Here is a 114,623-nt window from a genome sequence, read left to right on the forward strand (position 1 = left end):
CAGCCCCGACAAACCCCAGCACGCTGGCCATCCGGATATTGTTCTCCCACCGATACAAACAGTACGCCAGCAACTGCGGCGCCAGGTTCGGCAGCGTGCCGTAGCAGAACGCCAAAACCGGATTCCCCCCCTGCAACCGAATCGCATCCGCCGGCTCCGGCGGCGTGTTTTCCAGTGCCTCAGCAAACAACCGCCCCAACACGCCCGTGGTGTGCAGGGCCAGCGCAAGCGTCCCGGCATTCGGCCCAAGCCCAGCCGCCAGCACCATCAACGCAGCCCACACCAATTCGGGTATGGCGCGCAGGGCATTGAGCAGCAAGCGCGCGGCACTCTGAAAAAACCAGCCAAATCGGCCAGCGGCGGGGAGCGCCAACAACAGGCCCAGCACAGCGGCGAGCAGGGTGCCGAGGGCCGACATGGCGAGGGTTTCCATCGATCCGCGCAGGATGGCCCTCAGGTAGTCAGCGCTGAGGTCCGGGCTGAGAAAACGCGCCACATACAGGCCCATCTGTTTCAGGCTGGTAGCGCTGCCGAGTTCTTCAAGATCGAGGCCCAAGTAGGCGAACGAGGCAATGACGGCCGCGACAATGGCGAGAATCAGCACCGAATTGATCAGGCGTTTCATGCCAGCCTCCAGCGCAGCAGGCGGCTGAGTTGGTCGGCGCCGAGGACGAGGAGGAGGAAGGTTAGGAGCATGCTGGCGACTTCGCCGCCGGCGAACATGCGGATCGAGAGGTCGATCTGTTGGCCGAGGCCGCCGGCGCCGACGAAGCCCATGACCACCGAGGCGCGGATGGCGCATTCCCAGCGGTAGACGGTGTAGGAGAGCAGTTCCGCTGCGACGTTGGGCAGTACGCCGTAGGCGAAACTGGCGAGGCGGCCGCTGCCGGCCTGGAGCAGGGCGTGGGCCGGGCGTTGGTCGGTGGATTCGTAGATTTCGGCGTAGACCTTGCCGAGCATGCCGCTGTAGGTGATGGCGATGGCCAGCACGCCCGCCGCCGGGCCGAGGCCGACGGCGCGCACGAACAGCAGGGCCCAGACGATTTCCGGCACGCTGCGCAGGAAGATCAGCAGCCCGCGCACCGGCCAGCGCAGCAGTCGGCCCAACAGGCTCGGGCGGCCGCTGCGGGAGGCGGCGGTCAGCGACAGGGCGCGGCTGGCGAGCAGGCTGGCCGGCACCGCCAACAGCAGCGCCAGGGCCATGCCGGCGGTGGCGATGGCCAGGGTTTGCAGGGTGGCTTTGAGCAGTAATTGCAGAAACTCGCGATCATGGGCCGGCGGCCAGAACATCGAGACGAAGCGGCCCATTTCACTCTGGCTGTCGGCATGAAACAGCACGCCCAGATCCAGCTCACTGAGCTGAATGCCAGGCCAGAGCAAGGCAATCGCCAGCCCGGTCAGCAGCAACCGTGGCAGCGCGGCGGGGTCGCGGGTATCGGCGCTCAGCATCGCGGAATCTGCACAATCAGCGGGGTGACGGCGGGCGCTGGGGATTGCAGTTGTTCGTTGGCGTAGAGGGTGTCGAGCATGTCGCGGCTGACTTGCGCGGACGGACAGTCGAACAGGATCCGGCCCTCGCGCAAACCGACGATGCGCGGGAAGTGCGCCAGCGCCAGTTCCACCGCGTGCAGGCTCGCCACCAGCGTGACGTTGTGCTCGCGGGCATGGCGCGACAGGATCGACAGCGTGTGCCCGGCCAGCACCGGGTCCATCGCCGAGACCGGTTCGTCGGCCAGCAAAACCTCCGGCGCCTGATACAGCACGCGAGCAATGCCGACCCGCTGCAACTGCCCGCCGGACAGTTGCTGGCATTGGCTGAAGAGTTTGTCGGCCAGATCCAGTTTTGCCAGGGCCGCGCGAGCGCCGGGCACGTCGAGCGGATGCAGCAGGTTGATCAGGCTTTTGCCCAGGCTCCATTGGCCGAGTTTGCCGGCCAGCACCGCCGTCACCACCCGTTGCCGGGGCGGCAGCGGCGGCGCCTGATGCACCAGGCCGATGCGCGCACGCAGGCGTTGCCGTTGGCGCGCGGACAAATGCCAGGCGCGCTCGCCCAGCACTTCGATGTCGCCGCTGCTGGGCCGAATGGCGGTCGCCAGCAGGTTCAGCAGGCTGGATTTGCCGGCGCCGGACGGGCCGATGATCGCCACCTGCTCGCCGGTCTCGATCTGTAAATCCACGCCGCGCAAGGCCTCCACGCCATTGGTGTGGTGCAGAAAAGCCTGTTTGAGGCGCAGCGTCATTTCAGCAAGTCGGCGGCGCGGGCGGCTTCCTCGATGCCTTTGTAATTGTCCGGGTTGGTTTCGATGAAGCGGCTGGCGGCTTGCAGGTCGAGGATTTTCTTGTGCTCGGGGTTGGCCGGGTCGAGATCGAGGAAGGCTTTTTTGATCTTCGCCGCCAGCGCCGGATCGAGGGTGCCGCGCACGGTCCAGTTGTAATCGAAGTAGGCCGGGGTGGTGGCGAAGACCTTGACCTTGGTGGTGTCGACCTTGCCGGCGTCCACCAGTTTTTGCCAGACGCTGGCGTTCAGCACACCGGCGTCGACCTTGCCGGCCTGCACCCAGGCGACGGTGGCGTCGTGGGCGCCGGAGTAGCCGACGCGGCTGAAATAGCTTTCCGGTTTAATGCCGTCCTTGAGCATGAAATAGCGCGGCATCAGGCTCCCGGAGGTGGACGACACGGAGCCGAAGGCGAAGGTCTTGCCCTTGAGGTCGGCGAGGCTTTTGACGTTCGGGTCGGCGGTGATGAATTTGCTGGTGAACTGGGCGTCTTGCTCACGCTGCACCAGCGGAATGGCGTTGCCGGTTTTCAGCCGCGCCTGAACGAAGGTGAAACCGCCGAGCCACGCCAGGTCGAGACGGTCCGTCGCCAACGCTTCGACCACCGCCGGGTAATCCGCCACGGGGACGAACTGCACGTCCATGCCCAATTGCTGTTGCAGGTACTTGCCCAGCGGCTCGAACTTGCGTAGCAGCTCGGTCGGGGCTTCATCGGGAATCGCGCTGACCTTCAACACCTCCGCGGCTTGCGCCAGCACGGCGGACAGGGACAGGGCCAGACCAGCGGTCAGTGCCAGGGTTCGCTTGAGCATGGAATTCTCCGTTTCGTGGGCATCAAGGTCGATGCACCCGTCGATGGGCAATCATCGTCGGGTGCAACGTCAGGTTAGACGAAACGGTGAAAGTGCGAGGGCGCCGAGATCACTTCAAGCGGTCAACGAGGGTCTTGCCCACGGCCAGGGCCGACGCCGGGTTCTGTCCGGTGACCAGTTCGCGATCAACCACTACGTGGCTGGCCCACGGCGCCGTGTTACTGCTGAAAACACCGCCAGCCTTTTCCAGTGCCGTCTGCGGATAGAACTTCATCGCACCCCCGTTCAACAGGCCTTTGGCGATTTCTTCTTCCTGATTGCTGATGACCGTGAGTTTGTAGCCGGCATACGTCCAGTTGTTTGTCGTGGTGGCTTTGCCGGTTTCCAGTCGGCGGGTGAATGCAGTCGGATCCGTCAGGGTCGACAGCAGTGCAATCGGGCCGTGGCACACCAGCGCTGTGGTTTTGCCTGTTCGATGGAAGTTGTTCAGCAGTTTGCCCAGCGCCTGGCTGTGCAGCAGATCCTGCATCGGTGCGTGGCCACCCGGAATGTAGACGGCATCGAAATGCTCGTAGCCGACTTGCTCCACCCGCGACAGGCTGATGACCGGCTATTCACCGGGCGAGGTGATCTTCAGTTGTTCCAGCAGCGCCTTGTGGGTCTGCAGGGCCGCGACGTCATTGTTGAAATACATCTTGTCGTCGGAGGAGCGATCCAGCGTCGGCGCCTTGCCGGTCGGGGTGGCGAAGGTCACGGTGTGGCCGGCATCGAGCAGCAGCTTGACCGGTTGCATCAGTTCGTTGAGATAGAAACCGGTGCTGAAGACCTTGCCGTCCTTCAGATCGAGATGATCGGAGTCCGACAGCACCACCAGCACATTGGCCGCCTGGGCGTTCAACGCGGCAACGGAGAGAGACAAGGCGAAAGCAAGACGTGTCATTGAGCGCATGGCGATTCCTGAACATGGAAGAAAGTGCGGCTCACTGTATTGATGCTCATGGCGACGATAAACTCGCGCCACAGCAAAGCATTTGTTCTCTGGAGATCAAGATGAGTCGCCGATTCGATTATCTGGCCGACGTCGAAGTGTTCGTCACGGTGGTGGAGAAGGGTTCGCTGAGCGCCGGTGCAGTGTTTCTCGCAACCACGCCGTCGGTGGTCAGCCGGGCGATTTCGCGGCTGGAGGCGCGCCTGGGTGTGCAGTTGCTGCGGCGCACCACGCGGCGCCTGAGTCTGACCGATGCCGGGGTGTTGTATCTGGAGCAGTCGCGGGCGGCATTCGGCCTGATCGACGATGCCGAGCGCACGATTCAGGGACAGGACGGCGAACTCAGCGGCCGCGTGCGCCTCAGCGTGCCGACCACTTACGGCCACTATCGTTTGCCGGCGATGCTCGCCCGTTTCACCCGGCAGCATCCGCAAGTGCGCGTTGAGTTGAGCATCAGCAATCGTAGTGTCGATCTGGTGGCCGAAGGCTTCGACTTGGCTATTCGGCTGGGCGCGTTGCCGGACAGCGGGATGATCGGTCGCAAGCTGGAGGACGCCGGTTTATGTGTGGTGGCCGCGCCGGATTATCTGCGACGGGCCGGAACACCGCAGCGCGTCGACGATTTGCAGCGGCATGCGTGCCTGCCGTTCGTGATGCCCAGCACCGGGCGCGTCGGGCCGTGGCTGTTCCGTGAGCAGGGCGAAGACCGCGAATGGCTGCCCAGCGCCAATATTCAGGTGTCCGACGATGTGCTGGGGATTGTGTCGCTGGCGGAGCAGGGGCTGGGCATCTGCCAGACCTATGACTTCATCGTCCGCGAGCGGATCGAAAGCGGGCGACTGGTGCGCCTGCTTGAACAGTCGGGCGGGCGCTCCCGACCGTTCTCGGTGATCTATCCGCCGCACCGGCAGCTGTCGGCTTCGGCGCGGGCGCTGATTGATTGTTTGACCCGGGAGGTCAGTCAAGGCACTGGGGAAGGCCTCGACTGACGCGATTCAAACGACGGGCAGACGCGTCACCCATTTCCCGCCACCCGCGCCGTCCTTCAGGGCGCGCAAGGCCTGGGGCAATTCATCGAAGTTGAACATCTGCAGCGCCGGGCCGATCAGGCTGCCGTCGAGCAGCGCTTGCAGCAACTGCTCGCCGTTGCGGCGCAAGGTCTGGCGATCGTGCAGGCTGGCGTGGACGTGGAAGCTGTTCAATGCCACTTCATGCAGCGAAATCGCGCTGGTGAACGCCGGCAGCGGCGCGCTTTCCTGACGATCCTGAATGCACACCAGATGGCCGTTGTAGCCCAGCAGGTCGGCCATTTTCGCCGCATGAGCGCCGCTGACCGTGTCGAATACGGCGTGCAAACGACGTTCGCCGAGGCTGGCTGCGAGTGCGGTTTGCCAGTCCGGTTCGCGGTAATCGAATACGCCGACTGCGCCCAGGGCCTTGAGCTTTTCATGATGCGCGCCGGACGCGGTCGCCCAGACCCGCCATCCGCGTTGTACCGCCAGTTGCACCAGCAGCAGGCCGACCGCGCCGCCGGCGCCGATCACCAGCACATCGGCCGCGCCATTCGCGGGGACTTTTTCCACGGCTTGCCACGCGGTCAGTCCGGGGCAGGGCAGTGACGCCGCCGCGGCATCATCGAGCGCGGCGGGCACCGACAGCACGGTGGCGGCGTCCAGCAGGCAGTATTCGGCGAAGCTGCCATCGTTCGCCAGTGATTGGTGATACGCCACGCGACTGCCGGGTTGCAGTGTCACGCCGGCGCCGGCCGCGACCACCACGCCCATGCCGTCGACACCCGGCACACGGCCGGTGCTCCAGGCGGGATGACCCCATTCGATGATCTTCCAGTCCACCGGGTTCAAGGCGATGGCGCGGTTGGCCACCAGCACTTGGCCTGGGCCGGGTTGCACGAGGGGTTTGCGGGTCAGTGTCAGGCCATCCAGCCCTTGGCCAGACGTCCAGGCCCAGGCAGCGTAGTCGGTTTGCATTGTGCGTTTTCCCATGACAGTCAATGGCCGCCAGTATCGGTGGCAACGGGCATGAGAAGAACCGGCCCTGGGTCAAAGGTGTTTTGCGTAAAAGTCAGCAATGCTTCCGCAGTACGTCAATCGACCTGCGCAAACCGCTCCACCAGCCAATCAATGAACACCCGCACCCGGTTGCTCAAATGCCGGTTCGGCGGATACAGCACATGAAACGGATACGCCGGCGGACGCCAATCCTCAAGGATCGGCAGCAGTTCGCCGCGCTCGATGGCGGTCCTGACCGTGTAGCTGAAGGTGTGGATGATGCCCAGTCCGGCGAGCCCGGCCGCCAGGTGCGCGTTGCTCTCGTTGACGCTGATCAGGCCTTTGCCTTCGATCTGATGGCGTTCGCCGTTGCGCTGGAAGTTCGATGGCAGGATGCGCCCGGTGGAGGCCGAGCGGTAGGCAATCAGCTGATGGCTGGCCAGGTCGAGCGGGTGGCTCGGGGTGCCGTGGCGTTGCAGATAATCGGGCGTGGCGCAGGTGGTCCAGGACACTTCGCCGAGGCGGCGTACCGCGAGGGTTTGTTCGGTCAGCTGGCCGCCGCGAATCACGCAGTCGACCCGTTCACTGATCAGGTCCACCGGGCGGTCGCTGACGCCCAGATCAACCTGGATATCCGGATAGCGTTCGAAGAACTTCGGCAGTTCGGGGATCACCAGCATCGTCGCGGTCGAGCCGCCGATGTCCACGCGAATCCTGCCGCGCGGCAGCCCCTGGGCCTGGCTGAAGCCTTGGTCGATGTCGTCCAGTTGATGCAGCAGTTGTTGGGTCAGTTGGTAATAAGAGGCGCCGTCGGCGGTGACGGTGAGGCGGCGGGTGGTGCGTTGCAGCAGACGCACGCCGAGGTGGTTTTCCAGCTGGCCGATCAGTTTGCTGACCGTGGTTTTCGGCAGGTTCAGCGAATCGGCGGCTTTGGTGAAAGAACCGCTTTCCACGACGCGGGCGAAGGTGCGGATCGCCATTAACTGGTTCATTGATTCGGGCTCAGTGGATTGGACACGGCTGAGTATTGTGCATGTCTGTGCACAAACAAAACCGATTTTGCGTATTTTTCAATTCAATCGATCGGCCTAAAGTCGCTTTCAACGGCTCACCTACGACCCGTCACCTACCTCGAAACGGTTACTGGAGATTCATCATGAGCAACAGACTTGAAGGCAAAATCGCACTGATCACTGGCGGCACCACCGGCATCGGCCTGGCCTCGGCGCAGGAATTCGTCGCCCAGGGCGCCACCGTATTCATCACCGGCCGTCGTCAGGCCGAACTGGACAAAGCGGTCGCCGCCATCGGCCCACGGGCCATCGGCATCCAGGGCGATGTGGCGAAGCTGGAGGATCTGGATCGCATCTACAGCGAGATTTCCGCCAAGGCCGGGCACCTCGACATCCTGTTCGCCAACGCTGGCGGCGGGGACATGCTGCCGCTGGGCGCGATCACCGAAGAGCACTTCGACCGGATTTTCGACGCCAACGTGAAGGGCACGCTGTTCACCGTGCAGAAGGCCTTGCCGCTGCTGCGCGATGGCGCCTCGATTCTGCTGACCTCGTCGACCACGTCGGTGCAGGGCACGGAGAACTTCAGCGTCTACAGCGCGAGTAAAGCGGCGGTGCGCAACTTCGCCCGCTCATGGTTGCTGGACCTGAAACCACGGCGCATCCGTGTCAACGCCATCAGCCCTGGCCCGGTGCGCACGCCAGGTCTGGCAGGGCTGGTGCCGGCGGAACACACCCAGGGGCTGTTCGATCAACTGGCGTCTATCGTGCCGATCGGGCGTCTGGGCGAGCCGAGCGAGATTGCCAAGGCTGCACTGTTCCTGGCCTCGGATGACAGCAGCTTCGTCAACGGCATCGAGTTGTTCGTTGACGGCGGTACTGCGCAGATCTGATTTAAGTCGCTTGATGCCCCGGCACTTGTTCAGTCGAGTGCCGGGGTTTTTCCGTTTCTTCGTCCGGCGCGTTGTCCCAGATCAGGCGCGGGTCGAAACTCATGGCCGAGAGCATGGTGAACACGACCACCAGGCCGAAGAACAGAATCCCTACGCGCGGCTCGATATCCCCCAGCGCCTGGAATTTCACCAGCGCCGCCACCAGCGCGACCACCAGCACATCGAGCATCGACCAATAGCCGATCAGCTCGACGAAGCGGTACAGCTTCGAACGCTCCTTGCGCGCCCAGTGGCTGTCCCGTTGCACGGTGACCAGCAGCAAGGTCAGCGCCACGAATTTCACCCCCGGCACGGCGATGCTGGCGACGAAGATGATCACGGCGATGTCCCACGCACCGTGTTCCCAGAACTCCAGCACGCCGCTCATGATGGTGCTGTCGGCGCCGCTGCCGAGCAGGGTGGTGTTCATCACCGGCAGCAGATTGGCCGGCACGTAAAACGCCAGCGCGGCGAACATGTAGGCCCAGGTGCGGGTCAGCGAGTTGGTCTTGCGCCGGTGCAGCGGCGCGTCGCAGCGCGGGCATTGGTGCGGTTCGCCGGTCATGTCGCAGGCCAGTCCGCAGCTGTGGCACAGGCACAGGTTAAGTTCGCTGGCAGTCGGTGGCCGTTTCATAGGATGTCCCAGAGTTCACGCACGTCGCGCCCGGCGATGCGGATCAGCAACAGGCTGAGCACGGCCAGGGCAAACAGGCCGATGCCGGGAATGACGTCGAGCATGCCCGCCAGTTTGAATACCGCGACCATCGCGCCGAGCAGGCAGACTTCGAGCATGCTCCACGGGCGCAGCGTTTCCAGCCAGCGCATGCACAGCTTGAACCCCGGTGAACGGCGCGAGGCGAGGGCGAAGCTCAAGACCCAGATCAACAGCACCAGCTGAAAGGCCGGGGCGATGATGATCGAGATCGCCGCGACCATCGCCATGAAGGTAATCGGCCCCTGACTCAGGGCCAACACTGAATCCCACAGGGTCGCGCTGTTTTTCAGGCCCTTCATGCTGATGCTCATCACCGGGTAGAAATTGGCGAACAGCCACAGCATCGCCGCGGTGAAGCTCAGGGCCAGCCGTTGCTCCACGCTCAGGTTGTTGTAGCGCTGGAGCACGGCGCCGCAACGCACGCAGAGGGTCTTCTGGTGTTTGGCCAGCACGACTTTTTCGTACACGCAGTCGCAATGCTCGCAGATGATCAGTTGATCGGTGCTGGCCATGGGGCGCTCGACGGGAGAAGGGCATGAACCCCCTTCACTATAGAAGCGCTGGGGCATTCGGCAACCGGGGCGCCATTCGTCCAATGCCGGGCACTAACCACCACTCACTCGTTTCACACCTTCAGGTACGAACATTGCGCACCAGAACGGAGAACCCCATGGACATTGATGAAAATGCACCCGGCAACCTGTCACAACAGGCCGTGACGCGCACCACCGACAACGAAACCGGCCATGATCCCCGCAAGGATGAGTCGCCAGTCCCCTTGCCGCCGGACGATGAAGCGCCACTGGAAGAAGACATGAGCGATGTGGCGGCCAACAATTCGGTGGGTTCTGAGCATCCGCAGGACAGCAACGGCTCGGGAAGCGCCGACGCCGACCCGCAGAGCACCGCCAAGGATGATGAGGACCGAGAAGCGCGGGGCCTGCCGGCAAGCGATCCGGAGTCGGGCGCCTGACTGCGCGCCGGCCCCTTTGAGGGCATTCAGCGCAATCGGTCGCGTCAGAGCACCGGTTGCGTGGCTTCTTCTGCCGCGATGGCCGCCCGCACACTGGGCCGCTCGGCGATGCGCGATATGTAACTCGCCAGCGCTGGCCAGTCTTCGATGGCAATACTGAATGTCGGCAACCACTTCAGCACGGTGAGCAGATAGGCATCTGCTACGCCGAAGGCCTGCATCAGAAACGGCTGGGTGGCGAGGAGGCGGTTCAGGTAATCCAGACGCTTGAACAGCTTGTGTTTGAAGATCGTTTTGGTGGTTTCCGGGATTTCGCTGCTGAACAACGGCGCGCTGCCCCCATGAATTTCCGAGCTGATGAAGTTCAGGTATTCCTGCAGGCGCGAGCGTTCCCAGCTGCCATTGGCCGGGGCCAGCGCATGGCCGGGCACGAGGTCGGCGAGGTATTGCAGAATGGCCGGCCCTTCGGTCAGCACTTCACCGTTGTCGAGCATCAGCGCGGCCACGTAACCCTTCGGATTGATCTGGCAAAAGTCCCGGCCGTCGGCGGTTTGCTTGGTCTGGTTGTTGACCCGGATCAGTTCGAACGGCAGGTTCAGTTCGCGCAATACGATGTGCGGCGCCAGTGAACAGGTCATGGGGGCGAAGTACAGTTTCATGGGAGCTCCTTACAGATGGAAGCTCAGAATCCGCCATCGCCGCGGCGCTTCGCAAAGGACAAATCCAGTGCTAGCGTATGACAAATTCTCATGGGCTGAAGAGGTCATATGCTCCCCCGACTGCCATCGCTCAATGGATTGCGAGCCTTCGAATGTGCCGCCCGGCACATGAGCTTCACCCGCGCCGCCGAAGAACTGAACGTCACGCAAACCGCGATCAGCCATCAGATCCGTCGCCTCGAGGATGAACTCGGCGTGCGTCTGTTCATGCGTTTGAAAGACGGTTTGGCATTGACCGATGAGGGCAATGCTTACTTGCCCGGCATCCGCTCGGCGTTTCTTGAATTGCGCTACTCGACTGAAAAGCTACTGGAATCCAGCAACAACAGCGTCCTGACGATCAGCACCCTGGTGTCGGTGGCGTCCAAATGGCTGTTGCCGCGCCTGCCATCGTTCCGCGAGGCGCATCCGCAGATTGATGTGCGGATCAGTGCTTCCACCGAGTGGGTGGACTTTCGCAAGGGTGGCATCGATGCGGCTATCCGCTACGGCGACGGGAACTGGCCGGGGCTGCGGGCCGACTGGTTGATGGCCGACGAGATCTTCCCGGTATGCAGCCCGCGCTTGCTGACCGGCGACAAGCCGTTGAATACACCGGCGGACCTGGCCCATCACCCTTTGCTGCAAGTCAGCGGCGTGACCGCCAATGACTGGAACGACTGGTTGCATGCGGCAGGCCAGCCACCGCTGACGGCCAAAGGCCCGCGATTGACCTTCGACCTGGCGATGATGGCGGTGCAGGCGGCGATTGACGGGCAGGGCGTGTGCATCGGTCGCTCGACCTATGTCGATGACGATCTGCGCGCGGGCAGGCTGGTGGCGCCGTTTGATCTGCGCTTGAAATCCGCTTCCGGCTTCTACCTCGTCACGCCCCACGATCAGGCCGAATCGAAAAAGATCGTGGCGTTCAGAGGCTGGCTATCGCAGGTGCTGGCCAAACCCTTTGTATAAGCGTGTATCCATCGCGCCGCCGTACACAAACGGGTAACAAACCCCGTCATCAGGACACATCCTGCATACAGGCCTCGCCCAAAGTAGTGGCCAACACATCACTACTTCCAAGAGGACAACACCATGCGCCGCACACTTCTGATGACCGCTGCCGCCGTACTGGTTTCGCTGACCGGCCTCGCCCACGCGGCTGACACCCCATCTGCCGCCCCGGCGAAGAACTGGCAACAAGGCCTGAGCCGTACCGATCTGGTCCGACAGGACCTGGGTGCGGCGGATCGCGAGGTGATCCAGGCTCGCGTCGATTTCGAACCGGGCGTCACGTCGCCCAACCACGCGCATCCGGGTGTGGAAGTGGCTTACGTGATCAGCGGCACGTTCGAATACCGACTGGAAGGCCAGGCACCGGTGACGCTCAAGGCGGGTGATTCGCTGTTCATCCCGGCGGGCGTGGCGCATATCGCCAGGAACGTTGGCAACGAGAAGGGCTCGGAACTGGCGACCTACATCGTCAAGAAGGGCGAGCCGCTGCTGATTCTCAAGCAATAACGAACAGCGCCGACAAAAAAAAGGCCTGCCGATGTGGCAGGCCTTCTTGCGTCTGGCGTGCAGCCAAAGTCGTGGGTCGCGGCGAACGTCAGTTTCAACTGTCGTTTTCGAGTGCCGACTCCACGGCCCTGAGCAGCACATCACCGGAGAACGGCTTGCCCAGGCAGGCGAAGGCGTTGTAGCGACGGGTCTCGGCCAGGGCGGCGTCGTCCCAATGGGCGGACATGCAAATGACCGGGAATTTCCTGTCTCGGGACGCCAGCGCCTGCATCATCTCGATCCCTGACAAACCGTGCATTTTCAGGTCCAGCAACAGGCACGCAATGTCCTCGAAATGTTCCAGCGCCAGGAAATCCTCGCCACCGCTGTATAACCGCGCGTGGTAACCGGCGGAGCGCAGCAGGTTGGCGAGGCTTTTACGTACGGACGCATCGTCGTCGACGATGCAGACGATAACCGCGCTGACAGCGAGCGCGGGCGTGTCGGTGTCCTGACTCATGAAGGGTTCTGCACGCCGGACGGTGGCGGCGCGCTGATCAGGCCATACAGCTCGACGAGCCCGACGAGCGAGCGCGTCTGCATTTTCACCATGATGTGTTTGCGATGAACCTTGGCCGTCACTTCACTGGTGCCCAGCCTGTTGGCGATGTGCTTGTTGGACAGACCCGCGACGATCAACGGCAACACTTCACGTTCCCGTGGCGTCAGCAGGGCGGCTCGCTGGCGCACGCTCTGGACCCGCTGCCATTGCTGGAAATCAACCGCTGCACGTTGGCGGGTCGCTTGCAGGATGGCCAGCAACCGGTCGTCGTCGAACGGCTTGGTCAGAAACTCGACGGCGCCCGCTTTCATCGCTTGTACCGACATCGGGATGGTGCCGTAACCGGTCATGAAAATGACCGGCCATGGATGTCCTCGCTCGCCGAGCGTCGACTGCAGCTGCAGACCGGTCGCCTCCGGCAGGCTGACGTCGAGCAACAGACAGGCGGGCCCGGCCTCGAGGTCAGCGCCAAGCAGCTCTTCAGCTGAATTGAAGATCCGGTGGGGCACGCCTTCGGCCCGCAGCAGACGGCTGAGTGACGTGCGCACGGAAGCCTCGTCGTCCACGATGAACACCGGCACGCTGTCCGGATCGATCGCAGGCTGAACCTCTGTTGCAGGGACGCTCGCAGCGACCGGGTGGAACGGGGGCAGGGAAGGGGCACTGTCTTTCAATAATCGGTAACCTCGGCGCGGGACCGTCTGGATGATCTCATTCTCTCCAAATAACTTGCGCAGCGATGAGATCTGCACTTGAAGATTGTTTTCCTCGACGACGGTATCGGGCCAGACCTGGGTGAGCAATTCATCTTTGCTGACGATCCGGCCATCGGCCTGCATCAGCACCGACAGCAGTTCGAACGCCCGTCCTCCCACGCGCAGCGGCCGCCCGTCAAGAAAGGCTTCACGCCGCTCCAGGGAAATAGTCGCTTGGCCGAGTCGGATCATACGGTTCTCTGCGTGGTGTCGAGTGAGTGGCACAGGGCGCCGGTTCATCAGGACGACACGCTAGGCGACGACCTCGCACAATGCAATTATCCCGAGGGATAAGGCCGGTGGTTTTTCAATCTCTGCAACCGGTCGGGACAGGCGCTCGACGGCCATGATGGTGCCGGATGCGGACATGGGCATCACCACGAAACCTCTGCGCCAGAGCCTTGCGTATACTCCTGCGCCAGGCCTGAAACGAATAATGAGCGGTGACAGCGAATGCCCGGCAGACTTTCCTCCTCTCCAGCCCTCTGCAACCCGGATGTCGTGCCGGATGACGCCTGGCTGGAGGGCTGTGCATTCGAGCTGCTGCGCCGGGAAAACGACCTGACCTGGTTCACCATCCACGATCCTCGGTCGGACTCCCGCTGGCTGGCCGCTCGCGCACCGATCCAGCGTCCTGACGTGGGCAAGCGTCTGGAACGGGACTTTCATCTGCGCCCGGATTCAGCCTGGGCCATCCGGCCGGTCGCCTTCATCCGCTCGGCAGAAGGGCCGTTGCTGGTCTACCCCGAGACGGGCGTGGCCCTGTCTGATCTGCTCGGTCAGCCCCGTCTGCCGCCGGGCCGCTTACTTGCCATCGCGGTCGCCGCGGCCCATACGCTGGTCAATGCCGGGAGGGCCGGCACACGACAGTCCAATCTGTTGCCCTGGCACTTGCGGGTGGGCGCCGATGATTCGGTGAGCCTTCTGGGTTATCACACCGACGAGCAGGCGGGCGCCGTCGCCGAGCTTCCTGCGCTGGAGCACTGGCCCTACCTGGCCCCCGAGCAGGTTCGTCGCGATGGCGCCGGTTTCGATGAGCGCAGCAATGTCTACGCGCTGTCGAGCATTCTTTATCACGCCTTGACCGGCCAGCCGCCCCTGACGGCGCGCGACCCTGCGCACTGGCGGCATGTGCATGCCGCGGTCCAGCCGGCATCGCCGGCCGTGCATGTCGCCGACCTGCCGGAAGGCCTCTGTCGCGTGTTGCTCAAAGGCCTGGCCAAGGAGCCGGGCGCTCGCTATCAGAGCATGGAGTCGATGGCCACCGACCTTGTCTGGTGCCGTCAGCAATGGCTGGAGCATGGCCATGTGAAGGCTTTCAGGCTGGGCACCTTCGATGCACTGCCATCCGTTGCTGACGACCCGGTGCTGTTTGGTCGGGAGGCGGAGCGCGCACAATTGATCGAGCAGATCAGCCAGGTGCGCAGCGACGGTATCGCCCGAGTGCTGTGGGTGGGCGGTACACCGGGAGCGGGCAAGTCAACCCTGATCCATCAGGGCGTGCGGCCGTTGGTTCCCGGCTATTGGGCCAGCGGCAAGATCAACCTGTTGCAGCAGGAAATCCCCAATGCGCCGCTGGCGGAAATCTTTCGTTCGCTGATGACTCAGTTGCTGGGCAAACCCGCACTGGAACTGCAAACCCTCGGCGCGCAACTGATTGAACGGCTCAAGGGACGCGGCAGGATCCTGGTGGATCTGGCCCCCGAGGCCGAACTGGTGATCGGTGCCACGCCGGAACTACCCAACATGCCCGCCCGGCACGCGCTTGAGCGGGTCAATCGCACGCTGCTCGATGCGCTGGACGTGTTTGCCCAGCCCGGGCGGCCGCTGGTGCTTTTCGTGGATGACGTGCAGTGGGCGGACGATTCGACGCTTGCGTTTCTGCGCGCTTTCTTCGCCCGGCCACCGCGGCATCTGGTATTGATCCTGGCGTACCGGGACAGCGGGTCGAAGGCCTTTGCGCGGGAGGACGCCATACTCGACGTGCTGCGCGGCGAACAGGCATTGCCCGGCATTCACATCACGCTGGGCGCCTTGTCGGTGTCCGCCGTCGCGCAACTGCTGGCCGCAGAACTGGACACCGATCCCGCCAGCATTGAAGTGCTCGCCCAGGTCGTGCATTTGAAAACGGCCGGCAATCCGCTGTTCGTCAGTCAGGTGCTGCGGGCGCTGATCGAGGAGCGTCTGGTGCGTTTCGACGCGGCGGCGGATCGCTGGGTCTGGAACCAGAGCGACGTGGACAGCTATCGCTATGCCGACAACGTCGCGGAGTTGATGGTACAGCGACTGGACCGTCTGACATTGACCGAACGAGACGTCGTGCGCACGGCGGGTTACATCGGCGGTCGCTGTGACGAGTCGCTGCTGGGCCGGTTGTTGCCGTTTGATTCGGTGCAACTGGCGCGCGATGTACAAAGTCTGGTCGATGGGGGATTGCTGCTGCGCGCCGGCGCGCAACTGGTGTTCGGCCACGACCGGGTGCTCGAGGCGGCCTGTCAGTTGCCTTCGCCAGTGGGGCGTGGCAGTGAGCATGCGCGCATCGCCGCTGCCATGCTGGACCTGTGGGGCGAACAGGCCCATGAGCGCGTGTTCGAGATTGCCGGTCAGATTCAGCGTGTCGACGATGCTGCACTGATGGAGCCGCAGCGCGCCGCGTTTATTGATGTCCTGGTCGAGGCTGCCGAGCGCGCGAGGGATTCGGCCGCCGTGCAACTGGCGGCGGATTATCTGCAGACGGCCGGACGCCTGCTCGATCAGAGCGGCTGGACCCACCTCTATCCGCAAGCGTTCGCCAGCACCTGGCTGGCTGCCGAGTGCGCGATGCTGCTGGCGGATCTGGCGGGGGCCCGGGGACGTCTCGATGATTGCCTGAACCACGCGCTCACGGACGCGGACCGCGCGAAAACCTATCGCTTGCGTGCCACGTTGCGCACGCTGCACTCCGACTATGAAGGGGCGATCACCGAGGCTTTGACCGGCCTGGCGCTGCTGGGCATCACCTTGCAACGCAAACCTCCCGAGGATCATCTGACCCGGGCCTTTGCGCAGGTGCGCGACCTGATCGGCACGCGAGCGATCGCCGATCTGGTTCATTTGCCCAAGGCTGAGGATGCGCAGATCGAGGCGGCCATGGAGCTGCTCGGCACATTGATTCCTTCGTTCTTCGTCGATGACGATCTCCGCTTGCTGCACCTGGCGAAAATGGTCGAACTCACGCTCGAGCACGGCACTACGCCAAGCAGTGGCTACGGATTTGCGTGGTTTGGCGTGATGATCGCCGAGCGTTTCGGCGAATACGTGGACGGACTGGCATTTGCGCAAGTCGCCCTGAAACTGACTGACCTGCATGGCTATGAGGCCGGTCGCACAGGCACCCTGGTGGCGCTCGATCAGGTCAGCCCATGGACCCGGCCGATGGCGTATGCCCGGCAGACAGCGCTCGCGGCGTTCGAGTGCGGTCAGGCCGGGGGTGACCTGGGCATGTCCTGCTATGCCTGCAATCACATTGTTTCCGACCTGCTGTTCATGGGCGAACCCTTGCAAAAGGTGCTGGATGAACTGGATCACGGTCTGGCCTGGGTGAGGCAGTTCAATTACGTCGATATCGAACGCATTCTGCTGGCGCAGCAGACGTTCGCCATCGACCTGCGTGACGGTCGCCCCGTGCGGCCGCTGTCTGAACTGGAGGGCGTGGAACACGACCGTTTCGGCCCCATCGATCGAGCCTGCGTTTCGCAGTCGACGTTGTTCCTGTCGTGGCTGTATTCCGGCATGTCGGCCTTTTATGCGGGTGATGCGCTGTATGCCTGGCGGCGTTTCGAAGCCGCCGCGACGGTGGCCTGGTCCATTCCGGCGCATATCAATCTTGCCGATTACCATCTCTTTCGCAGCCTCGCACTGGCCAGTGCGCAAGTGCCGGGTGACGTTGAGCGAAAACTGCAAGTGCTTGAGCAGCAACGCCAGCGATTTCTTTCATGGGCCGCGCTCAATCCGGCGACATTCCGCAACAAACTGCTGTTGATCGAGGGCGTGATCGCGCGCTTGCGCGGTCAGGACCTGATTGCCATCCGTTGCTTCGATCAATCGCAGATCGCAGCGGCCGCCGCCGGTTTCGTTCACGAACAGGCACTGGCGCACGAGCAACTGGCCGACGTCTGCATGTCCAATGAGCTGGTTTCGGGGACTCATCACCACCTGCGTTTTGCCCGGGATTGCTACGACCTCTGGGGGGCGAGCGCCAAGGCGCGGCAACTGGAAAAACGCCATCCGTTTCTGCGCACGGAACCCGCTTCGCAACCTTCACAACCGATCAACCGGGGCCGGCTGGACCTGGAGGCGGGTATCGAGGCCGCGCGGGCACTGTCCCAGGAAGTCTTGCTGGATCGGCTGGTCGAGACCTTGATGAACCACCTGATGGTTCAGGCCGGGGCTGACCAAGGTGTGCTGATGATGGTCGCTGAAGGCGACCTGCGCCTGGCGGCCGCCGCGTCGATGGAAGCCGGCAATCTGCTGATTGCGCTGGACAGCGATCAGGCGCTTGAAGCGCTGGCGCCTGCGTCGGTGCTCAATGCAACGATGCGCACCCGTGCACCCCTGGTGCTCGACGATGTGCGGGTCGATTGCCCGGAAGCCTATGGCGCCGATCTGCGTCGGCGGCAGACCCGCTCGATGTTGTGCCTGCCGCTGCTCAGACAAGGCACGTTGATCGGTCTGGTCTATCTGGAAAACAGCCTGGTGCCCGGCCTGTTCAGTGCCGAACGGCTGACCATGCTGGAAATTCTTGCCTCCCAGGCAGCGGTGTCGCTGGAGACCGCCCGGCTGTATGCGCAATTGGTGGAAGACAACCGCTTGCGGGCGCAGATGGAAGCGGATCTGCGCAGCTCTCGCGCCGAACTGGCGCGCAACTCGCACCTCAAGGTCATGGGCGAACTTTCAGCCTCCATCGCTCACGAGATCAGTCAGCCGCTGCTTGGCATTCAGTCCAATGCCTCGGCCAGCCTGCGCTGGCTCAAGCGTGAAAAGCCCGATCTGGACGAGGCGATTCAGGGCCTGGAAGACATCCGTTCGGACAGCACGCGGGCCGCCGACATTGTCCAGGCGTTGCGCGCACTGGCCAGGCAGGCGCCGCTCAAGCGTTTGCCGGTGCAAATTGACGAGTTGGTGAGTGGCGTCGTTCAACTGACGGCGACCGAACTGGCCAACCGCAACGTCGCACTGCACACCCGACTCGATGCGCAATGTCAGGTGTGGGGCGACTCGGTGCAGATCCAGCAGGTGGTGTACAACCTGATCACCAATGCGATGGAGGCGATCGCCGGCGCCGGGGTGCCGGACGGGCGCATCGTCATCAGCTCCACCGTCAGGGGAGGTCATGTGCGGGTGACGTTCCAGGACAACGGACCGGGGATTGGCGTGCCTCAGCGCGAGCAGGTATTCGATGCCTTTTACACCACCAAGGGCAGCGGGATGGGAATGGGCCTGGCCATCTGCAGATCGGTGATCGGCGCACATGGCGGAACGTTGCTGATCGAGGACAGCGAGCAGGGTGCCCGACTCAGTTTCGACCTGCCGCTGGAACCGGCTGACGCCGAATAAAAAAAGGCCGCATCAGCGGCCAAAGGGGAGGAGCGGGTAACGTCAGGTTCGGTCAGGTCAAGCGTGCGAGGGGTGGGCGCGCCCAGCGTTGTGCACGCTCCAGAGTGCAGCGTCGAGTTCGATGACAGGCAACTGAAGCGCGATGGGCGCGCGGGTGGCGACGAAGGCACGGCGCCATTCTCGGGGCGGCATGCCTTCGAGGCGGTTGAAGGTGCGGGTGAAGTGCGAATGGTCCGAAAACCCGCATTCGTAGACGACCTCGGTGATCGGCATCGAAGTGATCAGCAGGCTTTTGGCTTTCTCGATCTTCATCCTCAGCCACCACTCCTGCGGTGAGTACCCGGTGTTCTTTTTGAACGCACGGGAAAAATGACTGCGCGAAAGATTGCAGAGGCCGGCGATCTCGCTGATGCGCGCGCTGCGGCTCAGGTCCCTGAGCATCAGTTCCTTGGCGCGACGTTCCTGCCAACTGGTCAACGATCCCAGCGGGCGCATCAGGGGGCGTGGATGGTCGGAAATCAGCGATTGCGGGCTCATGTTTGCTCTCCTTATCGTTGTGCAAAGTCTCTGCGTCGACGCCCTTTAAAGTCCTTAAACAATCCTGAAGAGTTATTAAATTCCCTCGGTCAGCACCCTGCGGTCAGCGGGTCAGGCATGGGACGGGTAGTCAATGTAGCCACGCTGATCGCCGCCAAAGAACGTGCTCGGGTCCGGTGCGTTGAGCGTCAGGCCCTCGCGGATTCGCCGAGGCAGATCGGGGTTGGCGAGGAACGGTCGGCCGAACGCGATGATGTCGGCACGACCGTCGGCCAGGGCCTGTTCCGCCGACTCGGGGTCGTAGCCGCCGGCGATCATCAGCACGCCATCCCAGGCATCACGCAACTGGCCGATGATCGCGTCCCAGCGCGGGTCGAAATTCTCGTCCTTGACGGTGCCGACCACGGCCGGCTCGACCAGATGCAGGTAGGCCAGTTTCCAGCGGTTCAGCGAGCGCCCGATGTAGCCGAACGTGGCTTGCGGGGTTTCATCGCCCATGCCCATGAAGCGGCCCATGGGCGTCAGGCGCACGCCGACACGGTCGGCACCGACTTCGTCGACCACGGCCGCCACCACTTCCAGTAACAGGCGCGCACGGTTTTCCAGGGTGCCGCCATAACCGTCCGTGCGCTGGTTGCTGTTGCTGTTGATGAACTGGTCCAGCAGATAGCCGTTGCCCGCGTGAATTTCCACGCCATCCATCCCGGCGTTCAGTGCATTGCGGGCGGCGCGGCGGTAGTCGTTGATGATGTCGGCGATTTCCGAAACCTGCAGTGCGCGCGGCACTGGCACGTCGCCCCACACACCATTGCCCTCGGCATCGACGATGAAAGTCTTGCCCGGTACAGGCAATGCGCTCGGCGCCACCGGCAGCGCGTTGTCCGGTTGAAAGCTTGGGTGCGATACGCGGCCCACATGCCACAGCTGCATGAAGATCAACCCGCCGGCCTCGTGTACCTGGCGGCTGACTTCACGCCAGGCTTGCACTTGTTCATCGTTGTAGATGCCAGGCGTCCACGCATAACCCTGGCCCTGACGGGAAATCTGCGTTGCCTCGGTGATGATCAGCGCGGCGCTCGCCCGCTGGCGGTAGTACTCGGCGTTCATGGATGTCGGGATGTCGCCCGGTTGCCCGGCACGGGAGCGAGTCAACGGCGCCATCGCTACCCGATGGGGAAGTGTGTAGGGGCCGAGGGCGATGGGACGGAACAGTTGTTGTGTCATGGGGTTCTCCAGTCTTCGAAAAAGGTCGGTGGACGGTGTCGGACATTTGGCCCGACACCGGATGGCCCTACGTTAAGCGGCTGTCCGGTGCTTGATAATCCACACGCGACGCCACGCTGCATTGCGTGAAATGCAACGTGGCGCGGTTCAGGAAGGCTGTTGCGAGCGGGTCAGGGGCAGGTTCAGCCAGCGCTGTCCGGTGGCATTCGCCACGGCGTTGCCGATGGCGGCCGCCATGGGACCCTGGACGATTTCGGCGGCCCCCAGAAACGGTTGCCCCGGCTGGTCGAGCAGGTGAACGTCGACCTTTTTGGGCACTTGCGAGAAGCGCAGAATCGGGTAGCCGCTCCAGTCGTAGCTGCGGATGCCGCCGGCGTCATAGGCGACCTTTTCATACAGCGTCCAACTGGTGGACTGCACGATCCCGCCCTCGACCTGGTTGCGCAGGCCATCGGGACTGACGATCTGCCCCACGTCCACTGCGGTGACGACGTGATCGATCTGCACTTCGCCGGTCTGCGGATGCACCCGCAGACGCACGGCGATGGCGCAGTAGCCCATGATGTTTTTGTAGCGCGCGAAGGCGAAGCCAAGACCTGCGCCGGGGTCGCTGCTTTTGTGCGGCCAGTCGATTGCATCGCGCACCCGTTCCACCACCGCCCGTGCCCGAGGATCGGTCAGGTGTGCCAGGCGCAGGGCAACCGGATCGACTGCGGCCTTGGCGGCCAGCTCGTCGATACAGGCTTCGATGGCGAAGACGTTGATGTGCGCCCCCAGCGAGCGCATGGCTGAGGTGCGGAACGGCATTTCGGTGACGAAGTTCATGTCGATCCGCGAGGAGGCCACGGTGTACAGCGGCACTGCGTTGCGATCGCCATCGCCTTCAGGCTGGGCGATCGGCACCGAGGGGGCGGAAGCGAACGGCCGGGCCAGCAGGCGTGCAGGCAGCAAGCGCCCGGCGTTGACGATGCGTTCGTTGTGCGGCGTGGTCCACAGCTCATAGTTCCAGTCCTGCAGCCGACCCTGTGCGTCAAGGTTGGCTTGCACCTCGCTGACCATCGCCGAGCTGTAGGGCTCCCAGAGGTTTTCCTGCTCGCGCATCCATTGCACCCGCACCGGCGTGCCCGGTACGCGCATGGCAATCAGCGCCGCGTCGGCTGCGGCATCGTCTGCGCCGTTGTGGCCGTAACAGCCGGAACCTTCGGTGTGGATACAGCGCACGCGCTCGGGCGGCAGCCGCAGCATCTCGGCGATCCCGGCACGCAGCGGATACACGCCCTGGGTGTGGGTCCAGACGGTGAGGGTGCCGTCCTTGAACCAGGCCACGGCGCAGGACGGACCGATCGAGCCATGCATCAGGTATTGCTTGGTCACCCGGGCGCGATATTCGTTGTCGGTCTTGCCTTGGGGCGTGCCTTCATGGCTGATCGGATAACGACGCGACGGCAGGCGTTTGAGCAAGGTGTGGATGTCCCGCGATTCGGGAATCGCCTGTCCGCCGTTCCAGCGCGCCGAGGCGTATCCATGACGCATGGCTTTGATCGCTTGCCATTCGTCCCGCGCGACCACGGCCAGGTAATTGCCGTCACGAATCACCTGCACCACCCCGGACAGCGTCTTGATCGATTCAATATCGATGGTTTCCAGTGTGCAGCCGGGGCGCGGCGGGCGGATGACCCGGGCGTGGAGCATGCCCGGCAGGCGAATGTCCTGGACGAACGCGGCGCCGCCACTGACTTTGCCAGGGATATCCAGGCGTGGCAGCGAATGGCCGATGAGCTTGAATGACGCCGGCGGCATCGAGGGTGACTCGGACGTTGCATAGCGGTGCAGATCGACCTGCTGCACGGCGTCGGCGTAAGACATGTGTTGCCCGGTCGGGCCGAGAATGATGCCGTCCCGTGTCGTCAACATTGCCGGCGCAACGTTCCAGCTGCGCCCGGCCGATTCCAGCAGCATCTCGCGCACTTGTGCCGCCGCGTTGAACAGCGCGGTGCCGCTGTCGAAAATCGTGTGGCTGCCGGCGGTGTAGCCTTCGTTCGGCGTGAGTGCGGTGTCGGCGGTGAGCAGGTTGATCGCGGTCGGGGCGACCTCCAGGCGTTCAGCGGCAATTTGCAGTAACGCGGTTTTGACCCCGGTGCCCAGTTCGACCTTGCCGGTGTAGACGGTGATGCCGTCGTGGCCGACGCGGATCCAGGCATCGAGCCAGGGGTTGGTGCGCAGGCTGCCGGGCAGGTCCGGCGCCAGGACGACCGTGCCGAGGGTATCGACTTCGGTGTCAGCCAGGGCGCGGCGCGAGACCGGCACCAAAGCAAACGCCACCAGCAGCGCGCCCCCGCGCAGGAACGCACGGCGACTTTGATCGACCTCATTGATCGTGGTCATTGCGCACTCCCGTTTTGCCGGGCGACAAGGCTGATCGCCTCGATGATGCGCAAGTGCGTGCCACAGCGGCACAGGTTGCCTGCCATGTGTTCGCGAATGGTCTGCTCGTCGGGATGCGGATTGCTTTCGAGCAGTGACTGCGCACGCATCAACATGCCGGCGATGCAGTAACCGCATTGAGCGGCCTGTTTGTCGATGAATGCTTGCTGCAGAGTGCCGGGGCGTTCGGCCGTGCCCAGGCTCTCGACCGTCCGCACCTTTTTGCCCTCGAGGCCGGCGCAGGGTGTCAGGCAGGAAAACACCGGTTGGTCATCGACGATGACGGTGCAGGCGCCGCATTGGCCCAGGCCACACCCGTACTTGGCGCCGTTCAGGCCCAGGTGATTGCGCAGCGCATAGAGCAGCGGCATGTCGGGTTCCAGCTCGAGAGCCCGGGAAGATCCGTTGACGTTGAGGGTGATCTGAGTCATTTCGTCTCCTGACGTAGCGCTTGGAGGGTGGCAGGAAGGTCGGTCCACGGTTGGTCGGGGCTGGCCTGATGGCGCAGGTAGACGGCCAGGGCGTTGAGTTGGGTGTTATCGAGACTGGCGGCGAACGAGGGCATCACCGGTCCCGGTTGGCCGGGTTCTGCCGGGATGCCCTCAAGTACGGTTTTCACAAAGTTGCGCGGGCTGGCGGCCTGTAGTGCCGAGGTGCGATCCAGAGCCGGACGGCCGTCGATGTCACGCATCGGCGCACCTTGGGCATGGCAGCCAGCGCAGGCACTGGCGAACAGCAGGGCGCCAGAGGATCGATCCGCAGGTTCAGCGCTGGCGCTCGGAATTTCGTTGATCGCAGTTTTCGCCGACAGACTCAGCAGGTATTCGGCAATCGCCTGAGCATCTTCCACGGGCAAGCGCGCCAGACCGAGACTGACCGGGCGCATCGGGCCCGCCGCCGTGCCGTGTCCGTCGACCACTTCGGCCCGCAGGTAACTCACGAGTTGCTCGCTGCTCCACGGGTTTGCCCGGTGCGCCATGCCCAGCAGTGACGGCGCGTCCCAGCCATCCACGCTGCCGCCGGCCAGGTTTTCGCCGGATTTCTCGGCGCCGATCAGGTTTAACGGCGAATGACAGCCCGCGCAGTGACCGGGCCCCTCGACCAGGTAACGTCCGCGATTCCACGCCTGCGATTGCTCCGCCAGTGGCGTCAGCGGCTGCCCATGCAGGAACAGCAGGTTCCAGAACGACACCAGAGGCCGGATGTTCATCGGGAAATTCATGCGATTTTGTTGTGGCGGCGAGTCCACGGCCGGACCGCTCATCAGGTACGCATAGGCGTCGGCGATGTCGTCTTGGGTCATGCGCCGGTAATGAACGTAAGGGAAGGCCGGGTACAGGAAGTGGCCGTCGCGGGAGATCCCTTCACGCATCGCCCGTTCGAAGGCCGGCAACGACCATTGGCCGATGCCGGTCTGTGGGTCCGGAGTGATGTTGGTGCTGTAGAGGGTGCCGAACGGCGTTACCAGCGGCAGTCCGCCGGCCAGGTATTGGCCGCCGGGACGCGTATGACACACCGCGCAGTCGCCAGCCTCGACCACTCGTGCGCCGCGTTGCAGTTGTGCGGAGTCGAAGGTTTGCGGGCGTTCGACCGGTGCAATTGCCGGCCGCCACATCAGCGCCAGGGCAGCGATTGCACCGATCGACGCGAGGGCTGCCGCGCTGACCCACAGCGCTCTGGATCTCATGAAATGGCCGTTCATGAGCGGTTGCCCAAGAGGCACGCGGTGGGCGTGAGGGACGGATTCGGCATCTTCGACAACTCCTTGAACGACCGGGGAAGGGCGCCGATGCAAAGCCCTGCGCCAGGTGCCCAAGGGTAGAGAAGGTGCAAACGTCCGAGTATTGCCAGACCGCGCAATAGCACGTTGCGCCAAGTGCAACGCCGAGGGTCGTTGCATTTGGCGCATCACTCAATTGCCTTTGGGATGGATACTCGAAGGCCTGCGCGACCCTTAGCCTTGGCGTCACTTTTCCAAACTCATCGAGGTGTCATCATGCTTACGGGCAATCCGGCAGCGGCGGCCAAGGCCGAACCATCCGCTTCTCTTTCCGGCCTGATGGTCGCGTTCCTGGCATTCTGCTGCGGCGCGGTCGTGGCCAACCTTTATTACGCTCAGCCGATCGTCGAACTGATCGCGCCGCAGATCGGCCTGTCCAGTGCCAATGCCAGTCTGATCGTTTCACTCACGCAGTTCGGTTATGCATTGGGCCTGCTGTTGCTGGTGCCGCTGGCCGACCTGATGGAAAACCGTCGGCTGGTGGTGGGCTTCACCCTGGCGGCGAGCGTGACGCTGTTGTGCGCCGGTCTGACGCATTCGCCGTCGATGTTCCTTGTCCTGTCGTTGCTGATCGGCCTGACTTCGGTGGCGGTGCAGATCCTGGTGCCGTTGGCCGCGCACCTGGCGCCCGAGGCGAGCCGTGGCCGGGTGGTGGGCAACATCATGAGTGGCCTGTTGCTGGGCATTCTGCTGTCGCGGCCACTGTCGAGTCTGCTGGTGGAGGTGTTCGGCTGGCGCGGGGTGTTTTTCAGCGCAGCGGCACTGATGGCCGTCATCGCCCTGATCACGGCGATTGCCTTGCCGCGCCGCGTTCCGACGCATCAGGCGACGTACGTGGCGCTGATCGGCTCGGTGTTTGCGCTGGCCCGTCGGCACGCGGTTCTGCGTCAGCGTTCGCTGTATCAGGGTTTGCTGTTTGCCAGCTTCAGCCTGTTCTGGACCCTCGCACCGATTGAGCTGATGCGGCACCACGGTTTCAGTCAGGCACAGGTGGCGATATTTGCCCTGGTCGGCGCTGTCGGCGCGGTCGCTGCTCCGATTGCCGGGCGCTTGGCGGATGCCGGGCACGGTCGGCGCGGGACGCTCGTGGCACTGTTGCTGGCGCCAGCCTCGTTGCTGATCGCCGCGCTGCCGGGCAGCAGCTATGTCTGGCTGGTGGTTTGCGCGGTGCTGCTGGACTTCGCCGTACAACTGAACATGGTGCTGGGTCAGCGCGAGGTGTACGCCCTCGATCCGCACAGCCGGGCGCGCCTGAATGCCGTGTACATGACCAGCATCTTCGTCGGCGGTGCTCTGGGATCGCTGGTCGCCAGTCCGCTCTACGAGCATTTTGGCTGGAACCTGTCCGCCGTGTCCGTGGCGCTGCTGCCGACACTGGCCCTGGCGCTGTTCCTGAGCCGCAAGGCCGATGCCTGAACCGCAGGCACCGCTGAGTCCGATGAAGCACGGTCCTACAAGACGATTGGCGAACGGTGATGCACAATCATCACCGTTTCCTTTCGATCGGGCTCCACTTATGGACAAGTTGCTGGCACTGAAGATGTTCGTTGAAACCGTCCGTTGCGGTGGTTATTCCTCGGCGGCGCGCAAACTCGGCATCTCCACCTCTTCAGTGACGCGCCAGGTGGCGGGGCTGGAAAACGAATTGGGCGCCAGCCTGCTCAACCGCACGACACGCAACACCAGCGTGACGGTCGCCGGCCAAACCTATTTCGAGAAAGCGCTGGCCATTCTCGATGCCATCGACGAGGCCGACGCGGTTGTCGCCGACCGGGGCAGCGAGGCGCAGGGACGCCTGCGCATCAGCGTGCCGGTGGAGTTCGGCCGGCAGATCATTGCGCCGCAACTGGGGGTATTGCTCGACCGCCATCCGGGGCTTGAAATCAGTGTGTCGTTGAGCGATCAGGTCAGCGATCTGCTGAGCGAGCAGATCGATGTCTCGGTGCGCCTGGGATCATCGGTGGTCAGTGACGATATCGTCAGCAAGCGCGTGGGCGGCTTCCAGCGCTGGGTGGTGGCGAGTCCGGATTACCTGAGCCGTCACGCTGTGCCGGCGCATCCACGAGACTTGCTCGAGCATCAATGCCTGCGCTTCGACTACGCGGGTTCGCACCAGCACTGGACGTTCCAGGGCGACGAGGAAACCATCCAGCTCAATGTCCATGGTCGCCTGCAAAGCAACAACGCCGACATCCTGCGCGAAGCGGCGGTGGCGGGGCGCGGGGTGGCCCTGCTGGCCGACTGGCTGGTGCGCGCCGACGTCGAGGCCGGTCGGTTGACGCGGCTGCTGGAGGGTTATGAAGTCAACCCCGGTAATGCGAGCTGCTGCATCAATGCGTTGTACCTGCCCAATCACCGGGGCTCCAGTCGTATCAATGTGTTCATCGACTTTCTGGAAGACATTCTGGCAGCGGAGCCATCGCGTCAACGCTAGAGTGCCGTTTATTGCCGCCCGACGCTTTGTGCGTTCTGCATAAAAAAGCGCCCGCCAAAAAAACCGTGGCGGGCGCCTGGGAATGCGCAGCGATAGGGAAGTGTGAACCGTCGGGTGATCAGGCCACCGGAATCAACGGGTCGGCCGCGGCCAGTGCGGTTGCACGATCGGCGGCCGGCGGGTAAATCCACACGGTGTTGATCTGAGTCTTGAGGTCTTTGGCCTCTTGCCCGACCAGTTTCAATTGACGGTCCCAGCCCTCGGTGAACACCGCGCCCCAGGCACCGAGGTCAAGGCAGGTCACGTACTTGGGCTGGCGGTAGGTGACCGGTGCGACACCGATCAGGTCAGCGGCCACATTGTTGCCGGCATAACGGCCCAGGCTGATCGCATGCTGGCAGGACATCGCGGCGTAGTTTCCGAGATCATCCGTGGCGGCATAAGCGACGTCGCCGGCGGCGAAGACATCCACGTGCCCCAGCACTTTCAAGTGGCCGTCGACGTGCAGGCGACCTTGCGGATCACGGCTGCCCGGAATCTGTTCAGTGAGCGGGCTGGCGCGAAAGCCAACAGTCCAGATGACGGTGTTGGACTCGATACGTTTGCCGTCAGCCAAAGTCACGCCGCCGGCATCCACCGAGGCGACCGAGGCGTCGACTATCCATTCAATGCCCAACTCTCGGGACGCTTCCACAATGGAGGGCCGAATCCCGTCACCCAGCGTCGCGGCGATTTGCGGCGAACGGTCCACCACGATGACCCTGATCGGCGCATCGTCACCCAGTGCGGCACGCAGGCGGGCCGGCAGTTCGGTGGCGGTTTCGATCCCGGTAAAACCACCACCGGCGACCACCACGGTATTACGCGCAGCGCTCGACGGCTGGTCCTTCAACGACTTGATATGGGCTTCGAGGCGCGCGGCTTCTTCGATCTGATCGACATCGAAGGCGTGTTCGATCATGCCCTTGAGCGGTGGCCGGATCACGCGGCTGCCGGCGGCCAACACCAGCCGGTCATAGCTCAGTGTGCCTTGCGTGCCGAAGGCATCGCTGTAGGTCACTTGCTTGCTGGCGGTGTCGATGCTGTCGGCGATGCCTTTGACAAATTTCACGCCCACGGCATCGAACAGTTCACCCAGCGGCGCTTTCATGTTGTGGACATCCGGCTCGTAGAAGCGCGGACGGATGCGCAGTTCTGCCTGGGGCGCGAGGACGGTGATCTGCACGTCGTTACGATCATGCTGGTCCAGCAGACGTGCGGCGCTCAAGGCGCTCCAGACTCCACCAAACCCTGCGCCTATCACTAAAATGTGCTGTTTCATCGGATGACTCCTGTGGAAATTCTGGTCGTTGAACGGCTTGTCCGTTCATGCGTGACCGTCTGCCGCACTGCACGAAGCAGGTGGTTGTGAACAACCGCAGAGCCGGTTCGATTCGCTGGGGAAGATGCTATCGGGGAAGGTGCGGCGAGACACTTCTACATAGGGTCAGTGCCGACATGCTTAGGTATGGGGTGGGGTATACACAGGTATAGAAAGAGGGCCGTCAAACGGCGCGATTGAATGCGCTTTCGATGCAGGTGATGAGTTCGCCGCACGGGAAGGGTTTAGGGAAATAGGCGAGGGGCTCGGGGAATGCGGCGTTGACCCGTGGTGGACGCCCCTGGTAACCCGTGATGAAAATGATCGGGATGCGCACGCCTCGGGCGCACAGCTCATCGTACATCTCGATGCCGGACAGACCGGGCATCTGGATGTCCGAGATGATGCAGCCGGGGCGGGGCGGCGCCTTCATCGCCAGAAAAGCCTCCGCGTTCGGGTACAACTGCACGGTGTAGCCGTGAGAGCGCAACAGGCTGTCCAGCGCCATGCGCACGGACTCATCATCATCGACAACCGATACAACAGCGGTGTGGGACATTGCTTTACCAGGGCTGATCTCGGGTAGCCCGTCGAGGACGCCCGCCATTGCCGCACGATACGCCGCTCGGTCCGGCGGCGTACTTATACGTGTGTATAGCGACCGTATTTGAAAGTCTGCGAGCCCGGCGCCATTGCGCTGTGTGGCGTCAGCGCGAGAACCGGCTGCGGTATTCCCGGGGCGAGACCGAGAGGTGACGGTAGAAGGTGTCGCGCATGCGTTCTTCGTCGCCAAACCCGCACAACTGTGCGATCTGGTCGATGTTGCGCTGAGAGTCTTCGAGCATTCGTCGCGCCGCTTCCAGGCGAAACAGCTCGAGTGCCTTGGCCGGCGTGCGGCCGATCTTGCGTTTGTAGACCCGCGCGAAATTGCGCGGGCTCATCTGCGTCTGTCGGGCCAGCGATTCGACGCTCAATTGCGGGTCGCCGAGGTTTTCGCTGATCCACAGGTGCAATTCTTCGAAGCAGCCTCTGTCGTCGATCTGCGCTTGCAGCAACTGGCTGAACTGCGCCTGACCGCCAGGGCGTTTGAGAAAAACCACCAGCTCACGCGCCACCTTCAACGCCACGGCGCGGCCGCAATCGGCCTCGACCAGCGCCAGCGCCATGTCGATCCCGGTCGTGACCCCGGCGGAAGTCCAGACGTTGCCTTGCTGGATGTAGATCGCATCAAGGTCGACATCGACACTCGGAAAACCACCCTTGAGCATGTCGCACATCCCCCAGTGGGTGGTTGCGCGCAAGCCTTCCAGCAGCCCGGCCTGGGCCAGCAGAAAGGTGCCGCTGCACACCGAGGCGGTGCGTCTGGCCTTGGCCGACGCCGCGCGCAGCCAGTCGACCAACGCAACATTGTCGAGCATGGCCTGACGGATGTTCGGCGCACCGGGCACGATCAGCGTATCGATGGTTGTCTCGTCAAAGGTGCGCAGGGCCAAGGTGTTGACCGACAGCCCTTCGGCGGTGGCGATCAATCCGCCGTCCAGGCTTGCGGTGTGCAGCGCGTAGCCAGGCAAGCCGCGTTCGGCCATGGCCTTGGACGCGGCCCAGAACACGGTTTGTGCGCCGGTCAGGTCCAGCAAGCCCATCTGCGGATACGCCAGGAACACCAGCGTGCGCGGTTGCGCGAGCAAGCAGGTGAGAGGGTCGGGTTGGTGAAAAATAGAGTTCATGACTGCTCAGGGACCTGATGATCGCCCGCTTTTCGGCGATCCGGTGCGCCGTAGTTTCGGTGTTTGCGGGCAGGAGCGCGAATATACATTGGTATGGGCCACAGCCACCTCAACAGCGGCGTTACTCGGTCGATGTGGTTCAAGCCCTATACCCGCGTATGGTGTTGGACGTCGTGGTCGCGATGCACACTCGATTTCAAGGCGCGCCATTCAGCGCTTGCGCCAGCAAGGGCATTCGTCCGGGAAATTTTGACTCAGCCAAGAGGAAAGCGACCATGTCAACGTATCTGAATCACTCCAATCAAACCAACGCAACCGATGACCGGCAGGCGTCCGTCACCCGCCAGCCATTCGCTCCGGCGCAGGAGCTGGTGCCATCGCGCTACGCACTGCAGGTCGGCGACATCGACGTGGTGGTGATCAGCGATGGCGTGCTGCCGCTGCCGACCTCGACCATGTCGACCAATGCCGACCCGCAGGCTCGCGCCGCCTGGTTCAAGGACATGTTCCTGGGGCCGGACGCGTTCGACTGGGCACTCAACGTGCTGGTGGTGCGCAGCGGCGAGCAGATCATCCTGGTCGACGCCGGACTGGGCGGGCAGTTTCCCGGCTTCCCTCGGGCCGGTCAGTTACCGAAACGGCTGGAAGCAGCCGGCATCGATCTGGCAGCCGTGACTGACATCGTGATCACGCACATGCACATGGACCATGTCGGCGGTCTGCTGGTGGACGAAGTGAAAAGCCGGCTGCGTCCGGACGTGCGCATCCACGTGTCGGCGAAAGAGGTCGAGTTCTGGGAGACGCCGGACTTCACCCAGACCGTCATGCCGGCGCCGGTGCCTGACGTTCTGCGCGCGACGGCCAATCAGTTCATCAACGATTACCGCCACCAGGTGCGCACCTTCGAGGATGAATACGAAGTGGCGCCGGGGGTGGTGGTGAAACTCACCGGCGGTCACACGCCGGGGCACAGTATTGTCTACGTCAACTCGGGCGGCGAACGCCTGACCTTTGCCGGCGACGCCCTGTTTCCGGTGGCCTTCGAGCATCCGGAATGGCACAACGGTTTCGAGCATGATCCTGAAGAGTCGGTGCGTGTCCGCGTACGCCTGATGCGTGAGGCGGCGGCAAGCGGCGAGTGGTTTGTCGCCACCCACCTGCCGTTCCCGTCGGTGGGCCGCGTGGCGGTCGATGGCGATGCGTTCCGCTGGATTGCAGCGTTCTGGGATTACTGATCGGCTGTCGGCGGCCTGGCTGCATTCGGCCGGGCTCGATAAAAATCAGGCCCCGAAGTGATGAACTTGCGGGGCCTTTTTTGCTTTGAGGTTTGTTGGTTGGGCAGCGGCGGCTCTGCATCGAGTTGTTCGAGAGGACCGCTCAACGACGGCGCATCAGCGCCTGCTCGATGCAAGCCAGCAGAGCCTCGGTATGGAACGGTTTGGAGAAATAGCCTTCCGGCGTCTTCACACGGGTGCTGAATTCAGGGGGCAGGCCCGGCTTGCCGGTGATGAAGATCGTCGGAATATGGATCTTCCTGGCCGCCAGCGCCTCGTACATTTCGACCCCGCACATGCCTGGCATCTGAATGTCCGAGATCAGACACCCGGTCTGCTCTGGCGCGCTCGATTCAAGAAATGCAAAAGCACTGTTGAATGTCTTGACCGTATAACCGCAAGACCGCAACAAACTGTCCATTGAAACCAGAACAAGTTCGTCATCATCGACAACTGAAACAATAGCTGAGTTGAACATGGGAAACCTTGCGTTCTTTGCGGGTGTCTGTCGCGCCCGCCATACTTGCAAGATACGCTTTCAAAAATTGTGGAATAGTATACGTGGGTATGTTTGGTTGGTTTTTTTGTTAGTTGCGAAAGTTAATCAATGTTCAGAAAATAAATGGTTGTTGATTAACGAAAGAAAGTAACTGTTATGTCGAGTGCAGGCTTCAAAGAGTTGTCGGCTGGCGTAGTCGTTGTTGGCAATTGCGCTGGCGCGACAGTCGCGGAACAAGGCATCGGCGGCCCGCAGTCGGCGCAGGGCGCGGTCAATGCCTTTAAGGCAGTCGGCAAAGCATAAAGGTTCGGGAGCCTCATTGAGGTGGTAGAGCGCGTCGCGCTGGGCATGGCCGCCCAGGTCGGTGATGCCGGTGACGAGAAAGTCGGCGTAACGGGTATTGGCATTCAACAGCCTGCGAAACAGCGTCTGCACCGGTAGAAAGCTGACAGCGTGCAGTGTCTGCTGGCTGTGCTTGAGCCGCGCCAGAATGCTCAGCGTCGTGCTCAGGGTCTGCGTCAATGCGTCGATGATCTCCACGCGCTCAGCGGTGGACAACGATGTGTGCGTGCCATAGCGGGTGACGCAGGGCGGGTGACTGACCAAATACAGTTTGTGCGGTGCGTTCATGACCACCGTCTCCGGCTAGCGCTCGTGCGCGATTGAATGTTGTGATTGCAGCAGCGGACTCCACTGTTTCTGGTTGTCCGGGCGTCGGTAGTACACCACCATGCGCCGGGCGACCTGCATGGCCAGCTCGCGACCGTGATCGGCCTCGACCAGCGCCAGCGCCAGATCGATCCCGGCGCTGACGCCGGCGCAGGTCCACACCGATGCCTGGTGGACGAAGATGGCCTCGCGATCCAGCTCGACCCTGGGGAACAGCCGCTCGAACATGTCAGCCATCAACCAGTGTGTCGCCACGCGCAGTCCATCGAGCAGTCCGGCCTGAGCCAGGAAAAAAGCACCGCTGCATACCGACGTCGTACGGTTGGTCGTGGCTGACGTGGCGCGCAACCAATCGACCAGCGGCGCGTTGTCTCGCAACGCCTGGCTGATGAACGCCGAGCCCGGAACGATCAACGTATTGATCGGCTCGTCGCCGAGCTCATCCAGCCGCCGGGTTTGAACCACCAGGCCTTCGCCGGTCTGCACCGGCCCGCCTTGCAGGCTCGCGGTGTGCAAGGCATAACCTGGCAAACCGAGTTGCGCCAGTCCGCACGTCGCCGCCCAGAAAACGGTCTGCGCACCGGTCAGATCCAGCAGGCCCATTTGCGGGTATGCCACGAAAACGACGGTTCGTTCGTGTACCGGGGTTTCGGGTTCTGCGCCGGGGTTTGTACGTTGGATAGACAATGTGGGTCTCCATATCGCCACCGGGCGACATCAGGGGTGGATAGTTGTCATTGATCGTGTTCGAGCGCAGCCAATGGAATCGCAAACACAAACTGCGTGCCGACGCCCTCGGTGCTGTTGACCCAGATGCGGCCGCCGTGGAATTCAATGATCGAACGGCAAATCGAGAGGCCCATTCCCAGGCCGGTGGGCTTGGTGGTGAAGAATGGGTCGAACAGCGAAGGCAGGATGTCCTCGGCAATGCCGACGCCGGAGTCGGCGATTTCAAGCACGGCCTCGTTGTGCAGGATCGAGGTGGTGATCCGCAGCGTCCGGGCGCGGTCAAGCACATTGGCCATGGCCTGGCAGGCGTTGATGATCAGATTGATGATGACTTGCTGCAGCTGTACCCGGTCACCTTTGATCCGTGCCCCGTGAGTGCCCAGTTGGGCGTGCGGGCGCACCTCATGGAAGCTGATGTCATGTTGCATGAGTGTCAGCGAGTCACTGACGATGTCGTCGAACACTTCGACATTGCGTTGCACCTCGCTGTGTCGCGACAACGCCCGAATACAGGCGATGACATCGGAGACTCTGACCGAGTTTTGAATGATCCGGTCCAGCGAACGGCGGGCTTCTTCCAGGTTGGGTTCGGGCCGGTTGATCCAGCGTTTGCAGGATTCACCGCTGGTGATGACCGCTGCCAGCGGCTGATTGATTTCGTGGGCGATGGAGGCCGCCAGTTCGCCCATGGAAGTCAGGCGCGTGACGTGGGCGAGGGTGGCTTGCGAGTGAAACAACGCCTCTTCCGACTGTTTGCTGGCGGTGACGTCCATCAGCGCCCCGGCGTATTGCGTGCGCCCGCGATGTCTGGGCAACGGCCTGGCGATCATCTGCACGTGCTTGATCCGACCATCCGGCATGAGCAGTCGATGCTCGACTTCGACCAGCTCCTGCCGGCGCGCAAACTGTTCCAGCACCTGATCGATAACCGGCAGGTCGTCGGGATGAGTGCGTGACTTGACCAGCGCCAGTGTCGGGGTGACGTCCGGCGAATACTCGAAAATACGCGACGACTCTTGCGACCATGACACGCTGACTTTTTTATCGATGATGAAACCGATACTGCCGGTGTGGGTAAGTTTCTGTGCGCCCAGAAAGAACGCTTCCTTGCGCCGCAGCGTTTCAGTGGCGCGTTTGCTGCGCAACGCGAGCAGGGAAATGGTCGTCAGCGCGATCAGGCACCTGACGAATCCGGCGATGCTGCGGTGATCGCGATAACCTTCATCGACCAGGAAGTCGGCCGTCAGCAGCGTGAGGCAACCCAACGCGACGGCAAGAAATACCGGTACCGGGAAGATGTTCGCTGACATGAATACCAGCGTGATGTAGAACAACGTCGGCGCAACGTCCAGATCGAGGTACGCATTGGTGATATAGATCATGCTGCCGACCGCTATGGCGCAAAGCCAGGCGAAGGCGTCTGAACAAAGAAGTTGTGCGCGACGTTTGATGATAGACATTTATTCTTCCAGATTTTTGCTATCGGACGGCAGGGCGTGTTCTTTCGATGAAGCAGGCAAACGCTATGAAAGGCGTATTGATGAAGAGGTTAAAAAGTCTGAAGTTGTTTTTCAGGCATGACGGTTGTTGGCGACTGTCTGTCATTCACCAATCGTTGTATTGAGTAATGGTTATTTGAATAAAGATCTTATTCGAAGACTTCTACGCTGGCACTGCTGCATTGGGTCATTTGCAGTATGACTGCGTATGAACCGGCTATACCCAAGTGTTAGTTGTTCGGAACTTGAGTGTTGATGGTGCCGGCCAGCCACGGCGGCTTGAGCCATACCGTATCGTTTCATTCGGTCACCGATGTGCAGGCAGCGCCGCGATGACCTCGGCCATGCGCACCAGGTCGGCAAACGAGCGCGCGCCCATCTTGCGCATGGCCTGGCCCCGGTGGATCTTCACAGTGATTTCACTGAGGCCGATTTCCCCGGCGATTTGCTTGTTCATCAGGCCCGAGGCCGCCAGTGCCATGACCGTTTGCTCGCGGGGTGTCAGCGTCCCATGGCGTGCGCGCAGCTCATCGGCATGTCGCCCGGACTCGCGACGCTGCTTGTCCCGCGAGTGTGCGGCGCAGACGGCATCGATCAGGTCCTGCTCGCGAAACGGTTTGGTCAGGAAGTCCACCGCGCCGGCTTTCATCGCGCGCACGGTCATGGCGATATCGCCGTGTCCGGTGATGAACACGATTGGCACATTGATTCCGGCGGTGGCCAGTTCATTCTGGAAATCCAGCCCGCTGCTGCCTTGCAGGCGCACGTCGAGTACCAGGCAACTCAGCGTGTCCGGACGTTGATACGTCATGAACTCGGCGACCGACCCGAACAGCTCCACCCGCAGACCAATGGAGCGCAACAGGCTGCCGAGGGATTCGCGCAACGCGGCATCGTCGTCGACGATGAATACCACCGGCTCGCTGGGGTTGTTGCTGATGGGATTGTTGTTCATTGCTCTTTTCCCAAAAGGTTGTGACGTTGTGGCGAATCCCTTGGCCGGGTGGCCGGTGTTTGCTCGTGCGGGTTGATGCCCGACCAGAGACACGGTCCCGCTGGCGATAGCGCCGTGCGACACGTTGCGCAGGTGTGGGCGTGAGTAGATAGACGGTTAAGCATCGTAGTGGCGCAGCACGCCGCCAGCTAGGACAAAAAACCCGAAAAAACAGCCATTGCACCGGTCTTTGCGCGGCCGGATACAGCCACCCGTATCAAACGGTTCATACACAAGTATCAAAACACTCACCTAACGCATGATCCCGCTGTCCCCAAGTACCACAGACGTCCGGCAGCCGCGCCCTTAACCTTTAACAGCTCTCCGTCGATCTCAATGGCCGCGTGCCGGGTGGTGAACTTCATGAACAGAAATGAACTCCGTCGTGTCGACATCAATCTGCTGGTGGTCTTCGAGACGCTGATGCATGAGCGCAACGTCAGCCGTGTCGGCGAGAAGCTGTTTCTCGGTCAACCGACCATCAGTGCAGCGCTGGGGCGTTTGCGTGTGCTTTTTGACGATCCGTTGTTCGTTCGTGCGGGGAGGGTGATGGAGCCGACAAGGCGGGCCGAGGAAATTTTCGCCAACCTGACGCCGGCGCTGGATGGCGTTGTCGCGGCGTTGAGCCGTTGCCAGCCCTTCGCCCCAGCTACCAGCGAGGTGACCTTTCAGGTCGGCCTGTCCGACGATGTCGAATACGCGTTGCTCCCGCGATTGCTGCGCCAGCTTCGTAGCGAGGCGCCGAATATTGCCTTGGTGGTGCTGCGCGTCGATCAGCAGCAGATGTCGCAGCGGCTGTTCAATGGCGAGATTTCTCTGGGCATCAGCCCTACGCTCGATCTGCCGGCCAACGCCCGACGCAAGAGTCTGCGGTCGATCCGGCCAATGCTCCTGCGCTCGGATACCCGCCCGGGCCTGCTGGCGCTCGATGAGTTCTGCGAGCGACCGCACGCCATCGTGTCATCCATGGGCAAAGCCAAAGACGACACCGACCACGCGCTGGACCTGCTCGGACGTCGGCGCAAAGTGGTGCTGGCAGTGCCGCAGTTCAGTGCCTTGCCAAGGTTGTTGGCGCAGAGCGACATGCTGGTCATCGTTCCGGATTACGTGGCCAGGGCCATGGCCTCGGTGAATGGCATCAGGGCCGAGCCGGCCCCTCTGTTGCTGCCATCGCGGGAGCTTTCCATGGTCTGGCGTGCCGCTGCGCACAACGATTGCGCTCAGCGTTGGCTGCGTTCGCGCTGCCAGGCGTTTTTCGGTACGCCGATTGAATTGCAGGTAGTGCCAAAATTACGCCCGGCGTTGCCCGTCGATCAGGCGTTGATGATGGCCCGGTAGATAACTGCAACGGCTGTGTGATTCGCCCAATAAAAAAGCTCCGACTCGATCGGAGCTTTTCTTTTCAGGGGGCTGTACGTGGCTTGTCGTGAGGGCGCGGCCCTGGAACCTCATGCATTGATAAACGCCAGAAGGTCCGCGTTGATGGTGTCGCCGTGGGTGGTGCACATGCCATGGGGCTGGCCGGGGTAGGTTTTCAGCGTACCGTGCTTGAGCAATTTGATGGAGAGGTGAGCCGAATTGGTGATCGGCACGATCTGGTCATCTTCACCGTGCAGCACCAGGGTCGGCACATCGATGTTTTTCAGGTCATCGGTGAAGTCGGTTTCGGAGAACGCGCTGATGCAGTCGTACTGCGCCTTGATCCCGCCGTTCATGCCCTGACGCCACCAGTTTTCGACGATCGCTTCAGACACTTTCGCACCTGGGCGATTGAAGCCGTAAAACGGGCCGCTCGGGAAGTCTCGATAAAACTGGCTGCGATTCTGCGCGAGTGCCTTGCGCAACCCGTCAAACACCTCCATCGGCAGGCCGCCGGGATTTTTTGCGGTGCGCAGCATGATGGGCGGCACGGCGCCGATCAGCACGGCCTTGGCCACCCGGCCGCGACCATGCCGCGCCACGTAGCGCGCCACTTCACCGCCGCCGGTGGAGTGGCCGATGTGCACGGCGTTGCGGATGTTCAGGTGCGCCATCAACTCGGCAACGTCGGCGGCGTAGGTGTCCATTTCGTTGCCCGTGGCGGTCTGCGAAGAGCGACCGTGGCCACGTCGATCATGGGCGATGACGCGAAAGCCCTTGTTGAGGAAGAACAGCATTTGCGTGTCCCAGTCATCACTCGAAAGGGGCCAGCCGTGGTGGAAAACGATCGGCTGGCCGTGGCCCCAGTCCTTGTAGAAAATCTGCGTGCCATCCCTGACGGTGAGCATTCCCGAGCCACTGCCGTTGCCGGCGCTTTTGCTGACCCCTGACGCGGATGCTGGTGTCTGCTGTGTCGCCAGCGCCGGCAATGCCACCGCCAGGGTTGCGGCCATGGCGCCCGTCGTGATCAAGCCACGACGGGTGGTTCCGTTTTTCTCGTCAGTCATTTTGAACACCCATTGAGTTAAAGAAGTTGCACAGGCGGCACAAGGCTGCAGCCCTGGCCGAAGGCAATCTTTGGGCAAAGGGGTACGACTGACCACCAGACATGGGTTTTTGAAATTAACGCTTTGGTATGTAGGGCGTGGCGGGAGGAGTGCTGCGGGGTTGGCGCGTCCCTGCGCCTGGACAACTCAGAAGGTGTACTTGGCCGTCAGCATCATGTTGCGCGGCGTGCCATAGCTGTCGCCGCCGTAGCTGACGGAGTTGGCGATGGTGGAGTAGTACTTGCGGTCGAAGATGTTGTTGGCGTTGAGTTGCAGATCGAGGTTTTCATTGACCCGGTAGCCGGCCATCAGGTCGGTCACGGCGTACGCGCCTTGCTTGAGGCGGTAGTTGCCGCCATCGAGCAGTTCGATGTCGTTGTACATGCGGCTCTGCCAGGAGATGTTGCCGCCCACGCGCAGTTTTTCCAGCGGGCCCTGGAAGTTGTAGCGGGTGGTGAGTTTGAACAGGTGTTCCGGGGTGTCGGTGTCGAACTGCTTGTTGACGTTCTGCGGGTTCGCCGCGTCCTTGATGGTGTGCGTGCGAGCGTAGGTGTAGCCGCCGCCGATCTGCCAGTTGTCGGTGAGCGCGCCTTGCAGTTCGAAGTCGATACCCTGGCTGCGGATCTCGCCGGAGGCTTCATAGCAGGACGACTGCGGGCAGTTCGGGACGAACACTTGCACCGCGCGGTTTTCCTGATCGACGCGGAACACGGCGAGGCTGGCGTTCAGCGCGCCGCCCAGGTATTCGCCCTTGATGCCGACCTCGTAGTTCTTGCCCACGATCGGCTTGACCGGGTTACCGGAGGTGCCCTTGTTGCTCTGCGGGGTGAAGATGTCGCTGTAGCTGGCGTACACCGAATGATGGTCGTCCAGCTCGTAGATCAGGCCGGCATAGCGGGTGACGTTGCGGGTGACTTTGTAATCGCCGTCGCCATCGCGGTTGTCGTAGTCGTACCAGTCCAGACGCCCGCCGAGGATCAGCTTCAGCGGGTCGGCCAGGCTCAGGCGAGTCGTCAGGTACACGCCGTCCTGAGTGGTGACTTCACGCGTGTTGTTGGTGTGGACGAAGTCCGGTTTGCCGGCGTTGATCGGCCAGTTGGTGTCGTAGGGTGAGTAGTTGTGAGTGGTCAGGTCGTAGATGCGTTTGCTGGCGCCGACCACCAGTTCATGGCTGCGCCCGAAGGCTTCGAACGGACCGCTGAAGAAGGCGTCGAGACCTGCCTGGTTTTCATCGGCCTTGGACTGGTAAACCGTGCGGGCCAGGGTGTCGTTGACCCAGCGCGACTGGTACGAGCCGGAGAACAGCGCGTTCTGTTCGGAATAGTTGGCGTTGACCTGCAGCTTCCAGTCGTTGGCCAGTTGCTGACGGATCTCGGCGAAGACCGTGTTGATCTCCTGATCCTTGTCCTCCCAGGAGGTGCCGGGGTTATACGAGCGCGGCAGATCGAGGTGATGGCCGTCGAGACCGATCATCGACGATCCCCAGAAGTAGTTGGTCCTGTCCTTCTGGTGGGAGAAGCCGAGGGTCAGAGTGGTGTCTTCGCTCAGATCGGCTTCGGTGACGGCGTAGAACAGGTTGTGTTGTTCGTCCACGTCATCGATGAAGCTGTTGGCGTCGTGGTAGGACGTGACCACCCGGCCGCGCAGGGTGCCGCTGTCGTTGAGCGGGCTGGAAGCATCGAGCTCGCCGCGATAGTTGTCCCAGGTCCCGGCGGCGCCGGTCAGGGTGACGCGCTGCTCGGCCAATGGCCGTTTGCGCACCAGGTTGATCGCCGCCGAAGGGTTGCCGGCGCCGGTGACCAGACCGGTCGCGCCGCGGACCACCTCGACCCGATCGAACATCGCCAGATTCGGCTGGGATCCGACGTTCACGCCGTCGTAGCCGCTTGGAATGCCGTCGTACATCAGGTTGTCGATGTTGAAGCCCCGGGCTTTGTAGGCCTGTCGGCCTGGGCCGCTGGAGTAGTCGAGGAACAGCCCTGGCGTGGCGTTGACCACGTCGTTGATGCTGGTCATCGCCTGATCGTCCATGCGCTGACGGGTGATCACGGTGACGGCTTGCGGTGTTTCGCGCAGGGTCAACGGCAGTTTGGTGGCGGTGGCCATGGTGCCGGTGGTGTAGGACTCGGAGCCTTCGGTGGTGCTGCCCAGCTGGGTCGATGTGATGGCGGTCGCGCCGAGCTCGAGGGTGGCGGGCGGGGCGGTGTCCTGCGCCTCGCGGGTTTCATCGGCCAGCGCCGGGGCCATGACGGCCATGCAGATGGCCATGGACAGGAGGTTGCGTGACGGGTTGAAACGATGCGGCGAGGTAGGGCGCGACATGAAGGCTTCCTGATTTTTAAATAGCAAACAAAGAGCTGTTGAGAATCATTGCTAATAATTGTGTCAGGGTTTTTTACAGCAACAAAGCGCTTCGTGAAAAAAATGTGAAATTGCGCTGGAGGAGAGGGAGGGGACAAACGTGATCAAGGAACCGCTTAAGCGCGGCACTTGCAGCGCAGCAGCCGGTTACACCGTTGGTCAGCTTGCCATGCAAACCAACAGGTTGGTGTCTACTTTTGTGGCCGGGTCAGCCAAATGACAGGAGATATTCTGAAGTCATTCAAGCGCTTTCGAGCTGACCCCGTGACGTTGATTTCAGGATGGATCTTGAATGAGGCGCGGAGCATCGCCCAGGCGATGCGTAACGGAGAACCCGCGCCTTTGAGCTCGTTAAGGAGAACGCAGATGGCAATCAGCCGAGTCACCGAAACAACCGATAAAACCGCACTCGTCAAAGCCGAGGTGTACCGCTGGTACAACCTCTTTTTCCCGTGGTCGCGCGGTGTGGCTTCCCAGTCGGAAGACGCGATCAAGCCTTTGTACGATGCCCTGGCGAATGATTTCCGGGTGGTGCTCACGGACGGTCAGATCATGGACCGGGAAAACTACTGGGAACGCCTTTGGGGCCTGCACGGCCAGCGTGCCGGCAGCCCCGAATCGCACATCATCAATCTCTCGATCACACCGCTTCCCGGTGATTTCTTCCTGACGGTTTTCGACCTGGTCAAGAACGGGATCACCAAGAAGAAAGTCGACTCGGCGCTCATGCGCCTCGACCCGGATTCGCCATCGGGAATCTCGTGGATTTACGTCCACGAAAGCGAGCACGAGACATCGTTCGCGTAAATCATTCAATGACCGTTCGCTCCTCTGGTTGTTTGAACCGGAGGAACGGCATCGCTCAACTCTGTAAAAAAAAACCGCCCGAAGCCGTGCATCGGGCGGTTTGCAGGATCAAACAGGGCTGATTCAGATCAGCCGCAGGGTGACGTCGATGTTGCCGCGAGTGGCCTTTGAGTAGGGGCAGGTCTGATGCGCAGCGTCCACCAGCGCCTGAGCGACCGAAGGCTCCAGCCCCGGCAGGCTGACATTCAAGCGCGCCTGAAGAAAGAATGCATCGCCGGCCTTGCCCAGATCGATTTCGGTTTCGACCGCCACATCCGCCGGAAGTCTGATCTTCTGTGCCGCGGCTGCCTTGCCCATGGCGCCGATGAAGCAGGCCGACCAACCGGCGGCCAACAGTTGTTCCGGATTGGTGCCGCTGCCATTCGAACCCGGTGGCGAAAGCTTGATGTCCAGATTGCCGTCAGAGCTGCGTGAGGCGCCATCGCGCCCGCCAGTGGTGCGGGTCTTGCCGGTGTACAGCACGGTGTCGAGTTGATTGATCATGGAAATACCTGCCTGTGATGGGGGATGTCGGACAGCGAAGGTTCCGATGGCCCACACTTTTGCATTGGCGTGTACCCGGGATGTGTCGTGCAGTGGCGCTTTTGTATCGCTCTGTAGCCTTATCGGTGTGGAAGGGGTCACACCTGGCCGTTTTTAACCGGGTGCAGCGCAGGGGTGAGCCAAAAGCCCGGACCTTGCCGGGCGGGTGATGGAGGCATTCAGCGCGAATCGGCGTTTTGCGTACGTTGCGTTGCAGATGCTTCGCGGCGTCTGCGAAGCCACGTGATGACCGCATGTACCGGGTGGAGGACGGCGACGAGAACGCCAAGCAGCATGATGGTGAAGATGATGATCAGCGGGATGCTTTCATGCGAGAACATGGTGGGTAACTCCTGTAGTCACTATGTCGGAACCCGTAGACTAGACGCTTGGAGCGATGTTTTAGATGAATGTATGTTCATTCGACGAGGTGTGGAATGTGCTACGGCGCAAGGGCGTTTCCACACGCAAGTCGATGGCTCCCGGCGGGTTTTCCTCTTAACGCATCTGCAGGATGATCGGACTGCTGCTGGCCGGATCGGTGTGCTCACGCAGTTTGCCAACCGTGTTTGCATCAACAGCACTGCCCTGATTGCCCCAGGTGCTGCGCATGAAGGTCAGCACCTCGGCGATCTGCTGATCCGACAGCTGCTCACGAAAGGCTGGCATGCGATAGGCATCCGGCACGCCGGCCGTCACCACTCGTTGCGATCCATTCAGAGTGATGTTGATTGCCGAGGCACTTTCCTTGGCCAATGCCGAGGTGGCGCCCGCCAGTGGCGGCATCCACTGCGATTGACCCTTGCCGTCCAGACCGTGGCACGACGCACAGCGCGTCACGTAGGTATGCGCACCGGGCGAGTCCAGACGTTGCGCTGCCGAAGCCGCTTGATACTGCCAAGGCGCGCCATCCCGTTCGCGATCCCCGGGTAGCGACTTCAGGTAGTGGGCAATCGCGGTCAGATCGTCATCGCTCATGAACTGCGTGGAGTTGTTGAACGCCTCGGTCATCGAGCCGTAGACCACCGCGTGTTGGTTGCGACCGGTCTTGAGGAACTGCACGATCTCTTGCTCGCTCCAGCGGCCCAGCCCGGTGTTGTGGTCATCGCGCAGGCTCGGTGCGTACCAGCCATCGAGCAGGGCACCGGCCAGGTATGGCTTGCGGGACTCGTCCAGTGCCTTCTCGTTGAACGCCAGGCCGCGCGGCGTGTGGCAACTGCCGCAGTGCCCGGCGCCCTGCACGAGATAAGCGCCGCGGTTCCATCGTTCATCCTGCGACGGTTTGGTCACATAAGGTTCGGCGTCGACAAACACACCGTTCCACAGTGCAATCGGCCAACGCAGGTTCAGCGGAAACGGAATCGCACTCGGGATGTTCGCCTGTTTGACCGGCGCCACGCCTTTCATGAAGAACGCATACAGCGCTCGCACGTCGTCATCACTGAGCTTGGCGTAGGACGGGTAGGGCATGGCCGGGTATAAACGGCGACTGTCGGGCGCCACGCCGTGGCGAACGGCACGGTCGAAGTCCGCCAGGCTGTAGTTACCGATGCCGGTTTCCGTGTCCGGGGTGATATTGGTCGCATGGATCGCGCCCAGCGGCGTGGCCATTTCCAGGCCGCCGGCGAATGGCGCGCCACCCGGCACGCTGTGACAGGCCACGCAATCGCTGAGCCTGGCGACGTATTCGCCACGGGCGACCAACGCCGGGTCGATATCGGCCACGGCGATCTGAGTGTTTTCCAGGCGCGAGACAGGCTCGCGGGTGACATACCAGGCCAGCAGGCCTGCCGCGACCAGGCATGGCACCGCCAGCCAGCCAGCGGTTCTTGCGAATCGGCTGTTATTCATGGACGCTCCGGGGCTGATCAACTGAAGGTGTGTCGGCTCATGGGCAGGCTGCGCACCCGTTGACCGGTCAGCGCTGCCACCGCGTTAGCGACAGCGGGCGCGACCGCAGGCAACGGCGGTTCACCGATGCCACCCATTTTTTCCCCGCTCTCGACCACGCGCACATGAACCCGTGCCATCCGCGCAGGCGGCAAGATCGGATACAAGTCATAGTTGCGCGCCCGGGGTTTGCCATCGATCCACACGGCTTCTTCCACCAACGTCTGCGACAGTCCCAGCGCCACGGCGCCATTGACCTGAGCCTCGACAATCGCCGGGTTGACGATGCTGCCCGGATCAATCGCCTGCCAGATGTCATGCACCTTGACCTGGCCGTTCTCGATGGACACCTCCGCGATCACCGCCGTCTCGGTACCGAACGGCGAAGCCATGGCCACCCCGCGCGCGCGCCGGCTGCCATCCTCGGCGGTAAACGGCCCACGTTTCCAGCCACCTGAAAGTTCACCCACGGCTTGCAGCAGTGTGGTCAGCCGTTGGTTGCCGCGCAGTAAATGCAGGCGCAGGTCGAACGGGTCCTTGCCACCCTTGTCGGCCAGTTCATCGAGGAACGATTCATAGAAGAAGTCGTTGAGGGAATTACCCACCGAGCGCCAGTAGCCAAGCATCGCCGGACCTTTGACGTAGATCTGTGCGATGCGCTTGTTGGGGATCGCATAGGACTTGCCTGACAACCCTTCAAGCGCCGTCGGGTCGAGCTTTTCACCTTGCTTGCCGGCGAGGGCTTCGGTCGGGCCTTCGGTGGCACTGATCGCTTCGATTGCCAGCGGCCAGCCGTCGTTGTCCAGCGCGGCACGGAAATTCACGGCGGCAACCGGGCGAAGCACGTCACGCAGGAACTCTTCCTCACGACTCCAGATCAGTTTGACCGGGCGACCAACCGCTTTGGACAGCGCGATCGCCTGAGGATAGGGATTGGCCGAGTCGTAGAGGAAGTGCCGACCGAAGAACCCGCCCAGCAGCGGCGAATGCAAGGTGATGCGCGACGGATCCAGTCCTGTGCGCTTGGCGATGTCGGCGCGGAACATGTCCGGCGCCTGATTCGGCAACCAGACTTCCAGCGAACCGTCCGGATTGAACCGGGCCAGCGCTGAAGGCGGTTCCAGTTGGCCGTGGTTCAGGTATTGGTTGTGGTAAGTGGCGTCGATCCGGGTCTTGGTCTCCTTGAGAATCGAAGCCACATCGCCTTCGTGTTCATCATCTTTGGCGGGGCTTTTATCTTCAGCGAGGCGCTTGAACCACGCATCGCTGGAAAAGTCGGCGGGCATCGGCCGCACTTGGCTGTCGGCCGTCGGCTCTTGCCAGTCGACCTGGATCGCCTCGACGGCACGTTTGGCGTGCCACCAGCGCTCGGCGACCACCGCCACAGCGCCCGGCAGACGATGCACGGAATGTACGCCTTTCATCGCCTTGACCTGGTCTTCGTTGCGCAGGTTGCCCACGGTCATCCCCAGGCGCGGGGCATGTTGAACGGCGGCATGCAGCATGTCGTCGACCTTCAGATCGATGCTGTACAGCGCCTTGCCCGTGGACTTGTCGTAGGCATCGAGGCGCTTCACCGGCTTGCCGATCCAGCGGAACTGACTCGGATCGCGCAGCTTTACAGAGGCCGGATCGGGAACCGGCAAATCCATCGCGCGCTCGGCCAGTTCACCGTAGGCCAACGAGCGGCCCGATTTGGCGTGTACCACTTTGCCAGGCTCGGTGGTCAATTCACTTACCGGCACGCCGAGTTGCTGCGCGCCCGCCTGCAACAACATGGCGCGGGCAAGGGCACCGAGGCGGCGCATGACCGGGTAACTCATGCGCACCGACATACTGCCGCCGGTGATGCGCATGCCGTTTTCCATCACCACATAGGCTTCGCCAGGCGGAGCGGCTTCGACCAGGAAGGTTGCCGGGTCGGCATCCAGCTCTTCACCGACAATCTGCGCCATCGCAGTGAACGTGCCTTGTCCGCCTTCCATGAACGGGCAGAGCAGGCGCACCCGATTGTCCGGGCGGATCTCGAGGAACGCCGGGACCTGTGTGCCGCGCTCGGCCGTCGCAGAAGTGGCAGCTTGTACGCGCGTCGTACCCAGTGGCAGACCGAAGCCGAGCACCAGTGCGCCGACGGCGGTACCGGTCAGAAAACGTCTGCGCGACACATTGATCGGTTCATGCAGATCCAGTACTGAAGCGTGCTGTGAAGGGTCGATACGAACGTTCATCACGCGTCCCCCTTGCCGGCAAGCTCATGCACGGCGGCATGAATGGCGTTGTAAGTACCGCAGCGGCACAGATTGACCATCGCCGCCTCGATCTGCGCATCACTCGGTTTGGGGTTCTGCTTGAGCAGCGCGGTGGCGGCCATTACCTGCCCGGACTGGCAGTAGCCGCACTGGGCGACCTGCAGATCGACCCAGGTCGAGACAACCCGCTTGCCCACGTCATCGGCCTCGATGGCCTCAATGGTGGTGACCTCGCGGCCAACCACACCGGCCACTGGCGTGACGCACGAGCGCACGACGTTGCCGTCCACCAGCACCGAGCAGGCGCCGCATTGCGCAAGACCGCAGCCGTACTTGGTGCCGGTCATGCCCAGATCATCGCGGATCACCCACAGCAAGGGCGTATCGGCGTCGGCATCGACCTGATAGGTCTTCTGGTTGATTCGTAGTTCCATGATTCACCCGCTGATCATCGGTTGACGTGCATTGTTATGAGCGGTGACACGCAGCGAGGCGCATCACCGATTTTCGTTCAATTCGCGACTGTGCCGAGCGCTTCTGCCTCGTAGGGCTGTCCGCGTAAAAGGGCCATGTCGCGGCTCGGTGCGGTACCGAACAGGCGGCCGTATTCGCGGCTGAATTGCGAAGGGCTTTCATAGCCGACCGCAAACGCCGCCCGCGACACGTCCAGGCGCTCGACCAACATCAGCCGCCGGGCTTCGTTGAGCCGCAGCCATTTCTGGTACTGCAGCGGACTCATGCCGGTGAGCTGGCGGAAATGATGGTGAAAGGTCGGCGCGCTCATCTGCACTCGCGCGGCCAGATCGTCGATGCGCAGGGCATCGGTGTAGTTGACCTTCAGCCAGTCAATGGCCTTGGCGATGCGATAACCCTGACCGTCGACGGCAGTGATCTGCCGCAGCCGTGGGCCTTGGTCGGTATGGAGCAGCCGATAGTGGATTTCTCGCAGGATCAGCGGCGCCAGGACCGGGATCGCCTCGGGTTCATCGAGCAACGCCAGCAAGCGATCGAGCGCGTCCTCCAAAGCTGACGACAGGCTGCCGATCGCAGCGCCCGTACCCGTTGATGGCTGGCGTTTCGCGGGCAAGCCGCTCTTGGTGATGACCTCGGCAAGCATGCTGACATCCAGCTTCAGCACGAAGCCGACACAGGGCCGCTCGGGACTGGCGAGCATTACTTCGGAGTTCGCGGGCAGATCCAGCGACGTGACCAGAAACCGCGACGGGTCATAGCTGTAGCCCTCACCACCGACCCACAAGCGCTTTTCGCCGCGGCCCACGAGAATCAGGCTGGGTTCGATCATGCACACAACGGGGGGCGCCGGCTGGTCGCGACGAAACAGCGACAGCCCGGGTATCGACGTGGCGAAGTCACCCGGTGCGTTCACACGCGGGTCGATGTGCCGTGCCAAAGGTGATTCCTGGGGCAGAGGGGTCGGGATCATGTGGGCTCACTCCTTTGACTGAACTCTAATGCGCGCGCGAGACGTTTCCTATCCGTCACCCTGCATCCCCAGAGGATCAGGCAAGCATTCAAGAGGAATGCACTAGGGAAGCACCGGATTGACCGGGAGAATGTGTCTATCTGTTACAGGGGGCAGTGCCCGGACGGGCGACAAACTGCTTGCCCCTGCGCATCACCCCCCCTACGTTTTTTCGCACCACAGGTAGTTTTCATGACGTTACCTTCTACAAAACCTTCTAAAAGAACGGGCGGCTGGAGCGCCGTGCTGGCCATGTCGTTGGCCGCATTCGCCCTGGTCGCTTCCGAGTTCATGCCCGTCAGCCTGCTGACGCCGATTGCAGCAGACCTGCACATCACCGAAGGCCAGGCCGGGCAGGGGATTTCCGTGTCCGGTGCTTTCGCACTGATCACCAGTCTGTTGATCGCCTCGGTCGCCGCTCGCATCGAACGCAAGCAGCTTCTGCTGGGCCTGACCTTGCTGATGATCGTCTCCGGAACGGTCGTCGCGCTCGCCCCGGGCTACCCGTCATTCATGTTTGGACGTGCGCTGATCGGGATTGCGATCGGTGGTTTCTGGTCGTTGTCGGCGGCGACTGCCATGCGCCTGGTGAAGCCTGAACAGGTTTCCCGCGCGCTGGCCATCGTCAATGGCGGCAACGCTTTGGCCACGGTCATCGCCGCTCCGGCGGGGAGCTTTCTGGGCTCGTTGATCGGCTGGCGCGGCGCATTCTTCTGTGTGGTTCCGGTCGCGGTGCTTGCCGCCGTGTGGCTGCTGATCAGCCTTCCGTCTTTCAAAGCCGAGCGCCAGGTCGGTAGCGGCAACGTTCTGCGGCTGATGAAGCAATTGCCAGTGGCCTTGGGCATGGTCGCCGTCAGCGTCTTTTTCATGGGCCAGTTCATGCTGTTCACCTACCTGCGACCATTTCTTGAGGGCGTGACGGGCGTCAGTGTCTCAACCTTGTCGTTCATGCTGCTGGGGCTGGGACTGGCCGGTTTTATCGGCACCTTTCTGATCGAACGGTTTATGGGTCGCGGCCTCTACCGCACGCTGACCGCCATTCCGCTGATCATGGCGGTGATCGCGCTGGCGTTGGTCAGCTTCGGCAAATCACCGCTGCTGACCGCCGTGCTGCTCGGACTCTGGGGGCTGGTCGCCACGGCCGCGCCGGTCGGCTGGTGGACATGGCTGGCGCAAACGCTCCCGGATGATGCTGAGGCGGGAGGCGGCTTGCTGGTAGCCATCGTTCAACTGGCAATTGCCGGCGGCGCAATCATTGGCGGTCTGGCCTTTGATTTGAGCGGCTACAAAGCCACCTTCGAGCTTAGCGCCGCTGTCCTGGTCGCCGCTTCCGTGCTGGCCTGGCTGGCCGGGCGCAATGCCACGCAAATTCATCTTGTCGAGTCGAGCGCGACAGCCTGAGGAGATCACCTGCAACCTTCCTTATGGCTCAAGCATCAAACTGCGCCAAACGATAACGGGCGCTTGAACCTGCACATCATCCGGTTGAAGCACTTGCTGCTCCTCTGGCGAAATCAATTCGGCTGAGGGCCGCTCCAGCAGTAAAGGCTGTGCAGTGTCTACGTTCAATTCAGGAACAGGCGGCGTGGTCATTTGAGCGCAACAACGACCTTGCCCTTGGCGCGTCCCTGCTCAACGTACTTCAATGCTTCAGCCGTTGATTCAAAGGGGAAGGAACGATCAACCACAGGTTTGATGATTCCGTCCTCAACGAGCGCGGTGATGCGTTGCAGTTGAGCGCCATTGGCCCGCATGAACACAAACGCATAGCTGACGTCCTGCTTGCGCGCTTTGCGACGAATGCCAAGGCTCAGCAGGCGCATGACTTGCTGCAATGGCCAGGATAACCCTTGCTCCCGCGCGAACTGCACAGTGGGTGGGCCCGAGATGGAAATGAGCTGGCCACCGGGTTTCAGGACCTTGAGTGACTTCTCCAGCACGTCGGCGCCGAGGCTGTTCAGCACCACGTCGTAGTCTTGCAGCACTTTTTCGAAGTCCTGCTGTGTGTAGTCGATCACCAGATCGGCCCCCAGCGCCTTGACCCATTCGACATTGGCGGTGCTGGTGGTTGTGGCGACAAACGCACCGAGGTGTTTGGCAAGCTGAATGGCAATGGTGCCGACGCCGCCTGAGCCTGCGTGAATCAGCACTTTCTGGCCCTTTTGCAGCCGGGCGGTTTCAACCAGTACTTGCCAGGCGGTCAGTGCAACCAAGGGCAGGGACGCGGCTTGTGCCATGTCGGTATTGGCAGGTTTCAGGGCCACGGCGTTTTCGTTCACGGCGATCAATTGGGCGAACGTCCCGATCCGCGCTTCGGGCGGGCGAGCATATACCGCGTCTCCCGGTTTGAAGCGTGTCACCTTCGAACCGACTTCAACCACAACCCCCGCCAGGTCATTGCCCAGGATCAACGGAAAGGCGTAGGGCAGGATCAGTTTGAACTCGCCTTTGCTGATCTTCGAATCCAGCACGTTGACGCTGCTCGCATGGACCTCGATCAAGACGTCGTGGGCACCGACTGCGGGGGCGGGCGCTTCGCCAATGCGTCCGGGGTTCTTGCCATAGCCATCAATCAGAAATGCTTTCATCGTGGTGCGGCTCTTGCTGGTTGTACGGAGGGTAGTCGGTGGGTTGCGGTGTTGCTGCGTGACGTGATCAAGCATCGAGAAACGCCTGCGCCTTGGTCACAAAGTCGGCGTGATGCTGGAAAATCCCGCCGTGCCCGGCATCCTCATAAATCACCAACTGTGCGTCGGGGATAAGCCTGGCCAGTTCAAACGAGTTAACGCTGGGCACCATGATGTCGTTGTCGCCGTTGACGACCAGCGTCGGCGTGCGCAAGCGTCCAAGCGCTTGCCGCGGTTGTTTGCCCCACGCCGTGATGGCTTTCAATTGCCGCAGGAAGGCGCGGGGCGTCGGGCCCTTGTCGCGATTGTTCTTGCGTGCCTTGAGGCGCCCTAAATACTGCGAGGCAGACTGTCGCCCATTGGCCGACGAGGTGAAGAAAAGGTAGAACTTGGGATCGCGCAGGGTCAGCAAGCCTTTGAGGATCAATGGCCATGACACTGTGCCGACCTTGTCGATGCCGGTGCCGCCCGCCGGTCCAGTACCGGTCAGAATCAACCGGCGTACCAAGTCAGGCGCCTTGAGGGCAATGTCCTGAGCGACGAAACCTCCGAGGGAAAATCCGAGCACATCCACGGTTTTCAGCCCCAGCGCCCTGATCAGTTGGATGGCATCGTCGGCCATTTCACCCACCGTCAGTGGCGCGGTACCACCCGAGTTGCCGATACCGCGATAGTCGGTGGTGATGACGCGTCTGGTTTGCGCCAAGCCATCGATGATCGCGGGGTCGAAGTTGTCCAGCACCGCGCCCCAATGATTGAACAGCACGAGGGGCACGCCGGTTGCGGGCCCGGTGTCGCGGTAGGCGTAGGGAATGCCGTTGACCGTGATCGACTGGTTCGCCGCGTCGATGAATGACGTCGGCGAACCCGGGCGGGAATTTGTCTGTATTGAACTCATTGTCACTCCGGCAAGCCAGCAGGATTCGATGCAATGCTCTGTGCCTGCATCGAATCTGCCGCGAATGCTCGCTAGCAAAAAATCACTGTGGCGTCTGGTAGCGTTGGGCGACCGCAGACTGGCGGATTTGCCCCAGCAGGCCCTGGCGTGCGCCCTGCAGGTCATCCCAGCGCTCGGCTTCGTGCAGCGGCGGGATGGTCACAGGTTCGCGACGATCAAAACCGACCAGTGCGGCATCCACCAGATCACCCACTTCCATGATTTCGCTCAGGGTGTTGATGTCGACGCCGGAGCGATCCCAGATTTCCGTGCGAGTGGCGGCGGGCAGCACGGCTTGCACATAGACACCTTGCGGCGACAGTTCCAGGCTCAGTCCCTGGGACAGGAACAGCACGAAGGCCTTGGTCGCACCGTAGACGCTCATGCCGAACTCCGGCGCCAGGCCTACCACCGAACCGATGTTGATGATTGCGCCGTCGCCGGCCTTGGCCAGGCGTGGGGCGATGGCGCTGGCGAGCCGCACCAGCGCCGTGGTGTTCAGGGCAACCAGCTGCGCAACGCTGTCGGTGCTTTGGTCGACAAAGTGGCCGGACAGCGCAGCGCCGGCGTTGTTGACGAGGATGCCGATACGGGCGTCGTCGCGCAGGCGGCTTTCAACGGTGGTCAGATCACCGAGTTGGGTCAGGTCTGCCGGGATGACATCGACGGCGACGTCGTGCTCGCTGCGCAAGCGCGCTGCCAGTGTGTCCAGGCGAGCCTGATCGCGGGCGACCAGTACCAGATCGTGACCACGTTTGGCGAAGCGTTCGGCATAGACGGCGCCAATGCCGGTCGAGGCGCCGGTGATGAGAACAGTAGGGCGAGTGCTCATGGGGTATCTCTCTTTCAGGAGGTGAGAAACGGAACGCGCTCAGCTTGCGCTGACGCTTGATTCAGCCAGCGTCGGGTAGTCGATGTAGCCCGCCGCGCCGCCACCGTAGAGGGTGGCGGAATTGAACGCGGACAGCGGCGCGCCCTGCTTGAGGCGCTCCACCAGATCCGGGTTGCCAATGAACGGGCGACCGAAGGCGATCAGGTCGGCCTGGTCTTCGGCGAGCCGCGCGTTCGCCAGGTCCAGGTCATAGCCGTTGTTGGCGATATAGGTGTTTTTGAAGCGCTGGCGCAGGGCGCCAAAATCGAAAGGCGCCACGTCGCGCGGGCCGCCGGTCGCGCCTTCCACCACGTGCAGATAAACCACACCGAGGGCGTCGAGTTGCTCGACGACGTAATTGAATTGCGCCTGCGGATCGCTGCTGGATACGCCGTTGGCTGGCGACACTGGAGACAGGCGCACACCGGTGCGATCCGCGCCGATCTCATTGACGACCGCCGCCGTCACTTCGAGCAACAGACGCGCACGATTTTCAATCGAGCCGCCGTAAGCGTCGGTGCGCAGATTGGCGTTGTCCTTGAGAAATTGATCCAGCAAATAGCCGTTTGCACCGTGAATTTCCACGCCATCGAACCCGGCGGCGACCGCGTTGGCCGCGGCCTGGCGGAAATCGGAGACGATCCCAGGCAGTTCGTCGAGTTCCAGCGCGCGGGGTTCCGAGACGTCTTCAAAGCGGTTGTTGACGAACACTTTGGTAGCGGCACGCAGCGCAGAAGGAGCCACCGGTGCTGCGCCGTTTTCTTGCAAGTCAACGTGCGACACGCGGCCGACATGCCACAGCTGCAGGAAGATTTTTCCGCCTTTGGCGTGGACGGCATCGGTGACTGTGCGCCAACCGTCTATCTGCGCCTGCGTGTAGATCCCGGGGGTGTCCTGATAACCCTGACCCTGTCGGGAAATCTGCGTCGCTTCGCTGATCAGCAAACCGGCGCTGGCGCGCTGGCTGTAATAGACGGCCGCGAATTCGCTCGGGACAAAGCCCTGGCCTGCGCGGTTGCGTGTCAGCGGCGCGAGAACAATGCGGTTCGACAGCGTGAGACTGCCCAGGGTGTAAGGGGTGAACAGAGTCTGTTTGGTCATCTGATGAATCTTCCGTGCCCGTTGATGGAAATCGGTGGGGTGTGAAATTAGGATGATGATCGAAATCTAAACTGTCAACGATTTTGATTATGGGCGACATCTATGTATCATCGGACGCAGGTATTTCCGCTAAACACGAGGTATTGCACGTGAGAGTGACCAAGGCCCAGGCGCAGGCCAATCGAGAACACATCGTTGAGACGGCCTCAGAGCTGTTCCGTGAGCGTGGCTTTGACGGCGTCGGTGTGGCGGATCTCATGGCGGCTGCCGGTTTCACCCATGGAGGCTTCTACAAGCATTTCGGGTCGAAGGTCGACCTGATGGCCGAAGCTTCGGCCTGCAGTCTCGGCAAATCGTTGACCGGTGCCCAGGCGCTCGATGTCCCCGGTTTCATCAACGTTTATGTGAACAGAGAACATCGCGACGGACGCGGCAGCGGTTGCACGATGGCCGCACTGTGTGGCGACGCGGCGCGTCAGTCGGACGACGTGAAAGCAACGTTTGCCGAAGGCATTGAACGCACCCTGCAAACTCTGGGGGAAAAATATCCGACAGGGCAGGATGCCGCGGAGGGCGAGGGCAGGAAGAAAATGATCGACTTACTGTCGCGTGCGGTCGGCGCAATTGTCTTGTCACGCGCCTGTCCAGATGATTCCGCCTTGGCGGATGAAATCCTTGAGGTATGCCGCGCCGAAATGTTTGCTTCATTGCCGGTGTTGCCGGTCGATGAAGTGGAAACGCCGTAGAAGGGCCGATCCGCCCTGTTCGACGGCTTGAACGTCAGCCCGTTTCACACAGCCGTTTTTCGTGAATATGTACTCTATTGGTCACGATTTGTAAGACCGCGACAGGCTGAGTAAGCTACGCCCATGAATCAGCCATCGATATCTTCGCCCGGCCCACGTGGCCCAGTCGATCACGACATTCGTGATCAGATTGTCGCGGCAGCCAATGAACACTTCAGCCAATACGGCTATGGCAAAACCACGGTTTCCGATCTGGCCAGGGCCATCGGTTTTTCCAAGGCGTACATCTATAAATTCTTTGATTCCAAGCAGGCGATCGGCGAAGCGATCTGCTCAAATTGTCTGGGGCAAATGGTTGCAGCGGTCGAACAGGCTGTTAACGCAGAGGGGATTTCGCCGACCGAGCGTTTCCGCCGGCTGGTGAAGACCGTGATTGCCACGGGTGTGGACCTGTTCTTCAATGATCGCAAGCTTTACGACATCGCGGCATTCTCCGCAGCGGAGCGTTGGCCAAGTGCTCAGGTGTATGAGGAGCAGATCAAGCGCTTTATCTTCGACATCGTGCGTGAAGGGCGAGAGCTCGGAGAGTTCGAGCGCAAGACTCCGCTGGACGAGACCGTCGAGGCGATTCATCTGGCCCTGCGTCCCTTCGTCAACCCGTTGTTGCTGCAGCACAATCTCGATTTTATCGAGGTAGCGCCCACGCTGACCTCCAACCTCATTCTGCGTAGCCTGATGCCCTGACCTGAAAGCGATCTGCTGGTGCTGCTCAGCGTGCCGCTACAGGTTGTGATTCAGTGGGTTGCCAGCCCCCGCCCAGCGACTTGAATACCGCCACCGCCGCACGGGCCGATTCCGTCCGCGCCTGCGCTCTGGCGTCGGAGGCCTGCAGCAATGTTTCGTCGGCGTGCAGGACATCGATCAGGCTGGCTGTGCCTTTTTCATAGGCGGTGAACGAGGACTGGCGAGCTTGAGTCAGCGCCGCTTCGCCGCCGGTCAGGGTGGTGGTCTGGGTTTGCCGATTCACCAGTGAAGACAGCGCGTTCTCTACATCTTCGGTGGCACGCAGTACCGACTGGCGATAGGCCGCCAGTGCTTCTGATTCCTGACCTTTGGCCTGATCGATCCGGGCGTTGATGCGTCCGAAGTCAAATAGCCGCCAGCGCAAACCCAGCACACCGGCCGACTGGCTTGCGCCGCCGGTGAAAAGATTGCCGCCGGATACGGCTGTCGCACTGCCGAGCAAGGCGCTGAGGGAAAATTTCGGGTAGTACTCGGCAATCGCTTCACCGATGCGCGCGTTGGAGGCCGCGAGGCGGCGTTCAGCCACGATCAGGTCCGGTCTGCGCCGCAGCAGATCTGCCGGTGTACCCAGCGCAGTCAGCGACGGCACATCGGGAATTTCGCCCTCACGTGCCAGTTGCGTGCGGTGAGTGCCGGGAGGCGTGCCGAGCAGCACGTCCATTGCATTCATGGCTGCCTCCAGACCGCTTTGCAGTACCGGAACGGTCGCCTCGACTTGCGACAACTCACCCTCGGCCTGGCGCACCTGATACTCCGCGGCCAGACCCTTGCCGTAAAGCAACCGGACCTTTTCCAGCAACGCGCGCCGGGTATCGACTTGCCGGTTGGCGATGTCCAGCCGCGCCTGTAATCCGCGCAGAGTGATGTAGATATCGGCCGTTTGCGCAGCGATCGCCAACCTCGTCGCCGTGACACCCGCTGCTGAGGCCTGATACTCAGCCAGTGCCGCCTCACGCCCGCGGCGCAGTCCGCCAAAGACATCGACTTCCCAGCCCGCCTCGAGATTGGCCTCGTAGGCATTGCCGTAACGGTCATAGCCGGGTGTTGAATTCAACACCTGGCCCAGTGGCGTCTCGACGGACTGATAAGCGCGTGCCGCCTGTGCGCTGATGTTCGCCGAGGGCAGCAGTGCTGCATTTGCGGCGCCCAGGCCGGCCTTGGCCTGGGTGACGCGCGCCGAAGCCTGTGCCAGATCCAGATTCTGCTGCAAGGCCTGGTCGATGAGGTCGGTCAGCAGCGGATCATTGAAGCTTTCCCACCAGGCGGCAAGGCTGTCCGGTGTCGATCCGGATCGCGGTTCGACAGCGGACTGCCCCAGGTAATGATCTGAAAGCGGGGCGTCTGGACGATGGTAATCCGGACCCACCGCACAACCTGCCAGGAGGCTGGCGGTAACCAAAAGAGCAATCGGGCGCAGGGGAGGCATCGGCGTTCCTTAACGAGATTTTCGTGACCATATTACGTAATGGTCACAACGTGTCAATTAAGGCTTGAAAAGGCATTCACAGCATTAATGATAAAAATGGAGCGTCGAATACCTCATGGAAAGTGACTGTTGACGATATTGGTCACAATGATGAGAATATGATGGTCATCCTATTTCAGTAAGTGAACTATGCACCGGCTTCGAATTTCCCCTATTGCCGCATGCCTGTTGCCACTCGCCCTGGCGGCGTGCGGTGATTCCTCATCCGTTGCAGACCCGCGCACACAGGCGCCTTTGGTCAGGTTTACCGCCGTTCAGGCTGCGGTTGACGGTTCCCGCACCTTCACGGGGGTGGTGACGGCGCGCATTCAGGGCGATCTGGGGTTTCGCGTTTCGGGCAAGGTGCTTGAGCGTCTGGTTGACACGGGGCAGAGCGTCAAACGCGGTCAGCCGCTGATGCGGCTCGACCCCATCGACTTGGGGCTGCAGGCACGCGCGCAGCAGGAGTCGGTCATCGCCGCACGGGCCCGCGCCAGGCAGACAGCCGATGACGAAGCCCGCTATCGCACTCTGGTCAGCGCCGGCGCCATTTCCGCATCGGCCTACGATCAGATCAAAGCCGCCGCAGATACCGCCAAGGCCCAACTCAGCGCCGCTGAAGCGCAAGCGGACGTTGCCCGCAACGCTTCCGGTTATGCGGTGCTGGTTGCCGATGCCGACGGCGTTGTGGTGGAAACACTCGCCGAACCCGGACAAGTCGTCAGCCCTGGACAACCGGTGGTTCGACTGGCGCGGGCAGGGCAGCGCGAGGCCATCGTGCACTTGCCCGAGACCCTGCGTCCCGCAGCAGGATCCACCGCGCAAGCCACGCTCTATGGCGATGCCTCGGGTGCTGTGACCGCGAAACTGAGGTTGCTTTCCGATTCGGCAGATCGCACGACGCGTACGTTCGAGGCGCGCTATGTACTGGAAGGCGCGCTGGCCAATGCGCCGATAGGTTCGACAGTCACCCTCAGAATCGCCGAGGGTTCGGCACCTGCCGCATCCTTGCAAGTGCCTGTTGCCGCGCTTTACGACGCGGGTCAGGGTCCTGGTGTGTGGGTCATCGACGGCACACCGCCAACCGTGACCTGGCGAGCGGTTCGGGTGCTGGGGTTGAGCGACGATTCGGCCCGAGTCGCTGGCGATCTCCGGGTTGGCGAACAGATTGTGGCGCTGGGCGCTCACCTGTTGCGCGAAGGTGAAGCAGTAAGAATGCCCGTGCCTGATGCGGCGACCGTTGCCGGGAGTCGTCCATGAGCGAGGGCCGATTCAACCTTTCTGCCATCGCCGTTCGCGAGCGTTCGATCACGGTCTTTCTGATTTTCCTGATCGCCGTTGCCGGCACCCTGGCGTTCTTCCAGCTGGGGCGTGCCGAAGATCCTCCGTTTACGGTCAAGCAGTTGACCGTCATCACGGCGTGGCCGGGGGCGACCGCACAGGAGATGCAGGATCAGGTCGCGGAGCCACTGGAAAAACGCCTGCAAGAACTCAAATGGTACGACCGCTCGGAAACCTATACGCGGCCAGGGCTCGCTTTCACGATGGTCTCGTTGCTCGATAGCACGCCGCCCTCGCAAGTGCAGGAAGAGTTCTATCAGGCGCGTAAAAAACTCGACGATGAAGCGATCAAGTTGCCGGCGGGCGTCATCGGGCCGATGGTCAACGACGAGTATTCGGACGTGACCTTTGCGCTGTTCGCCCTGAAAGCCAAGGGCGAGCCGCAGCGTCTGCTGGTCCGCGATGCGGAGTCCATGCGCCAGCGCCTGTTGCATGTGCCGGGGGTGAAGAAGGTCAACATCATCGGCGAACAAGCCGAACGGATATTTGTTTCCTTTTCGCATGACCGGTTGGCGACCCTGGGCTTGTCGCCGCAGGACATCTTCGCCGCGCTGAACAGTCAGAACGCACTGACCCCGGCCGGATCAATCGACACCAGCGGGCCACAGGTTTTCCTGCGTCTCGACGGTGCGTTCGACAAGCTGCAAAAAATCCGCGACACCCCTGTGGTCGTGCAGGGGCGGACACTCAAGTTGTCTGATGTGGCGACGGTCGAACGCGGTTACGAAGATCCGGCCACCTTCCTGGTGCGCAATAACGGCGAAGAGGCGCTGTTGCTCGGTGTGGTGATGCGTGAGGGCTGGAACGGCCTTGATCTGGGCAAGGCGCTGGATGCCGAGACCGTCAGGATCAATGAGGAAATGCCCTTGGGTATGACCCTCTCGAAAGTCACCGACCAGGCAGTGAATATCGACTCCGCCGTCGGCGAGTTCATGGTCAAGTTCTTCGTCGCGCTGCTGGTGGTCATGCTCGTCTGCTTTCTGAGCATGGGCTGGCGCGTTGGCGTGGTGGTCGCCGCTGCCGTGCCGTTGACCCTGGCGATCGTGTTTGTGGTGATGGCAGCCACCGGCAAAAACTTTGACCGTATTACCCTGGGGTCGTTGATTCTGGCGCTCGGGCTTTTGGTCGATGACGCGATCATCGCCATTGAGATGATGGTGGTGAAAATGGAGGAGGGCTACGATCGCATCAAGGCGTCTGCCTATGCCTGGAGCCACACGGCGGCGCCGATGTTATCCGGAACCCTGGTGACGGCGATCGGTTTTTTGCCCAACGGTTTCGCTCAGTCCACGGCCGGCGAATACACCAGCAACATGTTCTGGATTGTGGGCATCGCTCTCATCGCTTCATGGGTCGTGGCGGTGGCGTTTACTCCTTATCTGGGCGTGAAACTGTTGCCGGACATCAAGGCAGTCGAGGGTGGACATGCGGCGATCTACAACACGCCGCGATACAACCGCTTCCGCCGGGTTCTGACACGGGTCATTGCGCGCAAATGGCTGGTCGCGGGCATGGTTATTACGCTGTTCTTCGTGGCGGCGGCAGGCATGGGCCTGGTGAAGAAACAGTTCTTCCCGACCTCTGACCGTCCCGAAGTCATGATCGAGGTGCAAATGCCCTACGGCACCTCCATCGAGCAGACCAGCGCCACGGCCGCCAAGGTCGAAGCCTGGCTGCGCCAGCAGGATGAGGCGAAAATCGTCACGGCCTATATCGGCCAGGGTGCGCCGCGTTTCTTCCTGGCGATGGCGCCGGAACTGCCCGATCCGTCGTTCGCCAAGATCGTGGTGCTGACCGACAGTCAGGAAGCGCGGGAAACCCTCAAGTTGCGTTTTCGTGACGCAGTCGCTCAAGGGCTCGCCCCGGAGGCGCGTCTCAGGGCAACGCAAATCGTGTTTGGTCCTTACTCGCCGTTTCCGGTGGCCTACCGGGTGATGGGGCCTGATCCGGCCAAGTTGCGGGTGATCGCCGAGCAGGTGCGGGGCGTGATGCAGGACAGCCCGATGATGAGAACCGTGAACACTGATTGGGGGCCGCTGACGCCGTCGTTGCATTTCAATTTGGATCAGGACCGTCTGCAGGCAGTGGGGCTGACATCGACTGCGGTTGCACAGCAGTTGCAGTTCCTGCTCAGCGGAGTACCAATCACGGCGGTGCGTGAGGATATTCGTTCAGTGCAGGTCATGGGGCGGGCAGCGGGCGATATCCGCCTCGATCCACAGCAAATCGAAGGCTTCACCCTGGTCGGTGCGTCGGGGCAGCGGGTCCCGTTGTCGCAGATAGGCGAGGTCGATGTGCGCATGGAGGATCCGATCCTGCGCCGGCGTGATCGCACCCCGACCATCACCGTGCGCGGCGACATTGCCGAAGACTTGCAGCCACCGGACGTTTCCAGTGCGCTGCTGAAGCAACTGCAGCCGATCATCGAGAAACTGCCTTCCGGTTACCGGATCGAGCAGGCGGGTGCGATCGAAGAGTCCGGCAAGGCCGGCAAGGCGATCCTGCCGTTGTTGCCGATCATGATCGCCATGACCCTGGTCATCATCATTGTGCAGGTCCGTTCGATCTCGGCGATGATCATGGTGTTCCTGACCTCGCCGTTGGGCTTGATTGGCGTGGTGCCGACACTGCTGATCTTCAATCAGCCGTTTGGCATCAATGCGTTGGTCGGGTTGATTGCACTGTCGGGGATCCTGATGCGCAATACGCTGATTCTGATCGGTCAGATTCATCACAACGCGCAAGAAGGGCTGGATCCGTTTCACGCTGTCGTCGAGGCCACGGTGCAACGTGCGCGACCGGTACTGTTGACGGCCCTGGCGGCGATCCTGGCGTTCATTCCCCTGACACACTCGGTGTTCTGGGGGACGCTGGCCTATACCCTGATTGGCGGTACGCTCGTCGGCACCGTCATGACGCTGGTGTTCCTGCCCGCGATGTACTCGATCTGGTTCAAGATCGGTCCCGACGCCAGGGCGCCGACTGCAACAGTCAAACCGGTGTAGCGATAAATGCAGGAAATCGAGGCCCGTTCTGGCGGGCCTCTTTGTCCGCGCACGTGAACAGCCTGGCGCTATTGGCTCGTCATTTCCAAACCCCGGAAACGTCCGCGTCAGCCCTTGGTGCCAGAGCTTATGAAATCGTGTACCAGTGGAAATGGATGTACTCGTCTTCATACTCCGCGAACAGTGAAACGATGAAATCCGTCTTCATTGAGTACATCAGCAACGCTCCGACAAAACCTGTCGGCTCATGCAGCGGTTGCTTGAGCGGAGCAATCAAATCAATCGTCCGATCCACAATCATCTGATTGAAAACAGCTTCCGGGATTTTCTCAAACTTGGCGTCGGATACGTGTTGCGGGAAACGGCTGTCACTTTCAGGTCGCCAATCCAGGTACTCCGCCTGGAGCCAGAATTTCAGTCCGTCTTCACCATGTCGTTTGGGTGCGCGAGTTATTCTGATGGTCTCCTGCGACTCAGAATATCGAAAGGCGTCGTTTGGATAGGTGACGTAGTAGAGACCGCGACATTCACTTCGTGCAGCACTACAAATCTGCTGGTCACTCGATAGTTGATCGAAATCGCTTCTGTCGAACATGTAAATACCTGCGTTTACTTCGTGCAATTGGGCTGGAGCGCGCGATGTTAGCAAGATAGTCTTGCCGATTTCTCCGGGAGGCGTCTTCATCCCGTTTTGGCCAGACTCAAAGCAAGTCTTCAGGCTGCATCGTCAAAATGATTTTCCCGACGTTCTCGGAAGACTCCATTCGGCGGTGAGCATCGGCAGCCCGTGATAACGCAAAGGTGCTATCGACGACAGGCTCAAGACTTGCGGCCCCCTCAAAGCGATCAAGCCAGTGCTCGCGGAAGCGCTTGATCATGTCGTGCTTCTCCGGCTGCGTACGCGACTTCATCACCGTGCCGATGATTTGCAAATGGCGGTAAAGAATGTCCTCCAGCGCTACGGTCACGTTGCCGCCTGCGCCGAGGATGCCCACCTGAACCAGGCGACCGCCCTTTGCAAGGGACGCGATGTTGCGTGCGAAGTAGGGCGCCCCGATAAAGTCGATGATGACATCGACGCCGCGCCCCTGGGTTTTGGCGGCGATTACGTCAGCGAAATCCTGCGTCTTGTAGTCGATCGCCACGTCAGCGCCCAAATGCTCGACACGCGCCAACTTGCTGCCGTCGGTCGTCGCATACACCGTGGCACCCGTGGCGTAAGCCAGCTGCACCGCGGCAGACCCGACGCCGCCGGCGGCCGCATGAATCAACACTGAATCGCCGGCCTTGAGCCGAGCCAGATGCATCATCGCTTCATGGGCCGTGACGAAGACCTCGGGAATGGCCGCCGCGTGTACATAGTCAAGCTGCGCCGGGATGTGCATGGCCATGCGGTAATCGATGCGTGCCAGTTCGGCGTAGGCACCGCCTCCGACCACGCCCATGATTCGATCTCCTGCTTCGAATCCCGTCACCGCGCTACCTTTGCCGATCACTTCGCCGGCGATTTCCAGGCCGATGATCAGCGAGTCGCCGAAATTCGGACGGCCGTACCCACCGGTCCTGTGAGTCAGGTCCGCACGGTTCACCCCGGCGGCATAGACACGTACCAGAAGGTCGTCAGGACGGACTTCAGGGCTGGCAACTTCTACGAGTTCGAGGACGTCTGGCGCACCAAACGCTCTGATGTCGATGGCTTTCATTCAGTTGTTCTCCTTTGCGCTGAACGTGGCGTTGGCGATCGCGGATGCGGTGATGGCGGCAGGGAAACCTACGTAAAAAGCCAGGTGGGTGATCGCTGCCGCCATTTCGTCCTGGGTCACACCGTTGGCAGCCGCGCGGCGTAAGTGGGCAGGCAACTCTTCCGAGTGACCAGCGGCAATCAATGCCGCCACAGTGATCAGGCTACGGTCGCGCGGGGACAGCGCGGGATCGCTCCAGATTTGCGGGTAAAGCGTCGAGTCGACGAATTGCGACAGCTTCGGAGTGAACGCGCGTGCTGCTTCGCGAGGGCTGCTGAAATTGATCCTGGACATGGGCGAGCTCCTTAAACCTGGCTGATGAATTTGTGGGTGAGATAGTGCTCGATACCTTCAATGCCACCTTCGGAGCCGTGACCGCTTTCTTTCATCCCGCCGAAGGGGAGCTCGGTAGCGACGATGCGGTATTGGTTGATCCCGATCATCCCGGCCTCCAATCCGTCCGCGACGTCAATGGCCGTGCGCGCGTTGGAGGTGAACGCGTAGGCAGAGAGGCCGTAGGGCAGGCGGTTGGCTTCTTTCAAACCATCTGCCAGCTCATCGAACGGCATCAGTACGGCGATGGGGCCGAAAGGCTCTTCGTGCATCACGCGGGCATCCATCGGCACATCCGCCAGAACCGTGGGTTGGAAGAAGTAGCCTTCGCCTGCCAAGGCTTCACCACCGACCAATACCCGCGCACCTTTTTCGACGGCGTCGGCGACCAGTTCTTCCATCTTTGCCAATTGCCTCGGGTTGGCCAACGGTCCGACCTGGGTGTCAGGATGCAAGCCGTCGCCGATCCGCAGGGCCTGGGTCGCAGCGACAAAGTGATCAACGAAGGCTTGATAGGCACCACGCTGGATCAGAAACCGAGTGGATGAAATGCACACTTGCCCGGTCCCGCGAAACCGATTGGCGACACCTTCAATGGCGGCTTTTTCAATGTCGGCATCTTCGAATACCAGAACCGGTCCGTGCCCACCCAGTTCGAGGGTGATGGGCTTCACGCCTTCAGCCGCTCGTGCGGAGAGCAGGCGCCCGATGGGCACCGAACCGGTGAACGTCACTTTGCGGATGATCGGCGAGGCGATCAGATGGCTGGACACTTGATCCGGTACGCCAAAGACCACTTGCAGCACACCCTTGGGCAATCCTGCATCGTCGAGTGCACGCGCTAGGGCCAGCGCTGTGGAGGGGCTTTCTTCACCTGGCTTGAGAATGACGCTGCAACCCGCAGCCAGCGCTGCCGCGAGTTTGCGTGCCGGGGTGATGGCCGGGAAGTTCCACGGCGTGAATGCGGCCACCGGGCCGATGGCCTGGCGTTTGACCAGTTGCAGCACGCCTGGTCGATTGGCCGGGACCACACGGCCGTCGATGCGCCGGGCACTTTCGGCGAACCATTCGAAATACTCCGCCGCGCGGGTCACTTCATCCAGGCTTTCACCCAGCGGTTTGCCTTCCTCCAGGGTCATCTGCGCAGCAATCTGCGGTGCACGTTCGAGGATCAGGTCGGCGGCACGTTTGAGAATTTTTGCGCGTTTGTCGGGCACGGTCTGGCGCCATTGCTCGAAGCTCAGGCGAGTCACTGCCAGAGCGTGATCAAGGTCGCCTGCGGTGGAGAGTGGGACGCGTCCGATTTCCCGGCCGGTTGCCGGGTTAACAACGGCGGCAGTCTCGCGCCCTTCGGCGTTGAGCCATTCACCACCGATGAAAAGATAAAGCGGATCGTAGGAAGTCTTCATGATGTGGCCTTCAGTTGGTTGTGAGATTCGTATGAAGCTCGGTGCCTGATGGGCTGTGCCGCAGAGCCTGATCAGGAAGCTTGTGCAACCAAGTCTATGGAAGGAGGGCCCGTTGATTTAGTCGGGCCGAAGGGAATCATTGTTGTCTGCAGAGGTAATATCGGGCTGCGGGCCGACCGTGTAGCATCCTGAAAAAAGCGGTTATCACGGGTGTGCGCCAGATCCACAGGAAGGTCGCGATGGATAAGCTTTCGAACATGTCGGTGTACATAAAGGTTGTCGAGATGGGCAGTTTCACGGCCGTGGCCAATCATCTGGACTCCACGGTCGGTAACGTATCGCGTGCTGTATCTGCGCTTGAAAACGTGCTCGACGCACGTCTGTTGCAGCGCTCGACGCGGCGCCTGTCGGTCACCGATGCGGGGCGACGGTTCTATGAGCGCTGCACGAAAATTCTGGCTGATCTGGAAAGTGCCGAAGCCGAAGCCAGCAATGCGGCGCTGGAGCCTCGTGGAACACTGCGGGTGCATTGCGTCCCCGGGTTGGCTCGGCATCTGGTCACGCGGGCCGTGCTGGATTACCGCCAGCAATTCCCGGAGGTGTCTGTGGATTTACTGCTTTCACAACGCATGCCTAACCTGCTGGAAGACCAACTGGATGTCTCGATTCTGATCGCCCGAGCGCTACCCGATTCCGCGTATGTCAGCCAAAAGATCGGTGTCAGCCATTGTGTTCTGGTGGCGTCGCCAGACTACCTGGCCCGGCATGCGCCTCTTGAGACGCCTGAAGATCTGCGTGATCACCAGTGTTTGCTGCTGGGTACGGTGGACTATGCGCGGGATGAGTGGCAGCTCAAAAGCAAGGCGGGGGACGCGACATTTATCCCGACAGGGCCGAGTTTCAGCGTCAACGATATGGATGCGATGGCGCTTGCCATTCGAGAGGGTGCCGGGATTGGCTTGCTGGCCGGTTTCACGGCCATCGACGATCTGCGCTCCGGCAAGCTGGTGCGGGTTTTGCCTGACTACCATACCTACGAGCGTAACGTATATGCCGTCTATACCTCGCGACAGTTCGTCGATGCAAAAATCACTCGTTTCATCGAAACGTTGAAAGATCAGGTTGGCAGTCAGCTGGCAGCCACGGCCAAAGCACTTATCGGTTGAAACGCTGCGGGGCAGAAAGGTATTTGCGCCTCGATGAAGCAACTTCCCGAGGCGCAATGATCGGCGAACAGGTTACTTAGCCTTGGCTGCACCGGCCCATGACCTTATAGGCCAGTACGTGTTGTTTGCCTTGTGAATCCTGGTAGGTCATGTGTGTCGGTACGACTGCACAAATATCCGGCACCGGGTCTTCAGAGATGACCTTGGCGACATCAAGGTGGGTACCGTAGCCATATTGCTCGACCTGTTGATTCTTGGCATTACCGTCCTGTGCCGCTACCACAGAGCTGAAGCCCAAGAGTGCGACGATGATCATTGCAGTTTTCATGATGAGATTCCCTGAAGTAAGTGTGATCTTGCTGGCAGGACGAACTTTAGGCTCGAGGGGTTTGTGGAAACAGGAGCGAATCAGGGAAAGACTTTTCTACATTCCGAACACAATCGTCAGGTTTCGGACGTCAGAACGCTTGATTTTGGGACTGTCGGCTTTTGACTGAAAACCGCATCTTGAAGACAGCTGCCTCCCTCAGTTGCGAGGTGGAGGAACTAAATTTTTTTGGGGGCGCGCGCAGCCGTGTCGGAGCAGCAGGGGGGCGGAAATGACCGAAAAGATGCGCAAACCATCCTGAGGGAGAGGAGTAAAATTCCCGGATGCCAGAAACGACAAAGCCCTGAATAATCAGGGCTTTGTCGTACATAAGATGGCGGAGGCGATGGGATTCGAACTCATGGACCTGTTACAGTCGACGGTTTTCAAGACCGTTGCCTTAAACCACTCGGCCACACCTCCGTTGCGTTGCGGGCGCCATAATACCTGAATGAAACACACTGTCAAACTCTGTGCATGGCTTGTTACAGAGCGTCTGTTATGATCTTTGCGACTGAACGTTTCAAACCAACAGGAGTGTCGCCATGCGCGAACAGGATTACGCAGTTCACAACAGCGTGCAGGCTGAGCAGCTAGAGGTTAGCCGCGTCCTGCGCAACACTTACGGTCTACTGGCGCTCACCCTCGCATTCAGCGGTGTGATGGCGTTCGTGGCCCAGCAGATGCGGGTCGGCTACCCGAATATTTTCGTGGTGCTGATCGGTTTCTACGGGCTGTTCTTCCTCACCAACAAGCTCCGTGATTCGGCCTGGGGCCTGGTGTCGGCATTTGCCCTGACCGGTTTCATGGGCTTTCTGCTCGGCCCGATCCTCAACCGTTACCTGGGCATGCAGGGCGGCGCTGAAGTGGTCAGCTCCGCGTTCGCGATGACTGCGCTGGTGTTCGGTGGTCTGTCGGCTTACGTGTTGATCACTCGCAAGGACATGAGCTTCCTCGGTGGCTTCATCACCGCCGGTTTCTTCGTTCTGCTGGGTGCGACGCTGGCAAGCATGTTCTTCCAGATCAGCGGCCTGCAACTGGCGATCAGCGCAGGTTTCGTGCTGTTCTCCTCGGTTTGCATCCTGTTCCAGACCAGCGCCATCATCCACGGCGGCGAGCGCAACTACATCATGGCGACCATCAGCCTGTATGTATCGATCTACAACCTGTTCGTCAGCCTGTTGCAGATCTTCGGCATCATGAGCCGCGACGACTGATCGCTGCACCGCTATAAACAGAAAACCCGCGAAAGCGGGTTTTTTGTTGCCTGCGAAAATGCGAGCAGGCGCTCAATTGATCTCGATGCTGCCGTCTGCCTGTTGCTTGTAAATCGTGTAGGGCAGCAGCAACGTATCGAGCACTCCCGACACGGCTGCATCGACCAGCAGACCCGGCGTCGCGTTCTTGTAGTTGAACGCATCGACGTCATCCGGCTTTTCGGCGTGTAGCATGCAGAAATCGTACGTCACGCCACTGTAGATGCGCGGTACAGCGCCGCAGTAGGATTTTTTAGTCTTCAACTGGTCGGTGGAAGACTTATCGCTGAACGCCACGGTCTGCACCGTCCCGCACCCGGCCAGCATCAACATCGCCAGCATCATTGCCTGAATTTTCATACCGCCAATCCTTCGCCGGAAAAAACACAATCTACGCCGCTCACGCCATCGGCGGCAATCGTCGTTTCACCGGGGTCTTCTTGACGATAGCGGTATTGGTTTCCGCCAGCGTGTTCAACCGGTCAAGCAGGGTGTCCAGCTGCTCCATCGAGCGCACATGCAGGCGCGCGATAAAACAATCTTCTCCGGTGACCTTGTCACACTCGGTGAACTCGGGAATCGAAAGGATCTGCCGCTCCACTTCCTGCAACTGCCCCGGCAATGGCCGCACCCGGACAATCGCCTGCAACTGATAACCGAAGCACTTCGGGTCAATCTCTACGGTGTAACCCTTAAGCACACCGCGCTCCTCCAGACGCCGCAGGCGCTCGGCCACGCTGGGCGAGGACAACCCGCTGATTTGCGAAAGGGCCTTGAGCGAGCGGCGCGAATCCTCCATCAGAGCTCCGATCAGGATCTGGTCGATATCGTCGGTCATACAAGAAACTCCCGCATTAGGCGAATGGCACAAACCACCCTTGATAAAAAAGGCAGAAACCGAGTTTAGCCTGCTTTTTGCGCTGGAGAAGTTTCGGTCTCGCTTGGCATACTTTGTGCCACACATTAAGGAGATTGATGATGGACAAAACAATCCGTCGCGGCTCATTCGAAATGACCGCCGCCATGCTGATATCGGGGACAATCGGCTGGTTCGTGCTGGTGTCGGGGCAACCGGTGCTGGACGTGGTGTTCTGGCGCTGCGTATTCGGTGCCGGGACCTTGCTGCTGATCTGCGCCGCATTCGGCTTTCTGCGCCCAGGTATCTTGACCCGCACCACCTTCCTGCTGGCGGTGCTCAGCGGGATGGCAATCGTCGGCAACTGGGTGCTGCTGTTCGCCTCCTATTCCCGGGCTTCGATTGCCATTGGCACGGCGGTGTACAACGTGCAGCCGTTCATGTTGGTGGGGTTGGCGGCGCTGTTTCTGGGCGAGAAGATCACCCTGCAAAAACTGTTCTGGCTGGCGATTTCTTTCATGGGGATGCTGGCCATCGTCAGTGCCCACGGGGGGCAGGGCGAGGGTGGCAATGATTACCTGATGGGGATCGCGCTGGCATTGGGGGCGGCGTTTCTGTACGCCATCGCCGCGTTGATCATCAAGCGCCTGACCGGCACACCGCCGCATCTGATTGCGTTGATCCAGGTCTGCACCGGGGTGTTGCTGCTCGCGCCATTCGCGCATTTTTCAGCGATGCCCGAGGCACCGAGTGCCTGGGCCAGTCTGGTGACGCTGGGCATTGTCCACACCGGTCTGATGTATGTGCTGCTTTACGGCGCGATTCAGAAACTGCCGACCGCATTGACCGGCGCTCTGTCGTTCATATACCCGATCGCGGCGATTTTCGTCGACTGGTTTGCCTTCGGCCACCAACTGCAAACTCTGCAATGGGTCGGCGTGGCGGCAATCCTGCTGGCAGCAGCCGGCATGCAACAGGGTTGGGGATTGAAGTCACGTCGTCTGCTCGCTCAGTGAATTCAGATCTCCTTGACCGCGGCTTTGAACAGTCCTCTTAGTTGTTGATTGCCGGCATCGACCAGATGGTTATCGTCAAAATACAACGGCACACCTTGCTTTGACCCCATGCAGTTACCGTCCGGACAAAGCAGCGGGGTCGGGTCCAGCACCTGTGCATTGCACCGTTTCGCCACAGTTTCAATGGCATCGTTGGCGATTCGGTTGCGTTGCTCGTAATCCTGCAACGGGATGGAAATATCGGCAGTGTCACCAAAAATGCGTTGATGCAGATTCAGGCCTTTATAGACGCTGAACGGCATCTCCGGGATTGGTTTGACGATGTAAACCGGATGGTTTTCGGCGATGGCGCACACGGTGTTCGCGTATTCAGCGACGTAGGCCTCGCTGAAAGACATTGGCTGCTGATCGGGAAAGCGAATCCGATAGCTGTTGTTACGACTCGGATCGGCATACAGCGCCGCTCTGCTGAACAGCACCACTGGAATTCCCGTGTATGAATTCTTCAATATTTGCAGTTTTTCGTGATTGAACGCCTGACATTTACGCTCGAGTGTTTTGTCGTGCATCTGGAAGTTCTGCAATGTCGGACAACCGCCCAGGGACCACGACAAAGCTGCTTGCGGATTATCCATCTGCACGGCAGCGGCGGTGGATTGCGCATGACTGTCGCCAAACAGAATGACTGACACCTCGCCGTTGCCCAGTTTGCAATCGGCTGCGCCATGGGCATTCGGGTGGCATTCCTGGGTATAGAGTTTGCTGGTGTACTCGGGTTGCCCGAGGTCGACAAAGGCAAAGCGCAGTGATGGGTGATTCTTGACCAGCGACGCCGTCGCGGCAGACACGACAACCATTCCGGTCACCCACGATGCATACCTGAAGAGCGTACCGCGTACCGACTTCATCGGCTTGATTCTGGATTCCACCAGGTAATACGACCCGGCACCCAGAACAAATGACAGCGACACTGCGCCCCAGACGTGTGGCCAGCTATTGAGCAGGCCACAAGTGTAGAGAAGAACCACCAGTGGCCAGTGCCACAGATAAACCGAGTAGGAAATGGTGCCGATCAATTGCAGTGGCTTGAACGTGCTGAAAACCGATCGGGTATTACCGTAAATCACCAGTACCGTGCCCAGAACCGGCAAGAGTGCCAGGTAACCCGGCCAAAGGTCCTGTTCCGAAAAACACAACACACTACCCAAAATTGCCAGAAGCCCAAGGCCTTCACAGATGGAGCCGTTGCGCTTGCTCAGTTGCAAGGGAAAGAGAAATACGAGGCCACCGGCAATCAATTCCCAGGCTCGGGTCGGCAGCATGTAGAAGGCAAACACCGGATCCGAGCGTGTGATGACAGTCGAGGCGGCAAAAGACGCAGCAGCCAGTATCAACAAGCTGTAGCGGGTCTTTTGTGCGCCCAGGCACTTGTAAAGCGCCATCAGCAGCAAGGGATACAGCATGTAGAACTGCCATTCGACTGACAGCGACCAGGTGTGCAGCAACCAGTTCTCGTGCAGCGGTGCGTCGAAGTAGCTGCCACCCTTGGCGAACATGAAGTTGGAACTGAACAGCAGGCTGCTTTTGATCGTTCTGATGACGTCGCGAAAGTCATCCAGCGGCAGAAAGACGAAACCGAACAGCAGCAGGGCGAGACACACCACTAGCAACGCCGGGATGATGCGTCGGGCTCTCGAGGCGTAAAACCCCAGTAACGAAAAGCGCTGCTGTTCCAGGCCCGTGAAGATGATGCCGGTCATCAGGAAGCCGGAAATGACGAAGAACACGTCTACGCCTGAAAATCCGCCGCCGAACCCTGGAACATCAAAGTGATAGAGCACCACCGATAGCACGGCAAGCGCCCGCAAGGCATTGATATTCTTCCTGAATTGCATTGAAGCGTCCGTCCACGTCCATTGTGGAGGCGCATTGTAGAGAGTATGTCGAGTTTGTTACATCGGAAAAGTCTCAGATATTCCAGCGCGGCGCAGTCTTCGCCAGACGCTGGCGCATCTCGCCGATGTTGGCTGCCAGTTGTCGGGTCAGCAGGCGGTAGCCATCCAGCGGGCTGTAAATCGGCGTGTCGAGGCTGGCGTCCGGCAATTCCACCGGACGTCCCAGTCGCTGGACCGCACCGGATTTCAACGCTCGGGCCATGCCGATCAATTGCACGCGAATGTGCCGGTGTTCGGCCTTGAGCGCCGCTTGCAGGTGCGTCATGGCGTCGGGGTCGTTGGCGTCCGGGCGGATGTTGCCGAGGATTTCCAGAGTGCTGATGCACATGCGCAGGTTGCGCTGGATAGCGTCCAGCTCGGTCATCGACACTTTGACTTCCTTGGACACAGAAGGCATCAGCGAACGCAGTTGCACCATCACCGCGTTCAGCCGGTTCATCAACTTCAAGTGTTCGTCGGCGGTCACCGGTTGGCCGCCGATGATCCGTCCGTACACCGTCGCGCAATCGCGCAGCGCGTCGGCCAGGTTGTAGCGCCACGAGTACACCGCGTACAGCGGCAGGGCGAAGGAAAAGGCCAGGGCCAGGGCGATGCCGATCAGGATATCGACCCCGCGCCACAGCCCGTCGGTGATCGGGTTGTCGCCATGCCCGGCGACGATGAACACGGTGATGGCCGAGAGCAGGGCGGTGTAGCCGCCCTTGCCGATGGCGTGATACGAGAAGAATCCGCACACCACCGCCATCGCAAAATAGGTCAGCCACGGCATGCCCAGCCACGCCTGCTGCGCCACTATCAACAAACCGACGCCGGCACCGATCAAGGTCCCGGTGGCGCGTTCGGCGGCTTTCTTGCCGATGTTGCCGTGGTGCTGCAAGCCGCCGATCACCACCAGCATGGTCACCGACGCCCACTCGCCGTGGGGCAGGTTGATGCCGGTGGTCAGCAGGATCGTCGCCAGCAATCCCAGCGCGACCCGCACCGCGTGAATCGTTCGTGCATGGCGATAACGTCGATACGGGTCGAGCAATGGCCGCAGGATCCGCCGCAACAGCGGCGGCCAACGGTGGGGGCTGAAAGTGCTCAGCGCTGATTCCTCCTCAGAAGATGTAGTCGGTGGCGATGAAGTTCGAATCGCGCCCGCGAATGATTTCGCTGATCAGATCCTTGTTGGGTTCCTGGAACTTGGTCGCCACCAGCGTACGGATCGAAAACACTCGCAGCGCATCGTGTACCGACAGCGTGCCTTCGGCGGAGTTCTTGCGCCCGTTGAACGGGTAGGTGTCCGGGCCGCGCTGGCACTGGGCGTTGAGGTTGATCCGCCCGACCTGGTTGGCGAAGGTGTCGACCAGGCGGCCGACCGCCACCGGGTTGGTGCCGAAGATGCTCAGTTGCTGGCCGAAGTCCGATTCCAGCACGTAGTCGATCACGGTATCGAGGTGACGGTACGGCACGATCGGCACCACCGGGCCGAACTGTTCTTCCTGATAGACACGCATCTGCGGCGTCACCGGGTACAACACCGCCGGGTAGAAGAACGAGGCCCGCGCTTCGCCGCCATTCGGGTTGACCACCCGGGCGCCTTTGCTCTGCGCATCAGCCACCAGCCCATGCAGGTAATCGACCTTGCCTGACTCTGGCAGCGGCGTCAGCGAAACCCCGCTGTCCCATGGCATGCCTGGTTTGAGGCTGGCCAGTTTGGCGTTGAATTTCTCGATGAAGCTGTCGACCACATCCTCATGCACAAACAGGATTTTCAGCGCGGTGCAGCGCTGGCCGTTGAACGACAGCGAACCGGTGACCGCTTCGCTGACCGCGTTGTCCAGATCCACCTCGGGCAGGACGACCCCGGGGTTCTTCGCATCCAGGCCCAGCGCGGCACGCAAACGGTGTGGTTTCGGGTGCAGCTTTTTCAGGTCGCTGGCGGCCTTGTTGGTGCCGATGAAGGCGAAGATGTCGATCTTGCCGCTGGCCATGAGCGCGCTGACGGTCTCGCGGCCGCTGCCGTAGATCACGTTGATCACACCCGTGGGGAAACTGTCGCGGAAAGCTTCGAGCAGCGGACGGATCAGCAGCACGCCGAGCTTGGCCGGTTTGAACACCACGGTGTTGCCCATGATCAGCGCCGGGATCAGCGTGGTGAACGTCTCGTTTAGCGGATAGTTGTAAGGGCCCATGCACAGCGCCACGCCGAGCGGGACGCGGCGGATCTGGCCGAGGGTGTCCTGTTCCAGCTCGAAACGGCTGGAGCGGCGGTCGAGTTCTTTCAGCGCATTGATGGTGTCGACGATGTAGTCGCAGGTGCGGTCGAACTCTTTTTCCGAATCCTTGAGGTTCTTGCCGATTTCCCACATCAGCAGTTTCACCACGGCGTCACGCTGCTGGCGCATGCGCCCGAGGAAGGCTTCGACGTGCTGGATGCGTTCGGCCACGCGCAGGGTCGGCCACAGGCCCTGGCCCCGGTCGTAGGCGCGCACGGCGGCGTCGAGGGCGGTGAGGGCGGTGTCGGCGTCCAGCAGCGGCGTGCTGCCGAGGATCACTTGTTCGTCGCCGTTGTCGCCGTGCAGATAGACCGGGCTGCGCACGGTGGCGAGCGGGCCGTCCCAGCGGCGCAACTGGCCATCGACCAGGTATTCGCGTTGCTCGACCTGACCGTCGAGGCGGTATTTTTCCGGGATGTCGCTGACAGAAGGGAACAGGTTGCCAAGGATGTTTGCTGTGGTCATGTCGCTACCCCGTAGAAGATGTCGGCGGGCCGATTGGAAAAGGCTTTACAGGTTATACGCCTGAATTCACTGAAATTTAAACCCGCAAATGTCACGGGAATGTCACGCAAGGCGTAAGCCCTGACTGGCCCCGTATGCCCCCCTCACTGTCCCGCAATGCCCTCAACCCGCCGCCGTCGCTGCCTTAAGGTGTGATCACAACAATAAGCGGCACCTCACGCGAGGATCTTTATGCGGGCATCCCGATTCACCTGGCTGCTGATGCTGGCCGTTGCACTGGCCGGTTGCGGCGAAGACGCCAACTCCCCGACCTCATCCGGCATCGCCCGTAGCGCCATGCCCTCCGACCCGGCGCTGGCGCAGATCTACGCCAACAGCTGCCAGCTCTGCCACGCCAACCCCGCCGCCAATGCGCCGCTGACCGGTGACCGCAAGGCCTGGGAACCGCGTGTCCAGCAGGGCGCCGACACGCTGCTCGACCACGCCATCAACGGCTACAACGGCATGCCGCCGATGGGCCAGTGCGTCGAGTGCTCGGAAGACCAATTCCTTCAGTTGATCGGCTTCATGGCCGACCAGCCGCTCCCACAATAAGGATCCTGGCATGCCGATAGATCTGACACGCCGGCAGTTGTTGCAACGGGCAAGCATCGTCGGCGCGTTCAGCGCGCTGGCTTGCAATCCGGCGCTGGGCCAGTTGATGCGCGCGCCGCGGCTGATTCCCTGGCGCAACTGGTCGGGCGGGCAGAGTTGCCTGCCCGCGGCGCGGGTGGCGCCGAAGAATCTCGATGAGCTGACGACAGTCATTCAGCAGGCACCGGGCAAGATTCGTCCGGTCGGTTCGGCGCATTCCTTCAGTGCGCTGGTGCCCACCGATGGCACGTTGCTGTCGTTGAGCTATTTCAATGGTCTGCTCGATCACGACCCGAAAACCCTGCAAGCCGAATTCGCCGCGGGCACTCCGATGTCGCGCATGGGCGTGCCGCTCAAGGACATCGGCCAGGCCCTGCAAAACATGGCCGACATCGATTACCAGACCCTCGCCGGGGCGATTTCCACCTCGACCCACGGCACCGGCAAAACCTTCCAGTCCTACTCGGCCCACGTCTGCGGGCTGCAACTGGTGACCGCCAGTGGCGAGGTGCTGGATTGCGACAGCCAGCGTCATCCCGAAGTGTTCAACGCCGCCCGGGTATCCCTCGGCGCGTTGGGCGTGGCCACCAAAGTCCGCCTGCAAAACCGCCCGGCCTATCGCCTGCGGGAAACCCAGTGGATCGCCAAGACCGAAGAACTGCTCGAAGACCTGGACAAGAACACCCGCGAAAACCAGCACTGGGAAATGCTCGTCGTCACCCATTCCGACTACGCCTTGTCGATCGCCCTCAACGAAACCACTGACCCGCCCACGCCGCCGATTCCGCCCGAAGAGGAGGGCGGCAACGAGTTCGTGACGTTGATCGAGAAGATCGACAAGTACGGCAGCGATTTCCCGGGCCTGCGCAGTTCGCTGCTCAACAGCTTGCGGCATCTGGCGAGTTTCGATGACCGGGTCGGCGACTCGTTCGACATCTACGCCAACGTGCGCACCGTGCGTTTCAACGAGATGGAATATTCGGTGCCCGCCGAACACGGCCCGGCCTGCCTGCGCGAGATTCTCAAACTGATCCGCGACAAAGACCTGCGCACCTGGTTTCCCATCGAGTACCGCTATGTGAAGGCCGACGATATTCCGCTGAGCATGTTCGAGGGCCGCGACAGTTGCTCGATCTCGGTCCACCAGCATTACCAGATGGACCATCACAACTTTTTCGCCGCCGTCGAGCCGATCTTCTGGAAGTACAGCGGCCGCCCGCACTGGGGCAAGTTGCACACGCTCAATGCCCGCACGCTGCAAACGCTCTATCCGCGCTGGCAGGAATTCATTCAGATACGCCAGGCGCTGGACCCGAACGGCAAGTTTCTCAACGGGCATCTTTCGTCGATTCTGGGGGTGAGCTGATGGCGGTCAATCGACGTGATTTCGTGCTGGGTACGTTGGGTGTCGGTGCCTTGCTGGTGGGCGTGGGTGCGTGGCTGCGGCCGGGGGATCGCGGCGGGCCTTACAGCGACTATTTCCGAGCGCTGAACAACGAACTCAAGGCCAACGGCCCGATGCGCCCGGTGTTGCTGATCGATCTGGATCGCCTCGATCACAACATCGACGTGGTGATGCGCTCGGTCAAACGCACGGGCAAGCAGTTGCGGCTGGTGGAGAAATCCCTGCCGTCACCGGGGTTGCTCAGCTACATCGGCCAACGGGCGGGGACGCAGCGGCTGATGTCGTTTCATCAGCCATTTCTCAATCACGATGCGGTGACGTTCCCGCAGTCGGACATCCTGCTCGGCAAGCCCTTACCGGTACGCTCGGCTGAGCTGTTCTATCAAACCCACAAAGGTCCGTTCGACCCGACGAAGCAACTGCAATGGCTGATCGACAACCCCGAACGCTTGCAGCAATACCTCGCGCTGGCCCAGGGATTGGGCACGCGGATGCGGATCAACATCGAGCTCGACGTCGGCCTGCACCGGGGCGGCGTCAGTGACGTGAACGTGCTCGGGCAGATGCTCACGCTGATCGCCGCCAACCCGCAGCACCTGGAGTTCGCCGGCTTCATGGGCTACGACCCGTTCGTGGGCATGGGCGTGCCGGGGATTCTCGGTTCGCCCGAGGAACTGTTTGCCAAGGTGATGGTGATTTATCAGCGCTGCGTCGACTTCACCCGGCAGCAATATCCGGCGCTGTGGCATGACGGCTTGTGCCTGAACACCGCCGGCAGCCCTAGTTATCGCATGCATGAAAACGAACACCTGAGCAGTGAAGTGTCGGTGGGGACGGCGATGCTCAAGCCGACGCATTACGATCTGCCGTCGCTGGTTGAACATGAACCTGCCGCGTACATCGCCACGCCGGTGCTGAAAAGCACGGGGGCGGTGAATATTCCGGCGCTGGATGACAAGTCGAAACTGTTTTCGTGGTGGGACACCAACCAGCGGCAGACCTTTTTCATCTACGGCGGCAACTGGATGGCCGAGTTCGAATCACCGCCCGGATTGCAGAGCAATGGTGTTTACGGCCGTAGCTCGAATCAGGAGATGGTCAATGGTTCGAATGCCGTGGGGCTGACGGTGGAGGATCAGGTTTTTCTACGGCCGACTCAGACTGAGGCGGTGTTGCTGCAGTTTGGTGATTTACTGGCGGTGCGCGGCGGCAAGATTGTCGATACCTGGCCTGTGTATACCTGAAGGTTATTCGGGTTTGAACCCTGGCAAGCCTTGCGATGAACGCCATTCTTTTATGGTTCGGGTTATTCCTTCCGCTGAGTCATCGGCCTCGGGCAGCGGACGATAGATCAGGTTCATCTTCTCCGGATGCCCGACGATCTTGTTGAAGTGGCGAACCAGCAAGTCGGCGCGGGTATCAGAAGGCGCCTGGTCCTCTTTGAATATTTCTTCCAGAAAACTAACGAACTCGCGCTCCGTGTATTCAGAAATGTTGTTTTTGATAAAGGGATCCTTCATTTTCTTTCCTTAATTCTGATGTACGTCAATGTGGTTTCGAGGTGTGTTAACTCGCATGTTATCGACGTCGTAAACCGGACCACCCTCTGAAATCAGCTCCACGTGATGTATCTCATGCGAGATCCTTGAGCCTGCCACATCCGAAATATCGACACGCGGGGCTTTTCCTGCTCGCATACGATCCAGATCCCTGCGCGAAAACTGGGAACTCAATTCCGGCCTTTTCGATACGGCGGTCCAGAACGCTCGTCGGAATGTATCGAAGCTGGAGAAACGACGTCCTCTTAATTGACTGGCCATATTGGTTGGAATTGGCGCTCCGAGTCCGGAACGGGCAGTGTCGAGCCATCGTCCCTCCACATCCTCACCCACCCCCGTCACAATCCCCGGCTCATACCGCGTGCTGAGCACCACATAAATCGGTGCCAGCCCCGCATTCGCCGGAAACCAGACGATTGCGTCGTGATAATCCGGCGGATGCTGCGGATTGACGAGGATGCGGTCAGTCTTCTCGCCCGGCGGATACACCCAGATCGTCGGCAGCGGCGGGGCGCCTTCGAGGGCCGGGATGGAGGGGGCGTCATCGGGGTTGGCGGCGGGTGTCCAGGTCAGCCCGATGCCGTGGCCGAGGTCGGCGACGAAGTGTTCGCCTTCTTGCCGGGCTTTGATGACCGGGACGAACTCCCAGTCCTTCTTGCCACCCGTGTAGAAGCCGTAGGCACTGATGGAGCCGTCGGGCAGTGTCTTGGCATTGAAGCGCACGCGGGTACGGCCGCTGGTGAGCTGCGCGTATTGTTCGTTGGTGTAGAAAGCGCTGTCGGACGAGATATCGGTGTTGGGGATCAATAATGCCAGGGTGCCGGCGGCACTGGCGCCGCTCAGCAGGCTGAGCCCGAGCGAACCACCGAGCCGTTGCCCCAGCGCCCGACCGGTGCCGGAGCCCGCCACCCACTTCAACGGAACGCCTTCAGCGCTGATTGGCACCTGGCTGCCGAGGACGGCCCACTGACCATACTCGGCCAACCGTTCGGTCGGGATGAAACCGGCCGGATTGTTGTGATCGATCACGCCGTCCGAAAGGTTGCAGCTTTTGGCGAACACACAACCCCGACCGGGCGCTTGCGGACGCTGCTCGATCTGGCGCAAGTACCGCTCTTCATGTGCCTGCTGGCGAGCGATGATTGCGTCGTAGGTCGCTTCGCGGGCTTTGAATTCGGTGAACTCGGTCGATGTCATGTCCCGTGGGACAAGCCTGCCGTGTCCGGCGCCGCCATTGCCGCCCCGGTATTCCCAGACCTGGGGAATGTCCTTGTCCCGCGCCATGGTTGTTTATCTGTAGGTAACGGAAGAAGCCCGCAACCTAACTGGGACGCCCCCTACCTGGCGTTAGGACCTTTCCTAAAAGATGCGCGGAAATTTCCTGTTTCGGAGTTTTGCGGCCATGATCCGAAGACCCACTCGATTTTCGTAATGAAGCTTTTATGACAAAAGTTCGGTAGCACATCGCCAGTCCGGTCATGCCTATGTAACGCGCTTGAGGGGCCCTGAGGGGCGCTTTTCACAAGCCGAGGCGGGACGCCGGGAGTGAGGCAATGGGGACTATGGAACGCTACTCGAAAGTGGGCATGCAGGAACTCGATCAACGCCTGTCGAAGATCGTCGAGGCCGCGCGCAAGAAGCCGGTTTCGGTGTATCGCTACGGCGCGCCGTGGGTCTGGATCGTGTCGCAGGATGACTGGCAGGGCGCCTTGAAAGAGGTCTCGAGCTACATTCCGCCGGGGCATTCGCTGGTGCTGCTGCGCCCGCAGATCGACGATTTGCTCGACGCTCACCGCGACCTCCTGCACGACCTCAATGCCCAACCCGGCATGCTGATCGCCCCGCAGACGGTCATGCACATCCTGCTCCTGCAACTGCTGTATTCGGTGCCCAGCGAGCAGCAGCTCTACGAACAGCTCAATTACAACCTGCTGTTCCGCTGGTTCGTCGGCCTGGGCCTGAACCAGAAAGTCTGGAGCTTCAACGTCCTCAGTCGCGACATCGCCACGCTGCTCAACGAGCCGCGTGCGGTGCAGCTCATCCAGAAAATCATCGGTGAAGTGTTCTGCGGCGCGCTGCTGCAAATGCCCGAGTTCTCGCTGAACTTCGCGCTGCTGCACACCTGGCTGGGCAAGCACGCCGCGGTCCCGCACGTCAGCAATTAACAACGCCAGTCATTGACGCACACGCAAGGCGCAAAAGCGCCAACAGGTCATCGCGAATTTCAGGGGGTAGTGTGGAGCAGATTTTCACGTCACGGCTGGCGCTGTGGGGCTGGCTGCTGGTGACGGCCGGCGCGCAGCCGGCGTTCGCCGAAGAGGCCGAGAACGCAGCGGCGCAGCGTCTGGTGGACGTCAACGAATACTTCGTGCGCGGCAACACCGTGCTCGATGCGCGGGCGATCGAAGAAGCGGTGTACCCGTTCCTCGGCCCGCAAAAAGCCTTGAGCGACATCGAAGGCGCGCGGGATGCCCTGCAAAAGGCCTATCAGGAGCGCGGTTATCAATCGGTGTTCGTCGAACTGCCGGAGCAAGCGGTGGCCGACGGCATCGTCTACCTGCAAGTCAGCGAAACCAAGGTCGGCCGGGTGCGGGTGGTCGGCGCCAAACACTATTCGCCGCTGGATATTCGCGACAATGTCCCGGCGCTGAAGGAAGGCGAGGTGCCGGACTTCGCCAAGGTTCAGGGCGAACTGGCGCAACTCAACAAGACCCCGGGCCGCCAGGTGATGCCGCTGGTGCGCGAAGGCCAGCGCCCCGGCACCATGGATGTGGACTTGCAGGTCGAAGACCAGAACCCGTGGACCGCCAGCGTGGGGCTGAACAACGACTACAGCGCCGACACCGAAAAACTGCGCACCGTCACCAGGCTTGGTTACAACAACCTTTGGCAGTTGGGGCACAGCGTCAACCTGACGTTCTTCACCGCGCCGCAGGAGACTGACAACGCCAAGGTCTGGTCCGGCTCTTACACCGCGCCGCTGACCGAGCGCTGGAGCGTGCAGTTCTCCGGTTACCAGTCCGACAGCAACGTCGCCACCATCGGCGGCAGCAACGTGCTCGGCAAGGGCCATTCCTACGGCGTAGCGGCGATCTACACGATTCCGTCCAGCGGCAACTGGTCGAACTCGCTGTCGGCCGGCATCGACTTCAAGGACTTCGACGAACGCCTGACCCTGTCCGGCGAGAGCGACAAGGTGCCGCTCAAATACGCACCGTTCACCTTCGCCTACAACGGCTATCGCTACAGCGAAAAGAGCCAGCTCGGCCTTGGCTTGAGCCTGGTCGCGGCCACTCGCAGCATCTTTGGCTACGGCAGCTCCGACGAAGACTTCGACTACAAACGCTACCGCGCCAACCCGAGTTTCGCCGTGCTCAAGGGCGATACCAACTTCACCTGGACCTTCGACAGCGACTGGCAGAGCGCGAGTAAAGCCGCGTTCCAGCTGGCGTCGGGGCCGCTGGTTTCCAACGAACAATTCTCCGCCGGTGGCGCCACTTCGGTACGCGGTTATCTGGCTGCCGAACGCACCGCCGATGACGGTTTCCTGTTGAGCGAAGAGCTGCGCACACCGTCGCTGGCCAAGTACGTCGGCGGCTGGATGCAGGACTGGCGCTTCTACGCCTTCGCCGAAGGCGCGCAACTCTACCTGCGCGACGAACTGCCGGATCAGGACGCCAATTACGCCCTGGCCAGCGTCGGCCTCGGCACCCGCGCCAGCCTGAGCAAATGGCTGTCCGGCAGCCTCGACTGGGGCTACCCGCTACTCGAAGGGCCGAACACCTCGAAACAGGAATCGCGCCTGCACTTCAACCTTCAGGCCACTTTCTAACAGGAGCACTTTTCATGCAGCGCCTTTTCATTTCGTTGTTGATCTGCCTGGGCTTCGTGCTCCCGGCCACGGCTCAGGCCTGGTGGCAAGACGACTGGCATTACCGCAAACAGATCGCCGTCGACACCACGCCGCAAGGTGCCGCGATCAATCAGGCCCTCGGCCGCACCGCGCTGTTGGTGCGCCTGCACACCGGCAATTTCACCTTCGACGGCGTGAAGGAGGACGGCTCGGACCTGCGCTTCGTTGCCGCCGATGACAAGACCGTGCTCAACCACCAGATCGAAAGTTTCGACGCGCTGATGGGCATGGCGCTGATCTGGGTCGATGTGCCGAATGTCGAGGGCGGTCAGCGTCAGGACATCTGGATGTATTACGGCAATCAGAAAGCCCCGGCGACCGGCAACGGCCAATTGACGTTCGATCCGAATTACACCGCGCTCTATCACTTCGACGGCGCCACCGGCACTCCGGCGAAAGACACCACTGCTTACGGCAACACCGCGCAGAGCGCGACCGGCGCAAGCATTGACGGCGTAATAGGGCGGGCCTTGCAGTTCAGCGGCCAGCCGCTGCTGTTACCGGCCAGTCCGTCGTTGCAGCACAACGCTGGCAGCGCGTTCACCTTCAGTGCCTGGCTACGACTGGATCAGGCCAATGGCGAGCAACTGATCCTGGCCCGCCGCGAAGGTGCCAACAGCCTGCTGGTCGGTGTGAATCAGGGCGTGCCGTTCGTGGAAATCGATGGCCATCGCGCCGTGGCCACGCAGCCGCTGAATCCGGGTCAATGGCAGCACGTCGCACTGACCGCCGAAGGCGCAAAAGTGACGCTGTACATCAACGGTCGCGAAGGCGCGGCATTGGCTCAGGCGATGCCGGCGTTCAACTCGGTCATGGCCATTGGTGCTGATCTTTCCCCGAGCGCATACCAGCCGTTCGTGGGTGCCATCGATGAATTGCGCCTGTCGAAAGTCGCCCGTCCGGCGCCGCTGTTGCTGGCCGACGCCACTTCCCAGGGCGCCGAGTCGAAACTGGTGGCTTACGGCGTCGATGAAGAACAGTCCGGTTTCGGTTTCGGCAGCCTCGGCTTCCTGCTCAACGCGGTGCCGGTGGATGCCTGGGTGATCATCGCGGTGCTGGTGCTGATGATGTTCCAGTCGTGGATCATCATGCTGCGCAAGAACCGCACCCTGAGCCGCGTCACTGCTGCCAACGAAGACTTCCGCGTGCAATTCGCCAAGGTCGGCACCCGCCTGGAAATGTTCGCCGACGACACTCAACTCGCCCAGCGCCTGCAGCACTCGCCGCTGTGGCGTCTGTATCAAGTAGCGGTAAAAGAGATCCGCACCCGCCGCGAGCAGGGCGCCGATACCTCGTCGGTTTCCGCTGCAACCATCGAAGCCATCCGCTGCTCGATGGACGGCGTGCGCACCCGGGAAAACCAGCAACTGAGCTCGAAACTCTCGACTCTGTCCAACGCCATCGCCGGTGGCCCGTACATCGGCCTGCTCGGCACCGTGCTGGGGATCATGGTGGTGTTCCTCGGCACGGCCATGGCCGGCGACGTCAACATCAACGCCATCGCGCCGGGTATGGCCGCCGCCTTGCTGGCGACCGCCATGGGCCTGTTCGTCGCGATCCCGGCGCTGTTTGGCTACAACCGCCTGATTACCCGCAACAAGGAAGTCAGCGCCGACATGCGCGTGTTCGTCGACGAGTTCATCACCCGTCTGGCGGAGATGCACGGCGAAGGCCAGTCCAGTGAAGCGGCGCATCAGCGCGGTCATCACGCCAACCACTCCGTACCGGCCTGAGGAGCAAAGACATGGCGTCCGTAAATGCCTCCCACGACGATGACGAAGATGCCGCAGTGGACAGCATCAACATCACGCCACTGGTGGACGTGCTGATGGTGGTGCTGGTGATGTTCATCCTCACCGCCACCGCGCAGGTCTCCGGGATCCAGATCAACCTGCCCAAGGCCAGCGCCGCCGTGTCGCTGTCCGAGGCCAAGACCAAGGCGATTTCGGTCAACGACGGCGGCCAGGTGTTCCTCGACGCCTACCCGGTGACCTTGCCGGAGCTGGAAGAACGCCTGCGGATCGAGAAGGCGCAGAACCCGGACTTCCCGGTGATCGTGCGCGGCGACGCTACGGTGCAGTACCAGAAAGTCATCGAAGTGCTGGACCTGCTGCGCCGGCTCGAACTGTCCCAGGTCGGTCTCGTTACCGGCAAACCGACGCAGGGCTGAGTGATGACTGCACAACTGCCAATCGAGCCTTTGCCGGTGAAGAAGTCGCCACTGCGCTACGCGAAGTGGGGCGCCGGGCTGCTGCTGAGCGCCATTGCGGCGTTTCTGTTGTGGCAGTGGGCCAACGACATGAGCGGCATCCGCCGGGAAGCGCCGAAGGTGCCGACGATCATTCCGTTGCCGCCACCGCCACCACCGCCGCCGGAAAAACCGCCGGAGCCGGAAACCCCGGTGGAAGAAAAAATCGTCGAGCCCGAGCCAACGCCCGAACCGCAAGAGGTCAAGCCCGAGGAAGAGGCACCGCCATCGCCGGCGGACGACCTGGCCAACCCGATGCAAATGGACGGCGACGCCCAGAGCGGCAGCGACGCCTTCAACATCGGCGCGGGCAAGGGCGGCGGCATGGCCGGTTCCGGCGGCGGGCGACTGGGTAATGGCACCTACAGCCAGTTCCTGGCGTTCACTTTCCAGAAGCTGCTGCGCGAGAACCCCGACCTGCGCAACCTCGCGTTTTCGCTGCAGGCCGATGTGTGGCTGAGCAGCGTCGGCGAGATCACCCGGGTCGAGCTGATCAAGTCCAGCGGCAACCCCGAGATTGACAGTCAGGTGCTGGCCGCCTTGCGTAACGCGCCCCACCTGAGCGAACGGCCACCGGCCTCCATCACCTTGCCTGTGCGCATGTCCCTGCAAGGGCGACGTCCGGGTTAACCGAATTCATAAAGCTGTATGAAAAGGAGTTGTGTGCAGATGATTTCCAACGTGAATCGATTGTCCCTGGCGGTCGGCATGGTCATCGCGACCCTGGTCGGTCAGGCCGCGGCAGCGCCTGCGCCCTCGGAGAACGCCACGATCAATCTGATCCGCTTGCTGGTCGAGCAGGGCATTCTGAAACAGGACAAGGCCGACGCGCTGATCGCCCAGGCCCAGAACGAGGCGGCCCAGGCCAAACAGGCTGCGGCGTCCACCGCCGTGGCAGCCGGGCCGGTCGCAGCGCCTGGCGATGTGCGGGTGCAATACGTGCCGGCCGCAGTGCGCGACCAGATCCGCGATCAGGTCAAGGCCGAAGTCATGGCCACCGCCAAGCAGGAAAACTGGGCCGCGCCCAATACGTTCCCGGACTGGGCGTCGCGCATCAGCTTCGACGGCGACATTCGCCTGCGTGACGAATCGCGCTATTACTCGGGCAGCAACAGCAACGAAATCGTCGACTTCGCCAAGCTCAACAACAACGGCCCATACGACGTGAACCCCAACAGCAGCACCGCGTTACCGCCGTTGCTCAACACCCGCGAAGACCGCGAAAACCTGTTCCGCCTGCGCGCCCGGCTGGGCATGAAAGCGGAGATTTCGCCGGAATGGACCGCCGGCATCCGCATCGGCACCGGCTCGGACAACAACCCGGTGTCGACCACCCAGAACCTCGGCGGCGGCTTCTCGAAAAAGGACATCTGGCTCGATCAGGGTTACCTGACCTGGAAGCCGTCGGATGAGCTGACTCTGACCGGTGGCCGTTTCGCCAACCCGTTCATGTCCACCGACATGCTGTATTCCAACGACCTGAACTTCGACGGTGTGGCGGCGATTTTCGACCACAAGCTCAGCCGCGACTGGGGCGTGTTCGGCACCGTCGGCGCGTTCCCGGTGGACTACACCAACGACACCACCACCAGCAACGGCTTCGACAAGGAAGAAAGCGACAACAAATGGCTGTACGGCGCGCAGATCGGCGCCAAATGGGCGATCAACAGCAACAACCGCTTGAAAGGCGCGCTGGCCTACTACCGCTTCGACGACATCGAAGGCCAGCGCTCCAGCCCTTGCGAACCCTGGGCCGGAGCGCCGGGCTGCCACAGCGACGGCACCCGCGCAGCATTCATGCAGAAGGGCAACAGCGTGTTCCTGCTGCGTGACATCACGCCGAACCCGCTCAACCCGACCACCACGCCGCGACCGCAGTTCGTTGGCCTGGCGTCCGAATTCAACCTGCTGGACCTCAACGTGGTGTGGGACGCCGACCTGCCGGAAGACTTCAAACTGCGCAGCCAGGGCAACTACATCCACAACCTCGGCTACGACGAAGGCGACATGCGCAAGCGTTCGGCCGGACAACTGGTCAACAACCTCGACAGCAACGGCAACATCGAAAGCGGCGCCAATGCGTGGATGGTCCAGTTCACCCTCGGCAACGCGCTGGAGCTGAAGAAGCAGGGCGACTGGAACCTGTTCGCCGGCTACAAGTACATCCAGCCGGATGCCTTGCCGGACGGCTTCAACGATTCGTCGTTCCACCTCGGCGGCACCAACGCCAAGGGCTACTTCCTGGGCGGCAATTACGGCCTGGCGAAGAACGTCTACGCCACCGGCCGCTGGCTGAGTTCGGAGGCGGTGTATGGCGCGCCGTTCGACATCGACGTCATGCAGCTTGAGATCAACACGCGCTTCTAAAGCGCCGGGAGAGGGTTATGAAAATCCGCTGTTTATGGCTTGGGCTCGGCATGTTGATCGCCACCGGGGCGAGCGCCGAAGGCATGGAGGAACGCCTGCGCACCCAGTTGCGCAGCACCACCCAGCAGCTGCAAACCCTGCAAAGCCAGCAGGCCCAGGCCAGCGCCGCGCAACTGGCGGCGCAGAACGAAGCCAAGGCTGCGCAGGCGCAAATCAAGCAATTGACCGCCGAACTGGCCAAGGCCAAAGGCCTCGCCGAGCAACTGGCCGGGCAGCAGCAAGCCTTGCACAGCCAGGCCCAGGCGCAAGTCGCGGCCAGCAACGAGCAGACCGGCAAGTTCAAGAAAGCCTATGACGAGTTGTTGGTCATGGCCCGTGCCAAAGAGGCAGAACGGTCTAAGCTTCAAGCGCAATTGACTGAACGTGACACACAAGTGCAGCAATGTTCGGTCAAGAATCAGCAGATGTACGGCGTGGCCAAGCAGATTCTCACCGCCTACGAAAACATCGATGTGGCCGAGGTGATGAAGATCCGCCAGCCCTTCGCCGGCAGTGCCCGGGTCAAGTTCGATGAACTGGCTCAGGGCTTTGGCGACGAACTGTACAAGACTCAATTCGATGCGCCGCAAGCTGCGATTGCGCACTGATTAAAAGACTCATGGACAAGGAAGAAGTAATGACTCAATTGATCTCCCACGTATCCCCGCAATCCCTGACCGAAGTCCTGCAAGCCGCCGGTTACCGCGTCAACCAGACCGAACAGAACGGCATCGTCCAGTTGCTCAGCGCCAGCCAGGGCATCGGCTATGCCGTGCGTTTCGGCAACCCGGCGGTGGCGGAGCAGGGCAGCTACGTCGACTTCACCTTCAGCTGCGCCTTGCGCGTGCAGGGCGAGTTGCCGGCCGGTGTGGCGGAGCAGTGGAACGCGACCCGCCGCTTTGCCCGGTTGTCGCTGCAGGGTGAGTTTCTGGTGATGGAAATGGACGTAGTCGTAGCGGCGGGCGTCAGCAACGATCACCTGCGCGGCAACCTGGAACTGTGGGATCGCCTGTTGCAGGAGTTCATCGTTTACCTGCGTGATTTCACCCAGAACGCTGCTGCCGCCCAGGCTCCAAAAGTTGAGCAAGAGGAAGTCGCGCTGTGACAAAACCTGCCATGGTAATCAGCGCCGCTGCGGTGGCGCTGTTGGTGGTGGCCGTGGCGCTGGTGGTGCGGCCGGGCAATGACCCGGTCGCCGCCCAGCAACCGGCGCCGGTCATTGCGGCCAACAGCGGGCCTGCGGTGGCGCGGTTGGGCAATCAGCAGGTGTCGCCGGAGGAATTGCAGGCGCTGCTGGCCGCCGTACCGCCACAGACCCGCGAGCAACTGCGCGGCAATCGCGAGGCGCTGGAACGCTGGATTCGTTCACGCCTGGCCGAAAAAGCCGTGCTGGAACAGGCCGATGCCCAAGGCTGGGCGCAGCGTCCGGACGTGGTTCGGCAAACCCGCGCCGCCACCGAACAAATCGTGTTCCGCGACTATTTGCAGTCGGTGAGTAAAGTGCCGGTGGATTACCCGAGTGCTTCCGAGTTGCAGCAGGCGTATGACGCGGGCAAGGCCAATTGGCAGACGCCGGCGCTGTATCGGGTCAGCCAGATTTTCCTCGGAGTGAATGAGCCGCAGAACCTTGAGGCCGTGCGCAAGCAGGCGACGGAGTTGAGCAAGAAGGCCCAGGCAACTTCGGCGGACTTTGCAGCACTGGCGAAGGAGTTTTCTCAGGATCGCCTCACCGCTGAACGTGGTGGAGATACCGGCCTGCAACCGCTGCAGCAACTGGTGCCGGAAGTGCGTGGTGCGGTGGCGCGGCTCAAGGTTGGCGCGGTATCCGATCCCGTTCAAAGCAGCGCCGGTTTCCACGTGATCAAACTCACCGAACAACAACCGGCCCGCACCGCGACCCTCGACGAGTTGCGCGATCAACTGACCCAGGCCTTGCGGGCACAGCGTCAGGAACAGATCGCCCAGGCCTATCTGGACGGCATGCTCAACACCGCAACGCTGAGCATCGACGGGGCTGAGCTCAACAAGGTGCTGGAGGGAAAACTGTAATTCAGATCCACCGCAGCTCCCACAGGGAATGTGTGCAAAGGCAAACAACAAAGATCGACAGGGAGTCATCGATGTCATTCACCGAACCCGCAGCACGACCGAGCAGCGCCGATTTCCGCTGGCCCCGGGACAAGGACGAACCCTGGCTGGCGCAAGCCGCAACCCTGGACGGCGACGTCGCGCAATACTTTCTGGTCAGCGCCCGTTGCGGCTGCTTCATGCAGGCCGCCCGCAGCCTCAACGTGCGCTCGACCCTGCTGCGCAAGCAACTGGCGCAGCTCGAACAGCAACTGCAATGCGCGCTGTTCAGCTTTCAGGGCAGCGCCCTCAGCCTGACCCGCGAAGGCCAGCAATTGCAGGCGCAACTGATCGCTTTGGCCCACGAACGCAAGCTGCCGGTGATTGAGCAGCCCTTGATCAGGCTGGCCGTCGCCGAATCGATCCTGCATGACATCCTTGGCCGCGACCTCATCGCACTGCTGCGCCGCAACGCCAGCGTGCGCCTGGAAATCATCGCCCTCGACAGCGAACTGGCCCTGCGCGCGGTCAGCGCCGACATCGTGCTGTGGCTCGCCCACGGCGAAGCTCCGCACCCCGGCCCGACCTTCGCCACCAGCGAACCGCAACGCCTGGCGCAACTGGAATACCAGCCGCACATCGCCAAACGCTATTCACGCGTGACTGCACGACCGGAAAGCCCGGATGACCTCGCCGATTTCATGCTGGTGCAATGGCAGCACGACCGGCAGATCGACAGCTTTCGGCCGTGGAATGAACTGGTCGAACAGCGCCTGGCCGGCGTGGTGCAGATGCAGTCTTACGAGCTGATGCTGGAGATGATTCGTTGCAGCGCGTGTATTGGTTTGCTGCCGATGTACATGAGCCGGTTTGATCGCGGGTTGGTGGCGTTGCCGGGGTTGTTTGAGGAGGCGATGCGGTTGCAGGCTTGGTTGGCGGTGAACAGTGAATCGCAGGAGGTTGAAGAGGTGCGGACGTTGGTTGAGTTGATTCAACGCACTTTCAATGAGCGGCAGGAGTGGTTCGAGTAGGCGGACTTAGATCGTGTAGATCGTTCCCACGCTCCGCGTGGGAATGCAGCCCGGGACGCTCCGCGTCCCTTCCAGAGCCGAACGCAGAGCGTCCGTTGAAGCATTCCCACGCAGAGCGTGGGAACGATAAGGTTACAGAGGCGCCTCAGCCTTCAACTCCAGATAGACGGAGCTGCAACCGTTGGCGGTCAATCGAAAGGTGGCAGCTGTACGCGGGTTGACCGACCGGGAATCAAGGAACCCGGCATACCCGAAGGTATCCCACGCACAGCCACCGCGACACGTGGATTCAGAAAGGTATCTGAAACCGGTCTTGGGCACTGGCGCGCCTTGATTGAGTCGGACGGTCAAATCCGATCGCCGATTCATCAGCGACCCGGAAACGATAGAGCCGGCCCTCAAGGCGCACAAGCCGGCGGATTCTGGCGGATGCGTAGGCAATGGCGCAAGGTTGCGTGGCTTTGCGGACATAACATTCAAAACAATTCAACAAGTGCGCTGGCTTGAACTGAAATGACAAAACCCGCGCTCCCAGCTGAAGGAGAGCGCGGGTTTTTATGGTTGGGGCTGGTAAATAAATGCGTCCCCATTTTTATTAATCTTCAAACAAGAAATTATCGAAATAGATTGCGTCTGAGTAATTGCTGTGAATGTCCAAGCGATCAATTCCGGCGGTGCTGTACAGGTTCATTATATGTACGGGGCCTGCTGCATGACTTAGAAGCTGTTTGCTTTCAACTGTACTTCCGCTGGTGTAGCTAGTGACACTCGCGTTATTACTGGGGGATACATCGGTGTAGTGAAAGCTGACGTTTCTATATTTTGCTGGAAGGTCGATTTGAACGACTCTAATATTGTCGTTAAGTTTTAGTGTTTGAAACTCTACTCTTCCAGGGTAATGATTTGTGATTGCGGCGATCTGTAGCAATCCAGCGCCGGAGACGTGCGTGATTTTCATGGTGCCAATGTCGCGTGGTTGGCCTTGGGTGAAGGTGAAGGCAGGGAGAGAGTCGAAATTTTCTTGCACTGCCCGCTTGCTAATAACGAGATAGGAACGTGCAGGAAACTTCACTGCGTCCTGCTTATTCGCTTTCCCGTCATAGTTCAAACTGAAGCTTATCTTCAAGTCACTGCCATGCTTGAGTGCTTGCAACCAGGCAATCAGCTTAGGCTGTAAAGTCCGGGTCAGCGTTCCCATTCCCAGAGGCACACCCTCTATATCTTCATCGTCGTAGACGACCTGCTTGTCATTGGTGTCCGTCCCCTCATACCGCAAATGCCCGGTTTGCCCCGGCACCTGATGTGGCCAAGCCTCGAGTCGAAACTCGGATGTCGGTAACAATTTTGTAACGTCCAGTTCTGTGTCGTTGTCATCAATCCTCGGCACAGGCAACGCAGGGTCATAATCGGCAATTCTGTTCACCGAAGCATCCAGTACCTGCGAGTCGTACGGCTTGCCACCGCGCCGCAGTACATAACGGAGCTTCAACGATTTGCCCATGTTCGCCGCAAGAAATGCGCTGTCCAACGGAAAGTTGGCCCGGCTGGCTGTATTCAACGGTTTGAAATCGAATACCGGCGAACCAGCTCCCGACGCTCCTTCGGCAATCAGTTTTGCCTCATCGCCGGGACGGAAACCGAGCACTTCCACCTGGCCGTTTGCACCTTTCAGGTTAGCGGGATCCAACGGGTCCAGAACACCAGCCACCGATTTCTGAAACCGTGGTGGCAGCAGATTCGGTAACCCTTCACCCACCACACGGGCCGTCGCTGCTACCGATTGGCCGATAGACGTGCCATTGCGCAGCACTTTATACACGCTCTTCACTGTGCTACCGGCGATCACCTTGTCATTGTCTATCCACAGGATCACGACCTTTTTCTGCCCGAACTCATCGGCTTCCACGATTCCGTTCAACGGCACCACGAGGTCCGCTTTACCTTCAACACTTGCGGTATAGGTTCCATCGATGACATCCCCCGCAAGCAGGCGCGAGTCGTTGGTCAGTACAATCACTTGCAGCCGGTTTGTGCTCAGCAGTTCCAGGTCAATGATCTCGGACACATCGTCAGGATCGTTCGGTCGTTCACGGTAGATGACCCCTGGCAAGCGTTTGCCGTCTAGGTTCTCGTCGACGGTTTGCGAGGCTGACCACACGGCGTCGGGGTCGGGCGTATTGAGGAGTTGATCAGTCACGGTGTATGAAAAATCCAGCGTGCCGCTCGGCCTGATGGCTTTGTCGAGAAATGCGCGATTCACGGTAAAACACACGGTGGTCGGTGCCGGCGAGCCGGGGGCAGGTGGTTGCGGTGCCTCGTTGGCGCCCACTTTGAAAGTGACGATCTCGCCATTGCACTTTAGCGTGATCGTGTCGTAGGCCCGGCAATAGGGATAGGTGAAGCACACCTGTGCGCTGACAAAACCTGGCCCGACGCCGTTCTTGATTTCGTCAGGCAGCGTCATTCCGAGTTCGGAATGGCCCACGATATCAGGTCGGACGTCTTTCAAGCCGGGCCGGATCATGTTGAAGAGCGCTTCCAGCATCGGTGTGGAAGAGCCGACGTTCTGGCTGTTGCGAATTATGTCGTAGTACAGCTCGTTGACTCGGGCGTGATTCAGTCGGCCCACTGGAATACGCATTTCAATCGGGGCGTTCGGGTTGCCGACAGGTTTGCTGTCCAGAGGTGCCAAATCACCCTTGAGCATCAGTACGATGGTATCGGTCGGATCGACAGTGCCTGCCTGTGGCGGATCGATTCGAACTCTTGCGCCCAGACCGTCAGGCACCAGATTGTAAATGGCAAGCGGGATACCGATGTGCGCACCGATAACTGGAATAGTGGCGCCCTGCACGAAAGGAGGTGCAAGCGTCAAGATGGTGTTTTGCGTTGAGGTTGGCGTTGCCATAATCGATGCTCCGGAGCGAATTGGGGACGCAGGAGTCATCAAACTATGAGAAGGGAATTGCGTCACCTGTCAGATCTGACAGGTGAGCGTGGTTTCAAGACGAATGGTCATCGGTGAACGGTTTCCTGCACATGCCAAAACGGCCCCTTTAAGGGGCCGTTTCGGTTTCAACACTCAGGCACGGGGCTCAGCCGCCACCTCCAGATTATCCAGCGCACGATTCACCGCCAGTTCCCCCAGCATGATCAGTTGCGCAATGCCCAGCAGCACATGCCGATGCGAGCCGTCCACCAGCCCGGCGAAGTCGGTGGCCATGGTTTTGGCCGAGGTCAGGGTTTCGCAGGCGTCGGCCAGCAGTTCTTCGCTGTCGATGCCGGGGGCGATGAGGTAGCGGGTGTTGGGTTTGAGCAGCGGTTTTCTGGGGAGCAGGGGATTGAAGTAGTGATCGAGAGCGCGTTCGGCGGCTTCGTGGAAGGTCTTTGAGTCGAGGGATTCGTAGGGTGAGGTGGTGTCGGTTTCGGGTGGATTTGGCGTTGGTTTGATCATGGTAGTACTCCCTGATTGATGGAGCTGCCACGGTTCGCTGCGAAACGAATGGAGGTGGCAGCTGTACGCGGGTTCGCAGACCGGGAATCAAGGAACCCGGCATACCCGAAGGTATCCCGCGCACAACCGCCATTACGCGACCAGCAAAGAATGCTGAACGGAAACGACGCTCTGGGCGCCTTGATTGATCCGGGCTGCGAAACCCGATCGCTGATTCATCAGCGACCCGGAAACGATAGAGCCCGCCTCAAGGCGCACAAGCCGGCGGATTCTGGCGGATGCGTAGGCAATGGCGCAAGCCGTTGTGGCTTGCCGGACGTTTCGGTCAACGGCTTTAAACAGTCGTGGCGAATCCGTGAAGAAGCGGTTTACAGTGACCGGCCACGCACTGATCCAGGAGGGATCTTTCATGCCTGAGCACAACCCCGCCATTCACCTCGAACGCTTCAGCGAGTCCCACGTCGAAGGCGTCACCGCGCTTTACAACGACCCTGCCGTGACCCGGCAGGTGCTGCAGATGCCGTTTCAGTCTGCCGAAATCTTGCGCCAGCGGCTGATGCCGGAAAACGAACGGATGGTGAAACTGGTGGCGCTGCATCAAGGTGCGGTGATCGGGCATCTCGGGCTGGAGGCTTTTTCGCGAATTCGCCGCAGCCACGCCGGCAGTCTCGGCATGAGCGTCGCGGTGGCGTGGCAGGGCAAGGGTGTGGGCTCGAAGCTGTTGGCGGCAGCGCTGGACATCGCCGACAACTGGATGAACCTGCACCGGGTCGAGCTTTCGGTGTACGCCGACAACGAGGCGGCCATCGGCCTCTATCGCAAGTTCGGCTTCGAAACCGAAGGCCTGTTCCGCGATTACGCGGTGCGTGACGGGCAATGGGTCGACACTTTGAGCATGGCGCGCCTGCGCAAACGCTGACCTTTTGTCAGCCAATGGCTAACGAGGCGACCGTGCAGGCAAATGACTTGCACGGCCGTCACCGGCATCTGCCATGCTCGAAGTCCGCAGCATCGCTCCTTGAAGGAACACCGCAATGGACGACGTACAGCAACTGGGTGAAATGCTTCGCCACTATGCCGACAGCGAAGCGCACAAGAAGCAACTGTTCGAGACGCAATCGGCGACCTGGGCCACACGGATTACCGAGTTGTTCGGGCAGATTCAGCAATGGCTGGAACCGATGCAGGCGCCGGGGTTGCTGGAGGTCAGTCGCGAGGCTTATGTGGCGTTTGGGCCGAGCACTCCGGTTGAGACGTCAACCTTCAAGACTGAAAAACTGAGCATCGTGATTGCCGGCAAACCGGTGGAGTTCGTGCCGGATGTGATGGGCAGTGGCGGGCAGATTTCGCTGGCGGTGATGGGGCTGACGGCAGCGCGTTATGGGAGTGTTTCGTTGGTGGGGCTGCCGGGTGGGGAGTGGCAGTGGCGCAAGACCAATGGGTTGAAGGATCCGGACACTTTTGCCTTCGATGCGAATTTTCTCGCGCAGCAACTGCAGAGCCTCATCCCTCGCGACCGCACCTAAGATCAAAAGCCTACCCCCTCATCGGAACGCCGCCCGCCCAACCCTCTCCCCCAAGGGGGCGAGGGGGAAAGGGAGCAGATCTTCGTGGTTGTCAAAAACTCAGTTCACGGGGAAAGGGCAGTTCTTCGTTGTTGATATTGCATTCACCTTCGATTTTTCAGGTCGGCGTAACTCGAAAGTACAACCCGGTCAGTTCCCTCTCCCTCTGGGAGAGGGCTAGGGTGAGGGCCGCGCGGCTGACACACCTCACATCTCAAGATTGACCCACCCCGGCTTCGCCACCTCCGGCGCCACCGCTTTCACGGTTTTACCAGTAGCCAACTCAACCCGCCGAGCCACCTCCGGATCATCCGCAAACGGCGTCAGACTCGCCTCATCCAGACTCTCGGCCGTCTCGTGCCGCAGGCAGTACTCAACCGCCAGCCACAGAAACACCACGCCCAACACATTCAATAAAACATCGAACATGACCAGCTCCCTTGATCAGGCGATCTGCGCTTCACGATGGGCGAGTGCAACGTCGGCAACCCGCACCGTGCGCCACACGTTATAGGCCATCAGCAACATGCCGCTGAGGAAGAACACCCCGCCGGCAAAGCGCACGATGAACCCCGGATGACTGGCTTGCAGCGCTTCGACGAACGAATAGGTCAGCGTGCCGTCCTCGTTGATCGCCCGCCACATCAGGCCCTGAGTAATGCCGTTGACCCACATCGAAGCGATGTACAACACCGTGCCAATGGTCGCCAGCCAGAAGTGCAGGTTGATCAGCGGCGTACTGTGCATGCGCTCGCGGCCAAACACCTTGGGCACCATGTGATAGGTTGCGCCGAAGGTGATCATCGCCACCCAGCCCAGCGCCCCGGCGTGGACGTGGCCGATGGTCCAGTCGGTGTAGTGGGAGAGGGCATTGACGGTCTTGATCGCCATCATCGGCCCTTCGAAGGTCGACATGCCGTAAAACGCCAGCGACAAAACCAGGAAGCGCAGGATCGGGTCGGTGCGCAATTTATGCCACGCGCCGGAGAGGGTCATCATCCCGTTGATCATCCCGCCCCAGCTCGGCGCCAGCAGGATCAGCGACATCGCCATGCCCAGCGACTGCGCCCAGTCCGGCAGTGCGGTGTAATGCAAATGGTGCGGGCCGGCCCAGATGTACAGGGTGATCAGCGCCCAGAAATGCACGATCGACAACCGGTACGAATACACCGGCCGATTCACTTGCTTGGGCACGAAGTAGTACATCATCCCGAGGAACCCGGTGGTCAGGAAGAACCCCACCGCGTTGTGCCCGTACCACCATTGCACCATGGCGTCGGTGGCGCCGGAGTACACCGGATAGGACTTGAACCAGTCCACCGGAATCGACAGGTGATTGACCACGTGCAACATGGCGATCACCAGGATGAACGCGCCGAAGAACCAGTTGCCGACATAGATGTGCTTGGTCTTGCGCTGCACCACGGTGGTGAAAAACACCACGGCGTACGCGACCCAGACCACCGCCATCCACACCGCGCCGGAGAACTCGATCTCGGCGTATTCCTTGGTGGTGGTGTAGCCCAGCGGCAGGGTGACCAGCATGATCACGATCACCGATTGCCAGCCCCAAAAGGTGAAGGCTGCGAGTTTGTCCGAGTACAGCCGCACCTGGCAGGTACGCTGCACCGCGTAGTAGCTTGCGGCGAATTGCGCGCTGCCGGCGAAACCGAAAATCACCAGGCTCGTGTGCAACGGTCGCAAGCGGCCGAAGGTGGTCCAGGGCAGGTCCAGATTCATGTCCGGCCATACCAGTTGCGAGGCGATCCATACCCCCATCGCCATGCCCACGACACCCCAGAAAACAGTCGCGATGACGAATTGGCGGACGACCTTGTAGTTATAAGCCTGTCCGATTGTTGCTGTGCTCATGGTCAGTTCATCCACGGTTGCAAAGTCTTGCCAGGCCACCCGGTCTGGCTCGAACTGCACTGTAGAAACCCCACCGGAAACAAAACAGGCTCAGGAATTGATCATTTATGCGGATCAGATCCAGGCGCTGCCTGCGGCCATCTGCCGCGTCCTGATACGGTTTTTATGCGTTCAGGTGAATCTGTTGTGCACTGCGCCGTTCGTCCATAGTCGGGAAAAATCCTGTGGGAGCGGGCTTGCTCGCGAATGCGGAGTGTCAGCCAACAAGTCAGTTGCCTGACACTCCGCATTCGCGAGCAAGCCCGCTCCCACAGTTCTTGACCGCGATCAAAACTGATGAGGTAGCCGCTGCATGTACCAGTACGATGATTACGACCGGGCGCTGGTGTTCGAGCGCGTTGCGCAGTTTCGCGATCAGGTCGAGCGCTTCATGGCCGGGGAGTTGAGCGACGAGGAATTCCTGCCGCTGCGCCTGCAAAACGGCCTGTATATGCAAAAGCACGCGTACATGCTGCGGGTGGCGATTCCCTACGGCACTTTGAGCGCCGAGCAGATGCGCACACTGGCAAGCATCGCCCGGGACTACGACCGTGGTTACGGTCACTTCACCACCCGGCAGAACATGCAGTTCAACTGGATCGAACTGCACGAGGTGCCGGACATTCTCGAGCGTCTGGCGCAGGTCAACATGCATGCGATCCAGACCTCGGGCAATTGCGTGCGCAACATCACCACCGAAGCCTTCGCCGGAGTCGCGGCGGACGAGTTGATCGACCCGCGTCCGCTGGCGGAGATCCTGCGGCAATGGTCGACGATCAACCCGGAATTCCTGTTTCTGCCGCGCAAGTTCAAGATCGCCATCTGCTCGGCGAAGCAGGATCGCGCGGCGATCATGATGCACGACATCGGCCTCTACCTTTACCCCGGCCGTGACGGTCAGATGCTGCTGCGGGTGATCGTCGGCGGCGGTCTGGGGCGCACGCCTATCCTTGGATTGCAGATCCGCGACGGCCTGCCGTGGCAACACTTGCTGTCTTACGTCGAGGCGGTTTTGCGGGTCTACAACCGCCACGGCCGGCGCGACAACAAGTACAAGGCGCGGATCAAGATTCTGGTCAAGGCGCTGGGCATCGAGGCGTTCGCCAAAGAGGTCGAGGAGGAATGGCAACACCTCAAGGACGGCCCGGCGCAGTTGACCGAAGATGAATACCAGCGGGTCGCCAGTGCTTTCGTGCCGCCGAGCTACCAAGCGCTGGCGGGCACCGATCTGGATTTCGGCACGCACCTGGCGGAGAAACCGGCGTTCGCCCGTTGGGTCGCGCGCAACGTTCAGCCGCACAAAGTGCCGGGCTATACCAGCGTCGTGCTGTCGACCAAACCGGGCCTGGCCTCGCCGCCGGGGGACGTCACCGATGCGCAGATGCAGGCCGTGGCCGAGTGGTCCGAGCGCTTCGGTTTCGGCGAAATCCGCATCGCCCACGAGCAGAACATCGTCCTGCCGGATGTGCCCAAGTCCGAGCTGTATGCGTTGTGGCAACTGGCGAAAGAGCACGGGCTGGGCGCCGCCAACGTCGGCCTGCTGACCGACATCATTGCCTGCCCCGGCGGTGATTTCTGTGCGCTGGCCAACGCCAAGTCGATCCCGATTGCCCAGGCGATTCAGGCGCGGTTCGACAACCTCGATTACCTACACGACGTCGGTGACATCAGCCTGAACATTTCCGGCTGCATGAACGCCTGCGGCCATCACCACATCGGCAACATCGGGATTCTCGGCGTCGATAAAAACGGCAGCGAGTGGTACCAGATCACCCTCGGCGGGGCGCAGGGCAAGAACAGCGCACTGGGCAAGGTCATCGGCCCGTCGTTCAGCGCCGCCGAAGTGCCGCAGGTGATCGAGCGGATCATCGGCACCTTCGTGCGTTATCGCGAAGCTGAAGAATTGTTCGTCGATACCGTGGCGCGCATCGGACTGGAGCCGTTCAAGGAGCGGGTCTACCCGAAAGCGTTGGAGGCCTCGGTATGAACAATCTGCTGCGGATGGAGGCGAGTGGGGCGCGGATCGTGCTCGATGATCCATGGACGCTGATCCGCTCGCCTGAAACAGAGCCCAGCGCCGGGATGTTGATTCTGCCGCTGGCCCACTGGCTCGAATCGCCCTCGACCCATGCGGTCTGGCTCGGCCCGGACGACGGCGTCGAAAGCCTGCTGCCATGGCTGAGCTCGCTGCCACTGATCGCCCTCGACTTCCCGAGCTTTCGCGACGGCCGCGCCTACAGCCAGGCCTATCTGCTGCGCAGTCGTTTCGGCTGGAAAGGCGAGTTGCGGGCGATTGGCGACGTGCTGCGCGACCAGCTCAGCCACATGCGCCAGTGCGGTTTCGACAGCTTCGCCGTGCGCGAGGACAAGTCCGCCGAAGATGCGCTCAAGGGCCTGGCCGGGATGAGCGTGGTGTACGGGCGCTCGGTGATCGAGCCGCGACCGTTGTTCCGGCGCCGGTGATGCAGGGGAAACCCTTAGAACCCTGATGAATCGGGGATTTTTCCTTGGGTCGATGGTGGCCTTTTGGTAGAGTCCCCGTCGCCAGCGGGTTTTCGGCTGGACGACGGAACGAAGAAGGGAGTCTGATCAGTGAGTCCGGGCAAAAAAATTCTGGGCATCACCGCGTTGCTGCTGATGGTGACGCTGTGGGCCGGTTACATCTATGTATTCAACGAAAACCGTGGCGGTCAGCTCGGTGGTGTCGGCGAAAGCACCGCCTGGTGCGGCACGCCGCCGAACACCGAAGCGGCGCTGCTGGGCAAGGATCAACTGACCCTGCGCATCACCAACAACCTGCGCGGCGAGTTCATGCTCAGCGGCGCGGTGGTGGTCTCCGAGCGCACCTTCAACCGCTACGACCTGGGCCGCAACGAACTGCGACTGCGCCTGGAACCGTTGCAGTGGTCGTTTGGCGTCACGCCGATCTTCCTCGAACAGGTGAAAGTCCTGCCCCTGAGCCGCAACCTCGCCTCGACCGACAAGAGCGCGTTCGCCGAACTCGAATCGCGGCCGATCAGCGTCCAGGGCCGGGTCACCGAGTTTCCTTTCGACACCTATCGCTACGGCTACAAGCCAGTCCTGTATTACCTCAAGGGTAGCGAGCGCATCGACCTGCGCTTCAAGAACATCACCACGCTGATGGAGATGTCCAACACCTTCACGCCGATCCAGAAGTACAACCGCGCCGACTACATCAACGAGAAAAACTCGATGATCCGCGACGAGGACTACAAGGCCTACGGCCCCCACGAATGCGCGTTCAGCGTCGAGCGCAAAGGCTCGTTCAAGGTCGTGGTGCTGTTGATGCTGCTGGTGCTGTGCCTGCCGTTGCTGCTGGTGTTCTACCGCGATGAGCCGGGGATCGACTTCCTTGCCACGCTGGTGGGGATTGGCGTAGTGCGCACGGTGCTGGTGGGGCCGGTGCAGGATTTCCAGCTGTACAACATTGATTTTCTGTTCGGTGCGGCGATTTTGCTGGTGGGCACGGTGTCGCTGATCAAGGCGATGCGGGCCAACAGTCGGCGGGAGATGGCGTTGAGGAGTGGGGAGACTTCGAGCTGGTAGAAGAAAGCCTTGAGCGCCTGTGATGGTCCGGACCTTTCAAAGGTCCGGACCCGACGTTGCGCAATGTTGGGGTTTCTGAACGCAAACGGCGCGAATTTAGCTATACCTGTAACTCCCCCGACGCAATAAATTCGGCCTTCCGACAGGAGTTACAGCATGAAGCTAGCCGTAATGATGAGCACCCTGTGCATTGCCACGCTGGGCGTGGTGGGTTGCTCCAGCAAAACCGTCGCACCCGACGAGTACTCAGGCTTCCTCAAGGACTACAGCCAGTTGAGGGAGGCCAAATCCCCGTCGGGGGCCGAAGTGATGCGCTGGATCGACCCGAAAGTCGACATCGGCAAATTCACCAGCTTCTACGTCGAACCGACCCAGCTCTATCCCAAACCGCAACCTACCGTGAAGATTCCGCAGCAGACCCTTAACGGCATCACCAGCTATTACGATCAGGCGCTCAAGCGTGAACTGGGTAAATCCCTGCCACTGGCTTCAGGCCCCGGGCCTGGTGTGATCGTGGTACGCGCGGCGATCACCGCCGTGAGCAGCAAGACCGAAGGCCTGCATGCCTATGAAGTGATTCCGGTGGCATTGGTGGCGGCAGCGGTCAGTACCGCCAGCGGCATTCGTGATCAGGAAACCACGCTGGCGACCGAGGCGGTGTTCCTCGATGGCGGCACCAACAAGGTGGCGGCGCAGGTGGTGCGCAAAGGCACCGGCAAACCGCTGGAAAACGATTCGCAGGTGATGAAGGCCGATGACGTGAAAAGCGTGATCGATGGCTGGGCGGCGGATCTGCATCAGTCCTACCTCAAGCTCAAGGCCAAGTAAGACCGGCACGCCGGGTCGCCTCTGAGGACGATCCGGCGTGTGCACTGCGTCAGAAGCTGGCGCGGGCCAGGCGGTTGTAATGGCTGAGCAAGCCGTCGTAACGGCGGGTCACGGCATAGTAGTCCTCGCTCAAACGCTCGGGCTTGGCGTGGTTCTGCCAGTCGGCTTGCAGGGTGTTCAATGCTTCGAGATAGTTTTGCCCCGGCTCGCCGATGCGCAGCCACAGGTCCCGTGCGGCATCGGTCTTGTTCTGGAATCCACCCGTACGTGGTGCGAGGTAGGGTTCGCGACGGTTCCACGCCTGTTGCAGCTTTGCGGTGGTGTCGGCCAGCAATTTCGGAGTGAGGGTGCGGTTTTTCATCGCTTCGTCGAGCGCGTCGACGGTCTCCCGCGCCTGAATCATGTACGCCAGCAAATCCCAATGAATGTCCCTGCCCAGACGCGCTTCGATCAGTTTGAGCTGTTCGGCACGTTGCGCGGCGTCGAGCGACATCAGGCTTTGCCGCAGAGCGGTCGAGGCGCCGATGTACTCCTGTGACACACGCTCGATGGCAGCGAGTTCTCCAGAGGAGGGCTGTTGTGATCCGGAGATGAAGCTCGCCTCTCGGTAAAAACGCGTGGGGGCAATGGTGGTCGTGACGTGACTCAGCGCCCGGACGTACTCGTTCGCCTGTCGCGCCAGTTCAGGCTGCCAGGCCAACAGTTCGAGTTTTTCCGTGAGGTCCTGACCGCAGACATCGCGCTGAATGTCTCGCACATTGAACGCGTCGCTGTCGTCGAAATCATTGAGACTCTTCAACCAGCGCTGGTCGCGGGGCAAGGGCGGTTGAGGGTTCTTGTAGCGGTCGTAGGCCACTCGCCATTGCACGTCGATCCGGTTGACGCAGGCGATCACCGGGCTCAGCGCATTGGCCTGGGCGGTGATCGGCGCATCGCGCCCGTCCAGCCAGAGATCGAGCTGGAGGAAAGGGCGTGTCGCGCCCGTCAGCCCCATGATCACCAGCGCGAAGAAGATCCCGACGCAAAACATCACTCTGGTGGTCATGGGCGCGCCTCCTTGCCGTACCACTGTTCATCGGTGGCCGGTGCGCTGCATTCGGCGGTGGTGGCCGGCAAGCGGCTGCACAAACGTTCGGTCCAGGGTTGCAGGCCCTGATTGCGATTGACCGTGCCTTGGCTGGCGACCACTTTGAATACGCCGAGCACGAGGGCCAGCACCAGAATTCCGAGGATCGTCACGCCGACTTTCACGGCAGGTTGGTTCTCTTCCCAGGACACCCGTGGCCTGGACTGCCAGCGCCGCACCAGTCCGAAGGTCGCCAGGGTCAAGGCATACACCCCGCCGGCAATCGGGCCGAAAAACCAGCTGAGCCCGGCCACCATCAACGCGCCGGGCACCAGGTCGCGCAACACGCCGAACGGCGGCGAGTCTTTGAGAGCACCGGGGCAAAGGCTTGCACTGAGCCGGTCATCCAGCCGCCATACACGATGAGCAACGTTGTGCACCAACCAATTGAGCCCGGCCACGATCACGCCGAACACCACGGTCGAGATCATGACGATATTGATCAGCCCGCTGAGGCGCAGGCCCAGCGGAATGTAATGGGTGAACGAGCCGATCAGGCAGGCCAGCACAACGCCCACATACGTCGGCCAGTCATTAAAGCTCAGTTCCCAGCTTTGCCAGAAAAACGCCGTGCCGCCGGGCATCTGCGCGCAGACCTTGGGGTGATTGGCGTACAGCTCAGAGCTCAGTTTCCGGCACTGCGCCCAGTCTTCTTCGCGCAGGCGTCGGGCCAGTGCGCGGCGGGCGCTGAACGAGCCGGTGCCCAGCAGCAGGCGGGCGGCGCGGTGTTCGGGGGTGGCGGCGGGCTCCGTGGCCAGTTGTTGCTGGTGAGCCAGGAAAAGCGGCGCATTTTGTCGAGCCAGCAGGCGTTGCCATTCGCCGTCAGGGCAGGGATTTCCCGTGCAGCCGTGCCAGCCTTGACCGGCGCGCACCCGTTCGAAAATCTCGGGAGACCAGACCGGGGCATCCAGCAGTAAATGGCTGAGCATCCGGTTGAACCATTCCTGTTGCAGTGCAATCGCGAGCCAGTTGTGCTCCCCGCAACGCTCGTAGGCCTGGAGGAAACCTTCAACGTCTTCGCGTTCAAGGGCATCGTGCATCGGTTGCACAATGCGCGCGCGTTGTCGATCCAGCAACAGGTCTATCGATATGTGGTCGAGTTCGAGGCGTTGCCAGGCGCTGAACCAGAAGAAAGTCGGGATGGCCCATTCCACCAGCGTCTGCGAAGTCTCGGGGTGTTCAATGCAATGATGCAGCACCGTGTCTTCGAAGAAATGCGCGCAACCCTGTTCGAGGGTGACGGCATGGCGATGATTCAGCTCTTCAACGCTGAGCCCGTCCAGCGAACGGGTCGCCAGTTGCAGGGCATCGACCTCGACCACGGTCAGGCCGCTCAGGTCCCAGGATTCTTTAATACCCTGTTCCTGCTCTTCATCCTGATTCTGCTCGTGATACTGCTGCCATTCCTTGTAGGCCAGCGCCTGCTCATAAGCATCGCGCAGCCGCTGGAAACCCTCGGGGTCGTCGTCGGGGCGGGTCTGTTTGAGCAGGACGGCATATTGGCGTTTGATGGTGCGCACATCGGCGTCGGCCGACAGGCCAAGGACGGTCCAGCAACTCATTGCGATGACAACTCCATAAAAAACGCGACGCGATCCAGTGGTGGCATTGTGATGTTGCGCACCCTACCTGTTTCGCGTCGAAAAGTCCCCGTGTCTCGCTCAGTCGTCACCGGCCTTACGGAAATGCTGACGTGCTCGATTCGGGGCTTCAGTGTTTTTTGGCTTGCTCGCGTATGCGTTCTTCCTGCTCGCGCAGTTCCGGGGTGAACTCGGCGCCGAAATCTTCCGCGCTGAACACTTGGCGAATCTCGATTTCCGATTCAGTGCCCGGCATGGGATTCGGGCAGCGCTTGACCCACTCGATGGCTTCCTCTTTGGACTTGACGTCCCAGATCCAGTAGCCGGCGATCAGCTCTTTGGTCTCGGCAAACGGGCCGTCGATCACGCTACGTTTTTCGCCACTGAAACGTACGCGGGCGCCTTTGCTGCTGGGGTGCAAACCGTCGGCTGAAACCAGGATGCCGGCCTTGGCCAATTCTTCGTTGTAGTTGCCCATGTCGGTCAGCAACTGTTCGCTGGGCATCACGCCGGCTTCGGAATCGTGGCTGGCTTTGACAATGATCATGAAGCGCATGGTGTTTCTCCGCAGGTGAGTGGGGGATTCATGGCTTAGTCGAACGGCCGGGGTCTTAATCGACAGGTCGTTAAAGAAAAGATGCAGACTCGTGTTTTAACAAGCATCACCCTCATTGAGAGCGGGGACTTGGAGGGACTGGAGAGCGTGTATCCAGTTTTGTGTGCCAGCACATGACAATTTCAGTCCAGGCATAGGTCGTCGGACAATTTCGTGGTTAACTTCTGCCTCTTGCATGCTTTCCCAACAACGTTAAGAAGGACTCCGTTCATGGCTCAAGTCACGCTCAAAGGCAACCCGGTTCAAGTCAACGGCCAACTGCCACAAGCCGGTTCCAAGGCGCCAGCCTTTTCCCTGGTAGCCGGCAATCTGTCCGACGTCACCCTGAAAGACTTCGCCGGCAAGCGCAAAGTGCTGAACATTTTCCCAAGCGTCGACACCCCGACCTGCGCCACCTCCGTGCGCAAGTTCAACGCTCAAGCCAACGACATCAGCAACACCGTGGTGCTGTGCATCTCGGCTGACCTGCCGTTCGCCCAGGCTCGCTTCTGCGGCGCCGAAGGCCTGGAGAACGTACAAAACCTGTCGACCCTGCGCGGCACCGAGTTCCTCGAGAACTACGGCGTGGCCATCTCTGACGGCCCGCTGAAAGGCCTGACCGCCCGTGCGGTGGTTGTACTGGACGAAAACGACAATGTCCTGCACAGCGAACTGGTCAAGGAAATTGCCGAAGAGCCTAACTACGAAGCGGCGCTGTCCGTTCTCAAGTAAGCGCTTTTACAATTGTTAACGGCCTGGCTCTGTCCAGGCCGTTTTCATTTGTGTATCAGTGTTTTGCCTCACACCTTGAAACGTAAGTGGAAGGTAAATTGCCGGTAAAGCTGCTTTGCTAAATCCCCACCAGTGCTTATCGTTCAGCCTCCCGTAAAAGAAGCCCACGCGCCCAATGGTTAATCACTCCATGCAATCGTCTTCCCGAAACTCCCGTCGCTGGCTGCTGAGCCTGCTTGTCCTGCTGGTCATTGCCGGTCTGTGCTGGAAATTCTGGCCCGCTGGTTCGGCCCACAAGGAGGGAGGCGAGAAGGCGCAGGCCGGCCATACCGGCCGTTCGGGGATGATGCGTCCGGGCTTCGGCGGCGCGGCGGGGCCGATTCCGGTGCGCGTGGCGCCGGCGGTCACCGGGGACTTCCCGCTGTACTACAAGGCCCTGGGCACGGTCACGGCGCTCAACACCATCAATGTGCGCAGCCGGGTCGGCGGCGAACTGGTGAAGATTTATTTCGAGGAAGGGCAGATGGTCAAGGCCGGCGACCTGTTGGCGGAGATCGACCCGCGCCCCTACCAGAACGCCTTGCTCCAGGCTGAAGGCACCTTGCTGCAGAACCAGGCGCAATTGAAAAACGCTCAGGTCGACGTCGAACGCTATCGCGGCCTGTACAAGGAAGACAGCATCGCCAAGCAGACACTGGACACCGCCGAAGCGCTGGTCGGCCAATACCTCGGCACCGTGAAAACCAATCAGGCGGCGGTCAACGACGCCAAGCTCAATCTCGAATTCACCAAGATCCGCGCACCGATTGCCGGTCGCGTCGGCCTGCGTCAGCTCGACGTCGGCAACCTCGTGGCGGCCAACGACACGACCTCCCTGGCGGTCATCACCCAGACCCAACCGATCAGCGTCGCCTTCACCCTGCCGGAAAACAGCCTGGAAACCGTGCTCGCCCGCTACCGCAGCGGCGCCAAACTGCCGGCCGAGGCCTGGGATCGTGGCGATACCAAACTGCAGGCCACCGGTGTGCTGCAAAGTCTCGACAACCAGATCGACGTGACCACCGGCACCCTTAAATTCAAGGCGCGCTACGAGAACCGCGATCAGTCGCTGTTCCCCAACCAGTTCGTCAACGTTCACCTGCTGGCCGACACGTTGAAAGGTGTGGTGCTGGCTCCGTCGGCTGCCATCCAGTTCGGCACCAACGGCACCTTCGTTTACGCGCTGGACGGCGACAAGAAAGTCACCATCCGCCAATTGAAGATCGGTGCCAGCGACGGCGAAAACACGGTAGTCACCGAAGGTCTGGCCGCCGGCGACCGGGTGGTGCTGGAAGGCACCGACCGTCTGAAGGAAGGCAGCGAAGTGGAAGTGGTCAACGACAGCAAGGATGTGCCGACCACTCCGACCGAGCACCTGCAAGGCAAGTCAGCCGCCACCGCGCCTGACGCCGCCGTCACTGACAAGGCCAAGAAGGGCGCATGAACATTTCGCGTCTGTTCATCCTTCGCCCGGTCGCCACCACGCTGAGCATGCTGGCCATCGTGCTGGCCGGTCTGATCGCCTATCGCCTGCTGCCGGTTTCGGCTCTGCCGCAGGTGGATTACCCGACCATCCGCGTCATGACCCTTTATCCGGGCGCCAGTCCGGACGTGATGACCAGTGCCGTCACCGCGCCGCTTGAGCGCCAGTTCGGGCAGATGCCGGGCCTGACGCAAATGGCCTCGACCAGTTCCGGCGGTGCCTCGGTGCTGACCCTGCGGTTCAGCCTCGACATCAACATGGACGTCGCCGAACAGCAGGTGCAGGCCGCGATCAACGCCGCGACCAACCTGTTGCCGACCGACTTGCCCGCGCCGCCGGTGTACAACAAGGTCAACCCGGCGGACACCCCGGTGCTGACCCTGGCCATCACCTCGAAAACCATGCTGCTGCCCAAACTCAATGACCTGGTCGACACGCGCATGGCGCAGAAGATCGCCCAGATCAGCGGCGTCGGCATGGTCAGCATTGCCGGCGGCCAGCGTCAGGCGGTACGGATCAAGGTCAACCCTGAGGCGCTCGCGGCCAACGGCCTGAACCTGTCGGACGTGCGCACGCTGATCAGTGCGTCCAACGTCAACCAGCCCAAGGGCAACTTCGACGGCCCGACCCGGGTGTCGATGCTCGACGCCAATGACCAACTGACGTCGCCCAAGGATTACGCCAACCTGATCCTGGCCTATGCTAACGGCGCACCGCTGCGGCTCAAGGATGTCGCGCAGATTGTCGACGGCGCCGAGAACGAGCGTCTGGCGGCGTGGGCCAACCAGAACCAGGCCGTTCTGTTGAACATTCAGCGTCAGCCGGGCGCCAACGTGATCGAGGTGGTTGACCGGATCAAGGCGCTGCTGCCGAGCATCACCGACAACCTGCCGGCCGGTCTCGACGTCGTCGTGCTGACCGACCGCACCCAGACCATCCGCGCTTCCGTCACCGACGTGCAACATGAATTGCTGATCGCCATCGCACTGGTAGTGATGGTGACGTTCCTGTTCCTACGGCGTGCCAGTGCGACCATCATTCCGTCGGTGGCCGTGCCGCTGTCGCTGATCGGTACGTTCGGCGTGATGTACCTCGCCGGCTTCTCGGTCAACAACCTGACGCTGATGGCACTGACCATCGCCACCGGTTTCGTGGTCGACGATGCGATCGTGATGCTGGAAAACATCGCGCGTTTCATCGAGGAGGGCGACAGCCCGATGCAGGCGGCGCTCAAGGGCGCGAAACAGATCGGTTTCACCCTGATTTCCCTGACCCTGTCGCTGATCGCGGTACTGATTCCGTTGCTGTTCATGGCCGACGTCGTGGGGCGGTTGTTCCGCGAATTCGCCATCACCCTGGCGGTGGCGATCCTGATTTCCCTGGTGGTCTCGCTGACCCTGACGCCGATGATGTGCGCGCGTCTGCTCAAGCGTGAGCCGGAAGCACATGAGCAGGGCCGTTTCTACCGTGCCAGTGGCGCGTTCATCGACTGGATGATTGCCGCTTACGGGCGCAAGTTGCAGTGGGTGCTCAAGCACCAGCCGCTGACCCTGCTGGTGGCCATCGGCACGCTGGCCCTCACCGTGTTCCTTTATATGGTGGTGCCCAAGGGCTTCTTCCCGGTGCAGGACACCGGGGTGATCCAGGGCATTTCCGAAGCACCGCAGTCGATTTCTTTCGCGGCGATGGGCGAGCGTCAGCAGGCGCTGGCCAAGGTGATTCTGGAAGATCCGGCGGTGGAAAGCCTGTCGTCCTACATCGGGGTCGACGGTGACAACGCCACGCTCAACAGCGGCCGGCTGCTGATCAACCTCAAGCCCCATGGCCAGCGTGATCTGACCGCTACCGAAGTGATTGCCCGCCTGCAGCCGCAGCTGGACAAGCTTGTGGGCATCCGTCTGTTCATGCAGCCGGTGCAGGACCTGACCATCGAAGACCGCGTCAGCCGCACCCAGTATCAGTTCAGCATGTCGTCGCCGGATTCCGAATTGCTCAGTCAGTGGAGCGGCCGCCTGGTCGAAGCACTGGCCCAGCGCCCGGAGCTGACCGACGTCGCCAGTGACTTGCAGGACAAGGGTTTGCAGGTGTTCCTGGTGATCGACCGCGACGCCGCTTCACGGCTGGGCGTGTCGGTGTCGAATATCACCGATGCGCTGTACGACGCGTTCGGCCAGCGGCAGATCTCGACCATCTACACCCAGGCCAGCCAGTACCGCGTGGTGCTGCAGGCTCAGGCCGGAGAGAGGATCGGCCCGCAGGCGCTGGATCAGATTCACGTCAAGACCACCGATGGTGGTCAGGTGCGGTTGTCGAGTCTGGCCCATGTCGAGGAGCGGCAGGCGCAACTGGCGATTACCCACATCGGCCAATTCCCGGCGGTGATGATGTCATTCAACCTCGCACCGGGCGTGGCGCTGGGGCATGCGGTGGACATCATCGAACAGGTGCAGAAGGACATCGGCATGCCGATCGGCGTGCAGACCCAGTTCCAGGGCGCCGCCGAAGCGTTCCAGGCGTCGTTGTCGAGCACCTTGCTGCTGATTCTGGCGGCGGTGGTGACCATGTACATCGTGCTCGGCGTGCTCTACGAGAGCTACATTCACCCGATCACCATTCTGTCGACCTTGCCGTCGGCGGCGGTTGGGGCGTTGCTGGCGTTGCTGCTCAGTGGCAATGATCTGGGGATGATCGCGATCATCGGCATCATTCTGCTGATCGGTATCGTGAAGAAGAACGCGATCATGATGATCGACTTCGCCCTCGACGCCGAACGCACCCAGGGCATGGCGCCGGAGCAGGCGATCTATCAGGCGGCGCTGTTGCGCTTCCGGCCGATTCTGATGACGACGCTGGCGGCGCTGTTCGGTGCGGTGCCGCTGATGCTGGCTACCGGTTCCGGCGCTGAGTTGCGTCAACCGCTGGGGCTGGTGATGGTCGGCGGGTTGCTGGTGAGTCAGGTGCTGACGCTGTTCACCACCCCGGTGATCTACCTGTACTTCGATCGTCTCGGCCGGCGCTGGGGCCGTGCTCCTTCGGCCGTGGAGCCGGTGGAACAGCCATGAACCTGTCCGGTCCTTTCATCAAGCGCCCGGTGGCGACCATGCTCCTGAGCCTGGCGATCATGCTGCTGGGCGGTGTGAGCTTCGGTCTGCTGCCGGTGTCGCCGCTGCCGCAAATGGACTTCCCGGTGATCGTGGTGCAGGCGAGCCTGCCCGGCGCCAGTCCGGAAGTCATGGCGTCTACCGTGGCCACGCCGCTGGAGCGCTCGTTCGGCGCCATCGCCGGCGTCAACACCATGAGCAGCCGCTCCAGCCAGGGCTCGACCCGGGTGATTCTGCAGTTCGACCTCGACCGCGACATCAACGGCGCGGCGCGGGAAGTGCAAGCGGCGATCAACGCCTCGCGCAACCTGCTGCCGAGCGGGATGCGCAGCATGCCGACCTACAAAAAGGTCAACCCGTCGCAGGCACCGATCATGGTGCTGTCGCTGACCTCGGATGTGCTGGAAAAAGGCCAGCTCTATGACCTGGCGTCGACCATCCTGTCCCAGAGCCTGTCCCAGGTGCAGGGCGTCGGTGAAGTACAGATCGGCGGCAGCTCTTTGCCGGCGGTGCGCATCGAACTCGAGCCCCAGGCGCTGAACCAGTACGGCGTGGCACTGGACGATGTGCGCAAGACTATCGCCGAAGCCAATGTGCGCCGGCCCAAGGGCTCGGTCGAAGACGACCAGCGTCTGTGGCAGATCCAGGCCAACGACCAGTTGGAGAAAGCCAAGGATTACGAATCGCTGATCATCCACTACAACGGCGGGGCGGCCCTGCGTCTGAAGGACGTGGCCAAGGTCAGCGACGGCGTGGAAGACCGCTACAACAGCGGTTTCTTCAACGATGACGCGGCTGTGCTGCTGGTGATCAACCGCCAGGCCGGCGCCAACATCATCGAGACGGTCAACGAGATCAAGGCGCAGTTGCCGGCGTTGCAGGCGGTGCTGCCGGCCAGCGTCAAACTGAACCTGGCGATGGATCGCTCGCCGGTGATCAAGGCCACGCTGCACGAAGCGGAAATGACCCTGCTGATCGCCGTCGCGCTGGTGATTCTGGTGGTGTTCCTGTTTCTCGGCAATTTCCGTGCGTCCCTGATTCCGACGTTGGCGGTGCCGGTGTCGCTGGTCGGCACCTTTGCGGTGATGTACCTCTACGGATTCTCGCTGAACAACCTGTCGCTGATGGCGCTGATTCTCGCCACCGGGCTGGTGGTCGACGATGCCATCGTGGTGCTGGAGAACATTTCCCGGCACATCGACGAAGGCGTCAAACCGATGAAGGCCGCGTACCTCGGGGCCAAGGAAGTCGGATTCACCTTGCTGTCGATGAACGTCTCGCTGGTGGCGGTGTTCCTGTCGATCCTGTTCATGGGCGGGATCATCGAAAGCCTGTTCCGCGAGTTTTCCATCACCCTGGCCGCGTCCATTGTGGTGTCGCTGGTGGTTTCCCTGACGCTGACCCCGATGCTCTGCGCCCGCTGGCTCAAACCCCATACGCCGGGGGAGGAAAACCGCCTGCAACGCTGGAGCCGCCGCACCAACGATTGGATGGTCGGCAAATACGCCACCAGCCTCGATTGGGTGTTGCGTCATCGGCGCCTGACCTTGCTGAGCCTGATCATCACCGTCGGGGTGAACGTCGCCCTCTATGTGGTGGTGCCGAAAACCTTCATGCCGCAGCAGGACACCGGCCAGTTGATCGGTTTCGTGCGCGGTGACGACGGTCTGTCGTTCAGCGTGATGCAGCCGAAAATGGAAGTCTTCCGCCGCGCCGTGCTCAAGGACGAAGCGGTGGAGAGTGTGGCCGGGTTCATTGGTGGCACCAACGGCACCAACAACGCCTTCATGCTGGTACGCCTGAAGCCGATCAAGGAACGCAACCTGTCGGCGCAGAAAGTCATCGAGCGCCTGCGCAAGGAAATGCCCAAGGTGGCCGGTGCGCAGTTGATGCTGATGGCCGACCAGGACCTGCAATTTGGCGGCGGCCGCGAGCAGACCACTTCGCAGTACAGCTACATTCTGCAAAGCGGTGATCTGGGTGAGTTGCGCGAGTGGTACCCGAAAGTGGTCACCGCGCTGCGGGCCTTGCCCGAGCTGACCGCCATCGACGCCCGCGAAGGCGCGGGTGCGCAGCAGGTGACATTGATCGTCGACCGCGATCAGGCCAAACGCCTGGGCGTGGACATGGAAATGGTCACTGCGGTGCTTAACAACGCCTACAGCCAGCGGCAGATTTCCACGATCTACGACAGCCTCAACCAGTATCAGGTGGTGATGGAGGTCAATCCGAAATACGCCCAGGACCCGGTGACGCTCAAGCAGGTCCAGGTGATCACCGCCGACGGTGCACGAATTCCGCTGTCGACCTTCGCTCATTATGAAAACAGCCTGGAAGACGACCGGGTCAGCCACGAAGGCCAGTTTGCTTCCGAGAGCATTTCCTTCGACATGGCCGAAGGCGTGACGGTGGAGCAGGGCAGTGCCGCCATCGAACGGGCGATTGCCAAGCTCGGTCTGCCGGAAGACGTGATCGTGAAAATGGCCGGCACCGCCGATGCCTTCGCCGCTACCCAGAAGAGCCAGCCGTTCATGATCCTCGGTGCGCTGCTGGCGGTGTATCTGGTGCTGGGCGTGCTGTATGAAAGCTACATTCACCCGCTGACGATTCTGTCGACGCTGCCTTCGGCCGGGGTCGGTGCCTTGCTGTCGATCTATGTGCTGGGCGGCGAGTTCAGCCTGATCTCGCTGCTCGGATTGTTCCTGCTGATCGGCGTGGTGAAGAAGAACGCGATCCTGATGATCGACCTGGCGCTGCAACTGGAGCGTCATCACGGCATGGCGCCGCTGGAGTCGATCCGCAGCGCCTGTCTGCAACGTTTGCGGCCGATCCTGATGACCACGCTGGCGGCGATCCTCGGCGCCTTGCCGTTGCTGCTCAGCCGTGCCGAAGGCGCGGAAATGCGCCAGCCGCTGGGCCTGACCATCATCGGCGGGCTGATTTTCAGCCAGGTGCTGACCCTTTACACCACGCCTGTGGTTTACCTCTATCTCGACAAGTTGCGCCATCGTTTCAACAAATGGCGTGGCGTGCGCACCGATGCCGCTCTGGAAACTCCGCTATGACTGACCGTTCGCTTATCAATCTGGCCACTGTCCGCGGCTCGCGCCTGCTGAGCCTGTCTCTGTGCGTGGCGATGCTCAGTGCCTGCGCCGTCGGCCCGGACTACCAGCGCCCGCAGACCGCCGAAATCGCTCAGTACAAGGAAGCCGAAGGCTGGCGTCAGGCCAACCCGAGCGATTCCCTGGCGCGCGGCGCGTGGTGGGAGCTGTATGGCGACCGCCAGCTCAACCAGCTGATCGAGAAACTCAACAGCTCCAACCAGACCGTCGCCCAGTCCGAGGCCCAGTACCGTCAGGCCCAGGCCTTGGTGCGCAGCGCGCGCGGCGCGTTTTATCCGAGTATTGATCTGAGTGCCGGCAAGACCCGTTCCAGTCAGGGTACCGGTAGCAGCAGTTCGAGCCTGAGCAGTTCCTCCAGCGGTATTCGTGACACCTACAACGCGCAACTGGGCGTGAGTTGGGAAGCGGATGTCTGGGGCAAGTTGCGTCGCGGCCTGGAAGCCAATGAGGCTAGCGCCCAGGCGAGCTATGCCGATCTGGCGGCGATGCGTTTGAGCCAGCAATCCGAGCTGGTGCAGAACTACCTACAATTGCGGGTGATCGATCAGCAGAAACGCCTGCTCGAATCGACAGTGGCGGCTTACGAGCGCTCGTTGAAAATGACCATGAACCAGTACAACGCCGGGGTTTCCGGGCGGGACGCGGTGGCGCAGGCGCAGACCCAGCTGAAAACCACCCAGGGCGATCTGGTGGACCTGATCTGGCAACGGGCGCAGTTCGAAAATGCCATCGCGGTACTGACCGGCCAGCCGCCGGCCGAATTCAATATTGCCGAGACCCAGGACATTCCCAAGCTGCCGCAAATTCCGCTGAGCCTGCCGTCGCAGTTGCTCGAGCGCCGCCCGGACATCGCCTCGGCGGAGCGCTCGGTGATTGCCGCCAACGCCAACATCGGCGTGGCCAAGGCCGCGTATTACCCCGACTTCAGCCTGAGCATGAGCGGCGGCTACAGCAGCAGTACCTCGCAGAATCTGATCAGCCTGCCGAACCGCTTCTGGTCGGTCGGGCCGAAAATGACCCTGCCGCTGTTCGACGGCGGCATCCGCTCGGCCGAAGTCGACCGCACCGAAGCCGTGTACGACCAGACCGTGGCCAAATACCGCCAGACCGTGCTCGACGGTTTCCGCGAGGTGGAAAACTACCTGGTGCAGTTGAAGGTGTACGAAGACGAAGCGGTTGTGCGCCAAGAAGCCCTCGATGCGGCACGGGATTCGTTGCGTCTGACCGAAAACCAGTACAAGGCCGGGGTGATTGCTTATCTCGATGTGGTGACGGTGCAGGCGACGGCGTTGAGCAACGAGCGCAGTGTGTTGAACGTGTTGCAGAGCCGTTTGATCGCCAGCGTGCAGTTGATTGCGGCGCTGGGCGGTGGTTGGGATGGGCAGTTGGAAACCACTGATAACCGCTAGCCTGTTGATCGTTCCCACGTCGAGGCGTCGAACCGTCCGCGTGGGAATCCCTCAACGGACGCTCCGCGTTCGGCTTTGGAAGGGACGCGGAGCGTCCCGGGCTGCATTCCCACGCAGAGCGTGGGAACGATCTGCGGGCGAGGGCGGACGCTCTGTCAAAGCAGCACTCCAGAGCCTTGTCCGACGATCAAACAAGCGTTTCATCGGGTTGATGGCCATTTGATTACTTTGTCAGTGCGTTCTTCTGCGCAATCAGTACAATCGGCGCATTTGGCCCCGCGGAGAACGGACGCAGTACGGCGGGGTGGTCACGAGAATTCCCATGCTCATCGGTAGCTACTCCTTCACGCTGGTTTTCATTTCGCTGTGTGTGGCGATCCTCGCTTCCTACACCGCGCTCGATCTCACCGGGCGCATTGCCACTGCCAAGGGCCGCGCCGTGCATTTATGGACGGCCGGCGGGGCGTTTGCCATGGGCATCGGCGTCTGGTCGATGCACTTCATTGGCATGTTGGCGTTCAAGCTGCCGATCAGCCTCGGTTACGACATTTCGATCACGGCGCTTTCATTGCTGATCGCCGTGCTGTCCTGCGGTTTTGCCCTGTGGCTGGTCAGTCAGCCGAAACTGCCGGCCTGGCAACTGGCCTTTGGCGCGTTGATCATGGGCGCCGGCATCAGCGCCATGCATTACACCGGCATGGCCGCGATGCGTATGCAACCGGGTATCGACTACGATCCGACACTGTTCGGCGCTTCGCTGCTGATTGCCGTAGGGGCGTCGGCGGCAGCGCTGTGGATCGCCTTTCGCCTGCGTCAGCATTCGCCTTACGTGCGGCTGTTTCGGGCCGGGGCGGCGATTGTCATGGGCGTGGCGATTGTCGGCATGCACTACACCGGCATGGCGGCGGCGCGGTTTCCCGACGGCAGTTTCTGCGGCGCGGCACTCAGCGGCCTGAACGGCAACGGTCTCGACAATCTGGTACTGATCACCACGCTGGCGGTGCTGGCCATCGCGCTGCTGACCTCGATTCTCGACGCGCGCCTCGAAGCCCGCACCGCTGATCTGGCCCATTCGTTGACCGAGGCCAACCGTGAGCTCACCCAACTGGCGTTGCACGACACCCTGACCGGCCTGCCCAACCGCATGCTGCTGGATGACCGGATCAATCAGGCGATGAAAAAGGTCAACGAGCAGGGCGGCTGTTTTGCGCTGATGTTCATCGATCTGGACGGCTTCAAACCGGTCAACGACGCTTTTGGTCACCACATGGGCGACCAGTTGCTGCGCGAAGTGGCGGTGCGCCTGCGCGA

99 protein-coding genes, 1 tRNA gene and 2 pseudogenes (1 of these 102 running past the window's edge) are annotated in these 114,623 nt (G+C 61.4%); 44 read left to right on the forward strand and 58 right to left on the reverse strand.

The features are described 5' to 3' along the window. The 5 genes and pseudogenes from L6D74_RS22375 to L6D74_RS22395 all read right to left on the reverse strand — a co-directional run. On the reverse strand, nt 1–625 hold a 625-nt coding region (locus L6D74_RS22375; protein ID WP_236190405.1), incomplete at its 3' end, for an ABC transporter permease subunit. Then, nucleotides 622–1,449: a PhnE/PtxC family ABC transporter permease gene (locus tag L6D74_RS22380; protein ID WP_085747402.1), complete on the reverse strand. Its 828-nt coding sequence runs from the start codon at nt 1,447–1,449 to the stop codon at nt 622–624. The genes L6D74_RS22375 and L6D74_RS22380, both read right to left, overlap by 4 nt. Beyond that, nucleotides 1,443–2,240 (reverse strand): phosphonate ABC transporter ATP-binding protein, encoded by a 798-nt coding sequence (locus L6D74_RS22385; protein ID WP_236190406.1) that lies wholly within the window; start codon nt 2,238–2,240, stop codon nt 1,443–1,445. The genes L6D74_RS22380 and L6D74_RS22385 overlap by 7 nt, the downstream gene beginning before the upstream one ends. Continuing rightward, nucleotides 2,237–3,088 (reverse strand): putative selenate ABC transporter substrate-binding protein, encoded by an 852-nt coding sequence (locus L6D74_RS22390; RefSeq protein ID WP_236190407.1) that lies wholly within the window; start codon nt 3,086–3,088, stop codon nt 2,237–2,239. Before L6D74_RS22390 ends, L6D74_RS22385 begins: the two co-directional genes overlap by 4 nt. A gap of 109 nt (nt 3,089–3,197) precedes the next feature. After that, nucleotides 3,198–4,037: pseudogene (locus L6D74_RS22395) on the reverse strand (type 1 glutamine amidotransferase domain-containing protein). 101 nt (nt 4,038–4,138) lie between these two features. On the opposite strand from L6D74_RS22395, the gene L6D74_RS22400 reads away from it, so the two are divergent. Continuing rightward, nucleotides 4,139–5,065, forward strand: a complete 927-nt coding sequence (locus L6D74_RS22400) for a LysR family transcriptional regulator (protein ID WP_236190408.1) — start codon at nt 4,139–4,141, stop codon at nt 5,063–5,065. A gap of 6 nt (nt 5,066–5,071) precedes the next feature. On the opposite strand, the gene L6D74_RS22405 is transcribed toward L6D74_RS22400, so the two are convergent. Further along, the gene (locus tag L6D74_RS22405) at nt 5,072–6,064 is read right to left on the reverse strand and encodes a zinc-binding dehydrogenase (protein WP_236190409.1); all 993 of its coding nucleotides are present in this window, start codon (nt 6,062–6,064) and stop codon (nt 5,072–5,074) included. Between the two features lie 116 nt (nt 6,065–6,180). Continuing rightward, nucleotides 6,181–7,077, reverse strand: coding sequence for a LysR family transcriptional regulator (locus tag L6D74_RS22410; RefSeq protein ID WP_236190410.1), 897 nt, complete (start codon nt 7,075–7,077; stop codon nt 6,181–6,183). Nucleotides 7,078–7,241: 164 nt separating this feature from the next. Here L6D74_RS22410 and L6D74_RS22415 point away from each other — a divergent pair, with 164 nt between their 5' ends. Further along, on the forward strand, nt 7,242–7,991 hold the full coding sequence (locus L6D74_RS22415) for an SDR family NAD(P)-dependent oxidoreductase (RefSeq protein WP_085611803.1): 750 nt from the start codon (nt 7,242–7,244) through the stop codon (nt 7,989–7,991). 1 nt (nt 7,992) lies between these two features. On the opposite strand, the gene L6D74_RS22420 is transcribed toward L6D74_RS22415, so the two are convergent. After that, complete coding sequence (locus tag L6D74_RS22420) at nt 7,993–8,664, reverse strand: paraquat-inducible protein A (RefSeq protein ID WP_102718322.1); 672 nt, start codon at nt 8,662–8,664, stop codon at nt 7,993–7,995. Beyond that, on the reverse strand, nt 8,661–9,257 hold the full coding sequence (locus L6D74_RS22425) for a paraquat-inducible protein A (RefSeq protein ID WP_011333863.1): 597 nt from the start codon (nt 9,255–9,257) through the stop codon (nt 8,661–8,663). Before L6D74_RS22425 ends, L6D74_RS22420 begins: the two co-directional genes overlap by 4 nt. Nucleotides 9,258–9,415: 158 nt before the next feature. Between L6D74_RS22425 and L6D74_RS30040 the strand changes: the two are divergent. Continuing rightward, a pseudogene (locus tag L6D74_RS30040) lies at nt 9,416–9,607 on the forward strand (hypothetical protein); the annotation flags it as partial. Nucleotides 9,608–9,762: 155 nt separating this feature from the next. Here the strand turns inward: L6D74_RS30040 and gstA are convergent. After that, a complete protein-coding gene (gene gstA / locus L6D74_RS22435; RefSeq protein WP_236190412.1) occupies nt 9,763–10,377 on the reverse strand; it encodes a glutathione transferase GstA in 615 nt (204 codons plus the stop codon). Between the two features lie 108 nt (nt 10,378–10,485). On the opposite strand from gstA, the gene L6D74_RS22440 reads away from it, so the two are divergent. Both L6D74_RS22440 and L6D74_RS22445 read left to right on the forward strand, forming a co-directional pair. Continuing rightward, nucleotides 10,486–11,388, forward strand: a complete 903-nt coding sequence (locus tag L6D74_RS22440) for a transcriptional regulator GcvA (protein ID WP_236190413.1) — start codon at nt 10,486–10,488, stop codon at nt 11,386–11,388. A 123-nt stretch (nt 11,389–11,511) separates the two neighbouring features. After that, nucleotides 11,512–11,937: a cupin domain-containing protein gene (locus L6D74_RS22445; protein ID WP_085611800.1), complete on the forward strand. Its 426-nt coding sequence runs from the start codon at nt 11,512–11,514 to the stop codon at nt 11,935–11,937. Between the two features lie 94 nt (nt 11,938–12,031). On the opposite strand, the gene L6D74_RS22450 is transcribed toward L6D74_RS22445, so the two are convergent. Together L6D74_RS22450 and L6D74_RS22455 are read right to left on the reverse strand one after the other, a co-directional pair. Beyond that, nucleotides 12,032–12,436, reverse strand: a complete 405-nt coding sequence (locus L6D74_RS22450) for a response regulator transcription factor (protein WP_236190414.1) — start codon at nt 12,434–12,436, stop codon at nt 12,032–12,034. Beyond that, on the reverse strand, nt 12,433–13,425 hold the full coding sequence (locus L6D74_RS22455; protein WP_236190415.1) for a response regulator: 993 nt from the start codon (nt 13,423–13,425) through the stop codon (nt 12,433–12,435). The genes L6D74_RS22450 and L6D74_RS22455 overlap by 4 nt, the downstream gene beginning before the upstream one ends. A 261-nt stretch (nt 13,426–13,686) precedes the next feature. Here L6D74_RS22455 and L6D74_RS22460 point away from each other — a divergent pair, with 261 nt between their 5' ends. Then, a complete protein-coding gene (locus L6D74_RS22460; protein ID WP_236190417.1) occupies nt 13,687–18,828 on the forward strand; it encodes a trifunctional serine/threonine-protein kinase/ATP-binding protein/sensor histidine kinase in 5,142 nt (1,713 codons plus the stop codon). A 57-nt stretch (nt 18,829–18,885) separates the two neighbouring features. Here the strand turns inward: L6D74_RS22460 and L6D74_RS22465 are convergent, their stop codons facing one another. The 5 genes from L6D74_RS22465 to L6D74_RS22485 all read right to left on the reverse strand — a co-directional run bounded on the left by L6D74_RS22465 (nt 18,886) and on the right by L6D74_RS22485 (nt 24,700). Further along, nucleotides 18,886–19,365, reverse strand: a complete 480-nt coding sequence (locus L6D74_RS22465) for a helix-turn-helix domain-containing protein (RefSeq protein WP_236190418.1) — start codon at nt 19,363–19,365, stop codon at nt 18,886–18,888. Between the two features lie 111 nt (nt 19,366–19,476). After that, nucleotides 19,477–20,589, reverse strand: coding sequence for an alkene reductase (locus L6D74_RS22470; RefSeq protein ID WP_236190419.1), 1,113 nt, complete (start codon nt 20,587–20,589; stop codon nt 19,477–19,479). Nucleotides 20,590–20,736: 147 nt separating this feature from the next. Beyond that, a complete protein-coding gene (locus L6D74_RS22475; RefSeq protein ID WP_236190420.1) occupies nt 20,737–22,974 on the reverse strand; it encodes a xanthine dehydrogenase family protein molybdopterin-binding subunit in 2,238 nt (745 codons plus the stop codon). After that, nucleotides 22,971–23,444: a (2Fe-2S)-binding protein gene (locus L6D74_RS22480; protein ID WP_064596021.1), complete on the reverse strand. Its 474-nt coding sequence runs from the start codon at nt 23,442–23,444 to the stop codon at nt 22,971–22,973. Before L6D74_RS22480 ends, L6D74_RS22475 begins: the two co-directional genes overlap by 4 nt. After that, entirely contained in the window at nt 23,441–24,700 is a 1,260-nt protein-coding gene (locus tag L6D74_RS22485) for a c-type cytochrome (protein WP_236190421.1), read from the reverse strand. The genes L6D74_RS22480 and L6D74_RS22485 overlap by 4 nt, the downstream gene beginning before the upstream one ends. 309 nt (nt 24,701–25,009) lie before the next feature. Here L6D74_RS22485 and L6D74_RS22490 point away from each other — a divergent pair, with 309 nt between their 5' ends. Then, nucleotides 25,010–26,209 carry an MFS transporter gene (locus L6D74_RS22490; RefSeq protein ID WP_236190422.1) on the forward strand — a complete coding sequence of 400 codons (1,200 nt, stop codon included), beginning with the start codon at nt 25,010–25,012 and terminating at the stop codon, nt 26,207–26,209. Between the two features lie 100 nt (nt 26,210–26,309). Further along, a complete protein-coding gene (locus L6D74_RS22495; RefSeq protein ID WP_210710422.1) occupies nt 26,310–27,227 on the forward strand; it encodes a LysR family transcriptional regulator in 918 nt (305 codons plus the stop codon). A 118-nt stretch (nt 27,228–27,345) separates the two neighbouring features. Here L6D74_RS22495 and L6D74_RS22500 read toward each other — a convergent pair whose 3' ends face one another. The 3 genes from L6D74_RS22500 to L6D74_RS22510 all read right to left on the reverse strand — a co-directional run bounded on the left by L6D74_RS22500 (nt 27,346) and on the right by L6D74_RS22510 (nt 30,314). Further along, nucleotides 27,346–28,548: an NAD(P)/FAD-dependent oxidoreductase gene (locus L6D74_RS22500; protein ID WP_236190423.1), complete on the reverse strand. Its 1,203-nt coding sequence runs from the start codon at nt 28,546–28,548 to the stop codon at nt 27,346–27,348. A 223-nt stretch (nt 28,549–28,771) separates the two neighbouring features. Beyond that, nucleotides 28,772–29,146 carry a response regulator transcription factor gene (locus tag L6D74_RS22505; RefSeq protein WP_041475244.1) on the reverse strand — a complete coding sequence of 125 codons (375 nt, stop codon included), beginning with the start codon at nt 29,144–29,146 and terminating at the stop codon, nt 28,772–28,774. Between the two features lie 148 nt (nt 29,147–29,294). After that, on the reverse strand, nt 29,295–30,314 hold the full coding sequence (locus tag L6D74_RS22510; protein ID WP_064596036.1) for a GlxA family transcriptional regulator: 1,020 nt from the start codon (nt 30,312–30,314) through the stop codon (nt 29,295–29,297). 275 nt (nt 30,315–30,589) lie between these two features. Here L6D74_RS22510 and L6D74_RS22515 point away from each other — a divergent pair, with 275 nt between their 5' ends. Further along, nucleotides 30,590–31,549, forward strand: coding sequence for an MBL fold metallo-hydrolase (locus L6D74_RS22515; protein WP_236190424.1), 960 nt, complete (start codon nt 30,590–30,592; stop codon nt 31,547–31,549). Nucleotides 31,550–31,691: 142 nt separating this feature from the next. Here L6D74_RS22515 and L6D74_RS22520 read toward each other — a convergent pair whose 3' ends face one another. The 5 genes from L6D74_RS22520 to L6D74_RS22540 form a co-directional block, all read right to left on the reverse strand. After that, nucleotides 31,692–32,066: a response regulator transcription factor gene (locus L6D74_RS22520; protein ID WP_236190425.1), complete on the reverse strand. Its 375-nt coding sequence runs from the start codon at nt 32,064–32,066 to the stop codon at nt 31,692–31,694. Nucleotides 32,067–32,192: 126 nt separating this feature from the next. Beyond that, a complete protein-coding gene (locus L6D74_RS22525) occupies nt 32,193–32,717 on the reverse strand; it encodes a hypothetical protein (RefSeq protein ID WP_236190426.1) in 525 nt (174 codons plus the stop codon). 15 nt (nt 32,718–32,732) lie between these two features. Continuing rightward, entirely contained in the window at nt 32,733–33,443 is a 711-nt protein-coding gene (locus L6D74_RS22530) for a GlxA family transcriptional regulator (RefSeq protein WP_309295712.1), read from the reverse strand. 47 nt (nt 33,444–33,490) lie between these two features. Further along, a complete protein-coding gene (locus L6D74_RS22535) occupies nt 33,491–34,945 on the reverse strand; it encodes a sensor histidine kinase (RefSeq protein ID WP_236190427.1) in 1,455 nt (484 codons plus the stop codon). Nucleotides 34,946–35,291: 346 nt separating this feature from the next. Next, on the reverse strand, nt 35,292–35,939 hold the full coding sequence (locus tag L6D74_RS22540; RefSeq protein WP_011333881.1) for a response regulator transcription factor: 648 nt from the start codon (nt 35,937–35,939) through the stop codon (nt 35,292–35,294). A gap of 402 nt (nt 35,940–36,341) precedes the next feature. Between L6D74_RS22540 and L6D74_RS22545 the strand changes: the two genes are divergently transcribed. Then, nucleotides 36,342–37,316 carry a LysR family transcriptional regulator gene (locus L6D74_RS22545; protein WP_236190428.1) on the forward strand — a complete coding sequence of 325 codons (975 nt, stop codon included), beginning with the start codon at nt 36,342–36,344 and terminating at the stop codon, nt 37,314–37,316. Between the two features lie 110 nt (nt 37,317–37,426). Here the strand turns inward: L6D74_RS22545 and L6D74_RS22550 are convergent, their stop codons facing one another. Together L6D74_RS22550 and L6D74_RS22555 are read right to left on the reverse strand one after the other, a co-directional pair. Then, a complete protein-coding gene (locus tag L6D74_RS22550) occupies nt 37,427–38,245 on the reverse strand; it encodes an alpha/beta fold hydrolase (protein WP_236190570.1) in 819 nt (272 codons plus the stop codon). A 345-nt stretch (nt 38,246–38,590) separates the two neighbouring features. Continuing rightward, nucleotides 38,591–40,765, reverse strand: a complete 2,175-nt coding sequence (locus L6D74_RS22555) for a TonB-dependent siderophore receptor (RefSeq protein ID WP_236190429.1) — start codon at nt 40,763–40,765, stop codon at nt 38,591–38,593. Between the two features lie 255 nt (nt 40,766–41,020). Between L6D74_RS22555 and L6D74_RS22560 the strand changes: the two genes are divergently transcribed. Further along, entirely contained in the window at nt 41,021–41,611 is a 591-nt protein-coding gene (locus L6D74_RS22560; RefSeq protein ID WP_236190430.1) for a hypothetical protein, read from the forward strand. A gap of 123 nt (nt 41,612–41,734) precedes the next feature. Here L6D74_RS22560 and L6D74_RS22565 read toward each other — a convergent pair whose 3' ends face one another. From L6D74_RS22565 to L6D74_RS22590, 6 genes are all read right to left on the reverse strand, one after another. Continuing rightward, nucleotides 41,735–42,154, reverse strand: a complete 420-nt coding sequence (locus L6D74_RS22565; protein WP_039772166.1) for an organic hydroperoxide resistance protein — start codon at nt 42,152–42,154, stop codon at nt 41,735–41,737. Nucleotides 42,155–42,372: 218 nt separating this feature from the next. Then, entirely contained in the window at nt 42,373–42,534 is a 162-nt protein-coding gene (locus L6D74_RS22570; protein ID WP_236190431.1) for a hypothetical protein, read from the reverse strand. A 157-nt stretch (nt 42,535–42,691) separates the two neighbouring features. Next, the gene (locus L6D74_RS22575) at nt 42,692–44,044 is read right to left on the reverse strand and encodes a c-type cytochrome (protein WP_236190432.1); all 1,353 of its coding nucleotides are present in this window, start codon (nt 44,042–44,044) and stop codon (nt 42,692–42,694) included. A 17-nt stretch (nt 44,045–44,061) separates the two neighbouring features. Then, entirely contained in the window at nt 44,062–46,311 is a 2,250-nt protein-coding gene (locus L6D74_RS22580; RefSeq protein WP_236190433.1) for a xanthine dehydrogenase family protein molybdopterin-binding subunit, read from the reverse strand. Continuing rightward, complete coding sequence (locus L6D74_RS22585; RefSeq protein ID WP_027613020.1) at nt 46,311–46,766, reverse strand: (2Fe-2S)-binding protein; 456 nt, start codon at nt 46,764–46,766, stop codon at nt 46,311–46,313. The genes L6D74_RS22580 and L6D74_RS22585 overlap by 1 nt, the downstream gene beginning before the upstream one ends. Before the next feature lie 77 nt (nt 46,767–46,843). Further along, nucleotides 46,844–47,776, reverse strand: a complete 933-nt coding sequence (locus L6D74_RS22590; protein ID WP_085646416.1) for an AraC family transcriptional regulator — start codon at nt 47,774–47,776, stop codon at nt 46,844–46,846. A gap of 231 nt (nt 47,777–48,007) precedes the next feature. Here L6D74_RS22590 and L6D74_RS22595 point away from each other — a divergent pair, with 231 nt between their 5' ends. Next, nucleotides 48,008–49,216: an MFS transporter gene (locus tag L6D74_RS22595; protein WP_236190435.1), complete on the forward strand. Its 1,209-nt coding sequence runs from the start codon at nt 48,008–48,010 to the stop codon at nt 49,214–49,216. Between the two features lie 188 nt (nt 49,217–49,404). Here L6D74_RS22595 and L6D74_RS22600 read toward each other — a convergent pair whose 3' ends face one another. The 4 genes from L6D74_RS22600 to L6D74_RS22615 all read right to left on the reverse strand — a co-directional run bounded on the left by L6D74_RS22600 (nt 49,405) and on the right by L6D74_RS22615 (nt 53,351). Then, on the reverse strand, nt 49,405–50,403 hold the full coding sequence (locus L6D74_RS22600) for an NADP-dependent oxidoreductase (RefSeq protein WP_236190436.1): 999 nt from the start codon (nt 50,401–50,403) through the stop codon (nt 49,405–49,407). 67 nt (nt 50,404–50,470) lie between these two features. Continuing rightward, nucleotides 50,471–51,340 carry an alpha/beta fold hydrolase gene (locus L6D74_RS22605; RefSeq protein ID WP_236190438.1) on the reverse strand — a complete coding sequence of 290 codons (870 nt, stop codon included), beginning with the start codon at nt 51,338–51,340 and terminating at the stop codon, nt 50,471–50,473. 82 nt (nt 51,341–51,422) lie between these two features. Continuing rightward, on the reverse strand, nt 51,423–52,211 hold the full coding sequence (locus tag L6D74_RS22610) for an SDR family NAD(P)-dependent oxidoreductase (RefSeq protein WP_236190440.1): 789 nt from the start codon (nt 52,209–52,211) through the stop codon (nt 51,423–51,425). A 39-nt stretch (nt 52,212–52,250) separates the two neighbouring features. Further along, nucleotides 52,251–53,351 (reverse strand): alkene reductase, encoded by a 1,101-nt coding sequence (locus L6D74_RS22615; RefSeq protein ID WP_236190441.1) that lies wholly within the window; start codon nt 53,349–53,351, stop codon nt 52,251–52,253. 149 nt (nt 53,352–53,500) lie between these two features. Here L6D74_RS22615 and L6D74_RS22620 point away from each other — a divergent pair, with 149 nt between their 5' ends. Beyond that, a complete protein-coding gene (locus L6D74_RS22620) occupies nt 53,501–54,097 on the forward strand; it encodes a TetR/AcrR family transcriptional regulator (RefSeq protein WP_236190573.1) in 597 nt (198 codons plus the stop codon). A 123-nt stretch (nt 54,098–54,220) separates the two neighbouring features. Then, nucleotides 54,221–54,841: a TetR/AcrR family transcriptional regulator gene (locus L6D74_RS22625; protein ID WP_236190443.1), complete on the forward strand. Its 621-nt coding sequence runs from the start codon at nt 54,221–54,223 to the stop codon at nt 54,839–54,841. Nucleotides 54,842–54,866: 25 nt separating this feature from the next. Here the strand turns inward: L6D74_RS22625 and L6D74_RS22630 are convergent, their stop codons facing one another. Then, on the reverse strand, nt 54,867–56,327 hold the full coding sequence (locus L6D74_RS22630; protein WP_236190444.1) for an efflux transporter outer membrane subunit: 1,461 nt from the start codon (nt 56,325–56,327) through the stop codon (nt 54,867–54,869). Nucleotides 56,328–56,516: 189 nt separating this feature from the next. Between L6D74_RS22630 and L6D74_RS22635 the strand changes: the two genes are divergently transcribed. After that, complete coding sequence (locus tag L6D74_RS22635) at nt 56,517–57,626, forward strand: efflux RND transporter periplasmic adaptor subunit (RefSeq protein WP_236190446.1); 1,110 nt, start codon at nt 56,517–56,519, stop codon at nt 57,624–57,626. Continuing rightward, nucleotides 57,623–60,712 carry an efflux RND transporter permease subunit gene (locus L6D74_RS22640; protein WP_236190447.1) on the forward strand — a complete coding sequence of 1,030 codons (3,090 nt, stop codon included), beginning with the start codon at nt 57,623–57,625 and terminating at the stop codon, nt 60,710–60,712. The genes L6D74_RS22635 and L6D74_RS22640 overlap by 4 nt, the downstream gene beginning before the upstream one ends. 127 nt (nt 60,713–60,839) lie before the next feature. On the opposite strand, the gene L6D74_RS22645 is transcribed toward L6D74_RS22640, so the two are convergent. Genes L6D74_RS22645 through L6D74_RS22660 form a run of 4 tightly spaced genes read right to left on the reverse strand, consistent with a single transcriptional unit; the run spans nt 60,840 to nt 64,196 of the window. Beyond that, a complete protein-coding gene (locus L6D74_RS22645; RefSeq protein ID WP_236190449.1) occupies nt 60,840–61,397 on the reverse strand; it encodes a hypothetical protein in 558 nt (185 codons plus the stop codon). Nucleotides 61,398–61,413: 16 nt separating this feature from the next. Beyond that, complete coding sequence (locus tag L6D74_RS22650) at nt 61,414–62,415, reverse strand: NAD(P)H-quinone oxidoreductase (RefSeq protein ID WP_236190451.1); 1,002 nt, start codon at nt 62,413–62,415, stop codon at nt 61,414–61,416. Continuing rightward, nucleotides 62,416–62,748: a carboxymuconolactone decarboxylase family protein gene (locus L6D74_RS22655; RefSeq protein ID WP_236190452.1), complete on the reverse strand. Its 333-nt coding sequence runs from the start codon at nt 62,746–62,748 to the stop codon at nt 62,416–62,418. 11 nt (nt 62,749–62,759) lie between these two features. Continuing rightward, nucleotides 62,760–64,196, reverse strand: coding sequence for an NAD-dependent succinate-semialdehyde dehydrogenase (locus L6D74_RS22660; protein WP_236190453.1), 1,437 nt, complete (start codon nt 64,194–64,196; stop codon nt 62,760–62,762). A 239-nt stretch (nt 64,197–64,435) separates the two neighbouring features. Here L6D74_RS22660 and L6D74_RS22665 point away from each other — a divergent pair, with 239 nt between their 5' ends. Next, nucleotides 64,436–65,362, forward strand: a complete 927-nt coding sequence (locus tag L6D74_RS22665; RefSeq protein WP_085611760.1) for a LysR family transcriptional regulator — start codon at nt 64,436–64,438, stop codon at nt 65,360–65,362. A gap of 76 nt (nt 65,363–65,438) precedes the next feature. Here L6D74_RS22665 and L6D74_RS22670 read toward each other — a convergent pair whose 3' ends face one another. Further along, complete coding sequence (locus L6D74_RS22670; protein WP_064596091.1) at nt 65,439–65,690, reverse strand: DUF2790 domain-containing protein; 252 nt, start codon at nt 65,688–65,690, stop codon at nt 65,439–65,441. A 374-nt stretch (nt 65,691–66,064) separates the two neighbouring features. Further along, nucleotides 66,065–66,152 (reverse strand) — tRNA-Ser (locus L6D74_RS22675). 122 nt (nt 66,153–66,274) lie between these two features. Between L6D74_RS22675 and L6D74_RS22680 the strand changes: the two genes are divergently transcribed. Further along, nucleotides 66,275–66,946, forward strand: coding sequence for a Bax inhibitor-1/YccA family protein (locus L6D74_RS22680; RefSeq protein WP_007955123.1), 672 nt, complete (start codon nt 66,275–66,277; stop codon nt 66,944–66,946). A 72-nt stretch (nt 66,947–67,018) separates the two neighbouring features. On the opposite strand, the gene L6D74_RS22685 is transcribed toward L6D74_RS22680, so the two are convergent. Both L6D74_RS22685 and L6D74_RS22690 read right to left on the reverse strand, forming a co-directional pair. Beyond that, a complete protein-coding gene (locus L6D74_RS22685; RefSeq protein WP_064596208.1) occupies nt 67,019–67,345 on the reverse strand; it encodes a YceK/YidQ family lipoprotein in 327 nt (108 codons plus the stop codon). Nucleotides 67,346–67,385: 40 nt separating this feature from the next. Then, nucleotides 67,386–67,823, reverse strand: coding sequence for an Lrp/AsnC family transcriptional regulator (locus tag L6D74_RS22690; RefSeq protein WP_064596210.1), 438 nt, complete (start codon nt 67,821–67,823; stop codon nt 67,386–67,388). A gap of 140 nt (nt 67,824–67,963) precedes the next feature. Here L6D74_RS22690 and L6D74_RS22695 point away from each other — a divergent pair, with 140 nt between their 5' ends. After that, the gene (locus tag L6D74_RS22695) at nt 67,964–68,857 is read left to right on the forward strand and encodes a DMT family transporter (protein WP_236190454.1); all 894 of its coding nucleotides are present in this window, start codon (nt 67,964–67,966) and stop codon (nt 68,855–68,857) included. 2 nt (nt 68,858–68,859) lie between these two features. Here L6D74_RS22695 and L6D74_RS22700 read toward each other — a convergent pair whose 3' ends face one another. The 3 genes from L6D74_RS22700 to L6D74_RS22710 form a co-directional block, all read right to left on the reverse strand. Next, nucleotides 68,860–70,752: an acyltransferase family protein gene (locus tag L6D74_RS22700; RefSeq protein WP_236190455.1), complete on the reverse strand. Its 1,893-nt coding sequence runs from the start codon at nt 70,750–70,752 to the stop codon at nt 68,860–68,862. 73 nt (nt 70,753–70,825) lie between these two features. After that, entirely contained in the window at nt 70,826–71,866 is a 1,041-nt protein-coding gene (locus tag L6D74_RS22705) for an FUSC family protein (RefSeq protein ID WP_178076469.1), read from the reverse strand. A 46-nt stretch (nt 71,867–71,912) separates the two neighbouring features. Next, complete coding sequence (locus L6D74_RS22710; protein WP_236190456.1) at nt 71,913–73,538, reverse strand: NADP-dependent glyceraldehyde-3-phosphate dehydrogenase; 1,626 nt, start codon at nt 73,536–73,538, stop codon at nt 71,913–71,915. 231 nt (nt 73,539–73,769) lie between these two features. Here L6D74_RS22710 and L6D74_RS22715 point away from each other — a divergent pair, with 231 nt between their 5' ends. From L6D74_RS22715 to L6D74_RS22725, 3 genes are all read left to right on the forward strand, one after another. Next, entirely contained in the window at nt 73,770–74,132 is a 363-nt protein-coding gene (locus L6D74_RS22715; protein ID WP_236190457.1) for a c-type cytochrome, read from the forward strand. A 76-nt stretch (nt 74,133–74,208) separates the two neighbouring features. Beyond that, nucleotides 74,209–75,537 carry a D-arabinono-1,4-lactone oxidase gene (locus L6D74_RS22720; RefSeq protein WP_236190574.1) on the forward strand — a complete coding sequence of 443 codons (1,329 nt, stop codon included), beginning with the start codon at nt 74,209–74,211 and terminating at the stop codon, nt 75,535–75,537. A gap of 74 nt (nt 75,538–75,611) precedes the next feature. Continuing rightward, entirely contained in the window at nt 75,612–76,820 is a 1,209-nt protein-coding gene (locus L6D74_RS22725; protein ID WP_236190575.1) for a DSD1 family PLP-dependent enzyme, read from the forward strand. A gap of 3 nt (nt 76,821–76,823) precedes the next feature. Here L6D74_RS22725 and L6D74_RS22730 read toward each other — a convergent pair whose 3' ends face one another. Together L6D74_RS22730 and L6D74_RS22735 are read right to left on the reverse strand one after the other, a co-directional pair. After that, nucleotides 76,824–77,096 carry a bacteriocin immunity protein gene (locus L6D74_RS22730; protein ID WP_064596229.1) on the reverse strand — a complete coding sequence of 91 codons (273 nt, stop codon included), beginning with the start codon at nt 77,094–77,096 and terminating at the stop codon, nt 76,824–76,826. Nucleotides 77,097–77,105: 9 nt separating this feature from the next. Next, nucleotides 77,106–78,419: an S-type pyocin domain-containing protein gene (locus L6D74_RS22735; protein ID WP_236190458.1), complete on the reverse strand. Its 1,314-nt coding sequence runs from the start codon at nt 78,417–78,419 to the stop codon at nt 77,106–77,108. A gap of 269 nt (nt 78,420–78,688) precedes the next feature. Here L6D74_RS22735 and L6D74_RS22740 point away from each other — a divergent pair, with 269 nt between their 5' ends. The 10 genes from L6D74_RS22740 to L6D74_RS22785 all read left to right on the forward strand — a co-directional run bounded on the left by L6D74_RS22740 (nt 78,689) and on the right by L6D74_RS22785 (nt 88,800). Then, nucleotides 78,689–79,300 (forward strand): transposase, encoded by a 612-nt coding sequence (locus L6D74_RS22740; RefSeq protein ID WP_082934408.1) that lies wholly within the window; start codon nt 78,689–78,691, stop codon nt 79,298–79,300. A gap of 71 nt (nt 79,301–79,371) precedes the next feature. Next, on the forward strand, nt 79,372–80,967 hold the full coding sequence (locus L6D74_RS22745) for a ShlB/FhaC/HecB family hemolysin secretion/activation protein (RefSeq protein WP_236190459.1): 1,596 nt from the start codon (nt 79,372–79,374) through the stop codon (nt 80,965–80,967). Between the two features lie 14 nt (nt 80,968–80,981). Next, complete coding sequence (locus L6D74_RS22750; protein ID WP_236190461.1) at nt 80,982–82,781, forward strand: DUF2341 domain-containing protein; 1,800 nt, start codon at nt 80,982–80,984, stop codon at nt 82,779–82,781. Between the two features lie 11 nt (nt 82,782–82,792). Next, entirely contained in the window at nt 82,793–83,218 is a 426-nt protein-coding gene (locus tag L6D74_RS22755; RefSeq protein WP_007955109.1) for an ExbD/TolR family protein, read from the forward strand. A gap of 3 nt (nt 83,219–83,221) precedes the next feature. Next, the gene (locus L6D74_RS22760; protein WP_085646437.1) at nt 83,222–83,926 is read left to right on the forward strand and encodes an energy transducer TonB family protein; all 705 of its coding nucleotides are present in this window, start codon (nt 83,222–83,224) and stop codon (nt 83,924–83,926) included. Nucleotides 83,927–83,965: 39 nt separating this feature from the next. Further along, nucleotides 83,966–85,663, forward strand: a complete 1,698-nt coding sequence (locus L6D74_RS22765; protein ID WP_236190463.1) for a putative porin — start codon at nt 83,966–83,968, stop codon at nt 85,661–85,663. Nucleotides 85,664–85,680: 17 nt separating this feature from the next. Beyond that, complete coding sequence (locus L6D74_RS22770; protein WP_011333921.1) at nt 85,681–86,310, forward strand: hypothetical protein; 630 nt, start codon at nt 85,681–85,683, stop codon at nt 86,308–86,310. Between the two features lie 29 nt (nt 86,311–86,339). Further along, nucleotides 86,340–86,807: a YbjN domain-containing protein gene (locus L6D74_RS22775; protein WP_236190465.1), complete on the forward strand. Its 468-nt coding sequence runs from the start codon at nt 86,340–86,342 to the stop codon at nt 86,805–86,807. Then, nucleotides 86,804–87,751, forward strand: a complete 948-nt coding sequence (locus tag L6D74_RS22780) for a peptidylprolyl isomerase (protein WP_236190467.1) — start codon at nt 86,804–86,806, stop codon at nt 87,749–87,751. Before L6D74_RS22775 ends, L6D74_RS22780 begins: the two co-directional genes overlap by 4 nt. 71 nt (nt 87,752–87,822) lie before the next feature. After that, nucleotides 87,823–88,800 (forward strand): LysR family transcriptional regulator, encoded by a 978-nt coding sequence (locus tag L6D74_RS22785; RefSeq protein WP_236190469.1) that lies wholly within the window; start codon nt 87,823–87,825, stop codon nt 88,798–88,800. Nucleotides 88,801–89,395: 595 nt separating this feature from the next. Here the strand turns inward: L6D74_RS22785 and L6D74_RS22790 are convergent. Then, entirely contained in the window at nt 89,396–91,708 is a 2,313-nt protein-coding gene (locus tag L6D74_RS22790) for a hypothetical protein (RefSeq protein WP_236190471.1), read from the reverse strand. Nucleotides 91,709–91,882: 174 nt separating this feature from the next. Next, a complete protein-coding gene (locus tag L6D74_RS22795; RefSeq protein ID WP_236190472.1) occupies nt 91,883–92,254 on the reverse strand; it encodes a DUF6124 family protein in 372 nt (123 codons plus the stop codon). Between the two features lie 409 nt (nt 92,255–92,663). Between L6D74_RS22795 and L6D74_RS22800 the strand changes: the two genes are divergently transcribed. Both L6D74_RS22800 and L6D74_RS22805 read left to right on the forward strand, forming a co-directional pair. After that, entirely contained in the window at nt 92,664–93,173 is a 510-nt protein-coding gene (locus L6D74_RS22800; protein ID WP_236190474.1) for a GNAT family N-acetyltransferase, read from the forward strand. 115 nt (nt 93,174–93,288) lie between these two features. Then, nucleotides 93,289–93,780, forward strand: coding sequence for a hypothetical protein (locus L6D74_RS22805; RefSeq protein ID WP_236190476.1), 492 nt, complete (start codon nt 93,289–93,291; stop codon nt 93,778–93,780). A gap of 246 nt (nt 93,781–94,026) precedes the next feature. On the opposite strand, the gene L6D74_RS22810 is transcribed toward L6D74_RS22805, so the two are convergent. Both L6D74_RS22810 and ccoN read right to left on the reverse strand, forming a co-directional pair. Further along, entirely contained in the window at nt 94,027–94,248 is a 222-nt protein-coding gene (locus L6D74_RS22810; RefSeq protein ID WP_064596255.1) for a hypothetical protein, read from the reverse strand. Between the two features lie 15 nt (nt 94,249–94,263). Next, nucleotides 94,264–95,691 carry a cytochrome-c oxidase, cbb3-type subunit I gene (gene ccoN, locus L6D74_RS22815; RefSeq protein WP_236190478.1) on the reverse strand — a complete coding sequence of 476 codons (1,428 nt, stop codon included), beginning with the start codon at nt 95,689–95,691 and terminating at the stop codon, nt 94,264–94,266. Nucleotides 95,692–96,043: 352 nt separating this feature from the next. On the opposite strand from ccoN, the gene L6D74_RS22820 reads away from it, so the two are divergent. The 4 genes from L6D74_RS22820 (at nt 96,044) to L6D74_RS22835 (ending at nt 100,125) form a co-directional block, all read left to right on the forward strand. Further along, nucleotides 96,044–97,717, forward strand: coding sequence for a nitrite/sulfite reductase (locus tag L6D74_RS22820; RefSeq protein WP_236190479.1), 1,674 nt, complete (start codon nt 96,044–96,046; stop codon nt 97,715–97,717). After that, nucleotides 97,714–98,193, forward strand: coding sequence for a DUF934 domain-containing protein (locus tag L6D74_RS22825; RefSeq protein WP_236190481.1), 480 nt, complete (start codon nt 97,714–97,716; stop codon nt 98,191–98,193). The genes L6D74_RS22820 and L6D74_RS22825 overlap by 4 nt, the downstream gene beginning before the upstream one ends. 129 nt (nt 98,194–98,322) lie before the next feature. Continuing rightward, entirely contained in the window at nt 98,323–99,297 is a 975-nt protein-coding gene (locus L6D74_RS22830) for a hypothetical protein (RefSeq protein ID WP_064381826.1), read from the forward strand. 156 nt (nt 99,298–99,453) lie between these two features. Then, nucleotides 99,454–100,125 carry a DUF3313 domain-containing protein gene (locus tag L6D74_RS22835; protein WP_064596259.1) on the forward strand — a complete coding sequence of 224 codons (672 nt, stop codon included), beginning with the start codon at nt 99,454–99,456 and terminating at the stop codon, nt 100,123–100,125. 49 nt (nt 100,126–100,174) lie between these two features. Here L6D74_RS22835 and L6D74_RS22840 read toward each other — a convergent pair whose 3' ends face one another. The 3 genes from L6D74_RS22840 to L6D74_RS22850 form a co-directional block, all read right to left on the reverse strand. Continuing rightward, the gene (locus L6D74_RS22840; protein ID WP_236190483.1) at nt 100,175–101,170 is read right to left on the reverse strand and encodes a DUF3829 domain-containing protein; all 996 of its coding nucleotides are present in this window, start codon (nt 101,168–101,170) and stop codon (nt 100,175–100,177) included. After that, nucleotides 101,167–102,813 carry a J domain-containing protein gene (locus tag L6D74_RS22845; RefSeq protein WP_236190485.1) on the reverse strand — a complete coding sequence of 549 codons (1,647 nt, stop codon included), beginning with the start codon at nt 102,811–102,813 and terminating at the stop codon, nt 101,167–101,169. The genes L6D74_RS22840 and L6D74_RS22845 overlap by 4 nt, the downstream gene beginning before the upstream one ends. Before the next feature lie 148 nt (nt 102,814–102,961). Continuing rightward, entirely contained in the window at nt 102,962–103,387 is a 426-nt protein-coding gene (locus L6D74_RS22850) for a YciI family protein (protein ID WP_064596264.1), read from the reverse strand. Nucleotides 103,388–103,657: 270 nt separating this feature from the next. Between L6D74_RS22850 and tpx the strand changes: the two genes are divergently transcribed. The 6 genes from tpx to L6D74_RS22880 all read left to right on the forward strand — a co-directional run. Continuing rightward, nucleotides 103,658–104,158, forward strand: coding sequence for a thiol peroxidase (tpx, locus tag L6D74_RS22855; RefSeq protein ID WP_102686276.1), 501 nt, complete (start codon nt 103,658–103,660; stop codon nt 104,156–104,158). A gap of 175 nt (nt 104,159–104,333) precedes the next feature. Then, entirely contained in the window at nt 104,334–105,641 is a 1,308-nt protein-coding gene (locus tag L6D74_RS22860) for an MdtA/MuxA family multidrug efflux RND transporter periplasmic adaptor subunit (protein WP_064596267.1), read from the forward strand. Further along, nucleotides 105,638–108,742, forward strand: coding sequence for an MdtB/MuxB family multidrug efflux RND transporter permease subunit (locus L6D74_RS22865; RefSeq protein WP_236190487.1), 3,105 nt, complete (start codon nt 105,638–105,640; stop codon nt 108,740–108,742). Before L6D74_RS22860 ends, L6D74_RS22865 begins: the two co-directional genes overlap by 4 nt. Beyond that, a complete protein-coding gene (locus L6D74_RS22870; protein WP_236190489.1) occupies nt 108,739–111,846 on the forward strand; it encodes an efflux RND transporter permease subunit in 3,108 nt (1,035 codons plus the stop codon). Before L6D74_RS22865 ends, L6D74_RS22870 begins: the two co-directional genes overlap by 4 nt. Next, the gene (locus L6D74_RS22875; protein WP_103387329.1) at nt 111,843–113,312 is read left to right on the forward strand and encodes an efflux transporter outer membrane subunit; all 1,470 of its coding nucleotides are present in this window, start codon (nt 111,843–111,845) and stop codon (nt 113,310–113,312) included. Before L6D74_RS22870 ends, L6D74_RS22875 begins: the two co-directional genes overlap by 4 nt. Nucleotides 113,313–113,634: 322 nt before the next feature. Next, nucleotides 113,635–114,623, forward strand: the 5' portion of a protein-coding gene (locus tag L6D74_RS22880; protein ID WP_236190492.1) for a putative bifunctional diguanylate cyclase/phosphodiesterase. It continues 1,093 nt past the right edge of the window; the window shows 989 of its 2,082 coding nt (coding positions 1–989); its start codon is at nt 113,635–113,637; its stop codon lies beyond the right edge, outside the window.

This window comes from Pseudomonas pharyngis, from assembly GCF_021602345.1.
Classification (GTDB): Bacteria; Pseudomonadota; Gammaproteobacteria; order Pseudomonadales; family Pseudomonadaceae; genus Aquipseudomonas; species Aquipseudomonas pharyngis.

Excerpts from the sequence above, each read along its gene's own strand:
- L6D74_RS22380 (WP_085747402.1), bottom strand. The coding sequence starts at position 1,449 with ATGCTGAGCGCCGATACCCGCGACCCCGCCGCGCTGCCACGGTTGCTG.
- L6D74_RS22385 (WP_236190406.1), bottom strand. The coding sequence starts at position 2,240 with ATGACGCTGCGCCTCAAACAGGCTTTTCTGCACCACACCAATGGCGTG.
- L6D74_RS22390 (WP_236190407.1), bottom strand. The coding sequence starts at position 3,088 with ATGCTCAAGCGAACCCTGGCACTGACCGCTGGTCTGGCCCTGTCCCTG.
- L6D74_RS22400 (WP_236190408.1), top strand. The coding sequence starts at position 4,139 with ATGAGTCGCCGATTCGATTATCTGGCCGACGTCGAAGTGTTCGTCACG.
- L6D74_RS22405 (WP_236190409.1), bottom strand. The coding sequence starts at position 6,064 with ATGCAAACCGACTACGCTGCCTGGGCCTGGACGTCTGGCCAAGGGCTG.
- L6D74_RS22410 (WP_236190410.1), bottom strand. The coding sequence starts at position 7,077 with ATGAACCAGTTAATGGCGATCCGCACCTTCGCCCGCGTCGTGGAAAGC.
- L6D74_RS22415 (WP_085611803.1), top strand. The coding sequence starts at position 7,242 with ATGAGCAACAGACTTGAAGGCAAAATCGCACTGATCACTGGCGGCACC.
- L6D74_RS22420 (WP_102718322.1), bottom strand. The coding sequence starts at position 8,664 with ATGAAACGGCCACCGACTGCCAGCGAACTTAACCTGTGCCTGTGCCAC.
- L6D74_RS22425 (WP_011333863.1), bottom strand. The coding sequence starts at position 9,257 with ATGGCCAGCACCGATCAACTGATCATCTGCGAGCATTGCGACTGCGTG.
- gstA (WP_236190412.1), bottom strand. The coding sequence starts at position 10,377 with ATGAAACTGTACTTCGCCCCCATGACCTGTTCACTGGCGCCGCACATC.
- L6D74_RS22440 (WP_236190413.1), top strand. The coding sequence starts at position 10,486 with ATGCTCCCCCGACTGCCATCGCTCAATGGATTGCGAGCCTTCGAATGT.
- L6D74_RS22445 (WP_085611800.1), top strand. The coding sequence starts at position 11,512 with ATGCGCCGCACACTTCTGATGACCGCTGCCGCCGTACTGGTTTCGCTG.
- L6D74_RS22450 (WP_236190414.1), bottom strand. The coding sequence starts at position 12,436 with ATGAGTCAGGACACCGACACGCCCGCGCTCGCTGTCAGCGCGGTTATC.
- L6D74_RS22455 (WP_236190415.1), bottom strand. The coding sequence starts at position 13,425 with ATGATCCGACTCGGCCAAGCGACTATTTCCCTGGAGCGGCGTGAAGCC.
- L6D74_RS22460 (WP_236190417.1), top strand. The coding sequence starts at position 13,687 with ATGCCCGGCAGACTTTCCTCCTCTCCAGCCCTCTGCAACCCGGATGTC.
- L6D74_RS22465 (WP_236190418.1), bottom strand. The coding sequence starts at position 19,365 with ATGAGCCCGCAATCGCTGATTTCCGACCATCCACGCCCCCTGATGCGC.
- L6D74_RS22470 (WP_236190419.1), bottom strand. The coding sequence starts at position 20,589 with ATGACACAACAACTGTTCCGTCCCATCGCCCTCGGCCCCTACACACTT.
- L6D74_RS22475 (WP_236190420.1), bottom strand. The coding sequence starts at position 22,974 with ATGACCACGATCAATGAGGTCGATCAAAGTCGCCGTGCGTTCCTGCGC.
- L6D74_RS22480 (WP_064596021.1), bottom strand. The coding sequence starts at position 23,444 with ATGACTCAGATCACCCTCAACGTCAACGGATCTTCCCGGGCTCTCGAG.
- L6D74_RS22485 (WP_236190421.1), bottom strand. The coding sequence starts at position 24,700 with ATGAGATCCAGAGCGCTGTGGGTCAGCGCGGCAGCCCTCGCGTCGATC.
- L6D74_RS22490 (WP_236190422.1), top strand. The coding sequence starts at position 25,010 with ATGCTTACGGGCAATCCGGCAGCGGCGGCCAAGGCCGAACCATCCGCT.
- L6D74_RS22495 (WP_210710422.1), top strand. The coding sequence starts at position 26,310 with ATGGACAAGTTGCTGGCACTGAAGATGTTCGTTGAAACCGTCCGTTGC.
- L6D74_RS22500 (WP_236190423.1), bottom strand. The coding sequence starts at position 28,548 with ATGAAACAGCACATTTTAGTGATAGGCGCAGGGTTTGGTGGAGTCTGG.
- L6D74_RS22505 (WP_041475244.1), bottom strand. The coding sequence starts at position 29,146 with ATGTCCCACACCGCTGTTGTATCGGTTGTCGATGATGATGAGTCCGTG.
- L6D74_RS22510 (WP_064596036.1), bottom strand. The coding sequence starts at position 30,314 with ATGAACTCTATTTTTCACCAACCCGACCCTCTCACCTGCTTGCTCGCG.
- L6D74_RS22515 (WP_236190424.1), top strand. The coding sequence starts at position 30,590 with ATGTCAACGTATCTGAATCACTCCAATCAAACCAACGCAACCGATGAC.
- L6D74_RS22520 (WP_236190425.1), bottom strand. The coding sequence starts at position 32,066 with ATGTTCAACTCAGCTATTGTTTCAGTTGTCGATGATGACGAACTTGTT.
- L6D74_RS22525 (WP_236190426.1), bottom strand. The coding sequence starts at position 32,717 with ATGAACGCACCGCACAAACTGTATTTGGTCAGTCACCCGCCCTGCGTC.
- L6D74_RS22535 (WP_236190427.1), bottom strand. The coding sequence starts at position 34,945 with ATGTCTATCATCAAACGTCGCGCACAACTTCTTTGTTCAGACGCCTTC.
- L6D74_RS22540 (WP_011333881.1), bottom strand. The coding sequence starts at position 35,939 with ATGAACAACAATCCCATCAGCAACAACCCCAGCGAGCCGGTGGTATTC.
- L6D74_RS22545 (WP_236190428.1), top strand. The coding sequence starts at position 36,342 with ATGAACAGAAATGAACTCCGTCGTGTCGACATCAATCTGCTGGTGGTC.
- L6D74_RS22550 (WP_236190570.1), bottom strand. The coding sequence starts at position 38,245 with ATGCTCACCGTCAGGGATGGCACGCAGATTTTCTACAAGGACTGGGGC.
- L6D74_RS22555 (WP_236190429.1), bottom strand. The coding sequence starts at position 40,765 with ATGTCGCGCCCTACCTCGCCGCATCGTTTCAACCCGTCACGCAACCTC.
- L6D74_RS22560 (WP_236190430.1), top strand. The coding sequence starts at position 41,021 with ATGACAGGAGATATTCTGAAGTCATTCAAGCGCTTTCGAGCTGACCCC.
- L6D74_RS22565 (WP_039772166.1), bottom strand. The coding sequence starts at position 42,154 with ATGATCAATCAACTCGACACCGTGCTGTACACCGGCAAGACCCGCACC.
- L6D74_RS22570 (WP_236190431.1), bottom strand. The coding sequence starts at position 42,534 with ATGTTCTCGCATGAAAGCATCCCGCTGATCATCATCTTCACCATCATG.
- L6D74_RS22575 (WP_236190432.1), bottom strand. The coding sequence starts at position 44,044 with ATGAATAACAGCCGATTCGCAAGAACCGCTGGCTGGCTGGCGGTGCCA.
- L6D74_RS22580 (WP_236190433.1), bottom strand. The coding sequence starts at position 46,311 with ATGAACGTTCGTATCGACCCTTCACAGCACGCTTCAGTACTGGATCTG.
- L6D74_RS22585 (WP_027613020.1), bottom strand. The coding sequence starts at position 46,766 with ATGGAACTACGAATCAACCAGAAGACCTATCAGGTCGATGCCGACGCC.
- L6D74_RS22590 (WP_085646416.1), bottom strand. The coding sequence starts at position 47,776 with ATGATCCCGACCCCTCTGCCCCAGGAATCACCTTTGGCACGGCACATC.
- L6D74_RS22595 (WP_236190435.1), top strand. The coding sequence starts at position 48,008 with ATGACGTTACCTTCTACAAAACCTTCTAAAAGAACGGGCGGCTGGAGC.
- L6D74_RS22600 (WP_236190436.1), bottom strand. The coding sequence starts at position 50,403 with ATGAAAGCATTTCTGATTGATGGCTATGGCAAGAACCCCGGACGCATT.
- L6D74_RS22605 (WP_236190438.1), bottom strand. The coding sequence starts at position 51,340 with ATGAGTTCAATACAGACAAATTCCCGCCCGGGTTCGCCGACGTCATTC.
- L6D74_RS22610 (WP_236190440.1), bottom strand. The coding sequence starts at position 52,211 with ATGAGCACTCGCCCTACTGTTCTCATCACCGGCGCCTCGACCGGCATT.
- L6D74_RS22615 (WP_236190441.1), bottom strand. The coding sequence starts at position 53,351 with ATGACCAAACAGACTCTGTTCACCCCTTACACCCTGGGCAGTCTCACG.
- L6D74_RS22625 (WP_236190443.1), top strand. The coding sequence starts at position 54,221 with ATGAATCAGCCATCGATATCTTCGCCCGGCCCACGTGGCCCAGTCGAT.
- L6D74_RS22630 (WP_236190444.1), bottom strand. The coding sequence starts at position 56,327 with ATGCCTCCCCTGCGCCCGATTGCTCTTTTGGTTACCGCCAGCCTCCTG.
- L6D74_RS22635 (WP_236190446.1), top strand. The coding sequence starts at position 56,517 with ATGCACCGGCTTCGAATTTCCCCTATTGCCGCATGCCTGTTGCCACTC.
- L6D74_RS22640 (WP_236190447.1), top strand. The coding sequence starts at position 57,623 with ATGAGCGAGGGCCGATTCAACCTTTCTGCCATCGCCGTTCGCGAGCGT.
- L6D74_RS22645 (WP_236190449.1), bottom strand. The coding sequence starts at position 61,397 with ATGAAGACGCCTCCCGGAGAAATCGGCAAGACTATCTTGCTAACATCG.
- L6D74_RS22650 (WP_236190451.1), bottom strand. The coding sequence starts at position 62,415 with ATGAAAGCCATCGACATCAGAGCGTTTGGTGCGCCAGACGTCCTCGAA.
- L6D74_RS22655 (WP_236190452.1), bottom strand. The coding sequence starts at position 62,748 with ATGTCCAGGATCAATTTCAGCAGCCCTCGCGAAGCAGCACGCGCGTTC.
- L6D74_RS22660 (WP_236190453.1), bottom strand. The coding sequence starts at position 64,196 with ATGAAGACTTCCTACGATCCGCTTTATCTTTTCATCGGTGGTGAATGG.
- L6D74_RS22665 (WP_085611760.1), top strand. The coding sequence starts at position 64,436 with ATGGATAAGCTTTCGAACATGTCGGTGTACATAAAGGTTGTCGAGATG.
- L6D74_RS22670 (WP_064596091.1), bottom strand. The coding sequence starts at position 65,690 with ATGAAAACTGCAATGATCATCGTCGCACTCTTGGGCTTCAGCTCTGTG.
- L6D74_RS22680 (WP_007955123.1), top strand. The coding sequence starts at position 66,275 with ATGCGCGAACAGGATTACGCAGTTCACAACAGCGTGCAGGCTGAGCAG.
- L6D74_RS22685 (WP_064596208.1), bottom strand. The coding sequence starts at position 67,345 with ATGAAAATTCAGGCAATGATGCTGGCGATGTTGATGCTGGCCGGGTGC.
- L6D74_RS22690 (WP_064596210.1), bottom strand. The coding sequence starts at position 67,823 with ATGACCGACGATATCGACCAGATCCTGATCGGAGCTCTGATGGAGGAT.
- L6D74_RS22695 (WP_236190454.1), top strand. The coding sequence starts at position 67,964 with ATGGACAAAACAATCCGTCGCGGCTCATTCGAAATGACCGCCGCCATG.
- L6D74_RS22700 (WP_236190455.1), bottom strand. The coding sequence starts at position 70,752 with ATGCAATTCAGGAAGAATATCAATGCCTTGCGGGCGCTTGCCGTGCTA.
- L6D74_RS22710 (WP_236190456.1), bottom strand. The coding sequence starts at position 73,538 with ATGACCACAGCAAACATCCTTGGCAACCTGTTCCCTTCTGTCAGCGAC.
- L6D74_RS22715 (WP_236190457.1), top strand. The coding sequence starts at position 73,770 with ATGCGGGCATCCCGATTCACCTGGCTGCTGATGCTGGCCGTTGCACTG.
- L6D74_RS22730 (WP_064596229.1), bottom strand. The coding sequence starts at position 77,096 with ATGAAGGATCCCTTTATCAAAAACAACATTTCTGAATACACGGAGCGC.
- L6D74_RS22735 (WP_236190458.1), bottom strand. The coding sequence starts at position 78,419 with ATGGCGCGGGACAAGGACATTCCCCAGGTCTGGGAATACCGGGGCGGC.
- L6D74_RS22740 (WP_082934408.1), top strand. The coding sequence starts at position 78,689 with ATGGGGACTATGGAACGCTACTCGAAAGTGGGCATGCAGGAACTCGAT.
- L6D74_RS22750 (WP_236190461.1), top strand. The coding sequence starts at position 80,982 with ATGCAGCGCCTTTTCATTTCGTTGTTGATCTGCCTGGGCTTCGTGCTC.
- L6D74_RS22755 (WP_007955109.1), top strand. The coding sequence starts at position 82,793 with ATGGCGTCCGTAAATGCCTCCCACGACGATGACGAAGATGCCGCAGTG.
- L6D74_RS22760 (WP_085646437.1), top strand. The coding sequence starts at position 83,222 with ATGACTGCACAACTGCCAATCGAGCCTTTGCCGGTGAAGAAGTCGCCA.
- L6D74_RS22765 (WP_236190463.1), top strand. The coding sequence starts at position 83,966 with ATGATTTCCAACGTGAATCGATTGTCCCTGGCGGTCGGCATGGTCATC.
- L6D74_RS22770 (WP_011333921.1), top strand. The coding sequence starts at position 85,681 with ATGAAAATCCGCTGTTTATGGCTTGGGCTCGGCATGTTGATCGCCACC.
- L6D74_RS22775 (WP_236190465.1), top strand. The coding sequence starts at position 86,340 with ATGACTCAATTGATCTCCCACGTATCCCCGCAATCCCTGACCGAAGTC.
- L6D74_RS22785 (WP_236190469.1), top strand. The coding sequence starts at position 87,823 with ATGTCATTCACCGAACCCGCAGCACGACCGAGCAGCGCCGATTTCCGC.
- L6D74_RS22790 (WP_236190471.1), bottom strand. The coding sequence starts at position 91,708 with ATGGCAACGCCAACCTCAACGCAAAACACCATCTTGACGCTTGCACCT.
- L6D74_RS22795 (WP_236190472.1), bottom strand. The coding sequence starts at position 92,254 with ATGATCAAACCAACGCCAAATCCACCCGAAACCGACACCACCTCACCC.
- L6D74_RS22800 (WP_236190474.1), top strand. The coding sequence starts at position 92,664 with ATGCCTGAGCACAACCCCGCCATTCACCTCGAACGCTTCAGCGAGTCC.
- L6D74_RS22805 (WP_236190476.1), top strand. The coding sequence starts at position 93,289 with ATGGACGACGTACAGCAACTGGGTGAAATGCTTCGCCACTATGCCGAC.
- L6D74_RS22810 (WP_064596255.1), bottom strand. The coding sequence starts at position 94,248 with ATGTTCGATGTTTTATTGAATGTGTTGGGCGTGGTGTTTCTGTGGCTG.
- ccoN (WP_236190478.1), bottom strand. The coding sequence starts at position 95,691 with ATGAGCACAGCAACAATCGGACAGGCTTATAACTACAAGGTCGTCCGC.
- L6D74_RS22820 (WP_236190479.1), top strand. The coding sequence starts at position 96,044 with ATGTACCAGTACGATGATTACGACCGGGCGCTGGTGTTCGAGCGCGTT.
- L6D74_RS22825 (WP_236190481.1), top strand. The coding sequence starts at position 97,714 with ATGAACAATCTGCTGCGGATGGAGGCGAGTGGGGCGCGGATCGTGCTC.
- L6D74_RS22835 (WP_064596259.1), top strand. The coding sequence starts at position 99,454 with ATGAAGCTAGCCGTAATGATGAGCACCCTGTGCATTGCCACGCTGGGC.
- L6D74_RS22840 (WP_236190483.1), bottom strand. The coding sequence starts at position 101,170 with ATGACCACCAGAGTGATGTTTTGCGTCGGGATCTTCTTCGCGCTGGTG.
- L6D74_RS22845 (WP_236190485.1), bottom strand. The coding sequence starts at position 102,813 with ATGAGTTGCTGGACCGTCCTTGGCCTGTCGGCCGACGCCGATGTGCGC.
- L6D74_RS22850 (WP_064596264.1), bottom strand. The coding sequence starts at position 103,387 with ATGCGCTTCATGATCATTGTCAAAGCCAGCCACGATTCCGAAGCCGGC.
- tpx (WP_102686276.1), top strand. The coding sequence starts at position 103,658 with ATGGCTCAAGTCACGCTCAAAGGCAACCCGGTTCAAGTCAACGGCCAA.
- L6D74_RS22860 (WP_064596267.1), top strand. The coding sequence starts at position 104,334 with ATGGTTAATCACTCCATGCAATCGTCTTCCCGAAACTCCCGTCGCTGG.
- L6D74_RS22865 (WP_236190487.1), top strand. The coding sequence starts at position 105,638 with ATGAACATTTCGCGTCTGTTCATCCTTCGCCCGGTCGCCACCACGCTG.
- L6D74_RS22870 (WP_236190489.1), top strand. The coding sequence starts at position 108,739 with ATGAACCTGTCCGGTCCTTTCATCAAGCGCCCGGTGGCGACCATGCTC.
- L6D74_RS22875 (WP_103387329.1), top strand. The coding sequence starts at position 111,843 with ATGACTGACCGTTCGCTTATCAATCTGGCCACTGTCCGCGGCTCGCGC.